This window comes from Acidocella sp. MX-AZ03, from assembly GCF_027626035.1.
GTDB lineage: Bacteria > Pseudomonadota > Alphaproteobacteria > Acetobacterales > Acetobacteraceae > Acidocella > Acidocella facilis.
In genome coordinates, this window is sequence record NZ_CP110774.1 from 3,533,999 (window position 1) to 3,645,461 (window position 111,463).

Genomic DNA, 111,463 nt, shown 5'->3' on the forward strand with positions numbered 1-111,463 from the left:
CGCATCGTGGCGCAGGGCGGGCATCCGGATTGGGATATCGGCTGGTTCGACGGCGCCACCGCCGCCGCCGCGTTGGATGAGAAAGGCCTGCTGGCGCATGGCATGCCGGCCCCTTCCAAGCTCACCGCCACCGGCCAGAGCCTGCTTTCCGCCGATGGTGCTTTTGCGCCCACCGGCTTCACCCTGGCGGGCGTGTTCATCTCCGCCCCGGCGCGGCTGGCGAGCCCGCCCACCGGCTGGGACGCGCTGCGCAACGCGCCCTATCAGGGGCTGGTCGGGATGAACGATCCTTCGATTTCCGGCCCCACCTACCCGATGCTGGCGGGCATGCTCGCCCATGCCGGCGGCTGGCCGGAGGGGCAGGCTTATGTCGAGGCGCTGAAGGCCAACGGGCTGCATATGTTCGACGATAACGGCGCCACCCTGGCGGCACTGAAGGCGCAGGCGATCAGCCTGGCCATCGTGCAATCCTCCGCCGCGCTCTATTTCGCCGCGCATAATCCCGGCTATCAGATCACCGTTCCAAGCCCAGCCTATGTGCTGCCGAACGTGATGGTGGAAGCCAAGGGCGTCTCGGCCGCCAAGCGCCAGGAAATCGCCCGGTTCCTGGCCTTCGCCATGCGTCCGGACATCCAGAAGCTGCGCCAGGAAAAGGGCGGGCCGGATGGGAATTTCTGGCCGATCACCAATGACGCGCCGGCACCGCTGCCGGGCGCGCCGGCGCTTTCCGGCCTGAATATCGTGACGATTGACCCGGTCGTGTGGGGCAAGCTGGAAACCACCGTCAATGGCTGGTTCGCCCAGACGATGTCGGCGCGATGAGGCTGTTGCGCGGGGCGCTGCTCGCGCTCCTGGGTTGCTGCTGGTCTATCCCCTGGCCCGCTTGCTGGCGATGGGGGTGGGGCAGGGGGCATCGCTGAGCTGGCGGCCGCTGCTGAACTCGGGTGGGCTGGCGGTGCTGACGGGGTGTGTGGCGGCCCCGCCGGGGCGGCGCTGGCGCTGGCGCTGGAGCGGTTCTCCGGCCGGCTGGTCGGCCTGCTGGGGCTGGGCTTGTGGTTGCTCTTCATCATGCCCGGCTATGTGCTGACCACCGGCTGGCTGATCCTGTTCAGCCATCCGCAGATGCGCCACTCTGCCTTTGGCCACGCCTTCCTGGGCGCTGGCGGCCTGGCCTTCCTGTATCTGGTCAAGGCGCTGCCGTTTTCGGTGTTCGTCGCCCGCGCCACCTATGCCGGGGCCGGGGCCTCGCTGCGGGAGGCGGCGCTGGTGCTGCGGCTGCCGCGCTGGCGCCGGCTGGGGCTGGGCCTGCGTCTGGCACTGCCGGCGATGGCGGCTGGCTTCACCATTGCCGCGATCGAGACGATGCAGGATTTCTCGATTCCGGCGACCCTCGGCGTCACCGGTCAGGTGCCCGTGGTCACCTACAGCATCTATCAACGCCTCAACACCACGCCGGCTGATTTCGCCGGCGCCGCGCAGCTCTGCTGGTGGCTGATCGGCGCCGCGGCGATGCTGAGCCTGCTGCAGATGGCGGTGCAGCGCCGCTACCGGGCGGTGCTGGTGCATGGCAAGGCCCGCCGCGCCCTGCGCCAGGCGCCGCGCGGGGCGGCGCGCGCGGGGCTGGTGGGGGCGGCGCTGGCGCTCTGGGGGCTGGGGCTGGCGCTGCCGCTGCTGGCGATGGCGGATGTCGCGCTGTTCGGCGAAGCCGCGCCGGCCGATCTGTTCACGGCGATCCCGCGCTCGCTCGGCTATGGCGCGCTCGCCGCCAGCCTGACGCTGGGGCTGGCGATGGGGCTGCTGAAGCTGCAGCGCGGCCGGCATCCGCTCTTCGCCGCGCTGCTCCAGGCCGGGCTGAGCGCCAATATGGCGGTGCCGGGGCTGGTCCTCGGGCGGGCTATGTCGTTGCCTTCAATAATGACATTTTCCCGCTCTACGGCACGGTGCTGCTGCTGGTCATCGCCTATGCCGCCGGGACGCTGCCGATGGCGATCCGGCTCGTCGGCGGGGCGCTGGCGCAGCTGGATGCGCGGCTGGACGAGGCGGCGCGGATTTTCGCCCTGTCGCCGCAGACCAGGCTGATCGATATCGAAGCCGCTCTTCTGGCCCGCCCGGCCTGCAGGCCTGGCTGCTGGTGGTGGCGACGGTGATGTTCGAGCTGCCGGTCTCCGAGCTGCTCTACGTGCCGGGGCAGATGCCGCTCAGTGTCGCCATCCTCGCCGCCGATATGGGCGGGCGCTACAATGAGGCCGCGCAGCTGGCGCTGCTCGGCATGGGCACGCTGGCGCTGCTGGCGCTGGGGCTGAATCTGGCGTTGCGGCTGGGCCAGACAAAACCCGCCCCGGAGGCTGCGTGAAGCAGAGTTTGAGCATCGCAGGGCTCAACCGCCGCCTGGGCGGGCGGGAGGTGCTGCGCGGCATCGAGCTGGCTTTGGGGAAGGCCAGTTCCTGGTGCTGGCCGGCGAGTCCGGCTCCGGCAAAACCACGCTGCTGCGGCTGATCGCCGGGCTGGACCGGCCCGATTCCGGGCGGATCAGCCTGAATGGCGCGCTGGTGGAGGATGGCCGGCACGGCTTTGTGCCGGCGCAGCGCCGGGGCTGGGCATGGTGTTCCAGGATTTCGCGCTCTGGCCGCATCTGAGCTGCCTGGAGAATGTCGCTCTGGCGCTGCCGGCGGGCACGGCCAAACGCAACGATGCGGCAAAGGCGTTGCTGGCGCGGCTGCGGGTGGAGCATGTGGCGCATCGCCGCCCGGCGGAGCTCTCCGGCGGCCAGCAGCAGCGGGTCGGCATCGCCCGTGCCCTGGCCAGCCGGCCGCGTTTGCTGCTGCTGGACGAGCCGCTCTCCAGCCTGGATCTGGAAAGCCGGGAGATGCTGCGCGAGGAGCTGCGCGAGAGCGTGCGCGCCGCCGGCATTGCCGCGATTCTGGTGAGCCACGACCCTGAGGATTGCTGGAAGCTGGCCGACCAGGTGGCGGTGCTGGAAGCCGGGGTGATCCGCCAGCACGGCACGCCGATCGATCTCTGGCGCAGCCCGGCCTCCCCCTATATCGCGCGCTTCACGGGCGCGCTGGGCGGGGTCTGCGTGTCGGTCCGGCGCGAAGGGGAGCAGGCCAGGCTGGTGTTGGGCGGCCGCGCCTTCACCCCCCGCGGCCCCGCGCCGCGCGGCACCCAGGCCAGGCTGTTCTGGCGCGGCGAGGCGGTGCGCCTGGCCCCGGCCGAGTCCGGCATCCCGGCGGAGGCGCTCAGCGCCAGCTTCGAGGCCGGCCGCTTCCTGGTGCGCTGGCGCCTGCCCGGCGAAGGCCTGGTCCTCAGCGGCTATTGTCAGCTCCCGGTCAGCCCGGGGCTGCATCGCATCGCCATCGATGAGGCGGGGCTGTTCTGGTTCGAGACGCAGGCTGCGGAGGCCTCGTGAGCGGCGCGGGGCGTGCCCCGCGGTGCAGGGTTGAACGACGGCGCAACGATTTTATTCGCGTTTTTTGAAAGCCTTGTCCACGACGCCGCCTTGTCCACGACGCCGAAGATGTGCGCAGTGAAGCGCGGCCGCAGCGCCTTGTTTCGTAATGGGGTGTGGATTCGGTATGGAACAGCGGAATTGCGTGGAGCCGTCCAGACCGGCAAAACCGAGGCTTCGCCTGTGCAAAACCCGGGCATAAAGTGCGAAACCGAATAAATTTGGGACGATTATCTGCCCTATTTACTAATCGTTTAGTTTGCTCAATACCAATGAGACGGCCTGAGTGATTGGAGTTCTAAATTGGCACGTAGCCCCGATGGCATGTTTCGCTTGAAGCAGCCCTCCTCCCCGTTGCCCTTTTCAGGTGAACGCCTGACCACCGATTTCGGTGGCCAGGTTGAGCTTGAGCACCTCCATCGCTATTGCTTCGCGCGCGATTTCTGCGTGGACCGCGATGTGCTGGATATTGCATCCGGGGAGGGCTATGGCAGTTCCATGCTGGCCACGGTTGCGCGCCAGGTGGTGGGCGTGGAGTTGGCCGTGGAGGCGAATCTTCATGCGCAGAGAGAATATTCGGCATCGAATCTGAACTTCATTTCCGGCGACGCCACCGCCATTCCACTGGATGACGCATCCTTCGACGTCGTGGTTTCGTTCGAAACATTGGAACATCTTCGGGATCACGAGCGCTTCCTGGCCGAAGTCCGGCGCGTTCTACGGCCCGGTGGCATTCTGATCGTCAGCACGCCCGACAGGCTCGTTCATTCCGGCATCGGCATGGGGGTCAACCCGTTTCATATCCGTGAACTTTCGCGCGCCGAGTTCGAAACCGCCCTTGCGGCGCATTTCAAGAACATGCGGGTTCTGCCGCAAAGAACCTTCATCGGCTCAGCCATCCTCGAAGGCCGCGCCGGGGTGCGAACCTACGAGAAACGCGATGCCACGACAATCGAGGCGACGACAGGGCTGGCGCGCGCCGTCTATCTGATCGGTGTCGCATCGGATGCCGAACTGCCTGCTCTGCCCGACAGCGTGTTTGCGCACGAACAATCGGTCGATGCCATATTCCGGCAGCTCTCGGATGCGCGGCAGGTCGGCGACGACGCCAAAGCGGCGCTGGCCGCCAACGACCTCGCCCTTGAAAAAGCCAAGCGTGACCTGGCCGAACAGCGCGCGCATGAGCGGCGCAGCCAAGCCGGCCTGGCCGAGGAGCGGCGGACCAGGGCGCGCCAGGACCATGAATTGCAGGCTCTACGGGCATCGCTTCAGCAAATGACCGAGCGGGCGAATGCGCTGCAGGTCCAGCATGGAGAAGCTGAAGCGCTGCGCGCCATCGCGGCCGACGCCGTCGCACAGAAAGAGGCGATCGTTCATTCCACGAGCTGGCGTGCAACCTATCCGTTGCGCCGGATTGCCACGCAATTGCCGGCTCCGGCCCGGCAGCGTTTAAAAAGGGCGGTCAAAGCCCTCTACCGGCCAAACAGCCTCCTGCAAGCCAAGCCGGGGACAGCGGCGTCTGTCGCCGCGCCGATCGAATTATTGGCGGAGCCCGGTATTGCCCCGGCGCTGTCCCCGGCAGCCGAGCCCGCCTCGTCGCTCCCGAGCGTGTCCAGCCTGTTGGCGGCGCGGTTTCCGTCCCTGCAGCCATTCGATTGTTTTCCGGCGGCAACGGCGCAGAAACGTATCTCGCTGGTCACGGATAGCGTCGGCCCGTCCTCGCTGTTCGGCGGTGTCGGCACGGCCATCATCCTGGGTGCGTTGCTGGCCAACAAATTCCAGGCGACGTTGCGTATCGTCACGCGCACGGAAGAGCCCGACGCATCAGCGGTCAATGAGGTGCTACGCCGCAATAATGTTAGTTTGCACGGCCCGCTAGAAACCGCGATGGCACCGCTGGATGGAAGCAAGGTACTGCCGGTTTCGGCAGATGAGATTTTTCTGACCACCTCCTGGTGGACGACCAAAGCCACACTGGGAGTTGTGCCGGCGTCACGTATCATCGCGCTGATTCAGGAAGATGAACGCCTGTTTTATGCGCGTGGCGACGAGCAGTTGCTCTGCGCAGAGACGATGGGCCATCCGGCGCTGCTGACCGTGATCAACACCGAGCGGCTTTTCCAGCATCTCACCTCCGGCGCCGAGCCTTTCGAAAATCTCAAGGAAAACGGGTTATGGTTCGAGCCGGCTTTTCCAGGCGGGGCGAAGGCGCGCAAATCCACCGTAAAGCGGCGGCTATTCTTTTATGCGCGCCCCAATAATCTGCGAAATCTTTTCTGGCGTGGCATCGAGGCGTTAGACGAGGCTGTTGCCGTCGGCGCCTTCGCGCCGGATCGCTGGGAAATCCATCTGATAGGCCGTGATATTCCGAAATTCAAGCTGGCTCGTGGCGTTGTTCCGCAGGTTGTGTCGCATCTCTCCTGGGGAGATTATCAGGAATTTATCGCGAGCCTGAGTGCCGGATTCGTGCTCATGGATACGCCGCACCCCTCTTATCCGCCTTTGGATATGGCCATTGCGGGTGTCCCGGTTCTGACCAATACTCATCCCGGAAAGTATGATTTGCTGAATTATTCAGGGAATATCTTAACTGTTTCGCCCAGCGTCGAGGGTTTGGTGGCGGGGTTGCAGCGGCTTGAGGCGCTGGCGGAGGACGAAGCGGCCATTCAGGAAAACCGCAAGGCCGATCATATCAACCGCGACTGGACGCTGGCGCTTGAAGCCGTTGTGTCTCTGATCGATCAAAAATTGAATCGCGCAAACTGAGATGTTCTATAATCTTCTCGACGGAACCTTGCCCAAAGAAATGCTCTGGGACAATCAGAGCCTGGACACACGTCTCGATGCGTTGCGCCGTGGCAAGCCCAGGATCGCCTGGCTGTATGAAAAACGCGATACCAGCACCTTTCGCTATCGCTGCTTCAACCCGCCCGCCACGCTGGAAAAAATGCGCCCGGATATCGGCGCGGCCTGGTTCGAGCGGCAGGATATTCCGGCCCTGATCAAGGAGCTGTCCGGGATCGACGTGCTTGTCATATGCCGGTTCCGCTACGATGCCGAGTTGGCGCGCTTGATCGTCGCGGCGAACGGCGCTGGTACGAGATTGCTGTTCGACTGCGACGATATGGTGTTCGACATCAACCAGGTCCATCTGGTGCTGGACACGCTGGACCAGCCGACCGATGCCGAAGTGCATTGGGATTTCTGGTTTGCCTATTTCGGCCGCATGGCGGCGACGGCACGTTTGTGTGAAGCCGCGATCACCACGAACGAGTTTCTGGCGGCGCGCATCTCGCAAGCGTTTCCTTATCTGCCGGTGCATATCGTTCCCAATTATTTTGCTCCAGATCAGGAAGAGGTCTCGCGCGCCTTGCTGGCCGCCAAGCGCAAGCGCGGGTTTCAGGGGACGGGTGATATCACCATCGGATATTTCAGCGGTACGCCGACGCATAATAAGGATTTTGCCATTGCCGTCCCCGCTCTGGCGCGTCTGATGGCTGAAAACAGCTCGGTGCGGCTGCGCATTGTCGGGTTTCCGCCGCCCTCGGAGGCGCTGCAGCCTTCCATGGATCGGGTCGAAATCCTACCGTTGCAGGACCCGTTGAACCTGCAGCGCGTCATCGCCGAAGTGGAAATCAACATTGCCCCGCTGCAGGATAATCTGTTCACCAACTGCAAAAGCGAGCTGAAATTCTTCGAAGCGGCGGCGGTCGGCACATGGACCATCGCCACCCCGACACTGCCCTTCCGCCACGCGATCCAGGATGGCGTGACCGGGCGCCTGGCGCGGGCCCATGAATGGGATTTCGCGCTTGCGGAAGCCATCGAGCTTGTCAGCAAGCCCGAAGCCTACGCGGAGATCGCGGAAAAGGCGGCCAGCGACGTGTATGATCGCTATGGCTCGGAGCGTCAGGTCGACAAAATTCTCGCCGCGGTCGGGTTGGGCTGACGCCCACGCAAGGCCCCGCGCCCGTAGCACGCCGGCCACCTCAACGCAGGCGCTGCCCATGCCGCCCGGACCGGCTCATGGCGCTCACAGCTCCGGGGGTGTCAGCTCATGCCAGGTGGTGGCACGCTGAAAGGCCTGGCCGATGCGCAGCACCAGCGCCTCCGCACAGGCCCGCCCGCAAATCTGGATCGAGAGCGGCAGCCCGTCGCCGTTCATCCCGCTCGGCAGGGCCAGCGCGCAGCCGCCGAAGAGATTGATCGGCCGGGTCAAGATGCTCGGCCCGCCGCTTTCATCGACATCGGCCAGCGGAATTGCCGGGTGCGGGGTGGTCGGCAGGATCAGCGCCTCCACCGGCTCGATCGCCGCCAGATACGCCTCGGTCAGCTCCTGCCGGCGCCAGACCAGCTGCAGATACTCCTTCACCGATATGCGGCCGGAGAGAATGCGCGCGCGCGTGGCCGGCCCCATCGGGCTGTCCGGATCCTCCGCCAGATCGCCATGCGCGCCATAGGCCTCCCCGGCCAGGATCTGCGACAAGGCGGCCAGCTCCGCCAGCGTCTGCGGCAGTTTCACGGTGACGATCTTCGCCCCCAGCCGGGCGAAGCCGAGCAGCGCATCCTCGTAGGCGGCCGCCATGTCGGCATCGACCGCGCAGCCGCAATCGCCCAGATCGATCCGGCCCAGCCGCAGATCGCGCACCCCCAGATGCAGGCTGGCGGCCGGATCATCCACCGGCAGGCCCAGCGTCGCCGGATCCTGCGGATCCGGGCCGCGCATGGCGAGATACATCAGCATCGCATCCTCGACGCTGCGCGCCATCGGGCCGGGCGTATCCAGCGAGGGCGAGAGCATTTCCACCCCCTGCGTGCTGATCCGCCCATAGCTCACCTTCAGCCCGGTGATGCCGTTGAAGGCGGCGGGGATTCTGACTGAGCCGCCAGTATCCGTGCCCACCGCCAGCGGCAGCATCCGCGCCGCCACCGCCACGCCGGAGCCGGAAGAGGAGCCGCCCGGCGTGTAATGACCCTGCGGCTTCCAGGGGTTTTTCGGGGTGCCGAGATGATGGTTGGTGCCCCAGGCGCCGAAGGCGAATTCCACACTGTGCAGCTTGCCGAGCGAGATGGCGCCCGCCGCCATCAGCTTCTGCGCCAGCGTGGCGGTATAGGGCGCGCGCCGGTGCAGATGGATCTTCGATCCCGCCGTCCAGATCTTGCCTTGCACCGCCACGAGGTCTTTCAACCCCACCGGCACGCCATGCAGCGGCCCGAGATCACATCCCGCCCGCAGCGCCTTGTGCGCGGCCTGCGCCGCCAGCAGCGCTTCGGTTTCATGCAGCTCGATGAAGGCCTGCAGATGCCCATCCAGCGCCTTGATCCGCGCCAGGCAGCTTTGCACCGCCTCCACGGGGGACAGGCTGCGCGCGCGATAGGCCGCCGCCAGTTCGGTGGCGGTCAGCAAATAAGGGTCTTTCATGCCATCCTCTTCAGCCTGTCAGCTTACATATGCCGCAGCCAGACCGGCCAGTCGGGATGGTAGATCTGGGTGCGGGCGCGGCGATATTTCCAGGTGCCGTATTTGTGAAAATCGAAATCGAGCGTCGAGACCGCTTCCTGCACCATCGCCCAGCTCGCCCATTTAATGTCGGCCAGCCCCTTCAGCACATTCACCCGCGCCTGCGCGGCGCGGTCCAGCCGGCCGAAATAGGCTTCGATCATCTCCTGCTCGATCTCCACCGGGAAGGCCATTTCCGTGAACCACAGCGCCAGCTCATAGGCGCGTTCATTGTTGGTGGCGTATTCGAAATCGACCAGCAGCAGCTCATCCGCCGCGTTGATCATGAAATTCCCGGCCAGCGTGTCGTTCATGCACGGCACCAGATCCATCCCGGCGGCCTGCAAGGCGTCCTGTGCGTCCGCCACGCAGCGGCGCATCTGCGCGATATCCTCGGGCAGCCGCGCGCCCACCTGGGCGATCTGCGCCAGATGCTCATCGATCGCCTCGAACACCGTCTTGGTGAGGGACAGGCGGGGGAATCATTGAAGGCGCGCAAGGCCCGCACCGCGTTATGGCGAACCGTTCCGCGCATGAAATCCAGGTTGGAGCTGGCCCGGTAGCCATGCGCGAAGGCGAAGATCTCCACCCCCTCCGCCGGCAGAAACTCGACCACCTCGACCCCGACGCCGCAGCCATGCGCGCGCCTGCTGGCTTCGTTGGAGGCCTCGCGGCTGACGAACATCTCCGTGCCGCGCCCTGGCACTTTCAGAAAAAAAGCCTGACCCGCCGCGTCGGCGACGCGCCAATTATGGTTGCTGATGCCGCCCGCCACCGGCCGGTAGCGCATCGTCTGGCCGCGCCAGGCGTCAACCTGGGCCAGCACCGCCTCGATGCGGTGCTCGTCCTCGGTGCTGGCCTCGCCTGTCTGTTTCCACATCACCAGCACCTCATACCGTCCGCAGCCAGAGCTCAAAATCCCGCATCGTCATCGTGGTGCGGGCCTGGAACAGCCGCCAGGTGCCGTATTTCCAGAACTCGATGCCGTCGCGTGGCGCGGTCACGGCGCGGGTGAACCCCCATAGCCCCCACATCAGATCATCCACCGCCCCGTAAAGCCGGCAGCGGGCGAACAGCGCCTCGTCACAGCGCCCGGCATAGGCTTCGATGGCGGCGCGACGCGGCGCGTCGAAATCGCAAACCTCGTTGAGCAGCGCGCCGACATCGTACCAGGGGTCGTTATCGCCGCCGATATCGAAATCCACCAGCATCATCTGGCTGCCGTTCAGCATGATGTTCGAGGCGGCGGCATGGTTATGGCAGAAGCGAAGATCCATGCCCGACGCGATCAGCGCCTGCTGGATCAGCGCGGCCTGGCGCAGCAGCGGCGCGGTTTCCGCCGGCAGGGGCACCTGCGCCGCCTCGGCCTGGGCCTGCAGCTGCGCGATCCGGGTGAACGGGCAAAAGCGCCGCCCCAGATTGTCGCCCTCATGCAGGCGTTTTTTGGCGGCGAGCACGGCGGCAAGCGTGGCGGGGGGCTGCAGATCGCCGGTGCGGGCATAGCGCCAGGGCAGGGCGAGATAGGCGAAGCCGAGCAGACCCGGCCGCGCCAGCACCAGCGCCGGCGCCACCCCGGCCCGCGCCGCCAGGCGGGCGGCGGCGCCATCCGTATCCAGCAGATCATCCTGCATGTCCGGGTGCGCCAGCTTCAGGAATAGCGGGTCCGCGCCGTCCGGCTGCGCCAGCACGCAGGCGGAGGCCACCGCCCGATGCAGCGGCGAGGCCACCGGGGCCGCCGCCGACCGCAGGCTGATCTCGCGTCCCGGGAACAAGGGCGCCAACCGCGTGCGCAGATCCGCCGTTTCCGCCATGCCCATCTCCGCCGCGCTCATGCGTGCAACGCCAATGCCGCTTCCGGCACCGCCTTCGCCTGGCACAGCCCGGTGGCCGCGCGCAGCGCCACCTCGAACCCGGCCGCGAGATCCGGGGCGGCGGTATCCTCCGCCTCGTTATGGGTGATGCCGCCGATGCTGGGCACGAACATCAACCCCACCGGGCAGATCGAGAGCAGGCTCAGCGCGTCATGCCCGGCCACCGTGCTCATCTCCAGCCATTCCAGCCGCGCCGCCTGGGCGCAGGCCCGCACCAGCGCGGCGGGGCCCTCCGGCAGGCGCTGCACCGGGCGTTGCGCCCGCGCCGCAACCTCGTAGCCCACCCCGGCCTGCGCGGCGGCGGCCCGCAGCGCCGCCTCCGCCGCCGCCACCGCCTGCTCCAGAATCTCATTGCTGCGGGCCCGCACTTCCACCGCCAGGCTGACCCGTGCCGGCACCACATTGGCGGAGTTCGGCTCCACCAGCAGCCGGGCGACGGCGGTGTGAACATCCCCCGGCCAGCGCTCCGCCACCGCGCGAATGCCGGCGATGGCATAGGCCGCGCCGAGCAGCGCATCGCGCCGCCGGGCCATCGGGGTCGGGCCGGTATGGGCCTGTTCGCCCAGAAACAGCGCCTCCAGCTTCAGCGCGCTCCAATTGCCGGTGACGATGCCGATGCGCGCCTTCGCCTCCTCCAGCACGCTGCCCTGCTCGATATGCAGCTCCAGATAGCAGGCCGGGGCAGGGGCGGCAGGTCGGTGCCGAGAGACCCGATCGCGTCCAGCGCCGCGCCCAGGCTCACCCCCTGATCGTCGCAGCGCGTCAGCGCGTAATCCGGAGTGAAGCTGCCGGCATAGGTGCCGCTGCCCAGCAGGCTCGGCCGGAACCGCGCGCCTTCCTCATTGGTCCAGTTCACCGCGATGAAATCGGCGTTGAAGCCCGCCCCTTGCCGGCGCGCCTGCAGCAGCGCCTCGCCGACGCACAAGGCGGTGGCGACGCCCAGCGTGCCATCGAACCGGCCGGCGCGCATCTGGGTGTCCAGATGCGAGCCCATCATCACCGCCGGTGCCGCGCCCTGCGCCAGGGGGAACAGCGCGAACTGGTTGCCGACCTCATCAATCGTCACCCGCGCCCCCGCCGCCTGCGCGACGCTGCGGAACAGCGCGCGCGCCTGGCCATCCTCGGCTGAGCCGCAAAGCCGCGTCACCCCGCCCGCCGCGGTCGCGCCGATGGCCGCAAACCGGTCCAGCAGCGCCAGCAGGGCCGAGGCGTCAGGGGTGGCGATGAGCTCGATGTCATGCTGTTTGAAAACTTCCATGAAAGCGGGCGGCGGCGGCCGGTCGGTGACGATGGTCAGCGCCTCGTGCAGCCCGAATGTGTGAAGATTGGCCTGGCGGCCGAATTTGCTGGAATCGACCAGGATCACGCCGCGCCGCGCCTGGCTTTTCAGTGCCCGGCGCAGCACGGATTCATGCTCCTCGTAATCCATCCAGCCATGGTTGATGTCGACGGTGCTGATCCCCATGAAGGCGATGTCGAAATAAAACCGTCTGGCGTAATCCACGGTCTCGTACCCGACCAGCGCATTGTCCTTGGGCCGCAAGGTGCCGGGGTGAGATTGACCCGCCCCGGCCCGTCGCCCAGCAGCAGCGCCACATTGATCGAGTTGGTGGTGACATTGATGCTGCGCCCGGCCAGCACCCGCGCCAGGGCCAAGGTGCTGGTGCCGCTATCGATGAAGATCGACATGCCATCGCGCACCAGCTTCTGCGCCAGATGCCCCACCCGGGCCTTTTCCCGGGCGTTGAGCTTGCCGCGTTCCAGCAGCGGCCGGTCCTGGTCCAGCCGGGGCAGGACCGCGCCGCCATAGATGCGCCGCAGCAGCCCCTGCTCCTCCAGCAGCTTCATGTCCCGCCGGATGGTCTCCTCGGACACGCTCAGCACCGTGGCGATGCCGGCAACCTCCACCCGCCCCGCCTGATGCAGCGCGGCCATGATTTCCTGGTGGCGATGATGGGTCAGCATCCTGGTCCTCCCGTTTCGCCTTTGTACCGGCGTTCTGGGCTGGCTTTACACGGAAAGCACCGGCGCGCGGCGATGTTTCGTCGCCTGCTCGTAATCATGCGCCAGGGCCAGCAGCTCGGCCTCGCTCCAGGGCTGGCCGACAAACACCAGATTGAACGGCGCCCCGGAGGCGTAATAGCCGGCGGGGAGGGTCACCACCGGCATCCCGGCAATGTTGATCTCGCACACGGTGGTCTCGTTGATCACCCCGTCGCTGTGCAGCTTCGGCAGCTCGTCACGCATCTGCGGGAAGACCAGCGCGTCCAGCTTATGCCGCGCGAACACCTCGGCGACGACTTCGAGATAGGCCTCCTTGGCGCTGAGGAAATCATGCAGCGGCGGCGGCAGGGTCGGGTTTTCCAGCGAGAAGGCGGTCTCCGCGAGATAGCTCATATAGGCCATCACCCCGCCTTCGGCATACGGGTCTTCCGCCTTGGTCAGCGCCGCCAGGCTGTTGTAATCCCGGATCGCGGCGCTGGGGCCGAGCCGGCGCAGATACAGCTCCATGTCATACGGGCAGCATTCCATGCCGCGCGCATCGAACTGGTATGTCTCGGAAATCGGCTTGCTGATCGCGGCGAAGCCGGTGCCGGCGAACGGGTCGTCCAGCAGCTCCGCGCCGCGCGCCGCCAGCTCCTGCTGGGCGCGGGCGTAAAGGCTGGTGCATTCCGGCGAAAGCGGGCTGGCGCGCCAGCCCGGGCCATACAGCCCGATCCGCTTGCCCCGCAGCGCGGTCTCGCTCAGCTTCGCGGCATAGCCGCCCTTCGGCAGCTTGCCGATGGCGGCGACGGTTTTCGGATCTTCAGAGCAATAGCCAGCAATGACATCCAGCGTCAGCGCCGCGTCGCGCACCGTGCGGCCGATCGGGCCGACGACATCGCGGGTGGAGCCGGCCAGCGGCACCACGCCGCTATTGGGCACCAGCGCGAAGGTTGGCTTGATGCCGACCAGCCCCTGCGCCGAGGCGGGGTTCTGGATCGAGCCGCCGGTTTCCTCGGCCAGGCCGAGCACGGCCAGGCTGGCGGCTACCGCCGTCGCGGTGCCGGCGGTGCTGCCGCCGGGCATGTAGTCGGGTGCCGCGGCATTCAGCGTCGGCCCGGCCCAGCTATTGCTGGCATGGGTGCCGGTGGCGGAGAGGATGGGCACGTTGGTCTTGCCGAGAATGACGCAGCCGGCTTCCTTCATCCGCGCCACCACCGGTGAATCGGTCTCCGGGATCAGATCCACCCCGCCCGCCCGGGCGGAGAGGAAATGCCAGCCCGCCGTGGTCGGCAGGCCCTGCATATCCATCGTATCCTTCACCACCACCGGCACCCCGGCCAGCGGGCCCAGCGCCTCGCCGGCGGCGCGCCGCCGGTCGATCGCGCGGGCCTCCTCCAGCGCCTCGGGGTTCATGGTGATGATGGCGTTATAGCGCGGATTATAGGCTTCGATGCGCCGCAGAAACGCATGGGTCAGCGCTTCGGCGGTGACGCCGCGCGCAAAGGCGGCGGCGGCGTCTTCCAGCGTCATCTCGATCAGCGTCTCGTCGCTGAGGGTCGTGTCCATGGTGGCTGACATGCCTCTGTTCCTTTCTGTTTTTTTCAGGCCATGCCGGAGAATTCGGCGATGACATTGGCATCGCCGATGGATTCCGGGGGAATTTCGCCGGTGATCATGCCCTTCTGCAAAATCAGGATGCGCTCCGCGCAGGCCTGGATGAAGCTCAGCTTCTGCTCGACCAGCAGCATCGCGAAGGGGCGGCGCCGGCGCAGCGTATGCAAAGTCTCCGCCATTTCCTCGATGATCGAGGGCTGGATGCCTTCCGTCGGCTCATCCAGCAGGATCAGGCTTGGGCTGGCGCACAGGCAGCGGGCCAGCGCCAGCAATTGCTGCTCGCCGCCGGAGAGCGCGCCACCCGGGCGGTCCAGCAAGCGGCGCAGCCGCGGGAAATCCTCAAGGATCTCCTCGATCACCCGCGCCTCCTCGCCCTTGGCGAGAAGGCAGCCCATGCGCAGATTATCCATCACCGAGAGGGCCGGGAAAATCTCGCGCCCCTGCGGCACATAGCCGAGCCCGGCCTTGGCGCGCGCGGTGGTGGAGAGGTTGGTGATGTCCTTGCCCTGAAAGCTCACCTTGCCGCCGGTGGCGGGCAGATAACCCATCAAGCTGCGCAGCAGCGTGGATTTGCCCATGCCGTTATGGCCGAGAATGCCGACGAAGCTGTTCTCCTCCACCGCCAGCCCGATGCCGCCCAGGATCGGCACCCGGCCATAGCCGGCGCGCAGACCCGAAACCTCAAGAACCGCGCTCATGCCGCCGCCTTTCCGATATAGACATCGCGCACACGCTGGTCCGCCAGCACCGCGTCGACATGATCCTCCATCAGCACCTTGCCCTGATTGAACACGGTCACCGTCTGCGCGATCATGCGGATGAACTGCATGTCGTGCTCGACTACCACCAGCGCCTGGGTGCGGTTGATCTCCTTGATCAGCTCGGCGGTGCGCTCGACCTCCTCATGCGTCATCCCCGCCGCCGGCTCGTCGAGCAGGATCAGGTCCGGCTCCTGCGCCAGCACGGTGGCGATTTCGACCCATTGCCGCTGGCCATGGGCGAGCTGCCCGACCTGGCGGCGGGCGACAGGCTCCAGCCGCAACCGGGCGAGGGTTTTTTCCACCATCGCCTTGGCCATTGCGGCACTGCGCCCGCGCTGGGCCGCGACAAGGACATTCTCATACGCGGTGAGGCCGTTGAAGACGTTGGGGATCTGCGTCTTGATGCCAACACCCAGCCGGGCGATCTGGTTGGGCAGCAGCCCGGTCACATCCTGGCCGCGCAGCTTGATCCTGCCTTCGGTCGGGTTCAGCTGGCCGGTGAGGGTTTTGAAAAAGGTGCTCTTGCCGGCACCGTTCGGGCCGATCAGGCAGCGCAGCTCGACCTCGCCTAGCACCAGGCTGACATCATCGACGGCGGTGACGCCGCCAAAGCGCATCGTCACGTTGCGGGCCTCGAGCAGCGGCACGATCTCGCTCATGGGCTGGTCTCCTGGATCCGCGCCGCCTTGGCGCCGCGCCGGATGAAAAGCTGCATGGCCTTGTCGCGGATCACCGGCACCACCCCTTGCGGCACCAGCAGCACGAAGGCGACGAGGACGACGCCCAGCCCGAGATTGGGATCGACCTTATGCTGCGTGCCGGCCAGGTTCATCACATATTGCAGCCCGACCCCGCCCAGGATCGGCCCGATCAGCGTGCCCAGCCCGCCGACCAGCACGAAGATGATCACCTCCGCCGACATCGCCAGCCCGAAGATGGTCGGGCTGATGAAGCCGCCCCAATTATCATAGATGCAGCCCGCCAGCCCGGCGATCGCGGCGGAGATGGTGAAGCTCAGCAGCTTGTAGAGCCGCGCATCATAGCCCAGCAGCATCGCGCGGGTTTCGTTTTCGCGAATGGCGATCACCACCCGCCCGAAGCGGCTGGCCAGGGCCAGGCGCAAAAGCGCATAGACGATGATCAGCAGCGCCATCGAGACATACCAGATGCCGGTCGGGCTCAGCACGTTGGAGACATCGCCCGGCATGTTCAGCGTCGGCACCGAGGGGATGCCGTTGAACCCGCCCAGCTCCGCCTGGCCGATATGATATTGCGCGCCGGAGGTGGAGTTGATCAGCTGGAACAGGATCACGCTGACGGTGAGGGTGATGACGCCGATATAGGCATCCGAAATCCGCCCGTAGAACATGAAATAGCCAAGCAGCAGCGCGAAGATTGCCGGCACCGCGACCCCCGCCAGCATCCCCCAGCTGGTGTCGCCGAGATTGATCGCGGTGATCGCGTAGGCATAGGCGCCCAGCCCCAGAAAGCTGGCCTGGCCAAAGCACATGATGCCGCCAAAGCCCCAGAGAAAGCCCTGGCTCAGCGCATACATCGCCATGGCGACGAACACGGTCATCTGCACGATGCCGAACAGGCTCACGATCTGCGGCACCGCGAACAGCACGACGAGACCGGCGATGAGAACGGCGATGAAGCCCGCCCAGGCTGAATTGAATTTCATAGGCTGTTCCGGAAGAAGCGGCCGGTGATGCCCTGCGGCAGGATGCGGATCATGATCACCGCGAAGACCAGCAGGGAGACCGTGCCAGGACGGGGTTGGCGACGAAGGAGACGATCTGGTTGATCGCGCCGAAAATCACCGAGGCGATGCCGGTGCCGGCGATGATCGCCGGGCCGCCGCCCAGCACGGTGATGAAGGCGTTGGCGATGTAGGCCGCGCCCATGTTCGGGGAAATCCCCGAGATCGGCGCCAGCACGCCGCCGGCCAGCCCCGCCAGTGCGGCGCCCAGCGTGAAGGTGGCCATGTAGACGATGGAGGGGCTGATGCCGAGGGCCGCCGCCATGCGCGGATTCTGCATCGCGGCACGCAGGATCAGCCCGAATTTGGTCAGCCGCAGCAGCGCATACAGCCCGACCAGGCAGGCGATGGCGACCAGGATGATGACAAAGCTGTAGAGGCTGGCGCCGTAGCGGCCGATATTGAACCCGCCCAGCGGCGCGGTGACGCCACGCACCACATTGCCATAGATGGTCGAGCTGATGCCGATCAGCCCGAGGCTGACGCCCCAGGTGGCGAGCATCATGTCCATCATGCGGCCATAGAGAAAGCGGATGAGGGCGCGTTCCAGCACCAGCCCGACCAGCCCCACCACGATCGGCGGCAGCACCAGCATGGCGATCCAGATATTCACCCCGGCCCCACCGCGCTCACCGTGGTATAGGCGCCGAGCATCATGAATTCGCCATGGGCGAGATTGATGATCCGCATCATCCCGTAGATCACGCCAAGCCCCAGCGTGATCAGCACGAATGTCGCGATGCCGCTCAGAACGTTAAAGGCCAGAAGCCCGGTCAGGTCCATCGCCCGCCCTCCTTCGCTTGCGTTGCACCCGGGACCGCGCGGTCCCGGGGTAGGCTGTGAGTGTCGCGCTTACAGGCTCGGCGTGAACTGCTTGGCCATGCGCGGGTTCTTGATCAGATCGCATTGGGTCCCGGTATCGGTCGGCGTCTGGTTCGGGAAGGTCGCCATGATGTCCCATTTGCGGTCGACCGGCTTGGCCAGGTAGGCGGTGCGGATGGTGGCGTGCAGCTGCGGGTCCAGCGTCACATGCCCGGCCGGGCTGTCGATCGAGATGCCGCTTTCCAGCGCCTTGATGACCTTGGCGTGGTCCACCGAGCCGGCCTTCTTCACCCCTTCCGCCCAGAGCATGATGCCGTCATAGGTCGCACTGTCCAGCTCGGAGAGATCCTTGCTGCTGCCGGGGAATTTCGCGTCCATCCCCTTCAGGAAGGCGGCGTTCTGCGGGTTGTCGAGATCGTTGTAATAGCCAAAGCTGGTGACGATGCCGTTGGTGGTGGAGGTATCCATGCTCACCAGCTCGTCGCCGAGGCCAAACACCGAGGAGCCGAGCGGGATCTTGCTCTTCATCCCGGCGGCATCCCACTGCCGGTAGAAGCCGGAATGGTTGGCGCCGACCAAGGCGGAGAAGACGAAATCCGGGTTTGCCTGCTCGATACGGCTGATCGCGGAGGCGAAATTGGTGACATCGAGCGGGAAGAAATCGGTGGCGACGGCGCTGGCGCCGCCATCCTTCAGATATTTCTGCACCCACTGCGCGGTGATGTGGCCGTAATTATAATCGGCGGCGATGATGTAGCATTTCTTGCCCCAGTTCTTCAGGGCGTAATCCACCACATGGCTCACCGTCTGCGAGGGGGTGGTGCCGGTGCAGAAGACATTATGGTCGCAGACGCCGCCTTCATACTGGGTGTTGTAGAAATACAGCGTCTTGAAACGGTCGAGCGTCGGGCGGATGGCCTCGCGCGAGGCGGAGGTGATGCCGCCCTGCACCACGTCCACCTTGTCCTGCAGCACCAGCTGCTGGGCATATTGCGAGTAGAGCTGCATGGAGGATTGGGTATCGTAGCTGATCAGCTGGATCGGCCGGCCCAGCAGGCCGCCGGCCTTGTTCAGCACATCCACGGCATATTGCGTGGTCTGCGTCATGCGGCTGCCTTCGAGGCCGATGGTGCCGGTGGAATCCAGCAGGCTGCCGAGCTTGATCGGCGTTTCCGCCAGCGCGTTGCGGGCATAGAACGGCATCGCCAGCACGCCGGCGGCGCCGGCCCCCAGCTTCAAGGCATTGCGTCGGCTAACGGTCTTCGTCTTCATGAAAGGCTCTCCTTGATCCGCATGAGCCGGAATGCCCGACCCGCCTGATGGGAGAGCTGTTGCAAAGCCAATGCCAAAGAATCCACAAACCGGGCAAATCAGTCATTTCAAGCGCTTTGCCGGCGCGCTGTTTCAGGGCTGCCGCCCCTGTGGGCGGGTATGGTCGAAAACCCACATCATTTGCCTAATTCGAGATCAGGCTGGTTTTTGTCTGCATAGCGTTTCGGCTGCCAAATGCCGGGGGCGCGCAAGCTGCTGGCATTTGGTCAACCACATCATCCGGCTCTAAGCTCGCGCCCGGAAGGTGAGGAGACAAAGAGATGGCATCCTATCGTATCGCATTGATCCCTGGAGACGGGATTGGCGGCCCGGTGATCGCGGCGGCCTGGGCGGTGCTGCAGGCGGCGGCGAAGGCGGAGGGCTTCACCCTGGCGGCGGAGAGCTTCCCCTGGTCCTGCGCCTATTATCTTGAAACCGGCCGGATGATGCCGGAAGATGGAATCGAGAGTCTGCGCGGCTTCGATGCGATCCTGCTGGGCGCCGTTGGCTGGCCGCAAACCGTGCCGGATTCGGTCTCCCTGCACGGGCTGCTGCTGCCGATCCGCAAGGCCTTCGTGCAATATGCCAATATCCGCCCGCATAGGCTGCTGCCGGGGTGCAAGGGCCGCTGCGCGCCGAGGGGTTTGACATCCTCTGCATCCGTGAGAACACCGAGGGTGAATATGCCGGCGCCGGCGGGCGGGTGCATCAGGGCAGCGCCAATGAGGTGGCGGTGGAAACCTCGATCTTCACCCGCGCCGGGGTGGAACGCATCCTGCGCTTCGGCTTCGAGCAGGCGCGCGCCCGGCGCGGCAAGCTCGCCTCTGTCACCAAATCCAACGCGCAGAAATACAGCATGGTGTTCTGGGACGAGATCACCGATCTGCTGGCGGCGGACTATCCGGATGTCGAGGTGACGCGTTATCATATCGACGCGATGGCGGCGCGGATGGTGATGGCGCCGGAGAGCCTGGATGTGGTCGTCGCCTCCAACCTGTTCGGCGATATCCTCACCGATCTGGGGGCGGCGATTCAGGGCGGGCTGGGCTTCGCCGCCTCCGCCAATATCGACCCGACGCGCACCTCGCCCTCGATGTTCGAGCCGGTCCACGGCTCGGCGCCGGATATCGCGGCACTGGGCATCGCCAACCCGATCGCCTCGATCTGGTCCGGGCGATGATGTTGGAGCATCTGGGCGAGCCGGCGGCGGCGAAGCGGGTGATGCGGGCGGTGGAGGCGGTGACGGCGCGCGGCATCGGCACCCGGCCGGGGCAGGATAAGACCGATGCGATCACCGCCGCCATTCTCAGCGCGGTGGGGTGAGGCTTCGCGCCATTTCCGCCGGCGGGTCGCCGGCGTGATCCGCGATGAACAGCTCGGCGCAGATCAGCACCGGATTCAGCCCCTTCGCCGGCCGGCCCCGGTGCAGCCGCCCCGCCACATCGACCAGCACGATCTCGATCTCCGCGACACCCGCCCCCTCCGGCCCCGGACGGATCTCGCCTTCCAGCACCAAAAGCTCGGTCGGCTGCGCGGGATCTCCCGGCCATCCGCGAACTTAACCCCGATCAGGCTGCCAATCCCGCTCAAAATCCGCCCCTGCCGGAGCCCGTGGCGCTGGCAGATCGTCTCGATGGCGCTGATGAAATCCTCATTCGGGCCGATTTGCGCGACGATCAGCCCGCCCGCCGCGCCATGGCCTGGCGCCGCTTCCGGCCGGAACAAGGTGAAATTGGTCTCAGGGTCGAAGCGCGCCTGCAGGCTCACCTCGTCGGTGCCGGTAAGGCGGGCCTGCAGCGGTGCGGCCAGGCGGGCCTCGTTTGGCAGAATATGCCCGGCCATCTCCCGCCCCGCCGCATCGCGCCAGAGCGCGTGGCAATGCAGAAAGGCCGCGCCATCCTTGCAGCCGAAACTCGCCGTCGCCGCCTCCAGCCGCACTGGGCCTTCAGGAGCGTGCGTGGCGCTGTAATAGGCGACGTGCCGGTCAGTCTCGGCATAGGCCGGCAGCACAAAGCGCATCGGCTCCAGCACCGCGCCCTGCAGCGTGACCGCACCGGCGGTGATGCCATGGCGCGCCGCCTGCGCGCCGACAGCCTCGGCCAGGGTCAGGCCCGGTTGCAGGCTGATATCGAAAACCCGTTGCGCGCATCGAAAACTTTCAATCCGCGTCGGGCGCGCTGTCCCAGGCTGGCGCAGGCATTTGCTCAGCCCCTCGGGCAGCAGGCCCTGCATGGATGCGCTCACTGATGATCCTTCCCGAACTCGTGCTTAACGTGTAACGACCGCGCGGCTTGGCGTGAGGCTACGCGCCGGGGCAGGTGCCATCAAGCACGCACCGCGCCGCCGCGCCAAGCTATTGAACAAGGCGCTCTTTCCGGCCTAGCTTGGGCGGCTGGGCCGGGGCGCAGACGGGGTGTGGGAGGAAAGATGAAGGGCCGCGGACGGTGTTTGGCGATCGCCTTGATGGGGATGACCCTCGCGCAGCCCGCCTGGGCCGATGCGCCGCAGGATCTCCGCTTGCTTGCCGAACGCGGCAACACGGTGGCGCAAACCCTGCTCGGGCTGGATGAGCTGACCGGCCAGGACATGCCGAAAAACGAGGCCCAGGGCTGCTCTGGCTGCGCCGCGCCGCCCGCCAGAACAACAAGCAGGCGCAATATTATCTCGGCCTGGCCTATGATCGCGGCCAGGGCGTGAAGACCGACCCGCGCGAAGCCGTCTCCTGGTACGAAAAGGCCGCGGCGCAGAATTTCGCCCCGGCGCAGAATAATCTGGGTTTCACTACAAGGACGGGCGCGGCGTGAAGCGCGACCCGGCCCGCGCCGCGCGCTGGTTCGAGAAAGCCGCCGCCCTGGGCGACCAGGCCGGGCAGACCAATCTGGCGCAGCTCTATGATACCGGGGTGGGGGTGCGCCGCGACCCCGCGAAGGCGGTGGAATGGTACGCCAAGGCCGCCGCCCAGGGCGATGCGGTGGCGCAGAGCCGGCTCGGCACCCATTACCGCACCGGCGACGGCGTGCCGCGCGATGCCGCGCTGGCGGCGCAATGGTACCGCAAGGCCGCTGATCAGGGCGATGCCTATACCCAGGACCAGCTGGGCACGCTCTATGCCACCGGCGAGGGCGTGCCCAAGGATGATGCCGAGGCCGCGAGCTGGTTCGCCAAGGCGGCGGCGCAGGGCGAGGTGGATGCCGAGAAGCAGTTGGGCGGGCTCTATAGCAGCGGCCAGGGCGTCAGCCAGGATCCCGCCCAGGCCGCCTATTGGTACGAGAAAGCCGCCGCCCAGGGCGATGAAGTGGCGCAGACCGATCTGGCGGTGATGTACGATGCCGGGCGCGGCGTGAAGCAGGATTACGGCAAGGCCGCCTATTGGTCGCGGAAGGCGGCGCAGGCGGGTGATCCGGTGGCGCAGACCAATCTCGCCATCCTGTATTATTACGGCCGTGGCGTCCCCCGGGATGCCGGGCAGGCCGCCAGCTGGTTCGCCAAGGCGGCCCGCCAGGGCGCGGCCGAGGCGCAGTTGAGCCTGGGGCTGCTCTACCAGAATGGCGAAGGGGTGAATGTCGATTTCACCAAGGCCTATGTGTGGCTGGCGCTGGCCGCCGCGCATGGCGAGGCGGAGGCGGCCACTGCCCGCGATGCCCTGGCCGCGCGCATGGCGCCCGCCGCGCTCGCCGCCGCGCAGGCCCAGGCAGCGGCGGGGCAGCTGCCCGCCGGACCGTAGCGCTGCTGAATCTGGCTGCCGGCGGCAGAGCGAGATGGGTTGACACCCCCTCGCTCTGCCTATGTTTTGGCGAGCAATTTCATGTATTTATCTTGACGCTGTCGCGTCAACCTCAACACATATTGCTCTATACAACAGGGCCCGGAATTGAATACACACTCATTGCATGAACGCGCCGTAATGATGGCGTAACCCGCTTGCCGCCGGATGCGCCGGAAAAGGTCGAACGATGATGGTTGATGGACGTACCGCGCGGCTTCTTGCCCCCTGGCTTTGGCGCTGGGCCTGCTCGGGGGCGCCGCGCGGGCGCAACCGGCGGTGCCCGCCGCCCCCGCCCAAGCCGCGCCGCTGCCGCCGCTGAACGCCGCCGCCGCCCGCGCCCTGGGCGATGCCTATTATGCCGGCACCGGCCTGCCGCAGAGCTTCGCCAATGCCGCCTTCTGGTATGGCCGCGCCGCGAAGCTGGGGATGTGGCGGCGCAGGACCGGCTCGCCCGCATGTATGCGGTTGGCCAGGGCGTGCCGAAGGATGAGGCCGCCGCCGCCTACTGGTTCGCCAAGGCCGCGGCCCAGGGCCATGCCGGCGCGGCGCTGGCGCTGGGCAATGCCTATGCGCAAGGGATCGGCGTGCCGCGCGACGATGCCAAGGCCAGCCATTGGTATGAACAAGCCGCCGATGCCGGCGATGCCCAGGCGCAGGCGGCGCTGGGGCAATATTACGCCGCCGGCCAGGGCGTGCCGCATGACGATGCCAAGGCGCAAAGCTATTTCGCCGCCGCTGCCGCCCAGGGTGACGCGCAGGCCGAATATCGGCTGGGCGAGAATTACGCCCAGGGGCGCGGCGTCACCCAGGATCAGCGCCTGGCCGCGCAATGGTTGGCCAAGGCCGCCGCGCAAAATCTCGCCGCCGCGCAGAACGCGCTGGGCGATGCCTACGCCGCCGGGCCGGCGTGGCCCGCAGCCCGGCCCAGGCGGTCTATTGGTGGCGGCGCGCCGCCACGCAGGGCAACCAGGCGGCGCAGACCAGCCTGGGCCAGGCCTATCTGAACGGCGAAGGCGTGCCCAAGGATGCGCAGACCTCGGTGTACTGGACGATGCTGGCGGTGAGCCCGCACCCCGCCGCCCCGCCCGCATCCACCATTCCGCTGCCCGCGCCCGCCTCCGCGCCCCTCCCGCTGCCGCCGCCGGCGCATGCGCGGGCCAGAGCCTATCATCGCCCGCCGCACCCGCGCGCGCCCAAGCCCCATGTCGCAAAGCCGGCGCGCCCCGCGCCGCACCCGCAAAAGCCCGCGGCGGCCGCCAAGCACCCCGCCGCGCCGTCCCATCCCGCCAAGCCGACAGCATCGGCGCCGACCCCGAAGCCGTCCCCGGCGCCGCATGAGGCCGTCAGCAAGCCCGTGCAGCAGGAGGCGCCGCACCCGTCCCCGGCCCCTGCCATCCCGCCCGCCCCGGTTCACCCTGAAGCGGCGCAACCCACCCCTCTCACTCCGCCCCCGGCTCCGGTGCCGCCGATGCCTGCGCCGGCCGCCCCGCCCAGCCGGCCCGGCCGCATCCAGCCCGCCGCCGGCCGCCGCGTCGCCCCAGCTGCCCTCGCCAGCCCTGCAGCTTCCCGCCGCGACCAAGACCGAATTCCAGCCCAGCTCGGGGCCGTAACCCCTCCGGCGGCCCCGAATCCCGGACTTAGCGCGAGATGGGTTTACACCCACGCGCTCTACTCATGTTTTAGCGAGCAATTTCATGCGTTGAGGGTGACGCTGCCGCGTCAACCTCAACGCATATTGCGCTAACAGGCGAACGGCGCGGCCAGCGCCGCGCGCCGCTTTGGCAGGAAAGTTGCTCAGCCAGAGCGCATGGACCGCGCCTCGCCATGAAAATCCTGCTCGCCGATTCCAACGCGGCCCGTCGTGAGGCACTCTCTGCCCAGTTCACCCGGCTCGATGCCGCATTTTCCATCATCGCCCTGGCGAATGACGCCTCGTTGCTGGCCGAGGTGGAGCGGCTGCGCCCGGATGTGGTGCTGGTGGACATGGCAAGGCCGGATCGCGACATGCTGGATTCCCTGCCTGCCCAGGGCGGCACCCCGCCAGTGGTGATGTTTCTGGACGGTTCCGACCCCGCCTTCATGCAGGAGGCGATCAGCGCCGGCGTCAGCTCCTATCACGGCCAGGATGTGGCGCCGGACGCCGCCAAGCTGGTGATGCGCCTCGCCGTTGCCTTCTTTCAGCGCAACCAGCAGGCGACGGCGAAATTGCAGGAGGTGGAGGAACAGGCGGAGCAGCGCCGCGCCATCGACGCCGCCAAGCGCCTGCTGATGAAGGAGGAGCGCATGAGCGAGCCGGCGGCGCATCGCTTCCTGCAACGCCGCGCCATGGACCAGCAGAAACGCCTGGCGGATGTCGCGGCGGATTATTTGGCCGCACAGACGCGGCAAGGGCAGAAACCATGAATGATGTGATCCGTCTCGGCCTGCTGCGGCTCTGCGACGCTGCCCCGGTGATCCTCGCCGCGCAGGAGGGCTGTTCGCCGCTGCCGGGCTCAACGTGGCACTGTCGGTCGAGCCCTCCTGGGCGAATATCGCGGATAAGCTCGCCTTTAACCTGCTGGACGGGGCGGTGATGCTGGCGCCGCTGGCGCTGGCCTGCGCCGGCGGGCTGCGCGGGGCGAAGATTGATCTCGCGGTGCCGATGAGTCTGTCCAGCAACGGCAACGCCATCACCTTGGCGGCGTCCATGCAGAGCGCCTTCGCGGCGGGCGGCATCGCGGCGGTGGCGGCGGCGAAGCGGCCGCGCCTGGCGGTGGTGCACGGGTTTTCCTCGCATGATCTGCTGCTGCGCCATTGGCTCGCGGGCAGGGCGTGATGCCGGAACGCGATGTCGACATCACCGTGCTGCCGCCAGCGGAAATGGTCGGCGCGCTTGCCGCCGGCGCCATTGACGGATTCTGCGCCGGCGCGCCCTGGGGGCTGGTGGCGGCAAAGGCGGGCTGGGCTTCACCGCCGCCCTCAGCCGCGACATCTGGCCCGACCATCCGGAAAAATGCCTGGCCCTGCGCGCCGATTTCGCCACGGCCGAGCCAGCGCGGCTGGAGGCGCTGCTGGGCGTGCTGCTGCACGCCCAGCGCCTCTGCGCCGCGCCGGACGGCCGCCAGGCCCTCAGCCAGCTGCTGGCCCGCCCGGAATATCTGGACCTCCCGGCGCCGTTGCTGTTGGCGGCGCTGGACCCGGCGCAAGGCGGCCCCGCTTTCACCGCCCCTTACCCGGCCCCGGCTTACGGCCAATGGTATGCGCGGCAAATGCAGCTCTGGGGCCGCGCCCCCGCTGGGCTGGAGGGGTGGCCACGCGGATCTACCGCCCGGATCTGTTTCTGCGCGCCGGTGGCGAGGCGCGCGACATCGCGGAACCGCCTGCGAATGCCAATTTTGATTAAAAAATCGGCTGATAGAATTTTTTATCACCATGATTTGCTGAAATAAAATCAAATCTCGTTTCATGCGTGCATTTTTAATCAAAATCCCGATTGAATCCCGGCGCGCCATTCTGGTCTAATAGCTCATGCGGCGCGTTGCCCGCAGGCCGCCGGGTCAAAGAGGATCAGGCAGGCGGATGGGGTTGCCCCCGTTCATTCTACTCGCGGGCCAAGGGCGGCCAGCGTGCGGCGATTTCAAAGCGCTGCCTCGAGGTTTCCAATGTCTCAAGCCCAGAGCAAGAGCTTTCTGCAATCCGGCCACACCCCCACGCTGCTGGCCGCCTTTCTGTATTTCGATCTCAGCTTCATGTGCTGGGTGCTGCTGGGGCCGCTTGGCATCCAGATTGCCAAGGCCCTGCATCTCGACCCCGCGCATAAGGGCCTGATGGTCGCCACCCCGGTTCTGGCCGGCGCCATCCTGCGGCTGTTCAACGGCGCCATGGCGGACCGCATCGGCGGCAAGAAGGCCGGCATCGTCGCGCAGAGCATCGTCATTCTCGGCCTCGCCGCCGCCTGGTTCTTCGGCATTCCCGGCTTTTCCGCCTTGCTCGGGCTGGGTGTGGTGCTGGGCATGGCCGGCGCCTCCTTCGCCATCGCGCTGCCGCTGGCCTCGCGCTGGTATCCGGTCGAGCATAAGGGCAAGGCGATGGGCATCGCCGGGCCGGCAATTCCGGCACCGTGCTGGCCGCGCTTTTCGCCCCCGCCCTTGGCCTGGCCTTTGGCTGGACCAACGTCTTCGGCCTCACCGCGATTCTGATGAGCGTGGTGCTGGTGCTGTTCATCCTCCTCGCCAAGGATGCGCCAGGCCAGGGGCCGAAAATCTCGGCGCGCGATTATCTCAGCGTGCTCGGCATGAAGGATACTTACTGGTTCATGCTGTTCTATGGCGTCACCTTCGGCGGGTTCGTCGGGCTGGCCTCCTCGCTGCCGATCTATTTTCACACCCAGTACGCTCTGGCCCCGGTGGATGCCGGCTATGCCAGTGCCGCCTGCGTCTTCGCCGGCTCCATGGTGCGCCCGCTCGGCGGCGCCCTGGCGGACCGCTTCGGTGGCATCAACGCGCTCTCCTTCATGTACCCGATCGCCGCGCTGGCGCTGGTCGCGGTGAGCTTCGGCCTGCCGACCATGCCCATGGCGCTGGCCGGCTTCGTCATCGCCATGCTGGCGCTGGGCATGGGCAATGGCGCGGTGTTCCAGCTGGTGCCGGTGCGCTACATCAAGGAGATCGGCGTGATGACCGGCATCGTCGGCTGTGCCGGCGGCATTGGCGGCTTCTACCTCGCCTCCTCGCTCGGCTTCGCCAAGCAATGGACCGGCTCCTACCAGGCGGGATTCCTGATCTTCGCTGGCCTCGCCTTGGTCGCCTTCATTGGCATCAACATCGTCCGCAATGAATGGCGCATCAGCTTCTCCCGCGGCTACGCGGAAGGCTCCGTGCGTATCTGAAGCGCAATTCAAGGAAAAGGAGTGACGCGATGGGCAAGGAAAAACTGGTTGTCATCGGCAATGGCATGGCGGGGATGCGCACCGTGGAGGAAATCCTGGCGCGTGATTCCGGCAAATATGAAATCACCGTGTTCGGCGCCGAGCCGGAGCCGAATTACGATCGCATCATGCTCTCCCCGCTGCTGGCGGGCGAGAAGAGCTTCGCGCAGATCGTCATCAATCCGCTCGACTGGTACGCGCAGAACAAGATCGAGCTGATCGCCGGCGAGCATGTGGACTGGATCGACCGCGCGCGCAAAATCGTGCGCGGCGCCAACGGCACCACGCGCGCCTACGATAAATTGCTGCTGGCCACAGGCTCCAATCCCTTCACCTTGCCGTTGCCCGGCGTGGGCCGCCCCGGCGTGATGACCTTCCGCTCCAAGGCGGATGTGGAGGAGATGCTGGCCATCGCCGCCCCCGGCAAGAAGGCCGTGGTCATCGGCGGCGGGCTGCTCGGGCTGGAAGCGGCGCACGGGCTCAATCTGCGCGGCATGGAGGTTGCCATCGTGCATCTGATGCCGACGCTGATGGAACGCCAGCTCGATGCCTCGGCCGCGCATCTGCTCGAACAGAAACTCAGCCAGCGTGGCATGCGCATCTTCACCAGCGCCAATACCGAAGCCTTTGACGGCGAGGGCGAGGACGGCCCGGTGAGCGCCGTGCTGTTGAAGGACGGCACCCGCATCGAGGCGGATCTGGTGGTGATGGCGGTGGGCATTCGCCCCAATGCCGGGCTTGGCCGCGCCGTTGGCCTCGCCTGCGATCGCGGCATCAAGGTCGATGCGTCCTTGCGCACATCGGATGAAAACATCTTCGCCATCGGCGAATGCGTGGAGTTCGACAAACAATGTTTCGGCCTGGTCGCGCCGATCTGGGAGATGGCGAAAATCGCCGCCGATCATCTCACCGGCGTGGCGCAGAGCGCATTCATGCCCATCGCCACCGGCACGCGGCTGAAAGTCTCCGGCATCGAGATGTTCTCCGCCGGCGAATTCCTGGGCGATGCCAGCACCGAGGATGTGGTGCTGCGCGACGCCGCGCGCGGCATTTATAAACGCCTGGTGCTGCGCGGGGACAAGCTCGTCGGGGTGGTCTGCTTCGGCGATGCCTCGGATGCCAGCTGGTATTTCCAACTGCTGAAGGATGGCGCGGATCTCGGTGATTTGCGCGATACCGTCATTTACGGCCCGGTCGCCGCCGCCGGCGACCCGCTGGAGAGTCTCGCTTTGCTGGGCGATGACGCGGAGATCTGCGGCTGCAACGGGGTGAAGAAAGGCAGCATCGTCAACGCCATCGAGAGCGGCTGTGCCTCTCTGGACGAGCTGCGCGCCTGCACCAAGGCCTCGGCCTCCTGCGGCTCCTGCACCGGCCTGGTGGAAGGGTTGCTGAAGCTCACCCTCGGCGCCGACTTCAAACCCGCCAGTGTCAAGCCGATGTGCAAATGCACCACGCATGGACATGACGAGGTCCGCCACCGCATTCGCGGCCAGGAGCTGAAAACCATCCCGGCCGTGATGCAGGCGCTGGAATGGACCACGCCCGATGGCTGCGCCGCCTGCCGCCCGGCGCTGAATTTCTACCTGCTCTGCGAATGGCCTGGCGAATATCAGGATGATCAGCAATCGCGCTTCGTCAATGAGCGCATGCACGCCAACATCCAGAAGGACGGCACCTACTCCGTCATCCCGCGCATGTGGGGCGGTGTCACCTCCGCCGCCGAGCTGCGCGCCATCGCCGATGTCTGCGATAAATTCGCCATCCCGACGGTGAAGATCACCGGCGGCCAGCGCGTCGATATGCTGGGGGTGAAGAAGGAAGACCTGCCCGCCGTGTGGGCGGATCTCAACGCCGCCGGCATGGTCTCCGGCCATGCCTACGGCAAGGCGCTGCGCACGGTGAAAACCTGTGTCGGTTCGGAATGGTGCCGCTTCGGCACGCAGGATTCCACCGCCATGGGCATCGCGCTGGAGAAAATGACCTGGGGCTCCTGGCATCCGCATAAGGTGAAGCTCGCGGTCTCCGGCTGCCCGCGCAATTGCGCGGAAGCGACGATCAAGGATTACGGCGTCGTCGCCACCGAAGCGGGGTGGGACCTGCATGTCGGCGGTAATGGCGGCATCAAGGTGCGCGCCACCGAGCTGCTCTGCAAGGTCACCACCGAGGCGGAGGTTCTGGAATATTGCGGCGCCTTCCTGCAACTCTACCGCCAGGAAGCCCGCTATCTGGAACGCACCGCCCCCTGGATCGAGCGGGTCGGGCTGAAATATGTGCAGGAACGCATCGTGGACGATGCGCAAAACCGTGCCGCGCTCTACGAGAAATTCCTCTACGCGCAGAGATTCGCGCAGATCGACCCCTGGGCGCAGGAAGCCGCGACCAACCAAACCTCTTATCAGCCGCTGGCGGAGCTGGTCTAATGGATATGAACATTCCCCTCTTCACCGATGTCGGCGCGCTGACCGAGATTCCGCGCCTGGGCGCGCGCTGCGTGAAAACCGCCTTCGGCGACATCGCGGTCTTCCGCACCAATGACGACCGCGTCTTCGCCCTGCGCGACCAATGCCCGCACAAGCAGGGGCCGCTCAGCCAGGGCATCGTGCACGGCAGCTCCGTCACCTGCCCGCTGCATGGCTGGGTAATTTCGCTGGAAACCGGCGAAGCGCAGGGGCCGGATAGCGGCTGCACCAGCCGCTTCCAGGTGAAGCTGCAGGATGGGCGGATCCTGCTGGCGGTGACGCCATGAGCCGGGTGGTGCTGGCCGGGGCCGGGCCGGGCGATCCGGATCTGCTCACCGTGAAAACCCTGCGCCTGCTGCAAACCGCCAGCGTGGTGCTGCATGATTCATTGGTCAGTGACGAGATCCTGGCGCTGGCCCACCCGCGGGCGCGGCTGATCGATGTCGGCAAACGCTGCTTTCGCCATTCCGCCACCCAGGCGGAAATCTGCGCCCTGCTGGTGCGCGAGGCGCGCGCCACGCCCGGCATCGTGCTGCGCCTGAAAGGGGGTGATCCGATGATCTTCGGCCGCGCCACCGAGGAGATGGCGGCGCTGGAGGAGGCCGGCATCGAATATGAGATCATCCCCGGCATCACCGCCGCCCTGGCCGCCGCCGCGACGCTGCAACGCTCGCTCACCCAGCGCATGGTCTCGCGCGCGGTGCATTTCGTCGCCGGCCACACCGCCGAGGGCGATATCCCGGCGCATGATTTCGCGGGGCTGGCGCAGCGCGGCGGCACGCTCGCCCTCTATATGGGCGCGCAAACTCTGGGTGGCTTCGCGGCGCATCTGCTGGAGGCGGGGCTGGACCCGGCCACCCCGGCCTTGGCGTTCGAAAACGTCTCCCGCCCGGATGAGCGCGTCCTCGCCGCCAGCATCGGCACGCTGCCGGCGCGGCTGCGCGCGCAAGCGGGGGAGGGGCCGGTGCTGATCCTGATCGGCGAGGCGATGGCCGGGCGCGTGCCGGTGCGCCTGCCTCTGGCCGCCTGCGTCTGAGGGCTGGCGTGGCAGAGCAGGTCAAATCCGTCTGCCCCTATTGCGGGGTCGGGTGCGGCATCGTCATGCAGGTGGAGCAGGGGCGCGTCACCAAGGTCAGCGGGGACAAATCCCACCCCGCCAATCGCGGCCGGCTCTGCACCAAGGGGCAGAGCTGCCATCTGCCGCTTAGCCAAGGGCGGCTGGACAGCGCCTATATCCGCCCCGCCCGCGCCGATGGGCAGCAGCCTTTGCCCGCCTTGGCCGCCGTGACGCAAACCGCCGCCCGGCTGCGCGCCATTCTGGACGCGCACGGCCCGGATGCGATCAGCTTTTATATCTCCGGCCAGATGTCGCTGGAGGCGCAATATCTTGCCAACAAGCTGGCGAAAGGCTTTATCCGTACCCGCCATATCGAGGCCAATTCCCGCCTCTGCATGGCCAGCGCCGCCACCGGCTACAAACAGTCCCTTGGCGCCGACGCCCCGCCCGGCTCTTATGACGATCTCGACCAGGCCGACACATTCCTGGTCATCGGCGCCAACATGGCGGATTGCCACCCGATCCTGTTCCTGCGCCTGCTCGACCGGGTGAAGCAGGGCGCGAAGCTGATCGTGGTGGATCCGCGCCGCAGCGCCACGGCGGAGAAGGCGGATCTGTTCCTGCAACTCAAGCCCGGCACGGATATCGCCCTCATCAACGGCCTGCTGCGCCTGCTGCACGAGGCCGGCCAGACCGACACAGCCTTTATCGCCGCGCATACCGAAGGCTGGGAGGCGATGCGGAAGCTGCTGGCCGATTACGGGCTGGCGCAAGTGGCGGCCATCACCGGCCTCGATGCCGCCGATATCGCAAAAGCCGCCGCCTGGATCGGGCGCAGCAAGAAACTCGTCAGCCTGTGGACGATGGGGCTGAACCAGAGCGTGCGCGGCACCTGGAACAGCAATGCGCTGTGCAATCTGCATCTGGCGCTGGGCGCCATCTGCCGGCCAGGCGCCGGGCCGTTCTCCCTCACCGGCCAGCCCAACGCCATGGGCGGGCGCGAGATGGGTTATATGGGCCCGGGCCTGCCCGGCCAGCGCAGCACCCAGAACCCGGCCGACCGCGCCTTCACCGAAACCCTCTGGACCCTCCCCCCCGGCAGCCTGCGCGATGCCCCGGCCAGCGGCGCGGTGGCGATGTTCGATGCGATGGCGCAAGGCGAGATCAAGGCCTGCTGGATCATCTGCACCAACCCGGTCGCCAGCATGCCGGCGCGCGGGCGCACCATCGACGGGCTGAAGGCGGCCGAGCTGGTGATTGTCCAGGATGCCTTCCTGGACACCGAAACCGCCCCTTATGCGGATATCCTGCTCCCCGGCGCGCTCTGGGCGGAAGCGGACGGGGTGATGGTGAATTCCGAACGCAACATGACCCTCGCCCCGCAAGCCGTACCCCCGCCCGGCGCGGCGATGGCGGATTGGCGCTGGATCGCGCAGGTGGCGACCGCGATGGGCTATCCCGGCTTCGCCTATGCCAATGCGGCGGAAATCTTCGAGGAGATCAAGCGTTTCTCTAACCCGCAGACCGGCTACGACATCTCCGGCGCCAGCCATGCGCGGCTGGCGGATACCCCGCTGCAATGGCCGGTCGGCCCGCATTCCGGCCCGCGCAACCCGGTGCGCTATATGGCCAGCGGCACGCCGGTTTTCCCCACCGTCTCCGGCCGGGCGATGTTCCACCCGCGCCCCTGCCTGCCCCCGGCGGAGCTGCCGGATGCGGCATTTCCCTTCATCCTCAATACCGGCCGGGTGCAGCATCAATGGCATACCCTGACCAAGACCGGCAAAGTCCCGGCCTTGAACAGGCTCAATCCCGGCCCGTTCGTCGAGATCCATGCGCAGGATGCCGCCGCGCTGGGGCTGCAGGAAGGTGACAGCCTGGCGCTGCGCTCCAGGCGTGGCCGCGCCGTGCTGCCGGCCCTGCTCAGCCCGCGCGTGCAGCCGGGCCAGCTCTTCGCGCCCTTTCATTGGAATGACGTGTTCGGGGATGATCTGGCGATCAACCAGCTCACCAGCCCGGCGGTGGATGCGGCCTCGCTGCAGCCGGAATTCAAGATCTGCGCGATGGCGCTGGAACGCGTCGCGGCGGTGAGGCAGGAGGTGCCAGAGACGCTGGCCGGGCTTGCACCGGAGGATGCCGCGGTGAGCATCCTCTACGCCTCGCAAACCGGCACCGCGGCGGCCCAGGCGCAGGCGGCGGCGCAGCGTCTGGGCCTCATCGCCCGGCCGATGAACGAGGCCAGCCCCGCAACCCTTGCCGGTACCGTGCTGTTCTTCGCCGCCAGCTTCGGCGATGGCGAGGCGCCGGACAATGCCGCCCGCTTCTGGCAGGCCCTGGCGGCGCCGGGCGCGCCCCGGCTGGAAGGGCTGCGCTTTGGCATTCTCGGCTTCGGCGATACCGCCTATGCGCGCTTTTGCGGCTTCGCGGCGGCGCTGGAGGCGCGGCTGCTGGCGCTGGGCGCCACCGCCCTGCTGCCCCGGCGCAATTGCGAGCCGGGCGAGGAGGCGGCGGCGCAAGCCTGGATCGATGCCGCCCTGCCGGCGCTGGGGGCCCGCGCTGCCCCCGCCGCGCCCGCGCCGTCCGGTGTCACTCGCACCAGCCCGTATCGCGCCCGGCTGATCGGCAATCACCGGCTCAACCAGGCCGGGTCAGAGAAAGACACAAGGCAGATCATCTTCGACCTCGCCGGCGCCGGCATCGCCTATCAGCCTGGCGATGCGCTGGGCGTCTGGCCGGAAAACGACCCGCGTCTGCTGGAGGAGCTGGCGCGGCTCACCGGACTGGCGCCCGAACAGCTGGCCGGGCGGGATATCTCCCGCCTCACCCCGGCGATGCTGGCATTCTGCGCCGCCCGCGCTCCGGCCCTGGCCACCGGCCCAGCGCGGGATGCGCAAGCGCCCTGGCACAAAGGCTGGCAGCTGCGCGACCTGCTCGCGGATTATCCGGTCAAGGCCAGCCCAGAGGAATGGCTGGCGCTGCTCAAGCCGCTCACCCCCCGACTCTACTCGATCGCTTCCAGCCTCGCCGCGCATCCGGATCAGGTCCATCTGACCGTGAATATCCTGCGCTACGAGGTCGCCGGGCGACAAAGCGGCGGGCTGTGTTCGCGCTTCCTGGCGGACCGGGCGCGGGCGGCGGCTTTGTTCATCCAGCCCAGCCCGCATTTCCGCCTGCCGGCGGATGATGTGCCGATCATCATGATCGGCCCCGGCACCGGCATCGCCCCGTTTCGCGGCTTCCTGCAGGAGCGCCAGGCAAGAGGCGCGCCCGGCCGCAACTGGCTGGTCTTCGGCGAGCAGCGCGCCGCCTGCGATTTCTATTACCGCGAAGAGCTGGAGGCGCTGGCGCGAGCCGGGTCTCTGCACCGCCTCTCCACCGCCTTCTCGCGCGACCAGACGCGGAAAATCTACGTCCAGGACCGGCTGCACGAGGAGGGAGCGCGGCTCTGGGCCTGGCTGCAGGAGGGAGCGTGCCTCTATATCTGTGGTGACGCCGCCCGCATGGCCAAGGATGTGCATGTGGTCCTCGGCCAGATCATCGCCGCGCACGGCGATATGGAAGCCGATGCGGCGTCTGCCTATCTGGACCAGCTGGCGGCCGAAAAGCGCTATCTGCGCGATGTCTATTGATCCCTCTGGTCGGTCGTTTTACCCCGCTCTGGCACTGTACGGGAGATGTCGTCTCGTCTTGCAGTCACTGATCATAGCTGTACGAGACCATGTCCCACCAAGCCGCGCTCGATCTTCTGGAAACCCCGCCGCCCGATATCGCCCTGCCGCCAATCCTGGCGTTTCTGGCGCGTGAATACGGGCTGCACGGCACGCTGACGCGGCTGCCCAGCGAAAAGGACCTCACCTTCGGGCTGGATACCGGCGCCGGGCGGGACTGGGTGGTGAAAATCGCCAATATCGCCGAGCCGCCGGAGGCTCTGGCGCTGCAGGCGGCGGCACTCGACCATCTCGCCGTCACCGCGCCGGATCTGGGCACCGCGCGCGTGCGCCGGACGCTGACCGGGGAGGTATTTCCCCGTATCCACGACGAGGCGGGGGCGGCGCATATCATGCTCGTGGTCTCCTATGTCCCCGGCGCACAGATTGGCGGTGAGGCGTTGAACGCGGCGGATGCGGCGGCCATCGGCAACATGCTGGCCGGGCTCGATCGCGGCCTGGCCGGCTTCACCCACAAGGCCGCCCAGCGCACCCTGCTTTGGGACCATCGGCGGCTGCCCGATTATACCGGGATGATGGAGATGATCGCCGATCCGGCGCATCAGGCGCTGGCACGGCGCGCTCTGGCCCGCTACCGCGCGGCGGCGCTGCCGCATCAGGGGCGCTGCGCCAGCAGATCGTGCATAATGATTTCAACCCCTACAACATCATGCGCGATGAAGCCGGCCGGCTCGGGGTGATCGATTTCGGCGATATGCTGCAGGCCCCTTTGGTGCAGGATCTGGCGGTGGCGCTGGCCTATCTGGTGCCGCGCGGCGAAGGCGCTCTGGGCCATGCCCCGTCCTGCGTGCGGGCCTATGGCGCCATGTTGCCGCTGACGAAGCTGGAGCAACAGCTCCTCCCGGCTCTGACCGGCGCGCGCGCGGCGTTGACCCTGACCATTGCCAATTGGCGCGCCGCCCGTAATCCGCACCGTGCGGACTATATCTTGCGCAACGCCCCCAGCGCCGCGCGCGCCCTTGCCCGCCTGGACGCGGCGGGGACGAGGCCGCCGCGCTGCTTTTCGCGCCGTAATCCGAGGACCCAAGATGACCGACGCTCCGCCCTCCGCCTCAGGCCCCAATGCCGGCATGGTCAACGCGTTCTCGGCGCGGGATGCCGCTTTGCTGCCCGCTGCCGATGCCGCCTTGGTCGCTCGCCGCCAGGCGGCGCTGGGGGCGGCCTACCGGCTATTCTACCGCACCCCGGTGCATCCGGTGCGCGGGCTGGGCTGTATCCTATGGGATGCGGAGGGGAATGAATATCTGGATGTCTATAACAATGTCGCCTCGGTCGGGCATTGCCATCCGCATGTGGTGGCGGCCCTCACCGCCCAGGCCGCCACGCTGAACACCCATACGCGCTATCTGCACGAGACCATTCTCACCTATGCCGAGCGGCTGCTGGCGACATTGCCGGCCGAGATCGGCCGGGCGATGTTCACCTGCACCGGCAGCGAGGCGAATGATCTGGCAATGCGCATCGCCCGCCACGCCACCGGCGGCAGCGGCATCGTCGTCACCGAGCTGGCCTATCATGGCGTCACCGAGGCGGTGGCGGCGTTTTCGCCCTCACTCGGCAAAGCCTCGCCGCTGGGGGCGCATGTGCGCACCGTGCCGGCACCTTCCGGCGAAAATCCCGGCCCGCGCTTTGCCGCCAATGTCGCCGCCGCCTTCGCCGACCTCGCCCGCCATGGCATCCGCCCGGCGGCCTTGATCGTGGATACGATTTTCTCCTCCGATGGCGTCTATGCCGACCCGCCGGGCTTCCTGGCCGCGGCGGTGGAGGCGGCGCGCGCGGCGGGGGCCTTGTTCATCGCCGATGAGGTGCAGGCGGGCTTCGGGCGCACCGGCGATGGCATGTGGGGCTTTGCCCGGCATGGGGTGGTGCCGGACATCGTCACCTGTGGCAAGCCGATGGGCAATGGCCATCCGATGGCCGGGCTGTTCGCGAAGCCCGCTTTGGCCGACGCGTTCGGCCAGGCGATGCGCTATTTCAACACCTTCGGCGGCAATCCGGTCTCCTGCGCGGTGGGCATGGCGGTGCTGGATGTGATCGAGCGGGACGGGCTGATTGCGAAGGCCCGCAGCACCGGCGCCTTGCTGATGAAGGGCTTGCGCGGCCTCGGCGCCCGCCATGGCGAGATCGGCGAGGTGCGCGGGGCGGGTCTGTTTATCGGGCTGGCGCTGCGCGATGCGCGGACCGGCGCGCCTAGCGCCGAAGTGGCAGCGAAGATCGTCAACGGGCTGCGCGACCGGCGCATCCTGATCAGCGCCACCGGGCCGGATGCGAATGTGCTGAAAATCCGCCCGCCTCTGGTCTTTGGCCCGGCCGAGGCCGGGCGGCTGCTGAGCGCCATGGACGAGATTTTGCGCGGCTGAACCGCCCGGCGCGGGCGAGTCCCGCCGCCCGGTTGACCGCGCCGTCCTCACAGCTGGCGGCGAAGAGGCGGCAATTCGTGTGACTCCGCGATTCATCAACGCGTCTATTCATTAAGTTACGATATCAACATAATATCGAATTCAACAAAAGCAGCGCTGGGTGAGACGTGTGAAATGTCCGCCAAGCGCGGTCTGAACCCAGCGTTGTCAGTGGTTATAACTAAAAACAAGACAAAAAAAGAAACGTAACATACAGTTTTTAATCGCCACTCACGGAAATTTGTAGATAAATTTGGCTGATGTGCCTTTTTTTATCCGATTTTTGATGGTTTAGCATACGCAAATTTAACTTTCGCGCGTGCCGGGAGCCGTCCTGGCTGGCTTCATTGGAGTGCTGGGAATGTCTGACACGTGGAACGGCTCGTACTCGAGCAACTGGTACAACGACTATAACTGGAGCGGTTATGCGCCGGCCTCCTCCGCGACGGGTAACCAGTCCATCGTCATTTCCGGCACCAACAGCACCCAGCCCTATCTGGCCCCGACGGACAATAACGCCAGCGTGATCATGGTGGCCCAGACCGTGACCACCAACAACACAACCTATTATGTCCTGCAAGAAAACCAGGTCGCGGGTGAGAGCATCACCCTGACCAGCGGCGCCAACCTGACCATCGGCGGCGAAGCGCTGGGTATTTTCTACGGCAATAGCGGCACCACCGCCGCCGGCACCACGATGACCGGTCTGCATGGCGCGCTCTCCTCCACGCCGCGCTACGATTCTTACATGTCGGTCTATGCCAGCGGCACCGACACGCTGACCGTCGAGACGATCAACGAAAATTTCGGCCTGATCGACGCCGCTTCCGGCGACACGCTGAGCATCGCCAACACCATCGGCGGCAATGCCCAGGCGCTGCACGGCCTGATCAATTACGGCCTGATCTCGGTCAGCGGCACGGGTCTCATCGACATCACCGCCGGGACCATGGCAGGGCAGACCGCCACTGTCTCGAATTTCTACAATGCCGGCTGGGTCGTCGATAATGGCGGCCAGCTGAACATCGAGGCCACCGTGCTGGACGGCGCCAACACCGCCTCCTCCTCCACCACCATCGATGGCTATATCGTCATCGAGAACGGCGGCAACGCCACCCTCTCCGCGGGCTTTGCCACGCAGGAGGAAGTGACCTTCTCCGGCAGCGGCAACACCCTCTCGGTTGCCCAGGGCACGCTGAATAACGGCACCATCGCCGGCTTCACCTCAGGTGACACGCTGGAGATCGACGGTTTCACCAGCGCCTCCAACATCACCTTCGCCAGCGCCGGCGGCAACACGCTGCTGACCACCCATAACGGCGGCACCGCCACCACCCTGACCCTGGCCGGCAGCCTGGCCAGCCCGGTGGTGATCGGCACCAACAGCGCCGGGGCCGAGTATATCTCCGCCGCGCCCAGCACCATTTCCAGCGGCACCAACACCCTGGTTGGCGCCAACGGCACCGTCACCGCGGCCAGCACCATGGTCGTCAGCGGCCCCGGCACCCAGCTGAGCAGCAACGAGTCGATCACCGGTGCGGGCACCATCACCATCCAGAATGGTGCCACCTTCGGGCTCTACAACACCGCCGGCAATGACGGCTCGCTCAGCGTCGTCTTCGGCACGCTGGGTTCCGCCAGCTCCCCGAACGAGCTGATCGTCAATGACAACAGCGCCGGCTTCGGCGGCACCATCACCGGCTTCACCGGCAATGATGTGATCGATCTCGGCGCCTCCGTGCTGCCGGCCCTGACCAGCGGCGAGGGCATCTCCTACAGCTACGCCAACGGCGCGCTCACCATCGCCGAGACCAGCAGCAACGGCGCCACCGTGGCCAGCACCAAGCTGAGCATCTCCGGCACCGGCCTCTCCACCTCTTCCTTCGTGGTGCTCTCCAGCGCCAATGGCGAGCTGGTCGAAACCGCGCCGACCGCCGCCACCTCCTACGTCTTCACCGGCGCCACCAATTCGAATTTCGAACTCTACTCGAACTTCTCCGGCGGCGTTGCCCCGGGCGATGTGCTCTCCGCCAATGAGCGCGTGACCATCGCGACCAACACCGCGTCCGTCACCTCCAGCGGCGTCACCGATAACGGCGTGATCTCCGTCGCTTCCGGTGCGAAGTTCATCGATGCCGGTTCGCTGAGCGGCACCGGCACGCTGGCCGTCGCGGGCTCCGCCACACTGACCGGCGCCACCACGCTGGGCGCGATCACCGATAGCGGCACGCTGGTGCTGGCCGGCAACGATGCCGCCGCCATCTCGCTCGCCTCCGGCGCGCAGGTGACCCTCTCCGGCGCGTTCAGCGACAGCCAGGCCATCACCGGCCTCGGCACGCTGACCGTGAATAAGGGCGTCACCGCGTCCCTGGCCTCCGGTTCCAGCTTCGCCGCGATCAATGATTTCGGCACCATCATTGCCGCCGGTTCACTCTCCGGCCCGGTCAATATGGAAGGCAATGGCGCTGGCAGCGTGCTGCAGATGGCGCTGGGAAATACCGTGCCCGCGCTGACGAATTTCGGCACCACCGATGAGCTGGTCGCCACCGGCGTCTCCATCCCGGCCGGCGAAGGGCTGACCATCAGCTACGCCAATGGCGTGCTGACCGAGACCCTGACCGACAGTTCCGGCAACGCGCTGGGGACGAACACCGTGTCTCTGGCCGGCGTCTCCGGCACCACCCTGACCAGCGGCTCCTTCGTCAATCTGATCGGCACCAACAGCGTCACCATAGAGCTGGCCCCGACCATTGCCACCGCCTTCACCTTCACGGGTGCAAATGGCTCGAATTTCGAGCAGGCGAATAATTTCTCCGGCAATGTCGCCCCAGGCGACGTGATCTCCGCCAAGGAGACAGTGGTCGTCGGCGCCAATGCCGCCTCGGTGAGCAGCAGCGGCGTCACGGATAACGGCTTCATCACCGTCGCCTCCGGTGCGGCCTTCCTCGACGCCGGTTCGCTGACCGGCACCGGCACGCTGGCCGTGTCAGGTTCCGCGACCCTGACCGGCGCCACCACGCTGGGCGCGATCACCGATAGCGGCACGCTGGTGCTCGGCGGCACCGACGCCACGGCGGTCTCGCTGACCTCCGGCGCGCAGGTGACCATCGCCTCCAATTTCAGCGACAGCAAGGCCATCACCGGCCCGGGCACGCTGACGGTGGATAGCGGTGTCACCGCCTCGCTGGCCTCCGGCTCCAGCTTCTCGGCGATCTATGATCACGGCACCATCATCGCGGCGGGCTCGCTCTCCGGGCCGATCAACATGGAAGGCAATGGTGCGGGCAGCGCGGTGGATTTCACCGGCAGCAACGTCACCAACCATGTGCTGAACGAGACGCTGACGAATTTCGGCAGCACCGACGCGATTACGCTGGGTGCTGCCAATTTCTCGCTCAGCTCCAGCGCCGACAAGCTGACCGAGACCTATAATAACGGCACGCTGGTGGTGAGCGACACCACTGACGGCGCCGCCGTGACCATCGCGCTGAGCCTGAGCTCCGGCGACAGCGCCAGCTGGGCCAAGGTGAGCGATGCCTCCGGCCAGCTGGTCGTCACTCTCTGCTTCTGCGCCGGCACCAACATTGCCACGCCGAGCGGCGAGGTTGCCGTTGAGGCTCTGCGCGAGGGCGACCTGGTGCTGACCCAGGATGGCCGCGCTCTGCCGATCCGCTGGCTGGGACAGAGCCATGTCGCCAAGGCCTTCGCCGACCCGATCCGCTCCTACCCGGTGCGGATCAAGGCCGGCGCCCTGGGCGAAAACCTGCCCAAGCGCGATCTCTGCGTCTCGCCCGACCATGCGATCTTCCTGGACGGCGTGCTGGTCCAGGCAGGGGCGCTGGTGAATGGCGAGAGCATCGTGCGCGAGCGCGACATCCCGGCCCAGTTCACCTACTACCATGTCGAGCTGGCCAGCCATGAGCTGCTGCTGGCCGAAGGCGTGGCGGCGGAAAGCTTCGTCGATAACATCGAGCGCATGCATTTCCACAACTGGGATGAGCGCAGCGCGCCGGAGACCGCGATCGCCGAGCTGCCCTACCCGCGGGCGAAATCCGCCCGCCAGGTGCCGGCCGCGACCCGCGCCCGCCTGCTGGCTGCGGGGCGCCGCGTCGCCTGAGCCTGACGGCGGTCATCATCTGAAAAGGGCGGCTTCGGCCGCCCTTTTTTGTGCCCGCTTCGCGGCCGGGCGGGGCGATGTCTGTGAATATTTTATGGCGCTGGTGCGGGTTTTTGCGACTCAGCCGGTGCCAAAACCGCGCGAAGCGCCAGAAGTGCCGTTAGCGGCGGGACGGGGCAGCCGCGTTCCCTGGCGCGGCGATCGCCCGGCGGTGGCCGCGTGGCGTAAAATCGTCGCCATATGCATTTTTAATGCTTTGATAAGTTAGAAAATTTTTCCACGGCTTTACGCCTCCAACTCCAGCCCGCGCCCGAAATGGGTTGTTTTTGCAATAATCTCAGGGGGCTGTTTGTTCCGCTAAAGCTATGATGCCCGCCGAAACTTCGTTTCACGCCATAAAAACTACTTAAAGATCGGAAAATTTTTTAAACTCTACTCAAAATTTCAGTCCATAGTGCGGCCACAGCCGGGAGATGGAGTCTCGTAGTTCGGGCTTCGCACGGTTGGTTTTTTTATGGAACCTACGGAGAGTTGAGATGAACTTTGTCAATTTCGCCACCACCGCCCGCCTGCAGAACGACAGCGCCACCTCCTCTCAGAACGAGGATTTCCAGGGCCTGGCGCTGCAGACCCTTCTCAACCGCCGGTTTGAGAACATCCAGCTGGATCTGGATGCGCCGAGCAGCACGCTGTGGTGCCACATGACCCCGCCCGGCCGCCCCTCCTACACCCATGAGCTGATGCAGGATATCAGCGAGATGCAGGAGCTGATCACCTCCTCCTTCTCCCGCGCCCCGCGCCGCGAAAACACCCCCTTCTCCTGGTTCGTGATGGCCTCCGCCGTTCAGGGATTTACAATCTTGGTGGTGATCTCGGCCATTTCGCTCAGCGCATCCGCCAGGGCGACCTCGATTCCATGCGCCATTACGGCCATGTCGCTGTCAAGGCGATCCACCGCAACACCATCGCCTTCGATAGCCCGGTGATCACCATGGCGCTGGTCCAGGGCGACGCGCTGGGCGGCGGTTTCGAGCATGCGCTCTCCTTCGACATGATCGTCGCCGAGCGCAGCGCCAAGATGGGTCTGCCGGAAATCCTGTTCAACATGTTCCCCGGCATGGGCGCCTACAGCTTCCTGTCGCGCCGGGTCGATCGCAAGAAGGCCGAGGAAATGATCCTTTCGGGCCGCATCTACACCGCCGAGGAGCTGCATGAAATCGGCGTGGTCGATGTGCTGGCCGAGGATGGTCAGGGTGCCGCCGTGGCGCAGGATTACATCGCCCGCCATAACCGGAAGTTCAATGCGCATATGGCCACCCTGCGCGCCCGCCGCCGGGTGAACCCGATCACGCTGGAAGAGCTGATCGATGTCGTCGATATCTGGGCCGAGGCGGCCGTCAATCTGACCGAGGCGGATCTGCGCAAGATGGACAAGCTCTGCGCCGCGCAGGACCGCCGTCTGGCGGCGCTGCAGCCTCAGGCTTCGATGATCATGGCCGCCGAGTGAGGGCAGCTTTGGCGATGCCGGCCGGGCCGACGATCATTGATTGTTCGCCCGGCGGATCGTGCCAAGCGCCATCACCGCTTGTCTTGTCCGTTTCAACTCAGTGTGGGCGCGGCTGGTGAACGCGCCCGCCTGGGCCTTCAGCTCACTGCCGCGTAAGCCGCCCCAGGGAGTGCAGAGATTGCCCAGCGCCTTCGCCCCGACATTCGCCGCCGAGCTGCGCAGCGCGTGGGCATGGTTGCGAAACTCCTGCCCATCGCCCTTTTCCGCATCGGCGGAGAGCAGATCGATCAGATCCTTCGCATCGGAGAGGAAATCCGAGAGCAGCTCGTTGAGGAACTGGCTGTCGCCGAGCAGCCGCAGATTGGCGATGATCGCATCATCCAAAGGCGATTCTTCGGGCGCGGGCCGGGCCAGCACCGGCGCCGGCGGCTCGATCCATTCCTCCAGCCGGGCGATCACCGATGAGGGCTCGCGCATGCGGGCCATCTTTTCCACCGCCGCCACCAGATCCTGCGGCGCCACCGGCTTGACCAGACAGCCATCCATGTCGGCGCTGCGCCATTCGCCGCTCATTTGCGCGAAGGCATCCGCCGTCAGCCCGACGATGGGCAGCCGGTCCCGGCCCAGCGCCATCACCCGGTAGAGCTTGGTGGCTTCCAGCCCGTCCAGCCCGGGCATGTTGAAATCCATCAGCACGATATCGAAGCGCTCATCCTCGCGCTCCAGAATATCCACTGCCAGATTGCCGTTATCGGCCACCGTCACATTATGCCCGGCCGCTTCCAGAATGCGGGTGAAGACGCGCTGATTGACCCGGTTATCATCCACCAGCAGCACATTGCGGCGGATCAGCGAGACCGGCAGCGGCGCCGGTTCAGGCTCGGCGTCCAGGGCGCGCGGCGCGGCGGCAGGCAGTTCGTCGCTGGTTGCGATCGGCGGCGCGACGCCGCAGAAGCGGCCGGCGATCAGCAAGGCCTGCTGCAATTCCTGGTCGGAAAAATCGTCCGAGAGCAGGGTGGTGCAGCGTTGCCGGGTGGCAAGATCGGGCAGGCCCGGCCCCTCGACGGGCTGGATCTGGATCAGCATCGGCGCGGCGCCGCGGCTGCTCACCGGGGCGGAGGGCGGCTCGCCGTCATTATTGTAATCCACCAGAATGCGTACATCCGCCGGCACCATGGTGCCGGGATTGACCAGCTCCACCTCCGCGCCCATGGCGGCGAGGTTGGTGCGCATCAGCGCGCGCTTCAGCGGATTGCGCACCCGCAGGCCGATCTTGCCGGGCGGCGCCTGCCAGATTTCCTCCGTGGGCTCGGCACGCAACGCCTTGATGAAGAAGCGGAACTGGCTGCCTTCGCCAAGCTTGCTCTGCACGGCGATCTCACCCCCCAGCAGCCCGACCAGCCGCTTGGTGATGGCCAGGCCCAGACCGGTGCCGCCGAACCGGTTGAGAATTGAGGCATCGCCCTGGGTGAAGCTCTCAAAAATCTTCGCCTGCGCCTCAGCCGCGATGCCGATGCCGGTATCCGAAACCTCGACCTGCAGGATCAACTCGCCCTCGCCGCCGGGGCGGGTATCCACCGCCAGCACCACGCCACCAATGGAGGTGAATTTCACCGCGTTGCCGACGAGATTGATCAGGATTTCCTGCAGATGCAGCCGGCTGGTCTTGATCCGTACCGGGGTGCGCGGGGTGACATGGAGGTTGAAGGCGATGGATTTCTCCCGCACCTGGCTCTCGACGATGCGCCGCACATCGACGAGCAGCGCCAGCAGGTCGAACTCCTCCACCGTGCTGGTCATCCGCCCCGCCTCGATGCGGGAGAAATCCAGCAGCTGGTTGATCAGCGTCTGTAAGGAATGGCTGGCGACGCCGACGGTCTCGACCATCTCCGCCTGCGCGGAATCGAGCCTGCTGGCGCGCAGCAGCTCGTTCATGCCGATGATCGCGGTCAGCGGGGTGCGCAGCTCGTGGCTGACACTGGCCAGGAACATGCTCTTGGCCTTGCTCGCCTCCTCGGCGGCCTTGGTCGCCTGGGAGAGTTTCTTGATCAGCGTGCCGGCATAAGCGGGCAGAATGACCAGCCCGATCGCCAGCCCGGCCGAGAGATGCGGCATGGCGCGCCAGAACGGGGTGGAGAGCACCACCGCCAGGAAGCCGAGTGTTGCCACCGGCACGGAAACCGCCAGAAAACGCAGCCCGAAGCGAAAGCCATTGCCGAAAATCACCCAGAGATAGACCGGGTAGAACAACGCCACCCGTTCACCGCCCAGATGCAGCTGCCAGGAGAGAAAGCCGCAATCGAGCAGCAGCGCATAGAAGCGCCTGACCTGGCAGACGCCCGGCCGCCAGATGATATGCGCCAGCCCCGCCAGCGCCAGCACCAGATAAATCGCCATTGCCACGAAGGCGGAGAGGGCGGTTTCGGAATAGCCGCCGAGGATCAGAATCGCGATGATGAGCGCGGCGAAGACCAGCCGGTTATAGCTCATCTCATGTTCGCTGTCCGGGCGCCCGCGCAGGCGCTGGGCCAGCGGGGCGAGCAGCCGGCGCAGCGCATCGCCCGCCCGGTTCAGCGTCCTCATCGCGCGCTCCGCGCCGCGCAGAGGAAGGAGGCCTGGGATTTCTGCCAGACCAACTCGTTCAGGAACACATCCGGCGCCAGCGCCTGGCCGAGCAGGAAGCCCTGGCCCTCATCGCAGCCCTCGGCTTTCAGCAGAGCGAGCTGGGCGTTGGTCTCGATCCCCTCGGCGACGACGCGCAGATTGAGGATATGGCCCAGCTCGATGATCGTGCGCGCGATCGCGAGGTCGTTCTTGTTCTCGGCCAGCCCCTGGATGAAGGAGCGGTCGATCTTCAGCCGGTCGAGCGGGAATTTCTGCATATAGGCGAGCGAGGAATAGCCGGTGCCGAAATCATCCAGCGACAGGCTGACCCCCAGGCTGCGCAGCGCGTTGAGCTGCGGGATGATGTCATCGACATCGCGCAGCAAAATTCCCTCGGTCAGTTCCAGGTCCAGCGCGCGCGGGTCGATCCGGGTCTCGGCCAGGGCGGCGGCAACCACCTTGGCGATGGCGCGGCGGCGGAACTGAATCGGCGAGAGATTGACGCCGACCCGCAAGCCGGTGACGCCCTGGCGCGCCCAGTCCCCGATCTGCCGGCAGGCCTCATGGATCACCCATTCATTGATCGGCATGATCAGCCCGGTTTCCTCGGCGAGGCTGAGGAAATGCCCCGGCGGCACCAGCCCCGCCTCGGGCCGGCGCCAGCGCAGCAGCGCCTCCGCGCCGGTCAGCGCGCCGGTGCGCAGATCGAATTGCGGCTGGTAGTTCAGCACGAATTCCCGCTGCGCGATGGCGTTCAGCAGGTCGCGCTCCAGATTGACCACCTGGCTGGAATTGGTGCCCATCTCGGCGGCGAAGGCGCGCCACATATTGCCGCCGGCCAGCTTCGCCGCATACATCGCCTGGTCGGCATTCTTCATCAGCGATTCCGCGTCCTGCGCGTCCTGCGGCGCCATCGAGATACCGATGCTCGCCCCCACATTCAGCGCCTCTGGCGCATGCTCGCTCTCATTCAGCCGGGCGATGATCAAATCCGCCAGCCGCGCGGTATCCTCCGGTCCGGTGATGTTGGATTGCAGCACCGCGAACTCATCCCCGCCGATGCGCGCCACCGTATCCTCCTCGCCGATCAGCTCGACCAGCATCTCGGCGATGCGCCGCAGCAGCCGGTCACCCATGGCGTGGCCCTGGCTGTCATTGATCGATTTGAACCGGTCGAGATCGATGAAATGCAGGGCGAAATGCTGGTCCCCCGGCGGCCGCGGGCGAATTCGCGCTGGATCCGGTCGCGCAGCAGCGCACGGTTGGGCAGCCCGGTCAGTGGGTCGTGATTGGCCAGATATTCCAGCCGCTTCTCGGCATTGCGCCGCTCGGTGATGTCGACCGAGGTGGTCAGCACCGCGCGCGCCACGCCATTGGCATCGCGCAGCGGCACCTTGCTGGTCAGGTACACCAGCGTGTCGCCGGAGGCGGTCATCACCTCCTCCTCGCGGGCGGGCAAAGGCTGGCCGGTTTCCAGCACCAGCTTGTCCAGCCGGCGGCTGGAAATGCCGCGCTCCCAGCCGAATAGCAGATCCACCGGCTGGCCGACCAGCTCGCCCGGCAACTCGCCGGCGGCGGCGGCCTGGGCGGCGTTGACGAACAGGCAATTGCCATGCCGGTCGGCGGCGCTGATCATCGCCGGGACATTGTCGATCACCTGCGCCAGCGCCTCGCGGCTATCGATGGCGAAATCCTCGCGCATCGGCACGCCGGCGGCCAGCCGCCGCTCCAGCATCTCCGCCCGGCGCAGCGTGTTCTGCTGCTGGGCGCGCAATTTCAACAGGTTGCGGGCCCGGGTGACGAATTCCACATGGTCGACCGGGCTCAGCAGAAAATCCGTCGCCCCGGCTTCCAGGCAGGCGACGCGGTAATTGCGGTCGTGATAGGCGGTGACGACGATCACCGGCAGGTTGGGGTCGTAGGAGCGTATATGCGCGACCAGCTTGTCGCCGGTCATGAAGGGCATTTTATAGTCGGTGATCAGCAGATCCGCCTGGTTGCCGGGCAGCCAGTCGATCACCTGCTGGGCGTTCTCGAAGGTGCGGACATGCGCCTCCACCCCGAGATTGCGCGCCAGGCGGGCGTAAATGCGGCGATTGGTCGGGCTGTCATCGACGATCAGGATGGTCGGCTGGGAAATCTGCATCGCCTCAGCCTGTCCAGTGCCGGACCTGTTGCGCCCCACAAGACGGTTTCAGGCGAACCGAGACACACGAATGGCGGCCGGGGCACGGCATTATTCTTAGATGCTGACAACTCATTTCCCGAATGCCCTCTTGCCCTTCTCGGTAGGGTTGGAAGCTATCTCAAGATCTGCCCCAATTCTACCTGTAATCGAATTTATTCAATAATTCGATACGCGCCAAGATCGCTTTCGGACCGGCCCCGGGGGAGGGGCGGGCAAGGCTGGCTTGATCTGGGTCATGGCGCCCCGGCGCGAGCAGGGATTCAGTGGCGTTCGCTGCAAGCGCAAAGGAGAGAGGGTGTGGCCAAGACGATGAAAGCCGCCGTGGTGCGGGACTTCACAAAACCGTTGACGATCGAGGACTGGCCGGTGCCGGACCCGGCGGAGGGGCAGATTCTGGTGCGGCTGACCGCAACCGGGGTGTGCCATACGGATCTGCACGCCGCCCGGGGCGATTGGCCGGTGCGCCCAACCCCGCCTTTCATCCCCGGCCATGAGGGGGTGGGGATGGTCGCGGCGGTCGGGCGCGGGGTGAAGCGGGTGAAGGAGGGCGACCGGGTCGGCATTCCCTGGCTGCACAGCGCCTGCGGCTATTGCCCGCATTGCCGTACCGGCTGGGAGACATTATGCGCCGACCAGCAGAATTCCGGCTATTCGGTGAATGGCAGTTTCGCCGAATACGCGCTGGCGGACCCGAATTATGTCGGCCGGATTCCGGCCGGGCTGGAGGATGGCCCGGCGGCCCCGGTGCTCTGCGCCGGCGTGACGACCTATAAAGGGCTGAAGGAAACCGAGGTGAAGCCCGGCGAATGGGTGCTGATCTCGGGCGTCGGCGGGCTCGGCCACATGGCCGTGCAATATGCCAAGGCGATGGGCATGCATGTGGCGGCGGTGGATATCCATCCGGACAAGCTGGCCCTTGCCCGGCAGCTCGGCGCGGATGTGACGCTGGATGCGCGCGATGCCGAGGCGCTGGCCAGCTTCACGCAGCGCAGCGGCGGCGTTCATGGGGCGCTGGTCACCGCGGTGTCGCCGGTGGCGTTCGAGCAGGCTTACGGGCTGTTGCGCGCCCACGGCACCATGGCGCTGGTGGGGCTGCCGCCGGGGCGCTTCAGCCTGCCGATCTTCGAGACGGTGCTCAAACGCATCACCGTGCGCGGCTCCATCGTCGGCACCAGGCAGGATCTGGAAGAGGCGTTGGAGTTCGCCGGCGAGGGCAAGGTGGCGTCGCATTTCTCCTGGGACAGTCTGGAGAATATCAACCAGATCTTCGAGCGCATGGAACAGGGCGGCATCGATGGCCGGGTGGTGCTGAAGCTGTGAAACACCCGAGCTGAAACCGCGCAAAAGTTTTTGGGGGTGTGGGGCGTTTTTTCAAAAACGCCCCACACCCCTCCGCTCGTTGCGTTTTAATGCCCCACCCGGTACGCGCCCAATGCCGCCAGGTCCGGGACAATCCCCAGCCCCGGCGCCTCGCTCAGCGTGGCGTGGCCCTGGGTGATCCGCGCCAGCGGGCCGCAGCTCATCTCGCGCAGCGCGTTCGGGTTGGAATCGATCTCCAGCATTCCTCACCCCCTACCGCCGCCAGCAGATGCGCCGAGGCCAGCAGCCCCAGCCCGCCGCCCAGCCAATGCGGGCAATAAATCAGCCCCGCCGCCAGCGCCGCGCGCGCCACCGGCAGGCACCCGGAAAACCCGCCCCATTTGGCGATGTCCGGCTGCATGACCGCCACAGCGCGGGAGGCCAGAGCGGCCGCGAAGCCCTCCTGCCCGAGCAGATTCTCCCCCGCCGCCAGGGGGATGCCGGTCTGCCCGGCCAGGTGCCGCCACTCCGCCCAGGGCCGGTCGGCGCGCAGCGGCTCCTCCACCCAGCCCAGCCCGAAGCCGGCCAGATGCGGCAGCATCCGCGCCGCCTCCTCCAGGCTCCAGCCCTGGTTGGCATCCACCATCAGCTTCGCGCTCTCGCCCAGCGCCGCGCGCAGATCGCGCAGATTGCGCAGATCCCGCGCCTGCCCGAACCCGACCTTCAGCTTGAAGGCGGTAAAGCCCGCCTGGCGCTGCGCCAGCGCCGTCTCCACCGCCTTGTCCGGATTGATGCCGCTGGCATAGACCGAAAGGCGCGGATCGCTGCCGCCCAGCAGCCGCCAGAGCGGCTGCCCGGCCCGGCGCGCCCGCAGATCCCATAGCGCGATATCCAACCCGGCGATGGCCTGGGCAACCGGCCCCGGCTCGCCGCACTGGATCGCCAGCACGGCGGTGCGGGCACTCAGCCGCGCGAACACGGCCTCCGGCACGCCCTCCTGGCCGACCGCCAGCGGCGCCAGCACGCGCTCCACCATCCGCGCCCGGTGCTCGGCACCGATGGCGGGGAAATTGCACCAGATCTCGCCCCAGCCGATGGCGCCTTCCTCATCCTCCGCCTCCACCACCACCATCGGCCGGTCATGCATCACCCCGAAGGAGGTGGTCACCGGATGTTCGATCGGGCAGCGATAGACGAAGGCCCGCAGCGCGGCGATGCGGGGGGCAGCACTCACGAGACCAGATCCATCTCCAGCTGCACGAGATCCCCGCGATAGATCACCTCGCCCAGATAGATCACCGTGCCATCCGGCGCCGTGAAGACCCGGCGGACATTGGCAACGGGCGCATTCACCCGCAATTTCAACAAGGCGGCGGCCTCCGGGTCGGCGCTGCCGATGGTCAGGGTCTGGTGGGCGCGGGCGATCTCGATCTCCGGCATGGCGGCGAGCAGCGGGATCATCAGCTCGCTGCGGAACCGCTCCGGGGCGCGGCGGAAAATCGCCTCGTCGAGATGGATGGAGATCACGCAGTAAGGCGTGCCCTCGCGCAGATGCACCCGCATCATATGCACATAATGGGCGGCCGGCTTGCCGTCCGTCTCGGTCAGGTTCGGCGCCGCCTGGCCCTCGGAGATGTTCAGCAGCTGGATCTCGTCGCCCTTCAGCATGGTGACGAGATCGCGCAGCGTGGTCTGCACTTTCAGCCTGGTCTCGGCGGCCGGGTTGCGTTGCACGAAGGTGCCGCGCCCTTGCCGCGCCACCACCAGCCCGTCGCGCTGCAGCAGCTCGATCGCCTGGCGCACCGTCACCCGTGCCAGGGAAAACTCCTTCGCCAGCTCCTCGGCGGAGGGCAGCCTGTCACCGGGCTTGAAAATGCCGCGCAGGATGCGTTGGCGCAGTAATTCGGAGAGTTGGGCGTAGAGCGGCAGCGGATTGTCGGTAGAGAGAATACTCATCGGCGCGGACATACCCCCATCATCCCGATAATGGTATGAGCGCCGTCCGAGATTATTCAGGGCGGCAACCCGTTTGATATACGGTCATCCTATAGACCATACGACTTGAGGTGGCAAGATGCGCGCGGACCGACGCGACGCGCTGAGGTTCAGGCCGTCTGTTCGCTGCCGCCGGCCATGGCGAAGCCGGCCAGGGCGGCCTGCATGTCATGGGCTAGGTCCATATCCGCGCAGGGCAGGCGCCAGAGCCCGTCCCCCACCACCTGCAGCTCCAGTACGATCTGCTGAAACCCGTTCTCGACCAATGTGCGCACCGCGCCGACCCGCACATGCGCGGCCGGCACCACCAGGCTGCGCAGCGCCTTGCCTTCCGGTATGGCCAGAAACACCAGCCCCCGCCCGCCATCCAGCGCCAGCCCGCCGCCACGGGCGAAAAAGCTGGTCTGCGCGGTGAAAGGTTGCGGCGCGGCGGCGAGGGCGGCGTCCAGCCGGGACTGGGTACGCTGGGTCAGCCGGCCTTTCACCCAGGCGCCGAGGCGCATCCAGCCGCGTGTCGGCATCGAGGCGACGACGCAGAGGATCAGCGTCACCGTGATGAAAACCCAATGGAAGGCAATCCAGGCCCAGTAGAAACTCAAATGCCCGCTCCTCGCGCCGCCGCCGGGTCGTCAGCGCCCGGAGGATGGCGCGTGGTTAGCGCCATCGGCCAGCCTGGGCAAATCGCTTCGTGACAGGCGCGGCGCTCGCCGCCGCCCGCTTCATTCGGAACTTGACGAAGAGCGCTACAAGAACATAACGTGAACGATGCCATGACAGCCTTTCTCGACCCAGCCCTGACCGCGAAACTCCGGATATTGGCCGATGCGGCGAAATATGACGCCTCCTGCGCCTCCTCCGGCGCGCCGAAACGCGCGGCGGGGAAAGGCGGGCTCGGCTCCACCACCGGGGCCGGCATCTGCCATTCCTACACGCCGGATGGGCGCTGCGTCTCGCTGTTGAAAATCCTGCTGACCAATTACTGCTTGTTCGATTGCGCCTATTGCATCAATCGCCGCTCCTCCAACGTGCCGCGCGCCCGCTTCTCGGTGCAAGAGGTGGTGGATCTTACCTTGGCCTTCTACAAGCGCAACTATATCGAGGGGCTGTTTCTCTCCTCGGGCATCATCCGCTCGCCGGATTACACGATGGAGCAGATGATGCTGGTGGCGAAATCGCTGCGCCAGGATCACGGCTTTGCCGGCTATATCCATCTGAAAGCGATCCCGGAGGCCAATCCCTGGCTGATCGAGCAGGCCGGGCTGTGGGCGGATCGGCTTTCGATCAATCTGGAACTCCCCAACGAGACCAGCCTGGCGCGGCTCGCCCCGGAGAAACAGGCCCCGGCGATCAGCGCCGCGATGGGGCAGATGCAGCAGCGCATCGTCGAGGCCAAGGCGGAGCGGCGGCGCTTCTCGCCTTCGGGGCAATCGACCCAGATCATCGTCGGCGCGGATGCCACGGACGATGCCGCGGTGCTGGCGAAAAGTGCGGCGCTGTACGGCGATTTCAAGCTGCGGCGGATCTATTATTCCGCCTACAGCCCGCATCAGGCGGTCAGCGCCGCGCTGCCGGCGAAGCCACCGCCCTTGCAGCGCGAGAACCGGCTCTATCAGGCGGATTGGCTGCTGCGCTATTACGGCTTCACCGCCACCGAGATCGCCCAGGGCGGCGAGGGCGGGATGCTGGATCTGGAGATCGACCCCAAGCTCGCCTGGGCGCTGAAGAATCGCGGCCAGTTTCCGGTGGATGTGAACCAGGCGCCGCGCGAGATGCTGCTGCGGGTGCCGGGGCTGGGGGCGCGGGCGGTGGAGAAGATCATCGCGGCGCGGCGCTTCTCGCGGTTGCGGCTGGCGGATGTGGCGCGGCTCAGCTCCGGGCTGAAACGCATGCTGCCCTTCCTGATCACCGAGGATCACCGCCCGGCGCAGACCGACCGGCTGGATCTGCGCCAGCGCCTCGCGGTGCAGCCGAGCCTGTTCTGATGCAGACCCGCATCGCGCTGGCGCCGGGAGCGGATCTGCCCGGCTTTCGCGCCGCGGTGCGCGGGCTGGTGGCGCGGGGCGTGAAGCCGCGCGAGGTGCTATGGGAGACGGGCGCCAGCCTGTTCGGCGCTGCCCCGCCGCAGGACGGCCCGGCCTTCAGCCTGCCCCGCGCGGCGGCGGAGCTGATCGGGCTGGTGATCTGCCATCGCGACCCGGCCCGCCATGCGCTGCTTTATGAAATGATCTGGCGGCTGCGCCATGGCGAGCCGCATCTGCTGGAGATGCGCCACGACAAGCTGACCCACCGGCTGGAGATGCTGGCGAAAGCCGTGCGGCGGGATCTGCACAAGATGCACGCCTTCGTGCGCTTCCGCCGCGTCGAGGACGCGCAGGGCGAGCGCTTCCTCGCCTGGTTCGAGCCGGATCATCATATTCTGGAGGCGACTTCAGGGTTTTTCGTCAATCGCTTCCGCAGCCTGGTCTGGTCCATCCTCACGCCCGAGGGTACGCTGCATTGGGACGGCACGCGGCTGGAAATCGGCCCGCCAGGCCAGCGTGGCGATGTGCCGGAGAGTGATGAGGTCGAATCCGGCTGGCTGGATTATTACCAAAGCATTTTCAACCCGGCGCGCCTGAACACCGCGATGATGCAGAAGGAAATGCCGCGCAAATATTGGCGCAATCTGCCGGAGGCGCGGCTGATCCCAGAGCTGGTGGCGCAGGCCCCGGCGCGGGTGGAGGAGATGATCGCCCGCGCGGCGGCGATGAGCGCCAAACGCGACCCGCAAAAGGCGGTGGCGGCGATGGCGGCGCAAACTCCCACGACATTAGCGGCGCTGAACCAGATCATCATGGCCTCGCCGCCCTTCGTGACCGGCGGCACGCGCGCGGTGCTGGGCGAGGGGGCGATGGAGCCCGCCATCGCCTTCATCGGCGAGCAGCCTGGGGATGAGGAGGATGCGCAGGGGCGCTGCTTCGTCGGCCCGGCCGGGCAGCTTCTGGATGCGATGCTGGCGCGGGCCGGGATCGACCGGGCGGAATGCTACATCACCAACGCGGTCAAGCATTTCAAGTTCGAGCAGCGCGGCAAACATCGCCTGCACCAATCGCCGAGCACCGGGGAGATCAAGCATTATCGCTGGTGGCTGCTGAAGGAGTTGGAGCTGGTGCGGCCGCGTCTGGTGGTGGCACTGGGGCGAGTGCGGCGCTGGCGGTCGGCGGCCAGCCGGTCTGCGTTACCCAGGCGCGCGGCCCGGCGCAACTGGGGGATTGGCCGGCTTTTGTCACCACGCATCCATCTTATCTGCTGCGTTTGCCGGATGAGCAGGCGCGCCGCGCGGCGGAGGCGGCGTTTTTGCAGGATTTGCGGGCGGTGAGGCGTTTGGCTCAAACCCACGCTTAACAGTTTGCTGAAAAACTCCTGGCGGCCGGGATTATGATGTGATTCACTTTGGCTGGCAGGTTTTGTGAGGCGTGGGGTGCGGGGTTCTTTTCGAGATCAGGGCGGGATGTTTTCGTATGTTTCACCAGAAACACGGGTTCCGGCGACCCATCCGTTGCGAGCGATCCGTGCTTTGGTGCGGGATGTTCTGCATGAGATGAGCCGCAGCTTTGCCTGGCTGTATTCCAGGGAAGGCCGGCCCTCGGTGCCGCCTGAACAATTGCTGAGCGCGCTGCTGATCCAGGTGCTGTACGGGATTCGCTCGGAACGGCAGTTGATGGAGCAACTGGATTATAATCTCCTGTACCGCTGGTTTGTGGGCTTATCCCCGGATGATCCGGTCTGGAACCCGACCACGTTTAGCAAGAACCGCGAGCGCCTGCAGAACGGCGATATATTCCAGAAATTCATGAGCCGGCTGCTGAACCACCCGCGGGTGACGCCGCTACTATCGGATGAGCATTTCTCGGTGGACGGCACGCTGATCGAGGCGTGGGCGTCGCAGAAGAGCTTCCGGCCGAAGGATGGCAGCGACGATGATGGTTCGGATTTCCACGGTCAGAAGCGTAAGAACGATACCCATGCCAGCACCACCGACCCGGAAAGCCGGCTGTACCGCAAGGCCGCTGGGCGGGAGGCAAAGCTTTCGTATATGGGGCACGCGCTGATGGACAACCGGCACGGCTTGGCGGTGGGTGGCCGAGTGACCCAGGCCACAGGCACGGCTGAGCGTGAAGCCTCGGAAGCGATGTTGAAAGCCAAAGCCAAGTCGGCCGCCGGGCGGATCACCGTAGGCGAAGACAAGGCTTACGATACCGCCGATCATGTCGCCAATCTGCGCGACGCCGGCGTGACACCGCATGTCACACAAAACAACGGTGAGACCAAAACCGGCAGGCACCGCCGCAGCGCGATTGACGGACGCACCACGCGCCATCCCGGTTATGCGATGTCGCAGACCCGCCGGGCGATGATCGAGTGCATATTCGGCTGGGGCAAGCAGCACGGCACGATGCGCAAGACCAAGCTGCGCGGCGTTGCGCGGGTCGCCGGCACCTTCATGCTCAACCTGATCGCCTATAATCTGGTACGCATTCCAAAAATGGTGGCAATATAAGGGACGAGTCTGTCCGCTGGACGAAAAAAGTCCAGAAACCGGCAAGAAACTTCAATCACTTGAACCAAAATCCAGGCCCCAAAGCTAAATCAGAAAAAATAAAACCAAGTTTCGGGGTTTTTCAGCAAACTGTTAAATGTGCAAAAGTTTTTTGGTGCCGCTTTTTTTCAAAAAAGCGGCAAAAACGCCGGGGCGTAGGCAACGGCGTCGTCAACACCCCAAACCTTCGTGGGGACTTTTTGAAAAAAGTCCCCACACCCCCAAAAACTTTTGCAAATTTAGATTTTCAGCCTTTTTCCACCTCAGCCAGCGCCGAATTCAGCCAATTCAAAAAAACCCTGATCATCGGCGCACTCTTCCGCCGCGTCGGATACACGAAATGATGCCCGACATAGGAAATACTCCGCGAGCACCCGGCCAATGGCGCCACCAGCTTGCCCGTGGCCAGCTCCTTCGCCGCCAGCAAGGTTGATTCCAACGCCACCCCATGCCCCTCCACCGCCGCCGCGATCGCCAGGAAGCTGCGGTCGAAGCGCAAGCCCCGTAGCGGCGGGGCCGGCAGGCCGTTGCCGGCGAACCAGTCCGGCCAGCGCACCTGCTTATTGTCGCTCTGGATCAGCGTCTGCTCGCCAAGATCCGCGATGCTGGTGATCCGCGCCGCCAGAGGCGGGGCGCAAAGCGGTGTCACTGTCTCCGGCCCGAGCGGGATCATCTCCACCCCCGGCAGCGTCACCGGGCCGTAAGTGATATCGGCGTCGAACTCATCGGCGGTGAAGCGGGTATAATCGGTGCCAGCCGCCAGCCGCACCTCGATGCCCGGATGCGCGTTGAGAAAATGCGGCAAACGCGGCGCCAGGAACTGGGCGGCGAAGCTCGGCGCGCAATGCAGCCGCAGCGAAGCCGGGGTGCGGCGCGAGACCGTCTCCAGCCCCCGGCGCAGCTCCTCAAAGCCGCGCTCCACCGCGCGCATCAGCGCCGCCCCCTCCATGCTCAGCTCCACCGCCCGGGTGCGGCGGATGAACAGCTTCACCCCCAGCGCCGCTTCCAGATTGCGGATGGCGTGGCTCACCGCGCTCGGCGTGAAGCCCAGCTCATCCGCCGCGGCGGTGAACGAGCCCAGCCGCCCGGCGGATTCAAAGGCTCTGAGCGCCGGAAGGGGGATTTTGTTGAGCATTTTATATGTGAACCAAATTCATCCATGGATGTAAAGATCGCGTTTGTCGGCGGCCCGGTATCGGCGCAGCTTCAGCCTTACAAAACCAAATTGGAGGAACCATGCTGCTCAGCGGCAAGACGGCGATCATCTCGGGCGCGGCCAGCAAGGCCGGCATCGGCCTGGCCACGGCGCGGCTTTTCGCCAGCCAGGGCGCGCGGATCGCGATTCTCGACCTCACCGAAGAAGCCGCCGCCGAAGCGGCCGCCACCCTGCCGGCCGTACCTGAAGGCGCGCATCTGGGTGTCGCCTGCGACGTGACGGATGCGCAGGCCTGCCAGGCGGCGGCCAAGCGTGTGCTGGAGGTGTTCGGCCAGGCGGACATTCTCATCAATAATGCCGGCATCACCCAGCCCTTGAAGCTGATGGAGATCGGCGGCGAGAACTGGCAGAAGGTGATGGATGTGAATCTCACCGGCGTGCTCTATCTCAGCCAGGCCTTCATCCCGCATATGCGTGCGCGCAAGCAGGGCTCTATTGCCTGCATGTCCTCGGTCTCCGCCCAGCGCGGCGGCGGCATTTTCGGCGGCCCGCATTATTCCGCCGCCAAAGCCGGGGTGCTCGGCCTCGCCAAGGCGATGGCGCGTGAGCTGGGGCCGGATGGCATTCGCGTCAACAGCGTCACCCCCGGCCTGATCCAGACCGAGATCACCGGCGGCAAGCTAACGGATCAGATGCGCACCGACATCCTGAAAGGCATCCCGCTCAACCGTCTGGGCGAGGCCAAGGATGTCGCCGGCGCCTTCCTGTTCCTGGCCTCCGATATCTCCTCCTACATCACCGGGGCGGTGATCGACGTTAACGGCGGGATGCTCATCCATTGAACCAGATCTCCAATGTTTCCCTGCCCACCCGCGCCTGGCGCATAAGGCGCAATGCGCTGCGGATGGGCGAGGTGCAGGGCCAGGGCTATATCGCCCAGGCGCTCGGCATCGCCGATGTGCTGGCGGTGGCCTATTTCCACGCGCTCACCTACCGCCCGGAAGACCCCGAGTGGGAAGGGCGCGACCGTTTCCTGCTCTCCATCGGCCATTACGCCATCGCCCTCTACGCGGCGCTGATCGAGGCCGGGGTGATCCCGAGGATGAGCTGGAAACCTACGGCACCGATGATAGCCGCCTGCCAATGTCCGGCATGGCCGCCTACACGCCGGGGATGGAGATCACCGGTGGCTCGCTCGGCCATGGTCTGGGCATCGCCGTCGGCTTCTGCCTCGGTCTGAAGCGGAAGAGTTCGAAAAACTTCGTCTATAACCTGTTCTCGGATGGCGAGCTGAATGAGGGCTCGACCTGGGAGGCGGCGATGGCCGCCAGCCATTGGAAGCTGGATAATCTCGTCGCCATCGTCGATGTGAACGACCAGCAGGCCGATGGCCCGTCCTCCGCCATGTCCAGCCGCGAGCCGCTGCATGATCGCTTCACCGCCTTCGGCTGGCATGTCGAGCGTGTTGATGGCAACGATATCGACGCGGTGGTGAAAGCCTTCGATGCGGCACGCAATCTTGGCGAACCGAAGCCGCGCATCATCATCTGTGACACCAAGATGGCGAAAGGGGTGAAATTCCTCGAAGAGCGCGAGATGAACCATTTTCTGCGCGTTGACGCGGATGAATGGCAGAAGGCGCTCGAAATTCTGGACCAGGGGAAGCCCGCATGAGCAGCACCACCGCGGCGCCGAAGCCGCGCCTGACCACCTCGGCGATGATCGCCTCGCTGGCCGCCCCCGGCCAGCGCACCAAGCCGGCCCCGTTCGGCAATGCGCTGACCGCCCTGGCCGCGCAGAATCCGGATATTGTCGGGCTCTCGGCGGATCTCGCGAAATATACCGATCTGCATATTTTCGCGAAGGCTTTTCCGGAGCGTTTCTACCAGATGGGCATGGCCGAGCAGCTTCTGATGAGCACCGCCGCCGGGCTGGCGCGCGAAGGCGCGATCCCGTTCGCCACCACCTACGCGGTGTTCGCCGCGCGCCGCGCCTATGATTTCATCTGCCTTGCCATCGCCGAGGAAAAGCTCAACGTCAAAATCATCTGCGCGCTGCCCGGCCTGACCACCGGCTACGGCCCGAGCCATCAGGCGACGGAGGATATCGCCATCTTCCGCGGCTGCCCCAACCTCACCATCATCGACCCGTGCGACGCGCATGAGATCGAGCAGGCGGTGCCGGCGATCGCGGCGCATCAAGGCCCTGTCTATATGCGTCTGCTGCGCGGCAATGTGCCGCTGGTGCTGGATGAGTACGGCTATAAATTCCAGATCGGCAAGGCGGCGCTGCTGCGCGACGGCGCCGAGGCGCTGGTGATTTCCTCCGGCTTCATGACCATGCGCGCGCTGGAAGCCGCCGATCTGCTGGCCAAGGACAAGGTGGGAGCGGCGGTGCTGCATGTGCCGACGATCAAGCCACTGGATGAGGCGAAGATTATCGAGGAGGCCGCCAAGCCCGGCCGCATCGTCGTGGTTGCCGAGAATCACAGCATCGTCGGCGGGCTGGGCGAGGCGGTGGCGGGGCTGCTGCTGCGCAACGGCATCAATCCGGTTTTCCGCCAGATCGCGCTGCCGGATGAGTTCCTCGATGCTGGCGCGCTGCCGACGCTGCATGAACGCTACGGCATTTCCGCCGAGGCGGTGGCGCGGCAGATCAAGGGCTGGCTGTAACCCTCTCGCGCGGCCTGGTCTGTCCAACCGGCCGCGCCTGGCCGGGGCCTCCCATTCGGCGGGAGGCCCCGGATTTCAAAGCTTCGACGGGCCGCGCCGGCCGCGTTTCGATCCAAGAGTATTCAAAAATACAAGCTTCAAAAGCACAAAAACCGAGCGACCATTGGAGGATGCAGACCATGACGAAGAACAATAACGCGCTCACGCTCACCCGCCGCACCGCCTTGGCCGGTGGCGCCGCACTGCCGCTGTTCGGCATTCTCACCCGCCGCGCCCAGGCCGCCGAATTCACCTACAAGATGGCCACCGGCCAGGCCCCCTCGCATCCGGTGAACAAGCGCGCCCAGGAGGCGATCGACCGCATCGCCAAGAACAGCGATGGCCGCATCAAGATCGACCTGTTCCCCGCCGCCCAGCTCGGCACCGATGCGCAGCTGATCTCGCAGGTGCGCATCGGCGGCGTGCAGTTCATCAACATGGCTTCTTCCGTCCTGGCCACCTATGTCCCCGCCGCCGGCGTGGTGAATACCGGCTTCGCCTTCAACGGCTATGACCAGGTCTGGCAGGCGATGGATGGGGCTCTGGGCAAATATATCGGCCAGTCCATCGACAAGGCCGGGCTGACCATGATCGGCCGCAGCTGGGATAATGGTTTCCGCCAGATCACCACCTCGACCAAGCCGATCAAGACTCCGGAGGATCTGAAAAATTTCAAGATCCGCGTGCCCCCCGCGCCGATCCTCACCTCGCTCTTCGCGGCCCTCGGCGCCAGCCCGACGCCGATCGATTTCTCCGAGGTCTATACCGCCTTGCAGACGCATCTGGTCGATGGCCAGGAAAACCCGCTGCCGATCATCGCCACCGCCAAGCTCTACGAGGTGCAGAAATATTGCAGCCTCACCGGCCATGTCTGGGATGGCTATCTCATCCTCGGCAACCCGGCGGCGCTGAACAGGCTGCCAGCGGAGATGAAGGCGATGGTGATCCATGAGTTCGACCAGGCCGGCAAGGATGAACGCACGGACATTGCCGCGCTGAGCAAATCCCTGCAGGCGGACATGTCCGCCAAGGGGCTGCAATTCCTCGATGTCGACAAGGCGAATTTCCGCACCGCTTTGGCCAAGACCGATTTCTACCCGCACTGGAAGGCCAAGTTCGGCGACCAGGCCTGGTCCCTGCTGGAGAGCGTGTCCGGGACACTGGGCTGATGTCGGCCAGCGCCATGAAGATGGGACAGCCCGCGCCGGCCAGCCATATCGAAGCCGAAGCCGAGATCGGCCATCATCTGCTGCGCAAGGCAGACCGGCTGCTCGGCTGGGTCATCGATATTCCCTGCGCGGTGCTGGTCCTGGCGGAAGTGGCGCTGATTCTGGTCAGCGTCATCGCACGCTCGGTCTTCAACACCCCGCTGGTCTGGAGCGATGAGATCATCGGGCTGATGTTCCTGTGGCTGACCATGTTCGGCGCGGCGAATGCGCTGCGCCGGCAGGACCATATGCGCATGACCACTTTGGTCTCGCGTCTGCCGCCGGTCTGGCGGGCGCGGATGAACGCCATCGGGGTGGCGGCCCCGGCGCTGATGCTGGCGCTGCTGATCGGCCCCGCCTGCCAGTACGCGGCCAATCAATGGTATGTGCAAACCCCGGCTCTGGGCCTGCCGGATAGTTTCCGCGCCGGGGCGATGCCGGTGGGGCGGGGCTGATGCTGCTGGTCTGCCTGCTGCGCCTGGCGCGTTATGGCTGGCGGGAGCTGGTGGTGGCCGCCGCCGTGCTGGTCTGCGGCGCGCTGCTGTTCGCCGCCGCCGCGCCGCTGCTGGGCAGTATCGGCAACTGGAATCTGCTGGTGTTCTTCGTCGGGCTGCTGGCCTTCTGCGTGCTGGCGGGCGTGCCCATCGCCTTCTGTTTCGGGCTGTGCACGGTGGCCTATCTGCTCACCACCGGCGGCGCGCCGCTGGCGGTGGTGCCAGGCTCGATGGATCAGGGCATGAGCGCGATGATCCTGCTGGCAGTGCCGCTCTTCATCCTGCTCGGCCATCTACTGGTTACCACCCGCATGGCGCATGTCATTGTCGAATTCCTGGCGGCGGCGCTGGGGCATGTGCGCGGCGGGCTGAATTACGTGCTGCTCGGCGCGGTGCTGCTGGTCTCCGGCATTTCCGGCGCGAAGACGGCGGATCTCGCCGCTGTCGCCCCGGTGCTGGTGCCGGAGATGAAGCGCCGCGGCATCGATGAGGGCGAGATCGTCTCGCTGCTCGCCACCTCCGGCGCCATGGCCGAGACCATCCCGCCTTCCATCGTGCTGATCATCATCGGTTCCGTCACCGGCGTCTCGATCTCGGCTTTGTTCGCCGGCGGGCTGCTGCCGGGCGTGGTGCTGGCGCTGGCGCTGGCCTTGGTGGCGCGCCTCCGCACCAAACCGCAGGCGAATGCGCCGGCGCGGCCGCCCGCGCGGGCGGTCTGGCGCAAATTCGCCATCGCCATTCCGGCTCTGGCGCTGCCCTTCGTCATCCGCTTCGCGGTGGTGGACGGCATCGCCACCGCCACCGAGGTCTCCACCATAGGCATCGCCTATGCGGTGCTGGCGGGGCTGCTGATCTACCGGCATTTCGAATGGCACCGGCTGTTCCCGATGCTGGTGCAAACCGCCTCTCTGGCCGGCGCCATCATGTTCATCATCGGCGCCGCCACGGCGATGGGCTGGGCCCTGACCCAGTCCAATTTCTCCATGGCGGTGGCGCATTTCATGCAGTCCGTGCCGGGCGGGCGCTATGGCTTCCTGCTGGTCTCGATCATCGTGATGGTGGTGCTGGGCAGCGTGCTGGAGGGGATTCCCGCCATGGTGCTGTTCGGGCCGCTGCTCTTCCCGGTGGCGAAATCGCTCGGCATCAGCGAGGTGCATTACGCCATGGTGGTGGTGCTCTCGATGGGTCTGGGCCTGTTCGCCCCGCCTTTCGGCCTCGGCTATTACGCCGCCTGCTCGATCGCGCGGATCAGCCCCGATGCCGGGCTGAAGCGTATCTGGCCTTATGTCGGGGCGCTGTTCGCCGGGCTGCTCTTGATCGCGGCGGTACCCTGGATCACTCTGGCGCTGGTGCGTTGAGGGTGCGCCGGCGCGAAACAAGAAGGGGAGTGGCCTTGTCCAACGATAAATTGCGGGTGGTGTTTCTGGATCGCGGCACGCTGGGGCCCAGCGTGAAGCTGCCCGGCCTGACCCAGCCGCATGAGCTGGTGAGCTATGATGCCACCCCGGCCAGCGCGGTCGCGGCGCGCATTGCTGACGCCGATATCGTGATCACCAACAAGGTGCCGGTGCGCGCCGAAAGCCTGGCCACCGCGACGAAGCTGCGGCTGATCGCGGTGGCGGCGACGGGCACGGATATTGTCGATCTCCCCGTCTGCGCCGCCCGCGACATCGCCGTCACCAATATTCGCGGCTATGCGGTGAACACCGTGCCCGAGCATACTTTCGCGCTGCTGCTGGCGTTGCGCCGAAGCCTGTTGGCCTACCATAACTCGGTCGCCGCCGGGCGCTGGCAGGAGAGCGGCCAGTTCTGCTATTTCGACTACCCGATCCGCGACCTCGCCGGCTCCACTTTGGGCATCATCGGCGGCGGCGCGCTGGGCGGGGCGGTGGCCAAGCTGGGCGACGCCTTCGGCATGAACATCATCTATGCCGGCCGCAAGGGCGAGCCGGAGGCCAAGCCGGGCTACACCCCGTTCGCGGACTTCCTGGCCCAGGCGGACGTGATCACGCTGCACTGCCCGCTCACCCCGCTCACCCGCAACCTGCTCGGTGCCGCCGAATTCGCGCAGATGGCCCGCAAGCCGCTGCTGATCAATACCGGCCGGGGCGGGCTGGTGGATGAGGCGGCGCTGGCGGTGGCGCTGCGCAGCGGCCAGATCGCCGGGGCGGGGTTCGATGTCACCAGCCCCGAGCCGCCGCACCCGGATAATGCGCTGCTCGGGCTGATGGAGCTGCCGAATTTCATCCTCACCCCGCATGTCGCCTGGGCCTCGGAAGAGGCGATGCAGGCTCTGGCGGAGCAGCTGATCGGCAATATCGAGGCCTTCCTGGCTGGCATCCCGCGGAATCTGGTGGCGTGATGGCCCCGGAAGCGCTGCTGCGCGCGGCCTTCCAGGCCGCTCTGGACGCCGCCGACCCGAAGCTGAGCCTGGCCGCGCATCTGCCGCCGCGCCCGCGCGGCCGGCTGGTGGTGCTGGGGGCGGGCAAGGCCGCCGCGTCCATGGCCCAGGCGGTGGAGGCGCATTACGGCGCCCCGCTGGAAGGGCTGGTGGTGACACGCTATGGCCATGCGCTGCCGACGCAATGGATCGAGGTGGTGGAAGCCGCGCACCCGGTGCCGGACGCGGCCGGGCTGGAAGCCGCCCAGCGCTGCCTGGACATCGCCGAAGGGCTGGGGCCGGATGATCTGCTGCTGGCCTTGGTCTCCGGCGGCGGCTCGGCGCTGCTGACTTTGCCGCTGCCCGGCATCTCGCTGGCGGAGATCCAGGCTCTGTATCAGGATCTGCTCGCCTGCGGCGCCAATATCTCCGAATTCAACTGCGTGCGCCGGCATCTCTCGCGCAGCCAGGGCGGCCGGCTGGCGGCGGCGGCGAATCCGGCCCCGGTGCTGGGGCTGCTGATGTCGGACGTGCCGGGAGACGACGCCGCGGCCATCGCCTCCGGCCCGGTGGTGGCGGACGCCTCCACCATCGCCGACGCCAAGGCGATCCTGGCGCATTACAAGATCGAGCTGCCCGCCTCCATCCAGGCGGCGCTGGAGCGCCCCGAGGCGGAGAGCGTGAAGCCCGGCGATGCCCGGCTGGCGCAGGTGGAAACCCGCATGATCGTCACCCCGCAAGCAGCGCTTGAGGCGGCGGCACAGCGGATCGAGGCGTTGGGGGTGAAGGCGCATATTCTGAGCGACCGGATCGAGGGCGAGGCCAAGGATACCGGCGCGGTGCTGGCGGCCATTGCGCTGCAGGTGGCCACGCGCGGCCAGCCTTTCGCGCCGCCCTGCGTGTTGCTCTCCGGCGGCGAGACTACGGTGACCTTGCGCAAGGGCGAGGAGACCGGGCGCGGCGGGCGCAATGTGGAATTCCTGCTGGCCTTCGGCCTGGCGGTGCAGGACCATCCGGCGATCACCGCTTTGGCGGCGGATACGGACGGCATCGACGGCATCGAGGAAATCGCCGGCGCGCTCTGGCGGCCGGGCACGCTGGCGCGTGGGGTGGATGCGGCGAAGGCGCTGAAGCGCCATGACGGGCACGGGTTTTTCCAGGCGGTGGATGCGGCCATCGTCACCGGGCCGACCCATACCAACGTGAATGATTTCCGGGCGATTTACATAGATAAATAAAAGTTTTGTGGCGCCTGCACCCAAAAGCTTTGGTAACTATATACTTGGCTAAGCTAAACCTATTGATACTTGCGCTTTTTGAACGCTGATATTTCTGCTGAGGACAGTTTAAACCATTCTCCGTTAGCTCTGCGACTAGCGAAGCGACGATGCCAATACGCTTCAATACCAGCGGGATCATCCGTTTTGATGTTGTGGATGATCTTAGCCGTATCTGGAAGCGCGATCCTTATTTCCTTTATTCGTCTTTCGATATCGTCGCTGCGCCCTATTTTGTAAAATCCGCCTGATTGGATGAGGTAAACATACCCCTCTGAAGTAGGTGTGTCAGGTCGTGGCGGTATAGTGATGCTGGCGATAAGAGTTAGGACTTCGGGAAACTCCCCGTCTCTCTCAGCCATGAATTAAATCGCTCAATGAGAGCCGACTTTGAACCATATTTTTTCTCAAATGTCGTTCGCGACGGAAATTCAGGGTCGATTTTTCCGAACATACCAATTTCTGCGAAGGAAGGCATTTTCCCATAATGTAGACACGCCTTTGCAAGCTTCGTGAAGAAAAAATTCGGATCAAGGCGAGGTTGCACAACATTTGGCTCAAAGCCTGCTTCAATAATAGCGTCGCTCCACTTTGCCCAAAGTCTACCCCTCCATATCCCCTCCGTTATGCCCGTTTCGGTTTCAAACAAGTTCTTCCCTGGCGGCTTTCCGCCATTTTCCTGAGAAATTCGCCTTATTTCCGATAGAATTCTATCCCGCATGAGAGATAACTGTCATAACTCAATTTGTCGGTCGAGCGAATTTATAAGGCTAACTTAGCCAAGTATATAATTACCAAGCTTTTATGACCTCAGCCCTGGCGGTCTCTGCCGATCAGCGCCAGCCCCTCAGCCACAGAGACAAACTCGCCGCCGGCGGACATCTTTTCCGCCCCGAAGCGTGTTTCAAACAAGCCGTGCACCGCCGGCACGAACGAGGTGCCCCAGTCAGAAACACCCGGTCGATCTCGCCCGCCTGCATCCCCGCCTGGTCCAGCACCGCCTGAATGCACGTATCCAATTTGCCCAGCTCCGGCGCGATCCAGCCCTCGAACTCCTCACGCGCGATCTCCTGGTCCAGGGTGAAATCCTCATGCTCAAAGCGCAGCCTGGTCCCCGCCTCGCGCGAAAGCGCCGCCTTCGCCCGGCTCACCGCCTGATACAGATGATACCCGCTCTCATCCTTGATCAGGCTCAGCAGGTTGCGCAGCTTCTGCGGCTTATGCGCCAGCTTCGCCACCTCCTCGATATCCCGCAGCACCCTCGGGCTGCGCATCAAGGAGAGCTTGTGCCAATTGGCGAAGCTGGTGAAATACTCGATCGGGATCGGCATATCCTTGCCCATCGGCACCCGGTACTCATCGCCCTTGCCCAGAAGCGGCGAGATCGCGTTGTCGATGATCCGGTAATCCAGACTGTCCCCGGCAATCCCCACCCCGGTATTGGCCAGCGTCACAATCGGCATCTCCGCCCCCGGGGTGAAGCGCAAAATCGAGAAATCGGACGTGCCGCCGCCGAAATCCCCCACCAGCACATGCGCCGGGCGCGCCAGAGCGCGAATGAAGCGATACCCCGCCGCCTCCGGCTCATAAGCGGTCTCGATCTCGGGCAGCCCGGCGGCGGCGAAGGCGGCGCGCAGCCGCGCCTCGCCGAACGCATCATCCGCGAACTCTCCGGCAAAGCGCACCGGCCGCCCGGCGACGATCCGCGCCTCTTTATCCGCCCCCAGCAGCGCCTTCAAAAACAGCGCGATCATCTCCTCCAGCGTGAAGGAGCGGCCGAAAATCTGCGTCTGGGTAAAGCTCTTCTGCGCCAGATAGGTCTTCATGGACATGATCAGCCGGGCCTCCAGCGGATCCTCCAGATAGGTCTCCACCGCCGCCGGGCCGGCGGCATGGCGCAAAGCCGGGCGGCCTTTGGTCTCCTCCTGCCAGAAGCAGAGCACGCTGCGGAAGGTCTCGAAGCTCATCCCGTCCTGGGTGAACACCCGGCTGCTCACGTGCCCATCCGCCGCCAGCTCCGCCACCACGGAATTGGTGGTGCCGAAATCGATGCCGAAGATGCGGGACATGCGGGAGCCTTGGGGTGAACGCTGAGGGAGCCGGGTTCAAGCGCATAAGAGCCGCCGGCGCAAGGGCGGTTTGCGGCAGAGCAGCATTGGGGTAAGAGCCAGCCGCCCATCCGACCACCGACCACCACCGAGGTTTCATGATCCGCCTGGACAATATCAGCAAGCAGAACGGCGCCCGCCTGATCTTCATCGAGGCCTCGGCCGCCCTGCAGCGTGGCGAGAAGATCGGCCTGGTGGCCCCAACGGGGCGGGCAAATCCACCCTGTTCCGCCTCATCACCGGTCAGGAGCAGCCCGATGAAGGCCATATCCTGGTCGATAAGGGCATCTCCATCGGGCTGTTCAGCCAGGATGTGGGCGAGATGGCCGGGCGCAGCGCCGTCGCCGAGGTGATGGACGGCGCCGGGCCGGTGAGCAGCGTCGCCGCCGAGCTCGCCCAGCTGGAGGCCGACCTCGCCGACCCGGACAAGTTCGAGCAGATGGAAGAGATCCTGGAGCGCTTCGGCGAGGTCCAGTCCCGCTTCGAGGAGCTGGGCGGCTACGCGTTGGACGCCAAGGCCCGCGAGGTGCTGCACGGGCTCGGCTTCTCCCAGGAGATGATGGACGGCGATGTCGCCCGCCTCTCCGGCGGCTGGAAAATGCGCGTCGCCCTGGCCCGCATCCTGCTGATGCGCCCGGACGTGATGCTGCTCGATGAGCCCTCCAACCATCTGGATCTGGAAAGCCTGATCTGGCTGGAGCAATTCCTCGCCGGCTATGACGGCGCCTTGCTGATGACCTCGCACGACCGCGAATTCATGAACCGGGTGATCAACAAGGTCATCGAGATCGATGCCGGGGCGCTGACCAGCTTCTCCGGCGATTACGAATTCTATGCCCGCCAGGCGGCGCTGAACGAGAAGCACCAGCAGGCGCAGTTTGAGCGCCAGCAGGCGATGCTGGCCAAGGAGATCGCCTTCATCGAGCGCTTCAAGGCCCGCGCCAGCCACGCCGCCCAGGTGCAGAGCCGGGTGAAGAAGCTGGACAAGATCGACCGGGTGGAGCCGCCCAAGCGCCGCCAGACCATCGAGTTCGAATTCAAGCCGGCCCCGCGCTCGGGCGAGGATGTCGCCAATCTGCGAGGTGTTTCAAAGGCTTACGGCTCCAAGGTGATCTACGACAATCTGGATTTGCTGATCCGCCGCAAGGAGCGGGCTTGCGTGCTCGGCATCAACGGCGCCGGCAAATCCACGCTGTTGAAGCTCGTCACCGGCAGCACCGCGCCGGATGCCGGCACCGTCACCCTCGGCGGCAGCGTGAAGATGGGCTATTTCGCCCAGCACGCGATGGATTTGCTGGACGGCACCGCCACCATATTCGAGGCGCTGGATGCCGCCTTCCCGCAGGCCGGGCAGGGCGTGCTGCGCAACCTCGCGGGCGCCTTCGGCTTCTCCGGCGATGAGGTGGAAAAGCGCGTGCGCGTGCTCTCCGGCGGCGAAAAAGCCCGGCTGGTGATGGCGATGATGCTGTTCGACCCGCCGAATTTCCTGGTGCTGGACGAGCCGACCAACCATCTCGACCTCGCCACCAAGGAAATGCTGATCACCGCCTTGGCCAATTACGAGGGCACGATGCTGTTCGTCTCGCATGACCGGCATTTCCTCTCCGCCCTCTCCAACCGGGTGCTGGAGCTGACGGAAGAGGGCGTGCATTTCTACGATGGCGGCTATAGCGAATATGTCGCCCGCACCGGCCAGGAAGCCCCCGGCCTGCATAGCTGAGAGGCTGTTTCAAAAGCCACTCTGGCGGCCGCCAAGCGGCGATTTGCTGCACTCCGGTGCTCACGTACCTTAAGTACGCTCCGCTCCGGTGCTCGCAAATCACCACTTGGCGACTCACCAGAGCGACTTTTGAAACACTCTCTGAGACGATTGTGACAGACCGGGCCATAACGCGGCCCGGCTGTCACAAATCATAAATACGTCACACGCAGACTGGCCTGCCGGGATTACCACGCCGCTTCGGATTAACAGTCCGTAAGTTCGTCATATTGCAAAGCAGGTGAACCATGAATATCCGCCGGGCTCTTTTGTGCGCCTCCATGATGGTCTCGTCGATCACCCCCGCGGCGGCGCAGACCGCCAGCCTCGGCGCCACCGCGCCGGCCTCCGCCAGCGCCGCGACCCATTACACCGACACGCTACCGACCGCGACGCCGATCAAGCATCTGGTCATCATCTATGGCGAAAACGTCTCCTTCGACCATTATTTCGCCACCTACCCGAAGGCCGCCAACCCGGCCGGCGAGCCCGCCTTCCATGGCAGCCTGCACGGCCAGAAGGTTGATAATTTGGTCACTGCCAATCTGCTGAACAACAACCCGAACTTCACCAACAAGGAAAACGGCGCCGGTGCCGCCAACCCGTTCCGGCTGGACCGCACCCAGGCCGCCACCGCCGACCAGAACCACGCCTACAAGCCCGAGCAGGAAGCCTACGATAACGGCAAGATGGACCTGTTCCCCAAATATACCGGCAAGGCCAGCGCCGGCGGCGCCGGCGCCTTCGGCACCAAGGGCCAGGTGATGGGCTATTTCGACGGCAACACCGTCACCGCCCTCTGGAATTACGCCCAGCACTACGCGATGAGCGACAATGCCTGGACCGACACTTACGGCCCCTCCACCCCCGGCGCGCTGGCGGTGGTCTCCGGCCAGACCAACGGCGCGGTGCCGGTGGTCGGCACCTCCCCGAACCTGAACCCGGACGGGCAGGGCGGCTTCACCGATGATGGCGATATCGACCCCGCCTACGATGTCTGCTCCAGCAAGACCGTCACCTTCAAGATGGATGGCCAGAATATCGGCGATCTGCTGAACCAGAAGAAGATCACCTGGGGCGGCTTCATGGGCGGCTTCGATCTCGGCCTCACCAACCCCAACGGCACCACCGGCTGCAAGCGTTCCAGCTTCGCCACCGCGGTCGATGCCCCCACCGCGGACTATATCCCGCACCATAACTGGTTCCAGTATTACGCCTCCACCGCCAACTACACCCACGCCCGCCCGGCGGCGCTGGACGATATCGGCTACAGCTTCGCGCCCTCCGGCAGCCCCGATCCGGCCAACCATGAATATGATCTGAAGGATTTCGAGGCAGCGGTCAGCAAGGGTGTCTACCCGGCCGTCTCCTACCTGAAGCTGATCGCGGCCCAGGACGCCCATGCTGGCTATTCCGATCCGCTGGACGAGCAGGAGGGCGTGGTCAAGGTCATCAACTTCCTGATGCAGCAGCCGGATTGGAAGAACACCGCCATCATCATCACCTATGATGATTCCGATGGCTGGTACGACCATGCCTTCGTGACCCCGACCACCTCCTCCTTCAGCCCGATGGACGCGCTGAACGGCAAGAAGGTCTGCGGGTCCGGCACCGAGCCGATGGGCCTGGCCGGCAAGCCGGTGCACGGGCTCTGCGGCCCCGGCACGCGCATCCCCTTCATGGTGATCTCGCCCTACGCGAAGAAAGGCTTCATCGCCCATCAGCTGATCAACCAGGCTTCGGTGGTGAAATTCATCGAGGATAACTGGCTGGGCGGCGCGCGCCTGGGCGGCGGCTCCTTCGATGCCAATGCCGGCTCGATCATGGATATGTTCGATTTCAAGACCGCGCCGAAGGGAAGCGACGTGATGCTGCTGGATGCCGATACCGGCACCGCCGCGCACGCCGAATAACCATCACTGGGTGCCTGCGAGATGCGTCTCTGGTCTAGCCTGCTGCTTCTCGCAGCCCTTTGTCTCTGCATCTTCGCGGGATGGGTCCTCTCCGGCCCCTTCCCGCTGAGCGACTGGGCCTCCGCCCCGCTGGCCAGTTTCGCGCTGGCGCAGGGCCGGAACCCGGCCCCGATCCAGCTCGTCCGCCCGGTTGCGCCAGCGCAATATTCGGCCATGGCCCAGCTCGGCCAGAACCTGTTCTTCGATAAAAGTCTCTCCGCCTCCGGCCAGCTCTCCTGCGCCTCCTGCCACGACCCGCAAAACCATTACGGCCCGCCGAGCGCCAGCCCCGTGGTCTATGGCGGCCCGGAGATGAAAAGCCCCGGCCTGCGCGCCGTGCCCTCGCTGGATTATCTGAGCACCCAGGCGAATTTCTCCATCGGCCCGGAGCAGGGCGAGACCGACACCCCGGCCACCTTGCCGCAGCTCGCCGCGGCCGCCGCCACCGCCACCCGTGCCACCAAGACCGCGCAAAGCACCGCCAGCGCCGCCGCCAATCTCGTGCCGATGGGCGGGCTGTTCTGGGATGGCCGCGCCGATACGCTGATGGCGCAGGCGAAGGGCCCGCTCACCAGCCCCTTCGAGATGGATGGCGGCAGCGACGCCACCATCGCCGCCAAGCTGCAGGCCAGCCCCTACGCCGCGCAATTCACCGCCTTGTTCGGCGATGATATTTTCCAGAACCCCCGTTTCGTGGTTGCCGAGGCGCTGTTCGCGATCGCGCGCTATGAGATGGAGGACCAGGATTTCCATTCTTTCACCAGCAAATATGATTATTGGCTGGAAGGCAAAGCCCGCATGAGCCAGGCGGAAATGCGCGGCTACCAGCTGTTCAACGACCCGGCCAAGGGCGATTGCGCCGCCTGTCATCTTGATCAGCCCACACCCGACCATCGCCCGCCTCTGTTCACTGACACCCAGTACGAAGCACTCGGCGTGCCGCGCAACCCGCACATCCCGGCCAACGCCAACCAGGATTATTTCGATATGGAGCTGTGCGGGCCGATCCGCGAGGATTTGAAAAGCCTGACGCAATATTGCGGCATGTTCCTCACCCCGACGCTACGCAACAGCGCCACGCGGAAGGTGTTTTTCCATAACGGCGTCTACCATAATCTGCATGATGTGGTGGAGTTCTATAACCTACGCGATGTCGCGCCCGGCAGGATCTATCCCACCGGCCCCGACGGCAAGGTGGAAAAATTCAACGATCTGCCTGCGAAATATCAGGCGAATATCGACAGGACCGATCCGCCGCTGAACCGCGAGCTGGGCGACGCCCCGGCGCTGAGCGATGCGGAAGTGAATGATATCGTTGCGTTCCTGAAGACGCTGACGGATGGGTACAAGCCGAAGGGCGGGTAGCAAAAGTTTTTGGGGGTCTGGGGACTTTTTTCAAAAAGTCCCCAGAAACGTTTGGGGCGTTGGCACGTTCGTTGCCAACACCCCAAACGTTTTCGCCGCTTTTTTGAAAAAAAGCGGCACCAAAAAACTTTTAGTCCTCAGGCAGCCATTCTTCCAGCGTCACCTCAAACGTCATGCAGATCGGGTTGCCCCCGGCAATGAACGGCCCGCCATAGACTTGTCCCTGCGGGTCCGCCACCACGCCGGTCAGCGCCGCCTGCAGCCCGCCATCCTCCGTGCTGCGCACCTCACCCGCGAGACTGACAATCTCCACCGCCGGGCCCTTGATCAGCTGCGTGCCGCCATCGCGCAATCCCAGACACGCATCCACCAAACTCCCCAGCGCCCCGCGCACGAAGGCATTGCGAAACCCCTCGGCGAGGCAGAGCTTCTCCACCCCCTGCACCAGATCCTCATTCGGGGCGATGCGCGCATACGCCACCCGCCCCATCGCACCGCTTTCAGCAACGGCTTGGCTCATATCATTTGCTCCCTCAACGGCTTGAGAACGGAAATATTGATCTCCGGATCGAATGTCTGGCGCAGCTCGAAGCCTTCCAGCGAGGTCACCAGCACTGGAATCTGCCAGGGGCCGATGATCGTCTCCTCGGTGATGATATGCCCGCCTTGCACCGCGCCCGTGTCGGTGCGCATCGCCGCATGGCAATGCACCAGCGGCTTCCCCGCGGCATCGAACCCCAGCGTCGCGTTGCCGAAAACGATGTAGGTCTCTCCCAGCGGAATCGGCGTCGAGTAGGCAATCAACGCGCGCTTGCTCTTATCAGGCGGGGCGACGCAATATTCCAGCCGCGCCGCATAGCCGCCCAGAATCGTCATCGAGGCGCTGGTGATGCCAAGCTCAGCCAACGGCTTCACCAGCCCCTCATACAGGCTCAACCCCGGCGCCAGCGCCAGGCGTATATGGCGCCCATGCGTCGCGTGCTGGCTCTGAATCCGCACCGGGTTGAACGGCCCGGGATGGATCATCGTGCGTGCACGCGGCGCTGGGGTGTGTAGGCGCGCGGGGGCCATGCTCATCTCCTCATGCGGATACGGAAGACGGGGCATCCTGCGTCAGGCAGCCCCTGGCATAAAGCTCGTCGCGGACGATCTTCTTGGTGATCTTGCCATAGCCGGATTTCGGCAGCTCATCCCAGAAGAAAACCTGCTTGGGCATCTTGTAGCGGGCGATCTTGCCGTCCAGAAACGCCATCACCTCCGCTTCGCTGATGCTGGCGCCAGGGCGCGTCACCAGCACCGCCACGCCGACCTCGCCCCACATCCGGTCCGGCACGCCGACAATCGCCACCTCCGCCACCGCCGGATGGGTGAGCAGCAGCTCCTCCACCTCGCGCGGATACACATTGGAGCCGCCGGAAATATACATGTCCGAAGCGCGGCCGGTGATGAACAGAAACCCTTGCCGGTCGAGATGGCCGAGATCCCCGGTGCGAAACCAGCCATTGCGGAAAGCTTTCGCATTGGCCTCGGGATTATTGTAATAGCCGGCAAACACTGCGAGCCCGCAGACGCAGATTTCTCCGGTCTCGCCCGGCTGCATCTCCTTGCCCTGCTCGTCCTGAATGGAAACCTGCATGCCCGTGCGCTCGATGCCGCACGTGCCGATGCGCGCCCCCGCATGATCCTCCGGCTCGTGCAAGGAAGGCGGCAGCACGGTGATGTTACCGGTCACCTCGCCCAGCCCGAAATACTGCACCAGCACGCGGCCAAGTTTACGTAGGGCGAATTTCTGATCCTCCCGGTACATCGGCGCCCCGGCATAGATCACATAGCGCAGCGAGGAATGATCATGTTCATCCACCGCCTTATGCTCGGTCAGCAGCTTCACGATGGTCGGCACCGTGAACATGTTGGTGATCTTCCAGCGTGCCACCAGCTCCCAGACCTCGTCCGGGTCCAGTTTGTCGCTGGCGGGCAGCACGGTTTTCACCGCGCGGGCCACCTGCACCAGCTGATGAATCCCCGCCCCGTGCGAAAGCGGGGCCACCACCAGCGAGGCATCCTCATGCGTGGTGCCGGGCATCAGATCGCAAAGATGGTTGGTGATCACAAACCCCATCTGCCCATGCGTCAGTACCCCCGCCTTCGGCCGCCCGGTGGTGCCGGAAGTGAAGAAGAACCAGCACGGATCATCATAGGTGACATCCGCCAACGCGCAGGTCTGGCCGAGATGTTCAGCCACCAACGCTTCGTAGCTCTCGCCTCCCTCGCCAATGGTGATCAGATGCTTGAGCCCGCCTACCGCCTCCTGCACCGCCTGCGCGTGGGCGGGGAAGGCGTCCTGGCAGATCATCACGCTTGCGCCGCTGGCTTCCGCCAGGTAGGCCACCTCCGCCGGGCTTTGCCGGTAATTGGTCGGCACCCAGACCGCGCCGATGCGAAAACAGGCGAACATGGATTCGAAAAGCTGGTTGCAGTTCCTGGACTGCACCAGAATTCGGTCGCCTTTCACCACACCGCGCGCGGCCAGCGCCAGCGCCATCGCATCCACCCGCACCTCCAGCTGCGCCCAGGTCAGATGCTGCGCGCCATGCACGAAGCCGATTTCATCGCCATGCCGGCGCCCGGCCTGGCGCAGAAAATGCGAGAGATTCATCACCCGCTTGCTGCACGGCGCCACTCCACCGCGCGGCGCCGCCTCGATGGAGGACATCACATTCATTTCTGCCGCTCCAGAATCGAGACGTAATTGGCGACAGCGGCGCCGCCCATATTGAAAACCCCCGCCAACTCCGCCTTCGGCAGTTGCATCGCACCGGCTTGGCCGGTGAGCTGCATGGCGCTGATCACATGCATGGAAACGCCTGTGGCACCTACCGGATGGCCCTTGGCCTTCAACCCGCCGGAGCGGTTCACCGGCAGCCTACCGCCAGGCTGGGTCACGCCGTCCTTGATCACGCGCGCCCCCTGGCCGTGCGGGGCAAGACCCATCGCCTCATACTCGATCAGCTCGGCAATGGTGAAGCAATCATGCGTCTCCACGAAAGAGAGATCGCTGAGTGCCAGCTTCGCCTCCGCCAGCGCCCGGCTCCAGGCCGCGGCCCCGCCTTCAAAGCGTGTAGGGTCCCGGCGCGAGAGCGGCAGATAATCATTCACCTGCACGCCCGCACGGAATTTCACCGATTTCGCCATGGCGGCCGCGGTCTCTGCATCTGCCAGAATCAACGCCGCCGCGCCATCGCTGACCAACGAGCAATCCGTACGCTTCAACGGCCCCGCCACATACGGATTCTTCTCTGATTCCTGGCGGCAGAATTCAAAGCCGAGATCCTTGCGCATCTGTGCGTAGGGATTATCCACGCCATTCTTGTGGTTCTTCGCCGCGATCATCGCCAACGCGTCGGATTGGTCGCCGAAGCGCTGAAAATAATTCTCCGCGATGCGCCCGAACACACCGGCGAACCCACCGGGAATCTCACCCTCTTCCTTGCGGTAGGAGGCGCCCAACAGCACATCGCCAATCTGCGGGCCGGGTAGGGTGGTCATCTTCTCCACGCCGATCACCAACGCCAACCGCCCGCGCCTGGCGGCGATGAAATCGCGTGCCGCATAAAGTGCCGCGGAGCCCGAGGCGCAGGCATTCTCATAACGCGACGCCGGCTTGAAGCGCAGCCCCGGCACGCTCTGCATGCTCAGCGAGCTAGGAAAATCCTGTTTGGAAAAGCCGTTATTGAACAGACCGACAAACACGCCGTCAATCTCCTGCGCCTCCAGCCCGGCATCCGCGATCGCGGCCGCGGCCACACGCTCGATCAGGCTTTCAACATCGGGATCGGCCAGCTTTCCGAATTCCGTATGGGCCCAGCCCACAATGCACGAGTCTGACATGGTCTTGTTCACTTCTCGGTTTTTCTAATTCGCCGTCAATCTGCGGGCCTGCGCGACGATATTGGTCGCTCCCGCCGGGCGTTCCTGCAATTCGGTCAATTTCGCCACCTCCTGCTGCAGCAGTCGCACCAGGTAGGTGCGCCGATCCGGCTGCAGCCGGTTCTCGATCGCGGCGATGGACAGCGCGCCTTCGCATTGCCCATTGCGCTCCATCACCGCCACGCCGACCGCCCAGCTGCCGGCATAAAGCTGGCCAGGATTGAACGCATGCCCCTCAATGCGCGCCTCCTCCACGCGTTGGCGCAGCAGCGAGGGCGGAAAGCCCGGATAGCGCGCCTGCAACTCCTCGCTATTGCGCTCGATCAGCTCCTCGGCTTCATCGCAGGGCAGGGCGGCGAGAATGGCCAGGCTCCCGGCGCCTACGCCAAGCGGATGCCGGTCCCCCGCCTGCAACACGTAAGAGCGGATCGGAAAGCTCCCCTCTTCGCGATGCAGGCACACGCCATGCAGATCCCGCCGTATTGTCAGGAAGGCGGTATCTTCCGATGCAGCCGCCAGCCGTGCCAGGCTGGGCAGCGCCGCGCGGCGAAACCCATAGCGATCACCGGCAAGTGTTCCAATCACGTAGGCTTCCGGACCGAGATGATAAAGCCGGCTCGCCACATCCTGGGCGAGAAACCCCTCCTGCTCCAGCGCCTGCAGCAAACGATGCGCCGTCGGCTTGGTCAGGCCCGATCGCTCGACCACGTCCGCCAACCGAATCCCCCGCCCGGAATGGCTCGCCACCAGCCGCAGTACAGCCAGCGCGCGCTGCAGACTCTGCGTGCCGCCCCCTCCTGCCGCGCGGGTCCAGCCTCCTTGGCGCGCCTCATCGGCAATGCCGCGTCTGATCGAGTTGTAAAATCAAATCCATATTGTGGACCTTTCCCTGAATCTGATTTTAGATATTTGCTTTTATAATGTCTATGTCTTATGTTTCCGCCAAATAATACACACGGGAGATTTTAAGTTTCACAATATGAACCTTTGAGCGAAAATGTCTCGGCGCCAGGGTTGGTTGGCGCATTAAATTTCGTCATGGTGATCTGACGACACGATCTTTCAAAAAATAAATGGAGGAAATGAGAATGATAAAATTGTCGCGCCGCGCCGCTGTTGCCGGTGCCGCCGCTCTGCCGCTGGTCTCGGTGATGTCGCGCCCGGCGCGCGCCGCGGATTTTTCCTATAAGCTGGCCACCAACCTGCCGCCGACCCATCCGCTGAATGTGCGAATCAGCGAAGCCCTGGCGAATATCAAGCAACAGACCGCCGGCAAGCTGGACATCACTCTGTTTCCCAACAGCACGCTGGGCACTGATCCGGTGATGCTCTCCGAAGTGCGCTCCGGCGCCATCCAGTTTTTTACCCTGTCGCCACTGATCCTATCCACGCTGGTGCCCGCCTCCGCCATCAACGGCGTAGGTTTTGCCTTCAAGGACGAGAAAACCGCCTTCGCCGCGATGGATGGCAAGCTGGGCGAGTATGTGCGCGGTGAAATTTCCAAGCGCGGCCTGATTGCCTTCGAAAACATCTTCGATAACGGCTTCCGCCAGATCACCACCAGCAACCGCCCCATCAACACCCCGGCGGATCTGAAAGCGCTGCGCATCCGGGTTCCGCCCGCCGCCCTCTGGACCTCGATGTTCAAGGATTTCGACGCCGCGCCGACGACGATCAGCTTCAACGAGGTCTATACCTCGCTGCAGACCAAGATTGTCGATGCGCAGGAAAACCCGCTCGCTATCATCAATTCCGCGAAGCTTTATGAGGTGCAAAAATATTGCTCCCTCACCAATCATATGTGGGACGGTTTCTGGCTGCTCGCCAACCCGGCGGCCTTCAACAAGCTGCCGGCGGATTTCCAGGCGATCGTGCGCAAGGAGCTCAACGCGGCGGCCTTGCGCCAGCGTGTGGATGTGGCGGCGCTGAATTCCAGCCTGCAGAGCAGCCTCGCCAAGCAAGGGCTGGTCTTCAACAATACCGATCCCGCCGCCTTCCGTGACGCGCTCGCGCAGGCCGGTTTCTATAAATACTGGAAAGGCCAGTTCGGCGCTCAGCCCTGGTCGCTGCTGGAAAGCTACACCGGACCGTTGGGATGAGCGGCCTGTCGCATATGCAGGCGCGCGCGCTGGAAGATAGCGGGCATTCCGTCTGGAAGATGGCGGAACGCTGGCTGCGGGTGGCGGTGGAAATTCCCGCCGCCATCCTCGCCCTGGTCGAGATTCTCATTCTCTCGGCCAGCGTCTTTTATCGCTTCGTGCTCGACAGCCCGCTGGTCTGGGCCGATGAGCTGGCGGGCATTTTGTTTCTCTGGCTGGCGATGCTGGGCGCGGTCATCGCGTTGCAGCGCGGCCAGCATATGCGCATGACCGCGATCGTCAATCGCGCCCCGCCCGCGTCGCCGCCTTCCTCGAAGGCTTCGCGCTGGCGGCCACGTCCTTGTTCCTGTTGCTGATGATCCCGCCCTCCTGGAGCTACGCCAACAACCAGGCGCCGATCCTCTCGCCGGCACTCGGCCTGTCGGACATGATCCGCACCAGCGCCATCCCTGTCGCCGCGATGTTGATGCTGCTGCAGGCGGTCATCCGCCTGGGGCGCGGTAGCCTACGCGCGTTGGGGCTGGCGGTGGTGCTGTTAGGCGCCATCGCCGTCTTGCTATGGGCCGGGCAGTCATTGATCATCGGCATCGGCAACTGGAATCTTGTCTTGTTTTTCGTTGGCTTGCTCGGGCTTGGCGTGCTGGCGGGTGTGCCGGTCGGCTTCTCCTTCGGCATGGCGACGATCAGCTTCCTGCTCACCACCAACGCCGCCCGCCCAGTGTCATGCTCAGCACCATGGATCAGGGCATGAGTTCGCTCATCCTGCTCGCGGTGCCTTTGTTCGTCTTCCTGGGCGGACTTTTGGAAATGTCCGGAATGGCGCGGGCGATGATCGCCTTCCTCACCGCCATTCTCGGCTCCGTGCGCGGCGGGCTGAGCTATGTTCTGCTCGGCGCCATCTATCTCGTCTCCGGCATTTCCGGCGCCAAGGCGGCGGACATGGCGGCGGTGGCGCCGGTCTTGTTTCCGGAGATGAAAAAGCGCGGCATGAATGAGGGCGAGATGGTCTCAGTTCTGGCCAGCGCGGCGGCGATGAGCGAGACCGTGCCGCCCTCAATCGTTCTCATCGCCATAGGCTCCGCCACGGGCGTTTCCATCGCGGCCTTGTTCGCCGGCGGCCTCATCCCCGCACTCGTGCTGGCCCTGGCGCTCGGCGTCATCGCCTGGTGGCGCTCAGGCGGCGACAAGCCGGAGATGGCCGAAAAAATCCCCAACAAGGAAAAGCTCCGCCGCTTCTGGGTGGCGCTGCCGGCACTCGCTCTGCCCTTCGTCATCCGTTTCGCGGTGGTGGATGGTGTTGCCACGGCAACGGAGGTTTCCACCATCGGCATCGCCTACGCGGTGCTGGTCGGGATCTTCGTCTATCGCAGTTTCGACTGGCGGCGCATCTATCCGCTGCTGATCGAAACCGCCTCGCTCAGCGGCGCCATCCTGTTCATCATCGGCGCCGCCAGCGCGATGGGCTGGGCGCTGACGCAATCGGGTTTCTCGCAGAGTTTGACAGTGGCGATGCAGGCGGTGCCGGGTGGGCGCGTTGGCTTCATGGTCGTCTCCATCCTCGCCTTCCTGGTGCTGGGCAGCGTGCTGGAGGGGATTCCCGCCGTGGTGCTGTTCGGGCCGCTGCTGTTTCCCGTCGCGCAATCCATCGGCGTGAATGAGGTGCATTACGCCATCACCATCGTGCTGGCGATGGGGCTGGGGCTGTTCTCCCCGCCCTTCGGCGTTGGCTATTATGCCGCCTGCGCCATCGGAAAAATCAATCCTGACGCCGGGCTGCGGCGCATCTGGCCTTATATGGGCGCGCTGCTCGTCGGCATCGTCATCGTCGCCATGGTGCCATGGTTGACCACCTGTCTCATCGGAGCAAATTGAATATGGCTGGAATGTTGCAAGGAAAAATCGCGCTGGTCACGGGCGGGCTCTCGGGCATCGGCCTTGCCATCGCCGAGCGTTTCGTGCGCGAAGGCGCGCAGGTCATCGCCGCTGATCTCAGCACGGAGGCCACCGAACTCGATGACTCGAACATGGCGCCGCTGCAGATGAATGTCGCGGATGAGGCCAGCACGCAAAGCGGCATCGACAAGATCATCGCCAAATATGGCCGGCTGGATTGCGTGGTGAACTCCGCCGGCATTGGCAATGACATTCCCTTCCTCGACACCCCGCTGGAGCTGTTTGACAAGATCATCGCGGTCAATCTGCGCGGCACCTTCATCGTCGGCCAGGCGGCGGCGCGGGCGATGGTGAAAACTGGCGGTGGTGCCATCTGCAACATTGCCAGCGTCTCGGGCATGACCGGCAATGTCGGCCGCTCCGCCTACGGCGCCTCGAAAGGCGGCGTGGTGGTGTTGAGCAAGGTGATGGCGGTGGATCTGGCGGCGCAGAATGTGCGCGTCAACGTGCTCTCCCCCGGCCCGGTGGAAACCCCGCTGGTGGCCAAGATGCATAATGATTTCATCCGCAAGCGCTGGATCGAGCGCACCCCGATGGCGCGCTATGCCAGCCCGGAGGAAATGACCGGCGGCGCGGTCTTCCTGTGCTCGGACGATGCCGGCTACGTCACCGGCCATGTGCTCGCCATCGATGGCGGCATGATGGGCTCCGGCCTCACCGCCGCCTGAATCGCATAAGTTTTTGGGTTTGTGGGGACTTTTTTCAAAAAGTCCCACAAAACCCGTCAAACTTCCTCGCAGGAGAAGCGCACCACCGACCGGATCGACTTCCCCTCATGCATGAGATCGAACGCCTGATTGATCTCCGCCAGCCCCATCCTATGCGTCACAAACGGCGCCAGCTGGATCTTGCCTTCCATCGCCTCCTCCACCATTCCCGGCAGCTGCGAGCGCCCCTTCACCCCGCCAAAGGCCGTGCCCAGCCAGCGCCGCCCGGTGACGAGCTGGAAGGGCCGGGTGGAAATCTCCTGTCCGGCCCCGGCCACGCCGATGATCACCGACTGCCCCCAGCCGCGATGCGCGCATTCCAGCGCCGCCCGCATCACATTCACATTGCCGATGCACTCGAAGCTGTGATCCACCCCCCAGCCGGTCATCTCGATGATCACCTGCTGGATCGGCTTGTCATGATCCTTCGGGTTCACGCAGTCAGTGGCGCCGAACTGTTTCGCCAGCTCGAACTTGCCGGGATTCATGTCGATGGCGATGATGCGCCCGGCCTTGGCCAGCTTCGCGCCCTGGATCACCGCCAGCCCGATGCCGCCCAGCCCGAACACCGCGACAGAATCGCCCTCCTGCACCTTGGCGGTATTCTTCACCGCCCCCAGCCCGGTGGTGACACCGCAGCCCAGCAGGCAGACCTGCTCGGGATTGGCGCCGGGGTTGATCTTGGCCAGTGAAACCTCGGCGACGACGGTATATTCGCTGAAGGTCGAGCAGCCCATATAATGATAGATCGGCTGGCCATTATAGCTGAAGCGCGTGGTGCCATCCGGCATCACCCCCTTGCCCTGGGTGGCGCGCACCGCGGTGCAGAGATTGGTCTTGCCGCTCTTGCAAAACAGGCACTCCCCACATTCAGCGGTGTAAAGCGGGATCACATGGTCGCCCGGCGCCACGCTGGTCACACCTTCGCCGACCTCGACCACAATCCCCGCCCCCTCATGCCCCAGCACGGCCGGAAACAGCCCTTCCGGATCTTCGCCGGAGAGGGTGAAGGCATCGGTATGGCAGACGCCGGTATGGGTGATCTTCACCAGCACCTCGCCGGCCTTGGGCGGGGCGACGTCGATTTCCACGATCTGCAGAGGCTGTCCGGCGGCAAAGGCGACGGCGGCGCGGGATTTCATCGGCGGGGATCCTTCCGGGTTTCTAGCGGAGATAAGAGCGCAGCAGGGCCATCACGGGCTCCGGCGGTTCAGGCGGCGGGTCGCCAAGGGCCGCGAATTCCTCGCGCAGATGGCTCTCCAGCACGCTCACCATGATGCCATTCACCGCCCCGCGCACGGCGGCGAGCTGTTGCAGGATGGGCGCGCACTCCGCCCCCTCCTCCAGCGCGCCCGCCAGCGCCGTCATCTGCCCCTGAACGCGGCGGATGCGGGCGAGAATTTTGCGCTTTTCCTCAGGGTGGTGCGGCATGGCGCGCTACCCTAATATACTCCGGGTGAGTATGTCGAGGGGTCAGCCGCCGAAGCGCCCCACCGGCACGCCCGCCACCTCCGCCTGGGCCTGGAACAGCCCGCCCGCGCCCGGAGCCGCCGCCAGCTGCGCCTCGGACAATCCATGGCGCAGCGAGGTGAGGAACAAGGTTTTCATATCCGGCCCGCCGAAGCAGGGCATGGTGGGGGCGGGACGGGGCGGCTAGGCTCTGCACCAGCCCCCCTCACGCGTCAGCACATTCAGCCGCCCGGCCGAAACCCCGGCGCTCCAATAATGCCCCTGCACATCCATCGCCGCGCCATCGGGTCGGCCGGTCTCGTCTTCGAACTCCCGCAGCCGGACGCCATTGCGCAGCGCCCCGTCCGCCGGATCGAAATCATAAACATCCAGCTTGCGGGCGCGCGAATCGGAATGGAACAGCACCCGCCCATCCGCGGACCAGGCCAGCCCGTTGGAGGTGACGAGCCCTTCCACCCGGCATTCCACCCGCCCCTCCGGCGTGACGCGATACAGGGCGCCAATCGGCTCCTTCGCCGGCGTGTCATCCATGGTGCCGACCCAGAAAGCGCCATCCGGGCCGATCTTGCCGTCATTGGCGCGGGTGCGCGGGTCTGGCGGCAGCCGCGCCAGCACGCTTTGCGCGCCGCTATCGCGCTCCAGCAGAATGATGTCGTGCCGGCAGGCCACCACCAGCGCCTCGCCTTGCGCCAGGCCGAAACTCCCCACCGGCCCCGGCAATTGCCAAACCCGCCGCGCCCCGCTGCCCAGCGTCAGCTCATGGATCAACCCTTCCGGAATGTCGCACCAGAGCAGCGCCTGGCGCCGCGCATCCCAGACCGGGCTTTCCGTGAGCGTGCCTTGTGTGCCGGGCAGGGGGCGAAGCGTGAAATCAATGCGAGAACACCTTTTGCGGTAGCCCGGCGAGCCGGACCAGATTGACGGATAGCTGCACACCGAAAATCAACGCATTGGGTGTGGCGCTGGCCTGTTTCGGATGAGCGAGGTTATCCGGGTTTAGCACATATTGCACATTCGGCAGCACCCGCAGCCAGTCATTCGCCTGGATGCCGTAATTGACCTCGAAAATATATTCATTCGCCGCCGGGTGCCGCTGCCGCCGGCCAGGGCGCGCTCCTGCTTCAGGTAGGTCAGCTCGCGCCCGCCGAAATGCATTACCGTGCCAAGCAGGCCGATCGTATCATAAGGCCGGCTGGCGAAGGGCCCGGTATAGAGCGCGCCGACATCCCCGCCCCACTGGATTTCCTCAGGCGTATCCAGGCTATGGGTGAAGCCGCCGAAAATCCGCAGATTGCGGGTGCTGGAGAGATCCGGCCGATAGACCACCTGGTTGAAGAAGGCATAGACCCCGGTGCGGCCCCAATGCGTCGCCGCCTTGCCGCCGGCGCTGGCCAAAGGCTGGCCGGCTGTATTGTAGGCGGGTCGTTATATTTCGAGCTGTCCCAGTAGCCGCCCAACTGAATCGCGGTGGGGTAGGCGCTCTGCTGGAAATTCGTCGTGTAATCCAGCTCCACCGGCACCACCACGCCGGTATCGTTCTGCAAGGTGAAATTCAGATCATTCCGGCCATAGGCGGATTGTTTCGGATTCACCTCGGAGGTGCCGATCATCAGGTTGAGCGTGCGGTTGAGCTTGATCGTGGTGCGCTGCCCCCAGGTCGCGTACGGGTAGGCGACCAGCCCGACGGCGCGGAACATCGAATCGACATGGCCGCAAAAAGCGTTGGTCATGAAATTGCAGTTGATCGGCGAGGTGCCGAAAATCGCATCATTCATCCGCCCGGCGATGATATCCAGCCGCCCCTGCAGCAGGCTCTGGTCCCAGGTCAGTTCGGAAAGCCTGATCCCCTGGCCGCCATAAATCTGGTTGGCGAGCACGTTGTTGCCCACCGTGTCGATGGAAATATCCCGCCCGGTGCGCCCGGTGACGGTGACATGCAGCGCCCCGCCGGGAATCCCCGCCAGCGTCTGCATATTGATATCCGCGCCGAGATTGAGCTCATCGGCATAATCCGCCCCTTGCTTATGGCCGCCGCTGACATTCCCCGCCGCGTCGCCCGTGTAGTTCGAGCGCAGATAAATGCCGTTATTCAGCAATCTCTGCCCGAGCTTCGCCAGCGTGCTGTTGGGTTGGCGGGGGTGAAATTACCCGGCCCCGGCACCTGGGCCGCGGCACTGGCGGCGGTGAGCGCCCAGGCGGCCAGCGTACCCGCCTTCAAGGCTTTGCGTGAAACGCGTTTCATCTTGTCTGCTCCCTCGGATCGTTTTTCGTCGCGCCATCGCGCGGGGCGCTTAATTCGTAGCGCTACGAAATTGGCTATCACTTTCAAAACGGCCTGTCCAGCGAAGAAGATTGACAAAAATATATGAAAAAAACAGACAAGACTCTGACGTATTCCGGCGTTTCCCCGACGTCGATTTGGTTTGACGAGCAAAAATAATAGCGCTACGAAGTTGCCCAGAACAAACGGCTTGCTGGCCAGGACAGGCTGTGCCGGCAGGCTGAGGGGGAAACATAATGACTCAGACAGAGATGGCCGGGATGGCGGCCTCGCACCGGAAAATGATCCGCTACGCCATCGCGCTCGGCGCGTTGGGATTCCTGCTGTTCGGCTACGATACCGGCGTCATCGCCGGGGCGTTGCTGTTCATCAAAAAGGAAATGGCGCTGACCCCGGCGATGACCGCCTGGGTGGTCAGCATCCTGCTCGCCGGTGCCACGCTGGGGGCGATCGGCTCCGGCATGCTGGTGGAACGCTTCGGCCATCGCCGGTTGCTGATCGCGGCGGGGGTGTTGTTCACCTTCGGCGCGCTGGGCGCGGCACTCAGCACCGGCTTTGAAATGCTGGTGGCGGCACGGTTTTTCATCGGCCTCGCGGTCGGCGCGGCCTCGGCGCAGGTGATGCTCTATGTCAGCGAAATCGCCCCGGCGGAGGCGCGCGGCCAGCTCGCCACGCTGGCGCCGATGACCGGCACCACCGGCATCCTGATCTCCTATTTCGTCGATTATGGCTTTTCCGCCGATGGCGCCTGGCGCTGGATGTTCGGCGTCGCGGTGATCCCGTCGCTGCTGCTGATCATCGGCATGTGTTTCGCGCCGGATTCGCCGCGCTGGCTTGCCCATCGTGGCCGCTTTGATGAAGCGCTGGCGGTGCTGCGCCAATCCCGCCCGCCCGAGCGCGCCGCGCAGGAGCTGGCCGAGATCCGCAAAGTGGCCCACACCAGCAGCCATGTCGGGCTGGCGGCTTTGTTCTCTGACCGCGCCTTGCTCGGCCCGCTGGCGGTGGCCTGCGCGCTGGCGGTGCTGCAGCAGATCGTCGGCATCAACACCGTGATCTATTACGCCCCGACGATTTTGAAGAATATCGGCTTCGGCGCCTCAAGCGCCATTCTCACCACCGCCTGCCTGCAATTTTTGGCGATCCTGGCAACCCTCACCGCCTCGCGCCTGGTGGACAAGGCTGGCCGGCGGCCGCTGCTCATCGCCGGCGCCATCGTGATGGGGATGAGCCTGGCCGCCATTGGCATCATCATGCAAACCGCGCTCGCCTTCACGCTCGCCGGCCATGTCATCGCCGTCACCGCGCTGGCGGTGTACAAGATGGCCTTCTCCTTCAGCTGGGGCCCGCTGGTCTGGGTGATCATGCCGGAAGTGCTGCCGCTGCGTGCCCGCGGGGCTGGCATGGGGTTTCCACGCTCTGCAACTGGGCCTCGAATTTCGCTGTCTCCTTCTCCTTTCCGCTGCTGCTGGCGACGAGTTCGCTGCTGGTGTTCGGCGTGTTCATCGGCGGCTGCGTGCTGGCCCTGCTGTTCACCATCTTCATTCTGAAGGAGACCGCGCGCAAGAGCCTCGAGCGCATCGAGATGGAGGATGAGTTGCTGGGCGAGGCGATCCCCAGCATCGCGCATCATTGAACGGCTGAAGGATATTTGTTTTGCTGAAACTTGACCATGACGCCTCTGGATTTTCGCTTTCTGGCGCGGCGGGCCTGCTGTTCGCCCACCGGCCGGGGGCGCCTTGCCTGTTCGTCGGGCGCGGCCAGCCGGAGATCGCCTGCTATCGCGGCAATTTCAAGATCGAGGATTATGTCAGCGAACGTCAGGCGCTGAGCCATTGTGTCGTGCGCGAAGTTTCGGGCCGCATCGTCGCGGATTTCGCCCCAGGCGCCCACGCCGCCGCACTGCTCTCGCTCAGCTTCGAAATCACCAAGGACCAGGCCCGCATCGCCTTCACCGCGCATGACGAAACGCTGAACCGCATCTGGCTCCGCCTGCCGGCGCGGCTCGGCGAAAAGCTCTGGGGTGGGGGCGAGCAGATGTCCTATTTCGACATGAAGGGCCGGCATTTCCCGCTCTTCACCTCCGAACCCGGCGTCGGCCGCGACAAGACCAGCCCGATCACCTTCCAGGCCGATGTCACCGGCCAGGCCGGCGGGGATTACTACAACACCAACTACCCGCAGCCAACTTTTCTCTCCTCGCGCCGCTACGCCGCGCATCTGCAGACCACCGCCTATTGCGCCTTCGATTTCCGGCACGCGGAGTTCCACGAGCTGGAAGCCTGGGCGATTCCCGAGAGCGTGGAGTTTTTCGAAAGCCCGACCTATATCGGTCTGGTCCGCCAGATGGCGCAGCGCTTCGGCCAGCCGCCCGCCCTGCCGGACTGGGTGCATGACGGCGCCATTCTCGGCCTGAAAGAGGGCGAGAAAAGCTTCACCCGGATGAATGCGTTTGCCGAGGCCGGCGCCAAGATCGTCGGGCTCTGGTGCGAGGATTGGTGCGGCGTGCGCGAAACCAGCTTCGGCACCCGGCTGTTCTGGGACTGGCGGGCGAATGACAAGCGCTATCCCGGCCTGCGCGAAAAAATCGCGGCGCTGCGCGAGCAGGGCGTGCGCTTCCTCGGCTATATCAACCCCTACCTCGCCGTGGATGGCATGCTCTATCCCGAGGCGAAGGCGCATAACTATCTCGTGCGCAACGCCGAAGGCGCCGTGTATGTCATGGATTTCGGCGAATTCGATTGCGGCATCCTGGATTTCACCAATCCGCAGGCGGCGGACTGGTTCGCCGACAAGGTGATCGGCAATGAGATGCTGGATCTCGGTCTTGGCGGCTGGATGGCGGATTTCGGCGAATATCTGCCGACGGATGCGGTGCTGGCCAGTGGCCTGCCGGGGTTGGAGGCGCATAATCTCTGGCCGGTGCTATGGGCGCAGGTGAATGAAAAAGCCCTTGCCCTGCGCGGCAAAACCGATGAGGTGCTGTTCTTCATGCGTGCCGGCTTCACCGGCATCCAGGCGCATAACCGGCTGCTCTGGGCGGGCGATCAATGCGTGGATTTCTCCCGGCATGACGGGCTGCAGACGGTGATCTGCGGCGCGCTCTCCTCTGGCCTGCTCGGCAACCCGTATCATCACAGCGATATTGGTGGCTATACCAGCCTGTTCGGCAATGTGCGCGATGCGGATCTGCTGATGCGCTGGAGCGAAATGGCGGCCTTCACCGCGGTGATGCGCAGCCATGAGGGCAACCGTCCGCGAGAAAATCTACAGATTGACGAAGACGCGCAGGTGCTGGCGCATTTCGTCCGGATGACGCGGATCTTCGCCGCATTGGCGCCTTATCGCCGCGCCGTCGCGGCCGAGGCAGGGCTGCCGATGCAGCGTCCGCTCTTCCTGCATTTCGAGGATGACCCGGCCTATTATGAAAGCCAGACCAGCTATCTGCTGGGTGAGGATCTGTTGGTGGCCCCGGTGATCAGCGCGCAGAGTTTCACGATGGATGTCTATCTGCCGAAGGGCGCGGACTGGGTGCATCTCTGGTCCGGCAGCCGCCATGTGGGGGGCAAACCGTCAGCGTCGCCACACCCTACGGCGAGCCGCCGGTCTATTACCGCGCGGGCAGCGCGCACGAACCGCTCTTCGGCACCTGCGCGAAGTTATAAAAGTTTTTTGGCGCCGCTTTTTTTCAAAAAAGCGGCGAAAGACGTGGGAGCTTTTTGAAAAAAGCCCCCACACCCCCAAAAACTTTTATCAATAAGGGCCTGTGGTCTCGCGCTTGGCGTGCCCTCTCAGCGCGCCGAGAAACTCATTCGCCCGCCCGGTCATCATCCCCATATCCGAAGCGATCGCGGCGTAATCATAGCCATAGCTCAGAAATTTTTGCACCATCTCCGGGTTCGGCCCGACAATGCCAATCGGCTTGCCGGCCTGCTTCGCCGCCCGCGCCGCCGCGGCGATTTTCGCCTGCACCGCCTCATGGCCGATCTGCCCCATATGCCCCATCGCCGCCGAGAGATCCCCGGCCCCAGGAACAGCGCATCCACCCCCTTCACCGCCGCAATCTCAGGCGCCGCCGCCACCGCCTCCGGCGTTTCCAACTGCACGATCACGTAGGTTTGCGCATTGGCGTTGCGCAGATACGTCGCATCCGCCCCATACTGGCTGGCGCGATGCACGGCGGCCACACCGCGTATCCCCTCCGGCGCATAGCGCGCCGCCGCCACCGCCCGCTTCGCTTCCTCGGCATTCTGCACGAACGGCACCATGATGGTCTGCCCGCCCGCATCCAGAATCCGCTTGATCCAGACCAGATCATTCCAGGGCAGCCGCACCACCGGGGCCGCCTTGGTGTTACCGATGGCGCGCAAATGCTCGATCGCCTGCGGCGCATCCACCGGCACATGCTCCAGATCCAGCACCAGAAAATCGAACCCGGCATGGCCCAGCGCCTCGGCGGTGGCGGGGTACCGCTCATCAGCCAGGTTCCCAACGGCACGCCGCGCGAAAGCGCCGCGCGAAACTGGTTTTCCATAGATCTCTCCTTCAGAAAATCGGCGGTTCCGGAATCTTCTCGGTTCCACTCAGAAAATCGAAATCACACCCCTCCGGCGCCTGGCTGACGCTGCGTTCATAAAGCCGGGCATAAGAACGCGCGAAGCGTTCCGGCGGCTTCACCCAGGCCGCGCGCCTTGCCGCAATCTCCGCCTCGTCCACCAGCATGTTCAGCGTCCCGGCTGGCACATCCAGCGCCACCATGTCGCCGGTTTTCAGCAGCGCCAGCGGCCCGCCAACAGCGGATTCCGGCGCCACATGCAGCACGCAGGTGCCGTAATGGGTGCCGCTCATCCGCCCGTCGCAGATGCGCACCATGTCCTTCACCCCTTGCTCCAGCAGCCGCTTGGGCATCGGCAGATTGCCCCATTCCGGCATCCCCGGCGCGCCGATCGGCCCGGCATTGCGCAGCACCAGCACGCTGTCCTTGGTGATCTCCACCGCCGGATCATCCAGCTTCGCCGCCATCTCGGCCGGGTTGTCGAACACCACGGCCGGGCCGGTATGCTGCAGAAGATGCGGGCTGGCCGCGGAACTTTTCATCACCGCCCCATCCGGGCAGAGATTGCCGCGCAGCACCGCCAGGCTGGAGCCTTTCGCAAGCGGCACCACGGCCTTGTCCAGATCGCGGATCACATCATCATCCCAGCAGCGGGCACCTGCGATATTTTCATCCAGCGTGCGCCCGTTCACAGTCATGCAGCCGGGGATGATCGCATCGCCCAGCTTGGCCAGCAGTGCCGGCAGCCCGCCGGCGAAGAAGAAATCCTCCATCAGATAACCACCCGATGGAAAGATGTTGGCGCAGACAGGGATTTTCGCCGCCACCGCGCCGAGGTCATCGAGCGTCAGCGCCACCCCGGCCCGCCTGGCCATGGCGATGGTATGGATCGCCGCATTGGTCGAGCCGCCCAGCGCCATGCAGGCGCTCACCCCGTTCATCACCGCATCCGCGGTGATGATCTGCGAGGGCCGCAAATCCTCGCGCACCATCTCCACCGCCCGCGCTCCGCATTCGGCCGCCATGCGGGTATGGCCGGAATCCGCGGCGGGGAGGGAGGAGGCGCCGGGCAGCGTCATGCCCATCGCCTCGGCGATGGCGGTCATCGTGCTCGCCGTGCCCATCGTGTTGCAGGTGCCGATCGAGCGGGTCATCTTCGATTCCAGCTCGATCCAGTCATCCTCGGTGATCTTGCCGACGCGCTTCTCGTCCCAGAAGGTCTTGGTATGGGTGCCGGCCCCGACACTCTGCCCCCGCCAGCGCCCGTTGGACATGAATCCGGCCGGGCAATAGATCGCCGGCAGATCCATCGAGATCGCCCCCATCAGCAGCCCCGGCGTGGTCTTGTCGCAGCCGCCCATCAGCACCGCGCCATCCACCGGCAGCGAGCGCAGCAGCTCCTCCACCTCCATCGCCAGCATGTTGCGGTAGAGCATGGTGGTCGGCTTCACCAGCACCTCGCCGAGCGAGAGGGCCGGCAGCTCCACCGGATAGCCTCCGGCCTGCCAGACGCCGCGCTTCACCGCCTCGGCGCGCTCACGCAGATGGATATGGCAGGGGCTCAGCTCGCTCCAGGTGTTGATGATGGCAATCACCGGCTTGCCTAAAAACTCCTCGCGGCGCAGCCCCATCTGCTGGCTGCGCTGGCGGTGCGCGAAGCCGCGTATGTCGGTGCCCTCATACCAGCGGGCGGATCGCAATTTTGTCTCGGTCATCCGCGCCCCCTCAATTCGCCGTCAGCCCGGCATCGACCAGGAAATTCGCCCCCGTGCAGCCGCCGGATTCGGCCGAGGCCAGAAACAGCGCCATGCGCGCCACATGCGTCGCATCCAGCCGGAATTTCAGCGCCTGCAGATCCTTGAATTGCTGGTCCAGCTCCGGGGTGAGCCAGAGCGCCTGCTGGCGCTCGGTCAAAATCGCGCCGGGGACGATGCAGTTCACCCGGATCCCCGCCGGCCCCAGCTCGCGCGCCAGGGTGCGGGTGAGGCCGTTGATCGCGGCTTTCGAGGAGGTATAGCCGGCCATGCCCGGCCGCCCGCGCATCCAGGAGACCGAGCCGGTCATGATCACCGCCCCCTGGCCACGCGCGCGCATATGCCGGGCGACGGCCTGGGTGGCGAAGAATTGATGGTCCAGATTGACCGCGAGCGCGTCCTTCCAATCCTGCGGCTCGTAGGACCAGAAATCCTGCCTTTTATCGCGCGCGGCGTTGTTGATCAGCACATCGATCGGCCCGCGCGTCGCCTCGATGCTGTCGATGCAATTCCGTAGCGCTGCGATATCAGTCAGATCGACGGCGTGGAAGGCGCTGCCGGCCTGGCTCTGGGCCAGCTTCGTACCGGCCGCCTCGTCAATATCGAGAAACGCCACCCGCGCCCCTTGGGCGGTGAAAGCCTCGACCATCGCGGCGCCGATGCCCGAAGCGCCGCCGGTGATCAGCACCCCCGCCCCGCGCAGGGAGCGGTATGTGACGTCTTCATAGGGGAAGTCATATTGGCGTTATCCTCTATTCCACAAAATCGTAGCGCTACGATTCCGGGATTGTCAACCATTCGGCATGGTTGCCTGCCATCCGGTTTCCGATGATATGTGTTGCGTATGGCCTCACCGACAGACAAATCCGCCCCCCGCCTTCGCCGCAAGACCGACAGCGTCACCATGCAGGATGTGGCGCGGCTGGCGGGTTGCGCCACCTCCACCGTCTCGCTGTTCCTGCGCAAGCCGGATCTGGTGAAGGGCAAGACCGGCGCCAAGATCACCGCCGCCATCGAGCGGCTGGGCTATGTGCCGAACATGATGGCTGGGGGCTGGCGGCGGCGGCGGCGACGCGGGTGGTCAGTTTGATCGTGCCCTCGCTGCGCAACGCCTTCTTCGCCGCCACCGCGGATGCGCTGCAGGCGGCGCTGGCGCAGGCCGGGGTGCAGCTGCTGCTCGGCCATAATGAATATGATCCGGCGCGGGAGGAGGCGCTGGTGCGCGCCTCGCTCGCCTGGTCGCCGGCGGCGTTGGTGCTCACCGGGCTGGAGCATAGCCGGGCACCCGGCAGATGGCGCTCTCGCGCGGCACCCCGGTGATCGAGATGTGGGAGCTGGGCGCCAACCCGCTGGACATGCTGGTGGGGTTCGACCATCGCGCCGTGGGGGCGGCGGCGGCGCGGCATCTGCGCGCGGCCGGGTGCAAGAATGTCGCCTTCATCGGCGCCCGGCTGCAGGAGGACCGGCGCGCCGCCCAGCGCGGCAGCGGAGTCATCGCCGCCTTGCAGCAGGAGGGGGCGAGTGCCCGCCAGGCGATCGCCCCGCAGCCGGCCTCGGTGGCGGTGGGCGAGGCGTTGCTGGCGGAGCTGCTGGAGCGCGACCCGAAAATCGACGGGGTGGTCTGCTCGAATGACTGGATCGCGCTCGGCGTGCTGTTCGAGTGCCAGAAGCGCGGCATCGCGGTGCCGGAGCGGCTGAAGATCATCGGCTTCGGGGATTTGCCTTTTGCCGCGGCAACCTATCCGGCGCTCTCCACCATCCGTCCGCCGGGCGAGCGGATCGGCCAGGAGGTGGCGCGGCTCGCGCTGGCGGCGCTGAATGGCGAGACGGTGGCGCAGAAAACCGTGGATGTCGGGTTCGAGCTGGTGCGACGCGGCACCAGCTGAGAGGCGTTTGGGCCTACGGTTGGAACGCGGGGTTAGTGAGCGAGCAGCAGCGCGCCTTTGACGATGGTGGCGCCGGAACCGGCCAAAGCGAGAAACAACACGCCCTGGCGCGCCTGCCTGGCCGGGATGCGACGGTTCAGGATCTGCCCGAGCCCCAGCCCGGTGAGCAGCGCCACGCCCAGCAGCGGCACCGCCGCCAGCGGCAGATGCGGCAGGCCTTTCTCCGCCACCGAGGCCAGGTTGAGGGCCCCGAAATAGACCTGCATCGAGGCGACGAACTTCGCCTGGTCCCAGGCGGTGCCGACGGCGTAGAGCGTGATCGCCGGCCCGCCGACCCCGGCGGTGACATTCATGAAGCCGCTCAGCGCGCCTGCCGCCAGCGCCCCGGCCTTGCCCTTGAACAGCGCCACGTTCTTGAGCAGCAGCACGCTCAGCAGCGCCAGAAACACCAGCGTGCCGATGATGGTGAGCAGCCAGGCGGCGGGGATGAGCCGCGCCACCGGCGCGCCCAGCTGCACCGCGACCAAAGCCGCCGGCACCAGCAGCGCCAGCCGGCGCGGCTCCGCCGCCCGCCAGGTGCCGGCCAGTACTACGGCATTGAGCACCAGCGTCAGCAGGTTGGCCAGCAGCACCCCCTGGAACGGCCCCAGCACCAGAATCAGCAGCGGCGAGGCGACCAGCGCAAAACCCAGCCCGGTGACGCGCTGGGTGGTGGCGCCGAGGAAGGCGGAGAACGCGACAAGGGCAAGCTGGAGATGCGGCATGGAACCAGGCGGGTTAGAGGCTGCCGTCTCGTAGCGTTACGATTTTAGCCGGTCAATGTCGCGGTGCAGCATGGCTCCATGCGCTTTTTAGGTAGCTTTATGTAAGTGTTTCAAAAAATAATAGCGCTACGATTAATGCAGCATCGGCGCGGCCAGCCCGGCGATGATGATATTCACGCAAGCCGGCTTGTTGCTGGCAAAAGCCCGCGCCAGCGCCGGGGCGATCTCCTCTTCCCGTGTCACCAGCTCCCCATGCCCGCCCAAAGCCGCCACCGCCGCATCATAGCGCGTGCCCGGCAGCAAGTCGCAGCCATGGGCGCGCCCCGCCCCGTAATCGCGCGCCTGGATCTGATATTCCGCATTCCAGCGCGCATCATTGCCGATCACCGCGATGAAGGGCAGTTTGTGCCGCAGCGCGGTTTCGAACTCCGCCATGTGAAAGCCGAAGGTGCCATCGCCCATCACCGCCAGCACGGGCCGTTCCGGTGCGGCGGCCTTGGCGCCGAGGGCGAAGGGCAGGGCGCTGCCGATGGCCCCGGCGACGCCGTTGATGATCCGCGCCGGCACGTCGATCGCCGCCTGCGCCCATTGGCCGATCTCACCGCCATCGCAGATGAAAACCGGGTTGTCCAAGGTCCGCATGAAGGCGGCCAGCGCCTGGCACATCGAGAAACTATTCAGGCCGGTTGCGGGCGGCGGCGCGGCGCGGCGGGTGAGGGCGCTGTGCGCGCGCTCCACCCAGCCTGGCGCGCTTTGCGGCTTGATCCGCGCGAGCTGGCCCAGCACGGCCGGTATATCCGCGACCACGCCCAGACGCAGCCGCTCGCCCAGCGCCGCGCGGGCGCGGGCCAGCATCGCTTCGTCAGGGTCGATCACGATCCACTCCGCCGCGCCGAGATTGCCGAATTTCAAGGTGAAATCGACCAATTTTCCGAGCGAGACGATGCAGTCCGCGGCCGCCAGCAAAGCCTGCACCGCGCCCAAGGCGGGGTCGTTGACGCCGCGCGGGCTTTCCATCGGTAGGCAGATGAAGCCCTGCGCGCGCAGCTGCGCCGTCATCGCCTGCCCGGCCGGGGTGCAGAGGGCTGGGGGCAGCAGGAAAAGCGGCCGGCGGGCGCTGGCCAGCGCCGCGCGCAGCGCCGCCAGCGCGGTCTCGCTCAATCCGGTTGGCGTCGGCAGAGCGGGGACCTGCGGGGCGGTGGCGGCGGTGGCTTCCAGCACATCGCTGGGCAGGCTGAGATGCACCGGCCCCGGCCGGCCGGATTGGGCGATGGCGATGGCGCGGCCCACATCCTGCGCCAGCGCCTCAGCGGAGCCGACCATCCAGGAGGCCTTGCATAAAGGCGCGGCCAGCCCGGCCTGGTCCATTTCCTGGAACGCCCCGCGCCCCAGTTCACGCAGCGGCGCATGGCCGGAGAGCAGCAGCAGCGGCGTCTCGCTCTGCCGCGCGGTGTAGAGCGCGCCGATGGCGTTGGCATGGCCCGGCCCGCCGGTCACCATCGCCACCCCGATTTTGCCGGAAAGCCGCGCATAGCCCTCGGCCATATGCACCGCCGCGCCTTCATGGCGAACATGGTAGAGCGCGATATCGGTATCGCGCAGCGCGTCATAGATCGGCATGATATGATTGCCTGACAGCGAGACAATTTTTTCCACGCCCGCCAGCTGTAATGTTTTCACCAGCAGATCCGCGCCAGATTGGCCAGACTTCATCCCATCCCCCATTTTTCCTGCGATTTTGCCGCCCGCGGGTCGCGCGCTTGACAAAAGCGGCGCGGGCTCCGTATAGTCTTATATAAGATATAAAAATCGAACACAAATTTCGGGGGAAACAATGCGAATGTCGATGCTGGCATGGGTTGTTGCGGTCCTGGTGATTATCGGCCTGTATACGCTGGGCCCGGCCTTCGGCTTCAACGCGGCCTCACCCGCCATCCTGGGGATGCCGCCGCTTTATTTCTGGTTCGTCCTGGTGCCGCTGTTGAATCCGGTGATCCTGGGTGCGCTTTATCTGATCGACCGGGCGGAAAACCCTGGCGATGACGACGAACTTTCCAATTTGACGGAGTGAGCGCGATGTCCGATATGGTTTTCATCCTCGGTATCGTCGGGCTCGGCGTGCTGCTGGTCACCTGGGTTGGCATTCGCGGCGGGCGCCAGGCCTCCACCACCATGGAAGGCTGGCTGGTCAATGACCGGCAGATGGGCCCCTGGCTCACCTGGTTTCTGCTCGGCACGGAAATCTACACCGCCTTCACCTTCCTCGGCCTCGCCGGCTTTGCCTACAGCAAAGGTGGTGGCGTGTTCTATAATGTCGCCACCAACGATGTCGGCTACGCGCTGGGCTTCATGCTGCTGCCGGCGATCGGTCTGCTGGGGCGCAAATTCGGCTATGTCACGCAGTCCGACTTCATCGCCGGGCGCTACCAGAATGAGTGGCTGGGCATCATCGTCTCCTTCTGCGCCGCGATCATCATGATCGCCTATATCGATCTGAATATCGAGGGGCTGGGGCGGTGCTCAGCGTGCTGACAAATCACCGGCTCAACATTCTCTCCGCCGACATTATCGGCTTCTCGGTGCTGTCGCTGGCGGTGTTCTTTGGCGGCATCAGGGGCAATGCCTGGCAGTCGGTGATCAAGGATCTGCTGATGTTCGGCGCCATCGCGGTGCTGTTCTTCACCATTCCCTACCGCTATTTTGGCGGCTTCGGCGATATGTTCAGCCAGATGATGCAGAAGATTCCATCGCATCTCACCATGCCGGGGCCGACGCATAAGCTGACCCTGTCCTGGTTCTGGACCACGGTGATCCTGACCGGCTTTGGTCAGTGGATGTGGCCGCAATGGTTCAATGTCGCCTTTTCCGCCAAGGGGCCGCGCACGCTGAAGCTGCAGGCGGTGTTCATGCCCTTCTACCAGCTGGTGAAAGTTGCCGTGATCACCATCGGCTTTGCCGCGGTGCTGATTTTCGCCACACAGAAGGTGGGCGGCAATGAGGTGGTGCTGCGCCTGGCCCAGCAGATCTTCCCGCCCTGGGCGCTGGCGATCTTTGCGCTGGCGGCGGTGCTTTCCGCCATCGTCCCGGCCGGACCGATCATCATGATGAGCTGCACCATGCTGGCGCGCAACGTCTATGCCAAGCTGGTGCCGCAGACGACCGACCGGCAGATGTTCAACATGACCCGCTGGCTGGTGTTCGTCGTCACCTTCGCGGCGTTGATTCTGGCGGTGGTGGCGCACTCGTTGATCGTCACGGTGCTGCTGGTGGCCTATGATTTCATCGCCCAGCTGGTGCCGGCGGTGATCATTGGTGGGCTGCTCTGGCGGCGCGCCACCGGGCGGGGGTGGCGGCGGGATTGGTGGTCGGCTGGGGGTTGAGCTTGTATTTCCTGCTCTCCCACCATGATCCGGTGCTGGGCTATAATGCCGGCTTCGTCGCCTTGCTGGCCAATTGCGTCACCTTCTTCATCGTCAGCCTGACGACGCAGCCAGTGCCCTCCAGCTTTCTGGATGAGTTCTTCGGCGCGGCCTACCACCGGCGCCGGCGCCAGGTCATTGCCGCCCCGCGCGGCGCGCTGGCCCGGGATTTGCCGGATAGCCTGAAAAACCCTGTGTCTTAAATGAGGAGATTGATCATGGACTGGAGCGCGTAGGCGGCATGGCGCAGATTGTCATAACCGAATTCATGGATGACGAGGCGGTGCGCGCCTTGGCGGCGCGGGGGCAGGTGCTGTATCGCCCTGACCTGGTCGATCAGCCCGAGGCGCTGGCGGCGGCGTTGGAAGATTGCCAGGCGCTGATTGTGAGAAACCGCACCCAGGTGCGCGGCGCGCTGTTGGCGCAGGCGCCGAAGCTGGAGCTGGTCGGGCGGCTGGGCGTCGGGCTCGATAATATCGATCTTGAGGCCTGCAAGGCGCGCAAGATCGCGGTCTATCCGGCGACGGGGGCGAATGACGATGCCGTCGCCGAATATGTCGCCTGCGCCACGCTGAGCCTGTTGCGGCGCGGCTTTCTGCGCAGTGTCGAGGTGGCGGCCGGGCTGTGGCCGCGTGAGGCGATGATCGGCCGGGAGATTTCCGGCCGGCGCGCGGGCATGGTGGGGTTCGGCGGCACGGCGCGGCAGGCGGCGGCGCGGCTGGCGGCTTTGGGGATGCGCATCGCCGCTTACGATCCGTTATTGCCGGAGGGGCATGCGGCCTGGGGGACGGCGCAGCGCATGAGCCTGGAGGACTTGTTCGCAAGCTGTGACGTGGTGAGCTTGCATGTGCCGCTGACACCGCAGACGCGCCATATGATCGATGCCGGAAAACTCGCTTTGATGCAGAGCCATGCCGTGCTGATCAACGCGGCCCGGGGCGGGGTGGTGGATGAGGCGGCCCTGGTGGCGGCGTTGAAAGCCGGCGCGCTGGGCGGGGCGGCTCTGGATGTGTTCGAGCATGAGCCGCTGGATGGCCCCCATGGCGCCTTGTTCGCTGGCGTGCCGAATCTGATTCTAACACCGCATATTGCCGGGGTGACGATGGAATCAAATGTCCGCGTCTCCGGGAAGATTGCCGAGATTGTTCTCAACGCTTTGAAGATTGGTTGACGCATGTTGAAACTCTCCATCACCGAGGCCAAGCAGAAGGCCGAGGCCATGCTGGTGGCGAATGATACCGCACCGGAAAATGCGGGTTCTGTCGCCAATGCCTTGGTGCTGGCGGAGGCGGACGGGCTGGCCGGGCATGGGCTGATGCGTTTGCCGTTTTACGCGGCGCAGGCGAAATGCGGCAAGATCGACGGCCAGGCCCGCCCGGCGGTGAAGCAGCGCACCGGCAGCGGGGTGAGCCTCGATGCCGCGAACGGCTTTGCCTACCCGGCGATCGACATGGCGATCGACGAGTTACTGGCGCTCACCTTCCGTCAAGGCGTCGCGGCGGCCTCGATCACCCGTTCCAGCCATTGCGGGGCGATGGGGCTGGTGGTTGAGCGTTTGGCCAATCACGGGCTTGTGGCCTTGATGTTTGCCAATACCCCGGCGGCGATGGCGGTGTGGGGCGGGCGGCGGCCGTTGCTTGGCACCAACCCGATCGCCTGTGCCTTCCCGCGCCCGCGCGGCGCGCCGGTGGTGATCGATCTCTCCCTCTCCAAGGTCGCGCGCGGGCAGATCGTCGCGGCGAAGCAGAAGGGCACGAAAATTCCCAAAGATTGGGCGTTGGATGCGCAGGGGCAGGAAACCGAGGACCCGGCGGTGGCGCTGGCGGGCTCGATGCTGCCTTTGGGCGGGGCCAAGGGCGCGGCCTTGGCGCTGATGGTGGAGGCGCTGGCCGCCGGGCTGACCGGCAGCCATTATGCCTATGAGGCCAGCTCTTTTCTGGACGCGCAAGGCCCGCCGCCGGGCACCGGGCAGCTGCTGATCGCGCTGAACCCGATCAGCTTTGGCGGCAACATCTCACATATGGAGCGGCTTTTTGCCGAGGCGCTGACGGATGGGGTGCGCCTGCCGGGGGCACGCCGCAGCGAAAACCGCCGCCGTGCCGAGGCCGAGGGGCTGGTGGTGCAGGAGGGCTGGTTTGCGGCTTGATTCATAAATTCGTTTTATGAGTTTGGCAAAAATAATCTGTTATTCAATACAAGGAAGCTGACCTATCATCGCGTATTGAATCGGCTGCGCCCCTGGCGTGGCGGGCCTTCTTGTTGGGTAGGCCGTTGGGAGTGAGTGGTGTCGAAGCAAGAAACCATCGAGTATTCCGCGCCGGTTGGCGACAGCGTGGCGCAGACGACCTGCTATATGTGCGCCTGCCGCTGCGGCATCAAAGTGCATCTGAAGGACGGCAAGCTTCGTTATATTGAGGGCAATCGCGCGCATCCGGTCAATCGCGGCGTGCTCTGCGCCAAGGGCTCGGCGGGGATCATGAATGTGCTCTCCCCGGCGCGGCTGCGCAAACCGCTGAAGCGTGTAGGCGAGCGCGGGGCGGGCGAGTTCGAGGAGATCGAGTGGGAGGAAGCGCTGTCCATCATCACCGCGCGCCTCGCCAAAATCCGCGCCAATGATCCCAAGCAGTTCGCGTTCTTCACCGGGCGGGATCAGTCGCAATCCCTCACCGGCTATTTCGCGCAGATGTTTGGCACGCTGAATTTCGCGGCGCATGGCGGGTTCTGCACCGTCAACATGGCGGCGGCGGGGCTTTATTCCGTTGGCGGCGCGTTCTGGGAGTTTGGCGAGCCGGATTGGGAGCATGCGAAAATCTTCCTGCTGATCGGCGTCGCCGAGGACCATGATTCCAACCCGATCAAGCTGGGGCTTGGCAGGTTGAAGGAGCGGGGGCGAAGATCGTCGCCATCAATCCGGTGCGCACCGGCTATGGGGCGATTGCGGATGAGTTCGTCGCCATCACGCCGGGCACGGATGGGCTGTTCGTGTTGGCCTTGGTGCATTGCCTGTTGGAAGAAGGGGCGATTGATACCGAGTTTCTCATCCGCCATACCAATGCGCATTATCTGGTGATCGATGCGCCGGGCACGGCGGAGGATGGGCTGTTCGCGCGTGATGAAAGCGGCGCGCCGCTCTGCCTGGACCGGGCCGATCATCAGATCAAACCAGCCTCGACGCTGGGGGCGGACCCGGCCTTGCTGGGCAGCGTGACATTGCCGGATGGGCGCGCGGCGCGCCCCGCCTTCGCGCTGCTGGCGGCGCGCTATAGCGATGCCGCCTACGCGCCGGAGGCGGTGGCGGCGCGCTGCGGGGTGCCGGCTGCCACCATACGTAGGCTGGCGGCGGAGCTGGCGGAGATTGCCTTCAACCAGCCAGTGACGCTGAACGTGCCCTGGACGGATACATCCGGCCGCCGGCATGAAACGATGCTGGGGCGTCCGGTCGCGATCCATGCGATGCGCGGCATCTCCGCTCATTCCAACGGGTTTCAGACCTGCCGCGCCGTTCATATGCTGCAGATGCTGCTGGGCGCGGTCGATACGCCGGGCTCCTGGCGCTATAAATCGCCCTACCCGAAGCCGATTCCGGCGGGGCCGGCGCCGGGGGCAAGGCGTTTTTGGAAAACGGCGCGCTGGCCGGGCTGCCTTTGGGATTCCCCGCCGGGCCGCAGGATTTTCTGGTGGATGACAATGGCGAGGCGCTGCGGCTGGACCGGGCGTTTTCCTGGGAGGCGCCGCTGGGCGTGCACGGGATGATGCATATGTCCATCGCCGAGGCGCATAAGCAGGATCGTTATCCGATCGACACGCTGATGGTCTATATGGCCAATGTCGCCTGGAATTCGGCGATGAATCCGGGTGAGGCGATGCGCATGCTCACCGACAAGAACGCCGATGGCAGCTACAGGATTCCATTTTTCATCCTGGCCGATGCGTTCTTCTCCGAAACCGTGCCCTATGCGGACATCGTATTGCCGGACACGACCTATCTTGAGCGCTATGACTGCATCTCGCTGCTGGACCGGCCGATTGGCTCGGCGCATGGGCCGGCGGATGCGATCCGGATTCCAGTGCTCAAGCCCGACCGCGATGTGCGCCCCTTCCAGGATGTGCTGATCGACATTGCAGGACGGCTGAAATTGCCGAATTTCGCTGATGAAGGCGGCGCGCCGCTTTATGCATCGTACGCTGACTACATGGTGAGGCATCAGCGCAAGCCCGGTATCGGCCCGCTGGCCGGATTCCGCGGCGCGGATGGGCAGGCCATCGGCAAGGGCGAGGTGAATGGCGACCAGCTCAAGCGCTATATCGAGAATGGCAGCTTCTGGCGGCATCATTTGCCCGATGAGCAGCTTTACTTCAAACATTCCAACCAGGCCTATCTCAGCACCGCCAAGGCGATGGGGCTGATCGACAAGGACGAACAGATCACGCTGCATCTCTACTGCGAAATCCTGCAGACATTCCGTCTGGCCGCACAGGGGCACGGGGCGCATCAGCCCCCTGAGCGGCTGCGCGCCCGGCTGGAGGCGGTGATGGACCCGTTGCCGATCTGGTATGAGCCGATTGAGGCGACGATGGTGAACCGGCAAGAGTACCCGCTGCACGCGCTCACCCAGCGGCCGATGGCGATGTACCATTCCTGGGGTTCGCAAAATGCCTGGCTGCGGCAGATCATGTCTGAAAACCGGCTCTATATGAACCGGGAGACCGCCGGGGCGCTGGGGATCGCGGATGAGGACTGGGTGGTGGTGGAAAGCCGCAACGGCGCGCTCACCTGCCAGGCGCGGCTGATGGAGGGGCTGAACCCGAACTCTGTGTGGACCTGGAATGCGATCGGCAAGCGCTCCGGCGCCTGGACGCTGGATCAGAAAGCCCCTGAATCCGAGAGGGGATTTCTGCTCAACCATCTGATTTCGGAATATCTGCCGGCGGACGAAAGCGGGCATCGCGCCTCCAACTCGGACCCGGTCACCGGCCAGGCAGCTTGGTTCGATCTCACCGTGCGGGTGCGCAAGGCCAGCGCCGCCGAGGCAGGGCAGACCGCGCCGCATCCCGGCACAGTGCACGCCCCTTTTGCCGTACATAACCCCGAAAATCTGCGCTACGGCGCCAAGATGGAGGCCGCCGAATGACCAGCCTACCCACCCCGGATCCGGCGGCAAAGAAGCTCGGCCTGGTGATCGATCTGGATACTTGTGTCGGCTGCCATGCCTGCGCGGTGAATTGCAAGGAATGGAATACCGGCGGCCATGCCGCGCCGCTGCCCGATTACGACCCCTACGGCAAGGAGCCTGATGGCGTCTGGTTCAATCGCATCCATTCCTACGAGGCGGGTGTGGCGAGGCCAGCCGCACGGTGAATTTTCCGCGCTCCTGCCTGCATTGTGAAAATCCGCAATGCGTCACCGTCTGCCCCACCGGCGCCTCCTATAAGCGGGTGGAAGACGGCATCGTGCTGGTGGATATGGATAAATGCATCGGCTGCAAGCTGTGCTCCTGGGCCTGCCCCTACGGGGCGCGGGAATTCGATGAGCTGGCCGGGGTGATGAAAAAATGCACGCTCTGCATCGACCGCATCTATAACGAGACCTTGCCCGCGGAAGAGCGCGAGCCGGCCTGTGTCGCCACCTGCCCCTCGCGGGCCCGGCATTTTGGCGATTTCAATGACCCGGAGAGCAAGGTTTCCAAGCTGGTGGCGCAGCGCGGCGGCGTCGAGCTGATGCCGGAGCTGGGCTATAAGCCGGTGAACAGATATCTGCCGCCGCGCCAGGCGCAGATCCAAACCGCGCCGCGCGAGCGCGCCGCCGAGGGCGGCAACAAGCTGTTGCGACTGCTGGACAAGGTGCTCTCCCGATGAAGCCTGCCGCTTCGGTTCTGCTGCTCACCACCTTGACCGGCTTTGGCTATGGGCTGCTGGCCTGGCTCGCGGTATTCGCGCTGCTCGGGCTGCTGCCGGGCTCGCGCTGGTTCATGCCGGTGGGAGTGGTGGTGGCGCTCGGCTTCGCGGCGTCGGGGCTCATCGCCTCCATGCTGCATCTCGGGCGGCCGGAGCGGGCCTGGCGGGCTTTCAGCCAATGGCGCTCCTCCTGGCTGTCGCGCGAGGGGGTGGCGTCGCTGGTCACCTTTCCGCCGGCTCTTGGCTTTGCGGTTTTGTGGTGGGTGATGGGGCCGGGGCCGGTGACGGTGATCATCGGCCTAATCGCCGGGGCGCTGGGGCTGGTCACGGTCTATTGCACGGCGATGATCTATGCCAGCCTGAAGCCGATCCGGCAGTGGAACAACAAGCATACCGCGCCGAACTATATGCTGCTGGCCTTGTTCTCCGGCGCCATGCTGATGGCGCTGCTGCTGGCCTGCTGGACTGGGCAGGCCGGGTTGGCCGGGCTGCTGGTGCTGCTGGCCGGGCTGCTCGCGGCGGCGGCCAAGCTGGCCTATTGGCGCTTCATCGACACCCAGAAACCGCTGGCCACGCTGGCCAGCGCCACCGGGCTGACCCGATATGGCGAGGTGCGGCCGCTGGATGCGCCGCATTTCACCGAAAACTACGTGCTGCGTGAGATGGGCTATCAGATCGCCCGCAAACATGCCGCCAAGCTGCGCCGCATCACCCTTGCCACCGCCTTCCTGCTGCCTTCCTTGCTGGCGCTGCTGGCCGGGCTGGGGCTGGTGCCGGCGCCGCTCATCATCCTCGCCACGCTGCTGACGGCCATGGGGCTGTTCATAGAGCGCTGGCTGTTCTTTGCCGAAGCCACCCATGTCGCAACCCTCTATTACGGACGTTAAGACCGCGCATTTTCCCAGGCTGGACGCTGCCTGGCAGCGTGTGCGGCTGCTGGTGCGGGTGGATGAATTATGGCTGGCGGGGTTCGCGGCGCTGGTCGGCGGGCTAGCCGGGGCCGGGGTGGCGGCGATGAACGGCGTCACCCATGCGCTGCATCGCCTGCTGTTCAACCTGCCGGCGGGCAGGGGCTGTCCGATGCGCCCTATGTGGAGACGGCGCGGCTGCTGGCGGTACCGGTGCTCGGCGGGCTGGTGCTGGGGCTTGGCGCCTGGCTGGTGGCGAAATTCCGCCCGAAAGGCATCATCGATCCGGTCGAGGCGAACGCGCTTTATGGCGGGCGGATGTCGCTGCGCGATAGCGTCATCGTCGCGGTGCAGACGGTCTGGTCCAACGGTATTGGCGGCTCGGTGGGGCTGGAGGCGGGCTATGCGCAGCTGGGCGCTGGCCTTGCCTCATGGGGCGGGGCGAAGCTGCGGCTGCGGCGCTCGGATTTGCGGCTGCTGGTGGGGTGCGGGGCGGCGGCGGCGATCGGCGGGGCCTTCAGCGCGCCGCTTTGCGGGGTGTTTTACGGGGTGGAGCTGATCCTGGCGAATTATTCGCTGGCAACACTGCCGTTCATCATCATCGCGGCGCTGGCCGGCACGCTGGTAACTGGGCAGCTGCATGCCGGCTCAGCCCGCTGAATGTGGCGCTGCCGCAAATGCTGCCGCTTTCCGCCTACCCGATGGCGATCCTGGTCGGGATTTCCGCCGGGATGGTGGCGATTGCGATCATGCGCGGGGTGACGGCGATCGAGGCCGGGTTCCGGCGCTCGAAAATGCCGGTCTGGCTGCGCCCGGTGGTGGGCGGGCTGCTGCTCGGGCCGCTGGGCATGGTCTCGCCGGCGACGCTGAGTTCCGGCCATGCGGCGCTGCATGCGCAGATCGGGCTGTCGTTGCCATTGCTGACGGCGCTGGTGCTGTTTCTGGGCAAGGCGGTGGCGTCCTCGATTTCCATCGGCGCCGGGTTTCGCGGCGGCTTGTTCTTCGCCTCGCTGTTTCTGGGTTCGCTGTTCGGGAAGTTGTTTGCCGATGTGGCGCTGGTGGTGCCCGGGCTGGCGGCGATGCCGGTGGGGTTCTACGCGGTGGTGGGGATGAGCGCGATGGCGGTGGCCATCGTCGGCGGGCCGATGACGATGACCTTCCTGGCGCTGGAGAGCACCGGGCAGTTTTCCATCACCATCTGCGTGCTGGCGGCGGCGATCGCGGCCTCGATCACGGTCAAGCGTGTGTTCGGCTATTCCTTCTCCACCTGGCGGTTCCATCTGCGCGGCACGCCGATCCGCAGCGGCGCGGATATTGGCTGGATCGCCAGCCTCACGGTGGGCCGGCTGATGCGCAGCGGCGATGTGCGGATGGTGCATGAGGCGGAGCCGGAGGTGCTGCGCCGGGAGGCCGCCCCGGCGAGGTGAAGCGGCTGGTGGTGCTGGATGCGCAGGGCAAATATAGCGGCATCGTGCTGCCGGCGGAGCTGCATGCGGCCAATCTGGACGGGGCGGGGCTGGAGGGGTTTCTGCATCACCGCGATGCGTATCTGCTGCCGGGGATGAGCGTGAAGGAGGCGCTGGCGCTGTTTGAGCGCGCGGAGGCCGATGCGCTGGTGGTGCTGGAGAATGCGGCGAGCCGCAAGGTCATCGGCGTGCTTTCGGAGCAATATGCGCTGCGCCGCTATAGCGAGGAGCTGGAACGGCGCCGGAAAGAGCTGGCCGGGGTTTAGCAAAAATTATCGGCGTCGGCCTCAGGTGATCTCCGCCGCGTAACGGTAGGCGCTGGTTTTGCAGCGGCTGACGCGCAGCTCCACCTTCTTGCCGTTGAGGTCCGAGGCGATGCGGGTGATTTCCAGCAGCGGCGTGCCCTCCGGCACCTGCAGATGCGCCGCATCCTGCGCGTCGGCCGCCACCGCCGCCAATGTTTCGTCCGCGCGGGTGATGGTGATGCCGAAATGCTGCTGGTAGATCACATACATTTCCTCCGGCATTTCCTGGTTCAGGATCACCGAGAGCCCCGGCATCAATGCCGCCGGCACCATGATGGTTTCGAAAATCGCCGCATCCTCCTCGAAGGAGCGCACACGGGTGATGCTGTGCAGGGCGGCGCCGGGTTTCAGCCCCAGCGCCTGCGCCTGGGCGCGCGTCGCCTTGGCGCTCTTCTGCGCGAAGGCGCGGCTGGCCGGGGTGAGGCGGGTGCCGTCGAGATCGACGATGCGGAAGAACTGGAATAAGGCCTGCTGGGCGGTGTGCCGGGCCACATAGGTGCCGTGGCCCTGGCGGCGGACGATCAGTTTGTTCGCTTCTAGCGCCATCAGCGCCTTGCGCACCGTGCCCTGGCTGACCTTGAATTCGGCGGCGAGCTGGAACTCGTTGGGCAGCAGCGCGCCGGGCTGCCATTGGCCGGAGCCGATGCGCTCGGTCATCAGCGCGTAGACCTGCGCGTAGAGCGGCTGGAAGGAGGTGCTTTGTTCGGCCTTCGCCGGGAGTGTCGCCATGGGGTCCGTCAAGATGAGGTCAGAGGCGCAGAATAAAGCTATATGTATAAAGATACAATTATTCCGGCGGCGCAGGGCCGGTGCGCGCTGGCGGCGTCACGCCAAAGGCTTGACAGGCTGAGTCTTGTATAAGATAGAAGAATTACCAAAAAAGAGGAAACAGGCTGATGAGCATACCGCAGTTACTGGTTCACAATCCGGAGGATAATGTCGGCGTTGTGGTAGTGGAGGATCTGAAGGCCGGCACGGATATGCTGTGCGTGGTGACGCTGGATAATTCCTCCTTTCGTCTGACCGCGATCGACGATGTGCCGATCGGGCACAAGGTGGCGCTGAAGGATCTCAGCGCCGGCGATACCGCGATCAAATATGGCGAGGATATCGGCAAGATGATCGGCCCGGCCAAAAAGGGCGGGCATGTGCATACGCAGAATCTGAAGACCAAGCGCTGGTAAGGAATATTGTGATGAGCGAAATGAAACTGACCGGCTGGCGCCGTGAGAATGGCCGCGTGGGCGTGCGCAACCATGTCGTGATCCTGCCGCTGGATGATCTCTCCAACGCCGTCTGCGAAGCGGTGGCGAACAATATCAAAGGCACGCTGGCGATCCCGCATGCCTATGGGCGTTTGCAGTTTGGCGAGGATCTGGCGGTGCATTTTCGCACGCTGATCGGCACCGGGAGCAACCCGAATGTCGCCGCGGTGATCGTCGTCGGCATCGAGCCGTCCTGGACCAAGGTGGTGGTCGACGGCATCGCCAAGACCGGCAAGCCGGTGGAAGGCTACTGGATCGAGCAGCATGGCGATATCAACACCATCGCCGCCGTCTCCCGCAAGGCCAAGGAGTTCGTGCAATGGGCCTCGGAATTGCAGCGCGAGCCGGTGGAGGTGAAGGATCTCTGGGTCTCCACCAAATGCGGTGAGAGCGACACCACCACCGGCCTGGCTTCCTGCCCGACCGTCGGCAATATGTATGACAAGCTGATCCCGCAAGGGATTTACGGCGTGTTCGGCGAAACCTCCGAGATCACCGGGGCGGAGCATCTGGCGCGCAAGCGGGCCATCTCCCCGGAGATCGAGGAAAAATGGTACAAGATGTGGAAAGCCTACCAGGAGGAGGTGATCGAGGCGCACAAGACCGACGACCTCTCTGACAGCCAGCCGACCAAGGGCAATATTCTCGGTGGCCTCACCACCATCGAGGAAAAGGCGCTCGGCAATCTGGAAAAGATCGGCCATGAGTGCAAGTTCATCGACGCGCTGCAGCCGGCGGAAGCACCGGCGAAAGGCCCGGGCTGTATTATATGGATACCTCCTCGGCGGCGGCGGAATGCATCACGCTGATGGCGGCGGGTGGTTACGTGATCCATACCTTCCCGACCGGGCAGGGCAATGTCATCGGCAATCCCATCGTGCCTGTCATCAAGATTACCGGCAACCCGCGCACGGTGCGCACCATGTCCGAGCATGTGGATCTCGACGTGTCGGGGATTCTGCGCCGGGAGATGACCATCGACCAGGCGGGCGATGCGCTGATCGGGATGATCGGGCGGGTGGCGAATGGGCGGCTGACGGCGGCCGAGGCGCTGGGCCATCGTGAGTTCGTGATGACCAAGCTCTACCGCTCCGCGTAAGGTCGCGCATGCGGTGCAGGCGGCGGGGGCCTCCAGCTCCCGCCGCCTTTTTCATGTCCGGTGAAAAAATTGACGCGGCGGGCGAATATGGTAATTGATGCATATGCATCATACCGACGAGCTGATCCTCGACCCGATCTGCGCCTGCACCGCTTTGCGCAAGGCCTCGCGCGCCGTCACCCGGCTTTATGACGAGGCGCTGGCGGGGAGCTTCATGTCCATCGTGCAGTTTTCCGTGCTGCGCCACATCGCCCGCGAGGGGCAGCCGGAGCTGATGCGGCTGGCGGAAAAGCTGGTGATGGACCGCACCACGCTGTACCGCGCGCTGAAACCGCTGGAGCAGCGCGGCTGGGTGGCGCTGAGCGATGCGGCCGGCCGGGCCAAGCATGTGGCGCTGACGCCGGCGGGGGAGGCGGCGTTGCGGGCCGCGACGGACGCCTGGCGCGGCGCGCAGGCGCGGCTGCTGGGCGGCTATGGCGCGGCGGAGTGGGCGCGGATGCAGGCCGGGCTGGCCCGGCTGGTGGCGCTGAGCGGGGGCTGAGCGCATGAGCCGGCTGTTGCATCGCTCCGGGCTGCTTTCGCCGAAGGCGCATATTTTCGCGGTGGTGGCCGTGACCTTCCTCTCGCTGCTGGTCTCGGCCGGGGTGCGGGCGACGCCGGGCGTGTTGCTGCTGCCCTTGCAGCTGCAATTTGGCTGGGACCGGGCGACGATCTCACTCGGCGCCGCCATCGGGATTTTCCTGTACGGGCTGGTCGGGCCGTTCGCGGCGGCGCTGATGCAGAGTGTCGGCATCAGGCGCACCATGCTGGGCGGGCTGGGCTGATGGCGGCGGCGACGTTCGCCAGCCTGTGGATGCGCACCCCGCTGGAATATATCCTCAGCTGGGGCGTGTTTTCAGGGATCGGCACCGGGGCGGTGGCCTCGGTGCTGGGGGCGGCGGTGGTGAACCGGTGGTTCGCGACGCGCCAGGGGCTGGTGATGGGGCTGCTGAGTGCCAGCACCGCCACCGGGGCGCTGGTGTTCCTGCCCTTCCTGGCCTGGCTTTCGGCGCAATATACTTGGCGGCCGGTGGTGCTGACGGTGAGCCTGGCCTGCCTGGTGCTGGTGCCGATCGTGGCTTTGGTGCTGCCGGAGCATCCGGGCGATATCGGAACCCAGCGTTTTGGCGAAATTGACGGCAGCGCGCCGGCGAAACCCGCACGCCGGCGCACGGTGGGGTTGGCCTTCAGCGTGCTGGCGATGGCGGCGAAGCGGCCGATTTTCTGGCTGCTGTTCGGCACCTTCTTCGTCTGCGGGCTGACCACCAACGGGCTGATCGGCACCCATATGATCGCGTTTTGCGGCGACCATGGGTGGCGCCGGTGGCGGCGGCGGGCTTGCTGTCGATGATGGGGGTGTTCGATCTGATCGGCACCACCGCCTCGGGCTGGCTGACCGACCGGCATGACAGCCGGGCGCTGTTGATCGTCTATTACGGGCTGCGCGGGCTCTCGCTGATGGCGCTGCCGTTTCTGTCCTTCGATACGGTCAATCTCACCATTTTCGCGGTGTTTTACGGGCTGGACTGGATCGCCACGGTGCCGCCGACGGCGAAGCTCTGCAACCAGGCCTTTGGCGAGCAGGATGCGCCGATCGTGTTCGGCTGGGTGCTGGCCGGGCATCAGCTGGGGGCAGCGACGGCGGCGTTCGGCGCCGGGCTGATCCGCCAGCAGACCGGCAGCTACACGCCGGCCTTCGTCGCCGCCGGGGCGATGGGGGTGGTGGCGGCTCTGGTGTTGCTGGCCTCGCTGCGGGCGGGCCGGCGGATGGCGCTGGCCTGATGCGCTTTGCCGTGCTGGTGCTGGCGGCCGGGGCGTCGCGGCGGATGGGGGCGCAGAACAAGCTGCTGCTGGCGCTGGCTTCAGGACAGAGCATTTTGCGCACGGTGCTGGAGCGCGCGGTGGCGGCGCAGATTGGGCCGGTGCTGCTGGTGACCGGGCATGAGGCGGCGCGGGTGGCGGGTGAGGCCGAGGGGCTGGCGGTGCAGTGCGTGCATGCGGCTGAGCATGAGGAGGGCATGGCGGCGAGTCTGCGGGCCGGGATTGCGGCGGTGCCGGAGGATTGTGCCGGGGCGGTTGTTTGTCTGGGCGACATGCCGTTTGTGTCGAGCGCGGTGCTGCGGGAGCTGGCGGGGCGTTCGCGCCGCCGTTCGATATTGTGCAGCCGGTGTTTGAAGGGCGGCCAGGCAATCCGGTGCTGTGGGGCAGGGCGCATTTTGGCGCGATGATGGGGCTGCAAGGGGATCAAGGGGCGAAACGCCTGCTGGCGCAGCCTAAAAGATTGCAGCGGATTACGGTAACTGCGCCCGGTGTGCTGCAGGATGTCGATACGCCTGAGGCCTACGCGGCAATCCTCGGACAATAAGTCGCAAAAGTTTTTGGGATGCAGCCCTTTTTTCAAAAAGGGCTTCAAAAAGTTCTGGGCCTTGGCACTGCCTGTGCCAAAGCCCGAGCGTTGGTGCAGCTTTTTTGAAAAATAGCTGCACCAAAAAACTTTTTTAGCTCGCCAGCAGCGCGGCGCGTTCTTCCTCGGTCAGCTTCACCAGAGGCGGGCGCATATTCAGCCAGCCCTGGTCGCCATGGCGCTCGGCGACGAGCGCTTTCAGCGAGGCCATCTGCGCGTAGGTGGAGGCGCGGTTGCGCCCGGCGACGACGCGGGCCTGCGCCGCCTCGACCTCGTCCTTGCGGCTCGCATCGTTGAAATGTTTGTAGATGAAGGCCAGATCCGCGCCGAGCAGGTTGGTGGTGGCGGTGATCGCCCCCGCACCGCCCTGCTGCAACAGGGGAGCATCAGCGGGTCGGCGCCGGCGAGCACGGAGAAATCCGGGAAGCGCTCGACCATGGCCAGCATGTTCTTGATGTCGCCGGCGGAATCCTTGATGCCGACGAAGGTGCCGGGATAGCGCGTCATCAGCCGCTCGATCACGTCATGCGGGATGGGCACGGCGGAGAATTGCGGGATGTGATAGAGCACGATGCCAAGGCGGGAATCGCCAACGCGCTCTGCGACCTCGGCATAAGAGGCGAACAGCCCCTCATCGGTGACGTTCTTGTAGTAGAAAGGCGGCAGCATCACGACATTGGTGACGCCGACGGAGAGGGCGTGGCGGGTGAGCGCCACCGTCTCGGTGAGGGCGGTGACACCGGTGCCCGGCAGCAGCTTTTCCGGCGCGATGCCGGCCTTCAGTGCGGCTTCCAGCAGGCCCTGGCGCTCGGCGGTGGAGAAGGAGTTGGCTTCGCCGGTGGTGCCGAGCAGCGCGATGCCGGTCAGCCCGTCATTCAGCAGCGCCTGGCAATGCTTGGTGAAGGCCGCATGGTTGGGGCTCAGATCGTCATGGACGGGGGTCAGCGCCGCGCAGAATACGCCGCGCGGTTTGGTTGGGGTGGCCATTGTGGGTATCATCTCCCTTGAGGTCAGAAGGCGGTGCGATAGAGGCTGAGGATATCGGCGACACTCATATCGCGGGGGTTGTTGTCCAGCAGGCGGCGGATGGCGTGGGCTTCCTGCGCCATCGCCGCCAGATCATCCTCCGGCACGCGGTTGGCGGAGAGGCGCATATCCATGCCGAGCTTCGCGCACCATTC

Annotated in this window: 118 protein-coding genes and 7 pseudogenes (2 of these 125 cut by a window edge); 79 read left to right on the top strand and 46 right to left on the bottom strand. The window is 65.4% G+C overall.

Annotated features, from left to right (window positions below):
• The 8 genes from GT370_RS19490 to GT370_RS19525 all read left to right on the top strand — a co-directional run.
• Positions 1-822, top strand: partial view of an ABC transporter substrate-binding protein gene (locus tag GT370_RS19490; RefSeq protein ID WP_008495430.1) — the 3' portion only. Its footprint begins 195 nt before the window's first position; 822 of the gene's 1,017 nt are visible here — the last part of the coding sequence; the start codon falls outside the window, past its left edge; its stop codon occupies positions 820-822.
• Between the two features lie 144 nt (positions 823-966).
• Positions 967-2,079 (top strand): ABC transporter permease subunit, encoded by a 1,113-nt coding sequence (locus GT370_RS19495; RefSeq protein ID WP_270183601.1) that lies wholly within the window; start codon positions 967-969, stop codon positions 2,077-2,079.
• A 55-nt stretch (positions 2,080-2,134) separates the two neighbouring features.
• On the top strand, positions 2,135-2,353 hold the full coding sequence (locus GT370_RS19500) for a hypothetical protein (protein ID WP_270183602.1): 219 nt from the start codon (positions 2,135-2,137) through the stop codon (positions 2,351-2,353).
• A 94-nt stretch (positions 2,354-2,447) separates the two neighbouring features.
• On the top strand, positions 2,448-2,636 hold the full coding sequence (locus GT370_RS21760; RefSeq protein WP_442865469.1) for an ATP-binding cassette domain-containing protein: 189 nt from the start codon (positions 2,448-2,450) through the stop codon (positions 2,634-2,636).
• Complete coding sequence (locus tag GT370_RS19510; protein ID WP_270183603.1) at positions 2,600-3,409, top strand: ABC transporter ATP-binding protein; 810 nt, start codon at positions 2,600-2,602, stop codon at positions 3,407-3,409. The genes GT370_RS21760 and GT370_RS19510 overlap by 37 nt, the downstream gene beginning before the upstream one ends.
• A gap of 30 nt (positions 3,410-3,439) precedes the next feature.
• Positions 3,440-3,667 carry a hypothetical protein gene (locus GT370_RS19515; protein ID WP_270183604.1) on the top strand — a complete coding sequence of 76 codons (228 nt, stop codon included), beginning with the start codon at positions 3,440-3,442 and terminating at the stop codon, positions 3,665-3,667.
• A gap of 114 nt (positions 3,668-3,781) precedes the next feature.
• Positions 3,782-6,214 (top strand): rhamnosyltransferase WsaF family glycosyltransferase, encoded by a 2,433-nt coding sequence (locus GT370_RS19520; RefSeq protein WP_270183605.1) that lies wholly within the window; start codon positions 3,782-3,784, stop codon positions 6,212-6,214.
• A gap of 1 nt (position 6,215) precedes the next feature.
• Positions 6,216-7,397 carry a glycosyltransferase gene (locus GT370_RS19525; protein WP_008495435.1) on the top strand — a complete coding sequence of 394 codons (1,182 nt, stop codon included), beginning with the start codon at positions 6,216-6,218 and terminating at the stop codon, positions 7,395-7,397.
• An 84-nt stretch (positions 7,398-7,481) separates the two neighbouring features.
• On the opposite strand, the gene GT370_RS19530 is transcribed toward GT370_RS19525, so the two are convergent.
• The 14 genes from GT370_RS19530 to GT370_RS19595 form a co-directional block, all read right to left on the bottom strand.
• A complete protein-coding gene (locus tag GT370_RS19530) occupies positions 7,482-8,870 on the bottom strand; it encodes an amidase (protein ID WP_008495436.1) in 1,389 nt (462 codons plus the stop codon).
• Between the two features lie 23 nt (positions 8,871-8,893).
• Entirely contained in the window at positions 8,894-9,361 is a 468-nt protein-coding gene (locus GT370_RS19535; protein WP_270183606.1) for a phosphotransferase family protein, read from the bottom strand.
• On the bottom strand, positions 9,259-9,864 hold the full coding sequence (locus GT370_RS19540; RefSeq protein WP_270183607.1) for a hypothetical protein: 606 nt from the start codon (positions 9,862-9,864) through the stop codon (positions 9,259-9,261). The genes GT370_RS19535 and GT370_RS19540 overlap by 103 nt, the downstream gene beginning before the upstream one ends.
• Positions 9,839-10,780 (bottom strand): phosphotransferase family protein, encoded by a 942-nt coding sequence (locus GT370_RS19545; protein WP_008495438.1) that lies wholly within the window; start codon positions 10,778-10,780, stop codon positions 9,839-9,841. Before GT370_RS19545 ends, GT370_RS19540 begins: the two co-directional genes overlap by 26 nt.
• The gene (locus tag GT370_RS19550; RefSeq protein WP_270183608.1) at positions 10,777-11,460 is read right to left on the bottom strand and encodes a M20/M25/M40 family metallo-hydrolase; all 684 of its coding nucleotides are present in this window, start codon (positions 11,458-11,460) and stop codon (positions 10,777-10,779) included. Before GT370_RS19550 ends, GT370_RS19545 begins: the two co-directional genes overlap by 4 nt.
• A complete protein-coding gene (locus GT370_RS19555; RefSeq protein ID WP_270183609.1) occupies positions 11,403-12,323 on the bottom strand; it encodes a hypothetical protein in 921 nt (306 codons plus the stop codon). Before GT370_RS19555 ends, GT370_RS19550 begins: the two co-directional genes overlap by 58 nt.
• Positions 12,206-12,784, bottom strand: a complete 579-nt coding sequence (locus tag GT370_RS19560; protein ID WP_270183610.1) for a DeoR/GlpR family DNA-binding transcription regulator — start codon at positions 12,782-12,784, stop codon at positions 12,206-12,208. The genes GT370_RS19555 and GT370_RS19560 overlap by 118 nt, the downstream gene beginning before the upstream one ends.
• A 45-nt stretch (positions 12,785-12,829) precedes the next feature.
• Positions 12,830-14,383, bottom strand: coding sequence for an amidase (locus GT370_RS19565; RefSeq protein WP_008495443.1), 1,554 nt, complete (start codon positions 14,381-14,383; stop codon positions 12,830-12,832).
• A 23-nt stretch (positions 14,384-14,406) separates the two neighbouring features.
• Complete coding sequence (locus GT370_RS19570) at positions 14,407-15,117, bottom strand: ABC transporter ATP-binding protein (protein ID WP_008495444.1); 711 nt, start codon at positions 15,115-15,117, stop codon at positions 14,407-14,409.
• Positions 15,114-15,839: an ATP-binding cassette domain-containing protein gene (locus tag GT370_RS19575; RefSeq protein ID WP_008495445.1), complete on the bottom strand. Its 726-nt coding sequence runs from the start codon at positions 15,837-15,839 to the stop codon at positions 15,114-15,116. The genes GT370_RS19570 and GT370_RS19575 overlap by 4 nt, the downstream gene beginning before the upstream one ends.
• Positions 15,836-16,864, bottom strand: a complete 1,029-nt coding sequence (locus GT370_RS19580; protein ID WP_008495446.1) for a branched-chain amino acid ABC transporter permease — start codon at positions 16,862-16,864, stop codon at positions 15,836-15,838. Before GT370_RS19580 ends, GT370_RS19575 begins: the two co-directional genes overlap by 4 nt.
• Before the next feature lie 55 nt (positions 16,865-16,919).
• Entirely contained in the window at positions 16,920-17,555 is a 636-nt protein-coding gene (locus GT370_RS19585; RefSeq protein WP_270183611.1) for a branched-chain amino acid ABC transporter permease, read from the bottom strand.
• On the bottom strand, positions 17,552-17,725 hold the full coding sequence (locus GT370_RS19590) for an ABC transporter permease subunit (RefSeq protein ID WP_270183612.1): 174 nt from the start codon (positions 17,723-17,725) through the stop codon (positions 17,552-17,554). The genes GT370_RS19585 and GT370_RS19590 overlap by 4 nt, the downstream gene beginning before the upstream one ends.
• A 69-nt stretch (positions 17,726-17,794) precedes the next feature.
• Entirely contained in the window at positions 17,795-19,036 is a 1,242-nt protein-coding gene (locus GT370_RS19595; RefSeq protein WP_008495448.1) for an ABC transporter substrate-binding protein, read from the bottom strand.
• Between the two features lie 320 nt (positions 19,037-19,356).
• Here GT370_RS19595 and GT370_RS19600 point away from each other — a divergent pair.
• Both GT370_RS19600 and GT370_RS19605 read left to right on the top strand, forming a co-directional pair.
• Positions 19,357-20,255, top strand: a pseudogene (locus GT370_RS19600) (tartrate dehydrogenase).
• On the top strand, positions 20,252-20,398 hold the full coding sequence (locus GT370_RS19605) for a hypothetical protein (RefSeq protein ID WP_270183613.1): 147 nt from the start codon (positions 20,252-20,254) through the stop codon (positions 20,396-20,398). Before GT370_RS19600 ends, GT370_RS19605 begins: the two are co-directional and overlap by 4 nt.
• Here the strand turns inward: GT370_RS19605 and GT370_RS19610 are convergent.
• Both GT370_RS19610 and GT370_RS19615 read right to left on the bottom strand, forming a co-directional pair.
• Positions 20,382-20,528 carry a hypothetical protein gene (locus GT370_RS19610; RefSeq protein ID WP_270183614.1) on the bottom strand — a complete coding sequence of 49 codons (147 nt, stop codon included), beginning with the start codon at positions 20,526-20,528 and terminating at the stop codon, positions 20,382-20,384. The two genes, GT370_RS19605 and GT370_RS19610, sit on opposite strands and share 17 nt — an antisense overlap.
• Positions 20,474-21,319, bottom strand: coding sequence for a PCC domain-containing protein (locus GT370_RS19615; RefSeq protein ID WP_270183615.1), 846 nt, complete (start codon positions 21,317-21,319; stop codon positions 20,474-20,476). Before GT370_RS19615 ends, GT370_RS19610 begins: the two co-directional genes overlap by 55 nt.
• Before the next feature lie 183 nt (positions 21,320-21,502).
• Here GT370_RS19615 and GT370_RS19620 point away from each other — a divergent pair, with 183 nt between their 5' ends.
• From GT370_RS19620 to GT370_RS19710, 20 genes are all read left to right on the top strand, one after another.
• A complete protein-coding gene (locus tag GT370_RS19620) occupies positions 21,503-21,772 on the top strand; it encodes a hypothetical protein (protein ID WP_270183616.1) in 270 nt (89 codons plus the stop codon).
• Positions 21,769-21,879, top strand: a complete 111-nt coding sequence (locus GT370_RS19625) for a hypothetical protein (protein ID WP_270183617.1) — start codon at positions 21,769-21,771, stop codon at positions 21,877-21,879. Before GT370_RS19620 ends, GT370_RS19625 begins: the two co-directional genes overlap by 4 nt.
• Positions 21,876-22,799, top strand: coding sequence for a tetratricopeptide repeat protein (locus GT370_RS19630; protein ID WP_270183618.1), 924 nt, complete (start codon positions 21,876-21,878; stop codon positions 22,797-22,799). Before GT370_RS19625 ends, GT370_RS19630 begins: the two co-directional genes overlap by 4 nt.
• Before the next feature lie 470 nt (positions 22,800-23,269).
• Positions 23,270-23,845: a hypothetical protein gene (locus GT370_RS19635; protein ID WP_270183619.1), complete on the top strand. Its 576-nt coding sequence runs from the start codon at positions 23,270-23,272 to the stop codon at positions 23,843-23,845.
• Positions 23,749-24,585: a tetratricopeptide repeat protein gene (locus tag GT370_RS19640; protein WP_270183620.1), complete on the top strand. Its 837-nt coding sequence runs from the start codon at positions 23,749-23,751 to the stop codon at positions 24,583-24,585. The genes GT370_RS19635 and GT370_RS19640 overlap by 97 nt, the downstream gene beginning before the upstream one ends.
• Positions 24,586-24,665: 80 nt before the next feature.
• Entirely contained in the window at positions 24,666-25,244 is a 579-nt protein-coding gene (locus GT370_RS19645; RefSeq protein WP_008495453.1) for an ANTAR domain-containing response regulator, read from the top strand.
• A 94-nt stretch (positions 25,245-25,338) separates the two neighbouring features.
• Positions 25,339-25,656 carry an ABC transporter substrate-binding protein gene (locus tag GT370_RS19650; RefSeq protein WP_270183621.1) on the top strand — a complete coding sequence of 106 codons (318 nt, stop codon included), beginning with the start codon at positions 25,339-25,341 and terminating at the stop codon, positions 25,654-25,656.
• A 181-nt stretch (positions 25,657-25,837) separates the two neighbouring features.
• Complete coding sequence (locus tag GT370_RS19655) at positions 25,838-26,269, top strand: hypothetical protein (RefSeq protein WP_442865550.1); 432 nt, start codon at positions 25,838-25,840, stop codon at positions 26,267-26,269.
• 213 nt (positions 26,270-26,482) lie between these two features.
• Complete coding sequence (locus GT370_RS19660; protein WP_270183622.1) at positions 26,483-27,019, top strand: MFS transporter; 537 nt, start codon at positions 26,483-26,485, stop codon at positions 27,017-27,019.
• Positions 26,941-27,708, top strand: coding sequence for an MFS transporter (locus GT370_RS19665; RefSeq protein WP_270183623.1), 768 nt, complete (start codon positions 26,941-26,943; stop codon positions 27,706-27,708). Before GT370_RS19660 ends, GT370_RS19665 begins: the two co-directional genes overlap by 79 nt.
• Before the next feature lie 29 nt (positions 27,709-27,737).
• A complete protein-coding gene (nirB, locus tag GT370_RS19670; RefSeq protein WP_008495456.1) occupies positions 27,738-30,167 on the top strand; it encodes a nitrite reductase large subunit NirB in 2,430 nt (809 codons plus the stop codon).
• A 5-nt stretch (positions 30,168-30,172) separates the two neighbouring features.
• Entirely contained in the window at positions 30,173-30,493 is a 321-nt protein-coding gene (gene nirD / locus GT370_RS19675) for a nitrite reductase small subunit NirD (RefSeq protein ID WP_205619833.1), read from the top strand.
• Positions 30,490-31,242, top strand: a complete 753-nt coding sequence (cobA, locus tag GT370_RS19680; RefSeq protein ID WP_008495458.1) for a uroporphyrinogen-III C-methyltransferase — start codon at positions 30,490-30,492, stop codon at positions 31,240-31,242. Before nirD ends, cobA begins: the two co-directional genes overlap by 4 nt.
• Positions 31,243-31,250: 8 nt before the next feature.
• The gene (locus GT370_RS19685; protein WP_270183624.1) at positions 31,251-34,892 is read left to right on the top strand and encodes a molybdopterin-dependent oxidoreductase; all 3,642 of its coding nucleotides are present in this window, start codon (positions 31,251-31,253) and stop codon (positions 34,890-34,892) included.
• 89 nt (positions 34,893-34,981) lie between these two features.
• Positions 34,982-35,671, top strand: coding sequence for a phosphotransferase (locus GT370_RS19690; RefSeq protein WP_270183625.1), 690 nt, complete (start codon positions 34,982-34,984; stop codon positions 35,669-35,671).
• A complete protein-coding gene (locus tag GT370_RS21765; RefSeq protein WP_442865551.1) occupies positions 35,641-36,231 on the top strand; it encodes a hypothetical protein in 591 nt (196 codons plus the stop codon). The genes GT370_RS19690 and GT370_RS21765 overlap by 31 nt, the downstream gene beginning before the upstream one ends.
• Complete coding sequence (locus tag GT370_RS19695) at positions 36,119-37,351, top strand: aspartate aminotransferase family protein (protein WP_442865552.1); 1,233 nt, start codon at positions 36,119-36,121, stop codon at positions 37,349-37,351. The genes GT370_RS21765 and GT370_RS19695 overlap by 113 nt, the downstream gene beginning before the upstream one ends.
• 400 nt (positions 37,352-37,751) lie before the next feature.
• A complete protein-coding gene (locus GT370_RS19700) occupies positions 37,752-41,507 on the top strand; it encodes a Hint domain-containing protein (RefSeq protein WP_008495463.1) in 3,756 nt (1,251 codons plus the stop codon).
• A 536-nt stretch (positions 41,508-42,043) separates the two neighbouring features.
• Positions 42,044-42,493 (top strand): hypothetical protein, encoded by a 450-nt coding sequence (locus GT370_RS19705; RefSeq protein WP_270183626.1) that lies wholly within the window; start codon positions 42,044-42,046, stop codon positions 42,491-42,493.
• Positions 42,400-43,014: a crotonase/enoyl-CoA hydratase family protein gene (locus tag GT370_RS19710; protein ID WP_270184435.1), complete on the top strand. Its 615-nt coding sequence runs from the start codon at positions 42,400-42,402 to the stop codon at positions 43,012-43,014. The genes GT370_RS19705 and GT370_RS19710 overlap by 94 nt, the downstream gene beginning before the upstream one ends.
• 33 nt (positions 43,015-43,047) lie before the next feature.
• Here GT370_RS19710 and GT370_RS19715 read toward each other — a convergent pair whose 3' ends face one another.
• From GT370_RS19715 to GT370_RS19725, 3 genes are read right to left on the bottom strand one after another with little or no spacing between them, the layout of a single operon-like run.
• A complete protein-coding gene (locus GT370_RS19715; protein ID WP_008495465.1) occupies positions 43,048-45,597 on the bottom strand; it encodes an ATP-binding protein in 2,550 nt (849 codons plus the stop codon).
• Complete coding sequence (locus GT370_RS19720) at positions 45,594-46,811, bottom strand: putative bifunctional diguanylate cyclase/phosphodiesterase (RefSeq protein WP_270184436.1); 1,218 nt, start codon at positions 46,809-46,811, stop codon at positions 45,594-45,596. Before GT370_RS19720 ends, GT370_RS19715 begins: the two co-directional genes overlap by 4 nt.
• Positions 46,706-47,764: a response regulator gene (locus GT370_RS19725; protein WP_270183627.1), complete on the bottom strand. Its 1,059-nt coding sequence runs from the start codon at positions 47,762-47,764 to the stop codon at positions 46,706-46,708. Before GT370_RS19725 ends, GT370_RS19720 begins: the two co-directional genes overlap by 106 nt.
• A gap of 339 nt (positions 47,765-48,103) precedes the next feature.
• Here GT370_RS19725 and adhP point away from each other — a divergent pair, with 339 nt between their 5' ends.
• Complete coding sequence (adhP, locus tag GT370_RS19730) at positions 48,104-49,126, top strand: alcohol dehydrogenase AdhP (RefSeq protein ID WP_008495467.1); 1,023 nt, start codon at positions 48,104-48,106, stop codon at positions 49,124-49,126.
• 86 nt (positions 49,127-49,212) lie between these two features.
• Here the strand turns inward: adhP and GT370_RS19735 are convergent, their stop codons facing one another.
• The 4 genes from GT370_RS19735 to GT370_RS19750 form a co-directional block, all read right to left on the bottom strand.
• A complete protein-coding gene (locus GT370_RS19735; RefSeq protein ID WP_270183628.1) occupies positions 49,213-49,368 on the bottom strand; it encodes a hypothetical protein in 156 nt (51 codons plus the stop codon).
• Entirely contained in the window at positions 49,326-50,339 is a 1,014-nt protein-coding gene (locus GT370_RS19740) for a mandelate racemase/muconate lactonizing enzyme family protein (protein ID WP_270183629.1), read from the bottom strand. The genes GT370_RS19735 and GT370_RS19740 overlap by 43 nt, the downstream gene beginning before the upstream one ends.
• Positions 50,336-51,061, bottom strand: a complete 726-nt coding sequence (locus GT370_RS19745) for a GntR family transcriptional regulator (protein ID WP_039885667.1) — start codon at positions 51,059-51,061, stop codon at positions 50,336-50,338. The genes GT370_RS19740 and GT370_RS19745 overlap by 4 nt, the downstream gene beginning before the upstream one ends.
• Positions 51,062-51,210: 149 nt before the next feature.
• Complete coding sequence (locus GT370_RS19750; RefSeq protein WP_008495470.1) at positions 51,211-51,699, bottom strand: hypothetical protein; 489 nt, start codon at positions 51,697-51,699, stop codon at positions 51,211-51,213.
• 171 nt (positions 51,700-51,870) lie between these two features.
• Here GT370_RS19750 and GT370_RS19755 point away from each other — a divergent pair, with 171 nt between their 5' ends.
• From GT370_RS19755 to GT370_RS19765, 3 genes are all read left to right on the top strand, one after another.
• The gene (locus GT370_RS19755) at positions 51,871-53,082 is read left to right on the top strand and encodes a putative DNA modification/repair radical SAM protein (protein ID WP_008495472.1); all 1,212 of its coding nucleotides are present in this window, start codon (positions 51,871-51,873) and stop codon (positions 53,080-53,082) included.
• The gene (locus GT370_RS19760) at positions 53,082-54,458 is read left to right on the top strand and encodes a UdgX family uracil-DNA binding protein (protein WP_270183630.1); all 1,377 of its coding nucleotides are present in this window, start codon (positions 53,082-53,084) and stop codon (positions 54,456-54,458) included. The genes GT370_RS19755 and GT370_RS19760 overlap by 1 nt, the downstream gene beginning before the upstream one ends.
• A 102-nt stretch (positions 54,459-54,560) precedes the next feature.
• The gene (locus GT370_RS19765) at positions 54,561-55,640 is read left to right on the top strand and encodes an IS5 family transposase (RefSeq protein ID WP_083878918.1); all 1,080 of its coding nucleotides are present in this window, start codon (positions 54,561-54,563) and stop codon (positions 55,638-55,640) included.
• Positions 55,641-55,926: 286 nt separating this feature from the next.
• Here the strand turns inward: GT370_RS19765 and GT370_RS19770 are convergent, their stop codons facing one another.
• The gene (locus tag GT370_RS19770) at positions 55,927-56,814 is read right to left on the bottom strand and encodes a LysR substrate-binding domain-containing protein (RefSeq protein WP_008495474.1); all 888 of its coding nucleotides are present in this window, start codon (positions 56,812-56,814) and stop codon (positions 55,927-55,929) included.
• Between the two features lie 101 nt (positions 56,815-56,915).
• On the opposite strand from GT370_RS19770, the gene GT370_RS19775 reads away from it, so the two are divergent.
• The 9 genes from GT370_RS19775 (at position 56,916) to GT370_RS19815 (ending at position 64,866) form a co-directional block, all read left to right on the top strand.
• Complete coding sequence (locus tag GT370_RS19775) at positions 56,916-57,677, top strand: SDR family NAD(P)-dependent oxidoreductase (protein ID WP_008495475.1); 762 nt, start codon at positions 56,916-56,918, stop codon at positions 57,675-57,677.
• A complete protein-coding gene (locus tag GT370_RS19780; RefSeq protein WP_270183631.1) occupies positions 57,674-58,075 on the top strand; it encodes a hypothetical protein in 402 nt (133 codons plus the stop codon). Before GT370_RS19775 ends, GT370_RS19780 begins: the two co-directional genes overlap by 4 nt.
• Positions 57,979-58,509, top strand: a complete 531-nt coding sequence (locus GT370_RS19785) for a thiamine pyrophosphate-dependent enzyme (RefSeq protein ID WP_270183632.1) — start codon at positions 57,979-57,981, stop codon at positions 58,507-58,509. The genes GT370_RS19780 and GT370_RS19785 overlap by 97 nt, the downstream gene beginning before the upstream one ends.
• The gene (locus GT370_RS19790; RefSeq protein ID WP_008495477.1) at positions 58,506-59,507 is read left to right on the top strand and encodes a transketolase family protein; all 1,002 of its coding nucleotides are present in this window, start codon (positions 58,506-58,508) and stop codon (positions 59,505-59,507) included. The genes GT370_RS19785 and GT370_RS19790 overlap by 4 nt, the downstream gene beginning before the upstream one ends.
• Before the next feature lie 179 nt (positions 59,508-59,686).
• A complete protein-coding gene (locus tag GT370_RS19795; protein WP_008495478.1) occupies positions 59,687-60,715 on the top strand; it encodes a TRAP transporter substrate-binding protein in 1,029 nt (342 codons plus the stop codon).
• On the top strand, positions 60,715-61,209 hold the full coding sequence (locus GT370_RS19800) for a TRAP transporter small permease (protein WP_270183633.1): 495 nt from the start codon (positions 60,715-60,717) through the stop codon (positions 61,207-61,209). The genes GT370_RS19795 and GT370_RS19800 overlap by 1 nt, the downstream gene beginning before the upstream one ends.
• Entirely contained in the window at positions 61,209-62,606 is a 1,398-nt protein-coding gene (locus tag GT370_RS19805; protein WP_270183634.1) for a TRAP transporter large permease, read from the top strand. The genes GT370_RS19800 and GT370_RS19805 overlap by 1 nt, the downstream gene beginning before the upstream one ends.
• A gap of 29 nt (positions 62,607-62,635) precedes the next feature.
• A complete protein-coding gene (locus GT370_RS19810; protein WP_371137079.1) occupies positions 62,636-63,610 on the top strand; it encodes a D-2-hydroxyacid dehydrogenase in 975 nt (324 codons plus the stop codon).
• Positions 63,610-64,866, top strand: coding sequence for a glycerate kinase type-2 family protein (locus tag GT370_RS19815; RefSeq protein WP_008495482.1), 1,257 nt, complete (start codon positions 63,610-63,612; stop codon positions 64,864-64,866). The genes GT370_RS19810 and GT370_RS19815 overlap by 1 nt, the downstream gene beginning before the upstream one ends.
• Before the next feature lie 59 nt (positions 64,867-64,925).
• Here GT370_RS19815 and GT370_RS19820 read toward each other — a convergent pair whose 3' ends face one another.
• Together GT370_RS19820 and GT370_RS19825 are read right to left on the bottom strand one after the other, a co-directional pair.
• Positions 64,926-65,267 (bottom strand): GIY-YIG nuclease family protein, encoded by a 342-nt coding sequence (locus GT370_RS19820; protein ID WP_270183635.1) that lies wholly within the window; start codon positions 65,265-65,267, stop codon positions 64,926-64,928.
• A gap of 448 nt (positions 65,268-65,715) precedes the next feature.
• Positions 65,716-66,974 (bottom strand): annotated as a pseudogene (locus GT370_RS19825) (Hsp70 family protein).
• Between the two features lie 137 nt (positions 66,975-67,111).
• Here GT370_RS19825 and abc-f point away from each other — a divergent pair.
• The 3 genes and pseudogenes from abc-f (at position 67,112) to GT370_RS19840 (ending at position 72,089) form a co-directional block, all read left to right on the top strand.
• Positions 67,112-68,733 (top strand): annotated as a pseudogene (abc-f, locus tag GT370_RS19830) (ribosomal protection-like ABC-F family protein).
• A gap of 287 nt (positions 68,734-69,020) precedes the next feature.
• Positions 69,021-70,685, top strand: a complete 1,665-nt coding sequence (locus GT370_RS19835) for a phospholipase C (RefSeq protein WP_008495485.1) — start codon at positions 69,021-69,023, stop codon at positions 70,683-70,685.
• Between the two features lie 21 nt (positions 70,686-70,706).
• Positions 70,707-72,089, top strand: coding sequence for a cytochrome-c peroxidase (locus GT370_RS19840; protein ID WP_270183636.1), 1,383 nt, complete (start codon positions 70,707-70,709; stop codon positions 72,087-72,089).
• Between the two features lie 130 nt (positions 72,090-72,219).
• Here the strand turns inward: GT370_RS19840 and GT370_RS19845 are convergent, their stop codons facing one another.
• The 5 genes from GT370_RS19845 to GT370_RS19865 are packed head-to-tail and all read right to left on the bottom strand — an operon-like array spanning position 72,220 to position 76,856.
• On the bottom strand, positions 72,220-72,609 hold the full coding sequence (locus tag GT370_RS19845) for a PPC domain-containing DNA-binding protein (RefSeq protein WP_039885575.1): 390 nt from the start codon (positions 72,607-72,609) through the stop codon (positions 72,220-72,222).
• A complete protein-coding gene (locus GT370_RS19850) occupies positions 72,606-73,160 on the bottom strand; it encodes a PPC domain-containing DNA-binding protein (RefSeq protein ID WP_039885670.1) in 555 nt (184 codons plus the stop codon). The genes GT370_RS19845 and GT370_RS19850 overlap by 4 nt, the downstream gene beginning before the upstream one ends.
• Positions 73,161-73,170: 10 nt before the next feature.
• Positions 73,171-74,811 carry an acyl-CoA synthetase gene (locus GT370_RS19855; RefSeq protein ID WP_008495490.1) on the bottom strand — a complete coding sequence of 547 codons (1,641 nt, stop codon included), beginning with the start codon at positions 74,809-74,811 and terminating at the stop codon, positions 73,171-73,173.
• Positions 74,808-75,977: an acetyl-CoA acetyltransferase gene (locus GT370_RS19860; protein ID WP_008495491.1), complete on the bottom strand. Its 1,170-nt coding sequence runs from the start codon at positions 75,975-75,977 to the stop codon at positions 74,808-74,810. The genes GT370_RS19855 and GT370_RS19860 overlap by 4 nt, the downstream gene beginning before the upstream one ends.
• Before the next feature lie 24 nt (positions 75,978-76,001).
• Positions 76,002-76,856 carry an IclR family transcriptional regulator gene (locus GT370_RS19865; RefSeq protein ID WP_270184437.1) on the bottom strand — a complete coding sequence of 285 codons (855 nt, stop codon included), beginning with the start codon at positions 76,854-76,856 and terminating at the stop codon, positions 76,002-76,004.
• A 248-nt stretch (positions 76,857-77,104) separates the two neighbouring features.
• Here GT370_RS19865 and GT370_RS19870 point away from each other — a divergent pair, with 248 nt between their 5' ends.
• From GT370_RS19870 to GT370_RS19890, 5 genes are read left to right on the top strand one after another with little or no spacing between them, the layout of a single operon-like run.
• A complete protein-coding gene (locus tag GT370_RS19870) occupies positions 77,105-78,115 on the top strand; it encodes a TRAP transporter substrate-binding protein (protein ID WP_008495493.1) in 1,011 nt (336 codons plus the stop codon).
• Positions 78,112-78,471 (top strand): TRAP transporter small permease, encoded by a 360-nt coding sequence (locus GT370_RS19875; protein ID WP_270183637.1) that lies wholly within the window; start codon positions 78,112-78,114, stop codon positions 78,469-78,471. Before GT370_RS19870 ends, GT370_RS19875 begins: the two co-directional genes overlap by 4 nt.
• Positions 78,456-78,866: a hypothetical protein gene (locus GT370_RS19880; RefSeq protein WP_270183638.1), complete on the top strand. Its 411-nt coding sequence runs from the start codon at positions 78,456-78,458 to the stop codon at positions 78,864-78,866. Before GT370_RS19875 ends, GT370_RS19880 begins: the two co-directional genes overlap by 16 nt.
• Positions 78,863-79,987, top strand: a complete 1,125-nt coding sequence (locus tag GT370_RS19885; protein WP_270183639.1) for a TRAP transporter large permease — start codon at positions 78,863-78,865, stop codon at positions 79,985-79,987. The genes GT370_RS19880 and GT370_RS19885 overlap by 4 nt, the downstream gene beginning before the upstream one ends.
• Before the next feature lie 2 nt (positions 79,988-79,989).
• Entirely contained in the window at positions 79,990-80,736 is a 747-nt protein-coding gene (locus GT370_RS19890) for an SDR family NAD(P)-dependent oxidoreductase (protein WP_270183640.1), read from the top strand.
• 56 nt (positions 80,737-80,792) lie between these two features.
• On the opposite strand, the gene GT370_RS19895 is transcribed toward GT370_RS19890, so the two are convergent.
• The 6 genes and pseudogenes from GT370_RS19895 to GT370_RS19920 form a co-directional block, all read right to left on the bottom strand.
• On the bottom strand, positions 80,793-81,917 hold the full coding sequence (locus GT370_RS19895) for an S-(hydroxymethyl)glutathione dehydrogenase/class III alcohol dehydrogenase (RefSeq protein ID WP_008495496.1): 1,125 nt from the start codon (positions 81,915-81,917) through the stop codon (positions 80,793-80,795).
• A 22-nt stretch (positions 81,918-81,939) separates the two neighbouring features.
• Positions 81,940-82,206 (bottom strand): metal-sensing transcriptional repressor, encoded by a 267-nt coding sequence (locus GT370_RS19900; RefSeq protein ID WP_008495497.1) that lies wholly within the window; start codon positions 82,204-82,206, stop codon positions 81,940-81,942.
• Between the two features lie 42 nt (positions 82,207-82,248).
• Positions 82,249-82,383, bottom strand: a complete 135-nt coding sequence (locus GT370_RS19905) for a hypothetical protein (RefSeq protein WP_270183641.1) — start codon at positions 82,381-82,383, stop codon at positions 82,249-82,251.
• A gap of 45 nt (positions 82,384-82,428) precedes the next feature.
• Positions 82,429-83,181 carry an SMP-30/gluconolactonase/LRE family protein gene (locus tag GT370_RS19910; protein ID WP_270183642.1) on the bottom strand — a complete coding sequence of 251 codons (753 nt, stop codon included), beginning with the start codon at positions 83,179-83,181 and terminating at the stop codon, positions 82,429-82,431.
• Positions 83,117-84,218 (bottom strand): annotated as a pseudogene (locus tag GT370_RS19915) (carbohydrate porin). The gene GT370_RS19910 and the pseudogene GT370_RS19915 overlap by 65 nt, the downstream one beginning before the upstream one ends.
• 116 nt (positions 84,219-84,334) lie before the next feature.
• Positions 84,335-84,487, bottom strand: coding sequence for a hypothetical protein (locus tag GT370_RS19920; protein WP_270183644.1), 153 nt, complete (start codon positions 84,485-84,487; stop codon positions 84,335-84,337).
• Between the two features lie 320 nt (positions 84,488-84,807).
• Here GT370_RS19920 and GT370_RS19925 point away from each other — a divergent pair.
• Positions 84,808-86,159: pseudogene (locus GT370_RS19925) on the top strand (sugar porter family MFS transporter).
• Positions 86,160-86,179: 20 nt separating this feature from the next.
• Positions 86,180-88,246 (top strand): alpha-glucosidase, encoded by a 2,067-nt coding sequence (locus GT370_RS19930; protein WP_270183645.1) that lies wholly within the window; start codon positions 86,180-86,182, stop codon positions 88,244-88,246.
• Positions 88,247-88,276: 30 nt separating this feature from the next.
• On the opposite strand, the gene GT370_RS21770 is transcribed toward GT370_RS19930, so the two are convergent.
• The 4 genes from GT370_RS21770 to GT370_RS19950 all read right to left on the bottom strand — a co-directional run bounded on the left by GT370_RS21770 (position 88,277) and on the right by GT370_RS19950 (position 91,520).
• Positions 88,277-88,414, bottom strand: coding sequence for a hypothetical protein (locus GT370_RS21770; protein ID WP_442865470.1), 138 nt, complete (start codon positions 88,412-88,414; stop codon positions 88,277-88,279).
• Positions 88,396-88,944, bottom strand: coding sequence for an HpcH/HpaI aldolase family protein (locus GT370_RS21775; RefSeq protein WP_442865471.1), 549 nt, complete (start codon positions 88,942-88,944; stop codon positions 88,396-88,398). Before GT370_RS21775 ends, GT370_RS21770 begins: the two co-directional genes overlap by 19 nt.
• Before the next feature lie 124 nt (positions 88,945-89,068).
• The gene (gene araD, locus GT370_RS19945; RefSeq protein WP_008495504.1) at positions 89,069-90,793 is read right to left on the bottom strand and encodes an L-arabinonate dehydratase; all 1,725 of its coding nucleotides are present in this window, start codon (positions 90,791-90,793) and stop codon (positions 89,069-89,071) included.
• 10 nt (positions 90,794-90,803) lie between these two features.
• A complete protein-coding gene (locus tag GT370_RS19950) occupies positions 90,804-91,520 on the bottom strand; it encodes an SDR family NAD(P)-dependent oxidoreductase (RefSeq protein ID WP_270183647.1) in 717 nt (238 codons plus the stop codon).
• Positions 91,521-91,676: 156 nt separating this feature from the next.
• On the opposite strand from GT370_RS19950, the gene GT370_RS19955 reads away from it, so the two are divergent.
• The 3 genes from GT370_RS19955 to GT370_RS19965 are packed head-to-tail and all read left to right on the top strand — an operon-like array spanning position 91,677 to position 92,718.
• Positions 91,677-91,922 carry a LacI family DNA-binding transcriptional regulator gene (locus GT370_RS19955; protein ID WP_270183648.1) on the top strand — a complete coding sequence of 82 codons (246 nt, stop codon included), beginning with the start codon at positions 91,677-91,679 and terminating at the stop codon, positions 91,920-91,922.
• Positions 91,910-92,152 carry a hypothetical protein gene (locus tag GT370_RS19960; RefSeq protein WP_270183649.1) on the top strand — a complete coding sequence of 81 codons (243 nt, stop codon included), beginning with the start codon at positions 91,910-91,912 and terminating at the stop codon, positions 92,150-92,152. Before GT370_RS19955 ends, GT370_RS19960 begins: the two co-directional genes overlap by 13 nt.
• Positions 92,125-92,718 (top strand): substrate-binding domain-containing protein, encoded by a 594-nt coding sequence (locus tag GT370_RS19965; RefSeq protein WP_270183650.1) that lies wholly within the window; start codon positions 92,125-92,127, stop codon positions 92,716-92,718. Before GT370_RS19960 ends, GT370_RS19965 begins: the two co-directional genes overlap by 28 nt.
• 32 nt (positions 92,719-92,750) lie before the next feature.
• Here GT370_RS19965 and GT370_RS19970 read toward each other — a convergent pair whose 3' ends face one another.
• Both GT370_RS19970 and GT370_RS19975 read right to left on the bottom strand, forming a co-directional pair.
• A complete protein-coding gene (locus GT370_RS19970; RefSeq protein WP_008495507.1) occupies positions 92,751-93,482 on the bottom strand; it encodes a TSUP family transporter in 732 nt (243 codons plus the stop codon).
• A 132-nt stretch (positions 93,483-93,614) separates the two neighbouring features.
• Positions 93,615-95,195 carry a thiamine pyrophosphate-binding protein gene (locus GT370_RS19975; protein ID WP_008495508.1) on the bottom strand — a complete coding sequence of 527 codons (1,581 nt, stop codon included), beginning with the start codon at positions 95,193-95,195 and terminating at the stop codon, positions 93,615-93,617.
• Positions 95,196-95,322: 127 nt separating this feature from the next.
• On the opposite strand from GT370_RS19975, the gene GT370_RS19980 reads away from it, so the two are divergent.
• The 15 genes and pseudogenes from GT370_RS19980 (at position 95,323) to GT370_RS20045 (ending at position 105,436) form a co-directional block, all read left to right on the top strand.
• The gene (locus tag GT370_RS19980; protein ID WP_008495509.1) at positions 95,323-95,553 is read left to right on the top strand and encodes a hypothetical protein; all 231 of its coding nucleotides are present in this window, start codon (positions 95,323-95,325) and stop codon (positions 95,551-95,553) included.
• Positions 95,554-95,558: 5 nt separating this feature from the next.
• Positions 95,559-96,014 (top strand): sodium:solute symporter family transporter, encoded by a 456-nt coding sequence (locus GT370_RS19985; protein WP_270183651.1) that lies wholly within the window; start codon positions 95,559-95,561, stop codon positions 96,012-96,014.
• Entirely contained in the window at positions 95,999-96,862 is an 864-nt protein-coding gene (locus GT370_RS19990) for a sodium:solute symporter family protein (protein ID WP_270183652.1), read from the top strand. Before GT370_RS19985 ends, GT370_RS19990 begins: the two co-directional genes overlap by 16 nt.
• Complete coding sequence (locus tag GT370_RS19995; RefSeq protein ID WP_270183653.1) at positions 96,859-97,104, top strand: hypothetical protein; 246 nt, start codon at positions 96,859-96,861, stop codon at positions 97,102-97,104. The genes GT370_RS19990 and GT370_RS19995 overlap by 4 nt, the downstream gene beginning before the upstream one ends.
• A gap of 38 nt (positions 97,105-97,142) precedes the next feature.
• Positions 97,143-98,072 carry a hydroxyacid dehydrogenase gene (locus GT370_RS20000; RefSeq protein ID WP_008495511.1) on the top strand — a complete coding sequence of 310 codons (930 nt, stop codon included), beginning with the start codon at positions 97,143-97,145 and terminating at the stop codon, positions 98,070-98,072.
• Positions 98,073-98,075: 3 nt separating this feature from the next.
• A complete protein-coding gene (locus GT370_RS20005) occupies positions 98,076-99,047 on the top strand; it encodes an Ldh family oxidoreductase (protein WP_008495512.1) in 972 nt (323 codons plus the stop codon).
• A gap of 207 nt (positions 99,048-99,254) precedes the next feature.
• Positions 99,255-99,671, top strand: a pseudogene (locus tag GT370_RS20010) (molybdopterin-dependent oxidoreductase); the annotation flags it as partial.
• Positions 99,672-99,814: 143 nt separating this feature from the next.
• Positions 99,815-100,654 (top strand): molybdopterin-dependent oxidoreductase, encoded by an 840-nt coding sequence (locus GT370_RS20015; RefSeq protein WP_270183654.1) that lies wholly within the window; start codon positions 99,815-99,817, stop codon positions 100,652-100,654.
• Between the two features lie 875 nt (positions 100,655-101,529).
• Positions 101,530-102,033 carry a molybdopterin dinucleotide binding domain-containing protein gene (locus GT370_RS21055; RefSeq protein ID WP_333490100.1) on the top strand — a complete coding sequence of 168 codons (504 nt, stop codon included), beginning with the start codon at positions 101,530-101,532 and terminating at the stop codon, positions 102,031-102,033.
• A complete protein-coding gene (locus GT370_RS21780) occupies positions 102,030-102,260 on the top strand; it encodes a hypothetical protein (protein WP_442865472.1) in 231 nt (76 codons plus the stop codon). The genes GT370_RS21055 and GT370_RS21780 overlap by 4 nt, the downstream gene beginning before the upstream one ends.
• Positions 102,257-102,757: a 4Fe-4S dicluster domain-containing protein gene (locus GT370_RS20025; RefSeq protein WP_442865473.1), complete on the top strand. Its 501-nt coding sequence runs from the start codon at positions 102,257-102,259 to the stop codon at positions 102,755-102,757. The genes GT370_RS21780 and GT370_RS20025 overlap by 4 nt, the downstream gene beginning before the upstream one ends.
• Complete coding sequence (locus GT370_RS20030; protein WP_008495514.1) at positions 102,754-103,683, top strand: dimethyl sulfoxide reductase anchor subunit family protein; 930 nt, start codon at positions 102,754-102,756, stop codon at positions 103,681-103,683. Before GT370_RS20025 ends, GT370_RS20030 begins: the two co-directional genes overlap by 4 nt.
• A 204-nt stretch (positions 103,684-103,887) precedes the next feature.
• Complete coding sequence (locus GT370_RS20035) at positions 103,888-104,364, top strand: chloride channel protein (protein ID WP_270183655.1); 477 nt, start codon at positions 103,888-103,890, stop codon at positions 104,362-104,364.
• A gap of 2 nt (positions 104,365-104,366) precedes the next feature.
• Positions 104,367-105,131 (top strand): chloride channel protein, encoded by a 765-nt coding sequence (locus tag GT370_RS20040; protein ID WP_270183656.1) that lies wholly within the window; start codon positions 104,367-104,369, stop codon positions 105,129-105,131.
• Positions 105,128-105,436, top strand: a complete 309-nt coding sequence (locus GT370_RS20045) for a CBS domain-containing protein (RefSeq protein WP_270183657.1) — start codon at positions 105,128-105,130, stop codon at positions 105,434-105,436. Before GT370_RS20040 ends, GT370_RS20045 begins: the two co-directional genes overlap by 4 nt.
• Positions 105,437-105,457: 21 nt before the next feature.
• On the opposite strand, the gene GT370_RS20050 is transcribed toward GT370_RS20045, so the two are convergent.
• Entirely contained in the window at positions 105,458-106,204 is a 747-nt protein-coding gene (locus GT370_RS20050; RefSeq protein WP_008495516.1) for a GntR family transcriptional regulator, read from the bottom strand.
• Between the two features lie 167 nt (positions 106,205-106,371).
• Here GT370_RS20050 and GT370_RS20055 point away from each other — a divergent pair, with 167 nt between their 5' ends.
• The 8 genes and pseudogenes from GT370_RS20055 (at position 106,372) to GT370_RS20080 (ending at position 110,243) form a co-directional block, all read left to right on the top strand.
• A complete protein-coding gene (locus GT370_RS20055; protein WP_008495517.1) occupies positions 106,372-106,659 on the top strand; it encodes a UxaA family hydrolase in 288 nt (95 codons plus the stop codon).
• Positions 106,660-106,679: 20 nt separating this feature from the next.
• A pseudogene (locus GT370_RS20060) lies at positions 106,680-107,839 on the top strand (UxaA family hydrolase).
• A gap of 97 nt (positions 107,840-107,936) precedes the next feature.
• Entirely contained in the window at positions 107,937-108,380 is a 444-nt protein-coding gene (locus GT370_RS20065) for a MarR family winged helix-turn-helix transcriptional regulator (protein ID WP_270184439.1), read from the top strand.
• A 4-nt stretch (positions 108,381-108,384) separates the two neighbouring features.
• Positions 108,385-108,663: a hypothetical protein gene (locus tag GT370_RS21060; protein ID WP_333489980.1), complete on the top strand. Its 279-nt coding sequence runs from the start codon at positions 108,385-108,387 to the stop codon at positions 108,661-108,663.
• Entirely contained in the window at positions 108,663-109,229 is a 567-nt protein-coding gene (locus GT370_RS21065) for an MFS transporter (RefSeq protein WP_333489981.1), read from the top strand. Before GT370_RS21060 ends, GT370_RS21065 begins: the two co-directional genes overlap by 1 nt.
• Positions 109,193-109,660: an MFS transporter gene (locus GT370_RS21070; protein ID WP_333489982.1), complete on the top strand. Its 468-nt coding sequence runs from the start codon at positions 109,193-109,195 to the stop codon at positions 109,658-109,660. The genes GT370_RS21065 and GT370_RS21070 overlap by 37 nt, the downstream gene beginning before the upstream one ends.
• Positions 109,660-110,106, top strand: a complete 447-nt coding sequence (locus tag GT370_RS20075) for a nucleotidyltransferase family protein (protein WP_270183658.1) — start codon at positions 109,660-109,662, stop codon at positions 110,104-110,106. The genes GT370_RS21070 and GT370_RS20075 overlap by 1 nt, the downstream gene beginning before the upstream one ends.
• Positions 110,103-110,243 carry a hypothetical protein gene (locus GT370_RS20080; RefSeq protein ID WP_270183659.1) on the top strand — a complete coding sequence of 47 codons (141 nt, stop codon included), beginning with the start codon at positions 110,103-110,105 and terminating at the stop codon, positions 110,241-110,243. Before GT370_RS20075 ends, GT370_RS20080 begins: the two co-directional genes overlap by 4 nt.
• Before the next feature lie 237 nt (positions 110,244-110,480).
• Here GT370_RS20080 and GT370_RS20085 read toward each other — a convergent pair whose 3' ends face one another.
• The gene (locus GT370_RS20085; RefSeq protein WP_270183660.1) at positions 110,481-111,269 is read right to left on the bottom strand and encodes a dihydrodipicolinate synthase family protein; all 789 of its coding nucleotides are present in this window, start codon (positions 111,267-111,269) and stop codon (positions 110,481-110,483) included.
• Positions 111,270-111,292: 23 nt separating this feature from the next.
• A protein-coding gene (locus tag GT370_RS21785; protein WP_442865553.1) for an iron-containing alcohol dehydrogenase crosses the window boundary here: on the bottom strand, positions 111,293-111,463 show its 3' portion. The gene runs 468 nt beyond the window's last position; 171 of the gene's 639 nt are visible here — the last part of the coding sequence; its start codon lies beyond the right edge, outside the window; the stop codon is at positions 111,293-111,295.

What these genes read in the sequence shown, in the direction of transcription:
- GT370_RS19795 (WP_008495478.1), top strand. Translation starts at nt 59,687, where the DNA reads ATGACGAAGAACAATAACGCGCTCACGCTCACCCGCCGCACCGCCTTG.
- GT370_RS19755 (WP_008495472.1), top strand. Translation starts at nt 51,871, where the DNA reads ATGACAGCCTTTCTCGACCCAGCCCTGACCGCGAAACTCCGGATATTG.
- GT370_RS19820 (WP_270183635.1), bottom strand. Translation starts at nt 65,267, where the DNA reads ATGGCTGAGAGAGACGGGGAGTTTCCCGAAGTCCTAACTCTTATCGCC.
- GT370_RS19700 (WP_008495463.1), top strand. Translation starts at nt 37,752, where the DNA reads ATGTCTGACACGTGGAACGGCTCGTACTCGAGCAACTGGTACAACGAC.
- GT370_RS19800 (WP_270183633.1), top strand. Translation starts at nt 60,715, where the DNA reads ATGTCGGCCAGCGCCATGAAGATGGGACAGCCCGCGCCGGCCAGCCAT.
- GT370_RS19770 (WP_008495474.1), bottom strand. Translation starts at nt 56,814, where the DNA reads ATGCTCAACAAAATCCCCCTTCCGGCGCTCAGAGCCTTTGAATCCGCC.
- cobA (WP_008495458.1), top strand. Translation starts at nt 30,490, where the DNA reads ATGAGCCGGGTGGTGCTGGCCGGGGCCGGGCCGGGCGATCCGGATCTG.
- GT370_RS19510 (WP_270183603.1), top strand. Translation starts at nt 2,600, where the DNA reads ATGGTGTTCCAGGATTTCGCGCTCTGGCCGCATCTGAGCTGCCTGGAG.
- GT370_RS19885 (WP_270183639.1), top strand. Translation starts at nt 78,863, where the DNA reads ATGAGTTCGCTCATCCTGCTCGCGGTGCCTTTGTTCGTCTTCCTGGGC.
- GT370_RS20050 (WP_008495516.1), bottom strand. Translation starts at nt 106,204, where the DNA reads ATGGCGACACTCCCGGCGAAGGCCGAACAAAGCACCTCCTTCCAGCCG.
- GT370_RS20075 (WP_270183658.1), top strand. Translation starts at nt 109,660, where the DNA reads ATGCGCTTTGCCGTGCTGGTGCTGGCGGCCGGGGCGTCGCGGCGGATG.
- GT370_RS21780 (WP_442865472.1), top strand. Translation starts at nt 102,030, where the DNA reads ATGACCAGCCTACCCACCCCGGATCCGGCGGCAAAGAAGCTCGGCCTG.
- GT370_RS19560 (WP_270183610.1), bottom strand. Translation starts at nt 12,784, where the DNA reads ATGCTGACCCATCATCGCCACCAGGAAATCATGGCCGCGCTGCATCAG.
- GT370_RS19715 (WP_008495465.1), bottom strand. Translation starts at nt 45,597, where the DNA reads ATGAGGACGCTGAACCGGGCGGGCGATGCGCTGCGCCGGCTGCTCGCC.
- GT370_RS19745 (WP_039885667.1), bottom strand. Translation starts at nt 51,061, where the DNA reads ATGAGTATTCTCTCTACCGACAATCCGCTGCCGCTCTACGCCCAACTC.
- GT370_RS19900 (WP_008495497.1), bottom strand. Translation starts at nt 82,206, where the DNA reads ATGCCGCACCACCCTGAGGAAAAGCGCAAAATTCTCGCCCGCATCCGC.
- GT370_RS19835 (WP_008495485.1), top strand. Translation starts at nt 69,021, where the DNA reads ATGAATATCCGCCGGGCTCTTTTGTGCGCCTCCATGATGGTCTCGTCG.
- GT370_RS19905 (WP_270183641.1), bottom strand. Translation starts at nt 82,383, where the DNA reads ATGAAAACCTTGTTCCTCACCTCGCTGCGCCATGGATTGTCCGAGGCG.
- GT370_RS19805 (WP_270183634.1), top strand. Translation starts at nt 61,209, where the DNA reads ATGCTGCTGGTCTGCCTGCTGCGCCTGGCGCGTTATGGCTGGCGGGAG.
- GT370_RS19705 (WP_270183626.1), top strand. Translation starts at nt 42,044, where the DNA reads ATGAACTTTGTCAATTTCGCCACCACCGCCCGCCTGCAGAACGACAGC.
- GT370_RS19850 (WP_039885670.1), bottom strand. Translation starts at nt 73,160, where the DNA reads ATGGCCCCCGCGCGCCTACACACCCCAGCGCCGCGTGCACGCACGATG.
- GT370_RS19660 (WP_270183622.1), top strand. Translation starts at nt 26,483, where the DNA reads ATGTCTCAAGCCCAGAGCAAGAGCTTTCTGCAATCCGGCCACACCCCC.
- GT370_RS20005 (WP_008495512.1), top strand. Translation starts at nt 98,076, where the DNA reads ATGTTGAAACTCTCCATCACCGAGGCCAAGCAGAAGGCCGAGGCCATG.
- GT370_RS20055 (WP_008495517.1), top strand. Translation starts at nt 106,372, where the DNA reads ATGAGCATACCGCAGTTACTGGTTCACAATCCGGAGGATAATGTCGGC.
- GT370_RS20065 (WP_270184439.1), top strand. Translation starts at nt 107,937, where the DNA reads ATGCATATGCATCATACCGACGAGCTGATCCTCGACCCGATCTGCGCC.
- GT370_RS19620 (WP_270183616.1), top strand. Translation starts at nt 21,503, where the DNA reads ATGAAGGGCCGCGGACGGTGTTTGGCGATCGCCTTGATGGGGATGACC.
- GT370_RS20000 (WP_008495511.1), top strand. Translation starts at nt 97,143, where the DNA reads ATGGCGCAGATTGTCATAACCGAATTCATGGATGACGAGGCGGTGCGC.
- GT370_RS19545 (WP_008495438.1), bottom strand. Translation starts at nt 10,780, where the DNA reads ATGAGCGCGGCGGAGATGGGCATGGCGGAAACGGCGGATCTGCGCACG.
- GT370_RS20030 (WP_008495514.1), top strand. Translation starts at nt 102,754, where the DNA reads ATGAAGCCTGCCGCTTCGGTTCTGCTGCTCACCACCTTGACCGGCTTT.
- GT370_RS19870 (WP_008495493.1), top strand. Translation starts at nt 77,105, where the DNA reads ATGATAAAATTGTCGCGCCGCGCCGCTGTTGCCGGTGCCGCCGCTCTG.
- GT370_RS19690 (WP_270183625.1), top strand. Translation starts at nt 34,982, where the DNA reads ATGTCCCACCAAGCCGCGCTCGATCTTCTGGAAACCCCGCCGCCCGAT.
- GT370_RS19965 (WP_270183650.1), top strand. Translation starts at nt 92,125, where the DNA reads ATGGCGCTCTCGCGCGGCACCCCGGTGATCGAGATGTGGGAGCTGGGC.
- GT370_RS19815 (WP_008495482.1), top strand. Translation starts at nt 63,610, where the DNA reads ATGGCCCCGGAAGCGCTGCTGCGCGCGGCCTTCCAGGCCGCTCTGGAC.
- GT370_RS19595 (WP_008495448.1), bottom strand. Translation starts at nt 19,036, where the DNA reads ATGAAGACGAAGACCGTTAGCCGACGCAATGCCTTGAAGCTGGGGGCC.
- GT370_RS19645 (WP_008495453.1), top strand. Translation starts at nt 24,666, where the DNA reads ATGAAAATCCTGCTCGCCGATTCCAACGCGGCCCGTCGTGAGGCACTC.
- GT370_RS19855 (WP_008495490.1), bottom strand. Translation starts at nt 74,811, where the DNA reads ATGAATGTGATGTCCTCCATCGAGGCGGCGCCGCGCGGTGGAGTGGCG.
- GT370_RS19895 (WP_008495496.1), bottom strand. Translation starts at nt 81,917, where the DNA reads ATGAAATCCCGCGCCGCCGTCGCCTTTGCCGCCGGACAGCCTCTGCAG.
- GT370_RS19565 (WP_008495443.1), bottom strand. Translation starts at nt 14,383, where the DNA reads ATGTCAGCCACCATGGACACGACCCTCAGCGACGAGACGCTGATCGAG.
- GT370_RS21065 (WP_333489981.1), top strand. Translation starts at nt 108,663, where the DNA reads ATGGCGGCGGCGACGTTCGCCAGCCTGTGGATGCGCACCCCGCTGGAA.
- GT370_RS19525 (WP_008495435.1), top strand. Translation starts at nt 6,216, where the DNA reads ATGTTCTATAATCTTCTCGACGGAACCTTGCCCAAAGAAATGCTCTGG.
- GT370_RS20085 (WP_270183660.1), bottom strand. Translation starts at nt 111,269, where the DNA reads ATGGCCACCCCAACCAAACCGCGCGGCGTATTCTGCGCGGCGCTGACC.
- GT370_RS19725 (WP_270183627.1), bottom strand. Translation starts at nt 47,764, where the DNA reads ATGCAGATTTCCCAGCCGACCATCCTGATCGTCGATGACAGCCCGACC.
- GT370_RS19860 (WP_008495491.1), bottom strand. Translation starts at nt 75,977, where the DNA reads ATGTCAGACTCGTGCATTGTGGGCTGGGCCCATACGGAATTCGGAAAG.
- GT370_RS19845 (WP_039885575.1), bottom strand. Translation starts at nt 72,609, where the DNA reads ATGAGCCAAGCCGTTGCTGAAAGCGGTGCGATGGGGCGGGTGGCGTAT.
- GT370_RS19575 (WP_008495445.1), bottom strand. Translation starts at nt 15,839, where the DNA reads ATGAGCGAGATCGTGCCGCTGCTCGAGGCCCGCAACGTGACGATGCGC.
- GT370_RS19980 (WP_008495509.1), top strand. Translation starts at nt 95,323, where the DNA reads ATGTCGATGCTGGCATGGGTTGTTGCGGTCCTGGTGATTATCGGCCTG.
- GT370_RS19985 (WP_270183651.1), top strand. Translation starts at nt 95,559, where the DNA reads ATGTCCGATATGGTTTTCATCCTCGGTATCGTCGGGCTCGGCGTGCTG.
- GT370_RS19890 (WP_270183640.1), top strand. Translation starts at nt 79,990, where the DNA reads ATGGCTGGAATGTTGCAAGGAAAAATCGCGCTGGTCACGGGCGGGCTC.
- GT370_RS19840 (WP_270183636.1), top strand. Translation starts at nt 70,707, where the DNA reads ATGCGTCTCTGGTCTAGCCTGCTGCTTCTCGCAGCCCTTTGTCTCTGC.
- GT370_RS20080 (WP_270183659.1), top strand. Translation starts at nt 110,103, where the DNA reads ATGATGGGGCTGCAAGGGGATCAAGGGGCGAAACGCCTGCTGGCGCAG.
- GT370_RS19530 (WP_008495436.1), bottom strand. Translation starts at nt 8,870, where the DNA reads ATGAAAGACCCTTATTTGCTGACCGCCACCGAACTGGCGGCGGCCTAT.
- nirB (WP_008495456.1), top strand. Translation starts at nt 27,738, where the DNA reads ATGGGCAAGGAAAAACTGGTTGTCATCGGCAATGGCATGGCGGGGATG.
- GT370_RS21770 (WP_442865470.1), bottom strand. Translation starts at nt 88,414, where the DNA reads ATGGTGCAAAAATTTCTGAGCTATGGCTATGATTACGCCGCGATCGCT.
- GT370_RS19790 (WP_008495477.1), top strand. Translation starts at nt 58,506, where the DNA reads ATGAGCAGCACCACCGCGGCGCCGAAGCCGCGCCTGACCACCTCGGCG.
- GT370_RS19760 (WP_270183630.1), top strand. Translation starts at nt 53,082, where the DNA reads ATGCAGACCCGCATCGCGCTGGCGCCGGGAGCGGATCTGCCCGGCTTT.
- GT370_RS19785 (WP_270183632.1), top strand. Translation starts at nt 57,979, where the DNA reads ATGTCCGGCATGGCCGCCTACACGCCGGGGATGGAGATCACCGGTGGC.
- GT370_RS19590 (WP_270183612.1), bottom strand. Translation starts at nt 17,725, where the DNA reads ATGGACCTGACCGGGCTTCTGGCCTTTAACGTTCTGAGCGGCATCGCG.
- GT370_RS19975 (WP_008495508.1), bottom strand. Translation starts at nt 95,195, where the DNA reads ATGAAGTCTGGCCAATCTGGCGCGGATCTGCTGGTGAAAACATTACAG.
- GT370_RS19580 (WP_008495446.1), bottom strand. Translation starts at nt 16,864, where the DNA reads ATGAAATTCAATTCAGCCTGGGCGGGCTTCATCGCCGTTCTCATCGCC.
- GT370_RS21055 (WP_333490100.1), top strand. Translation starts at nt 101,530, where the DNA reads ATGTACCATTCCTGGGGTTCGCAAAATGCCTGGCTGCGGCAGATCATG.
- GT370_RS19970 (WP_008495507.1), bottom strand. Translation starts at nt 93,482, where the DNA reads ATGCCGCATCTCCAGCTTGCCCTTGTCGCGTTCTCCGCCTTCCTCGGC.
- GT370_RS19605 (WP_270183613.1), top strand. Translation starts at nt 20,252, where the DNA reads ATGATGTTGGAGCATCTGGGCGAGCCGGCGGCGGCGAAGCGGGTGATG.
- GT370_RS19775 (WP_008495475.1), top strand. Translation starts at nt 56,916, where the DNA reads ATGCTGCTCAGCGGCAAGACGGCGATCATCTCGGGCGCGGCCAGCAAG.
- GT370_RS19570 (WP_008495444.1), bottom strand. Translation starts at nt 15,117, where the DNA reads ATGAGCGCGGTTCTTGAGGTTTCGGGTCTGCGCGCCGGCTATGGCCGG.
- nirD (WP_205619833.1), top strand. Translation starts at nt 30,173, where the DNA reads ATGAACATTCCCCTCTTCACCGATGTCGGCGCGCTGACCGAGATTCCG.
- GT370_RS19920 (WP_270183644.1), bottom strand. Translation starts at nt 84,487, where the DNA reads ATGAAACGCGTTTCACGCAAAGCCTTGAAGGCGGGTACGCTGGCCGCC.
- GT370_RS21765 (WP_442865551.1), top strand. Translation starts at nt 35,641, where the DNA reads ATGCGCGATGAAGCCGGCCGGCTCGGGGTGATCGATTTCGGCGATATG.
- GT370_RS19955 (WP_270183648.1), top strand. Translation starts at nt 91,677, where the DNA reads ATGGCCTCACCGACAGACAAATCCGCCCCCCGCCTTCGCCGCAAGACC.
- GT370_RS19735 (WP_270183628.1), bottom strand. Translation starts at nt 49,368, where the DNA reads ATGCTGGAGATCGATTCCAACCCGAACGCGCTGCGCGAGATGAGCTGC.
- GT370_RS21060 (WP_333489980.1), top strand. Translation starts at nt 108,385, where the DNA reads ATGAGCCGGCTGTTGCATCGCTCCGGGCTGCTTTCGCCGAAGGCGCAT.
- GT370_RS19875 (WP_270183637.1), top strand. Translation starts at nt 78,112, where the DNA reads ATGAGCGGCCTGTCGCATATGCAGGCGCGCGCGCTGGAAGATAGCGGG.
- araD (WP_008495504.1), bottom strand. Translation starts at nt 90,793, where the DNA reads ATGACCGAGACAAAATTGCGATCCGCCCGCTGGTATGAGGGCACCGAC.